106 protein-coding genes and 1 riboswitch (1 of these 107 only partly in view) are annotated in these 111,823 nt (G+C 73.8%); of the genes, 50 read left to right on the top strand and 56 right to left on the bottom strand.

Annotated elements, in window-relative coordinates; all coding sequences use genetic code 11:
- The 4 genes from QI554_RS10450 to QI554_RS10435 all read right to left on the bottom strand — a co-directional run.
- A protein-coding gene (locus QI554_RS10450; protein WP_281468403.1) for an MBL fold metallo-hydrolase crosses the window boundary here: on the bottom strand, positions 1 to 346 show its 5' portion. 392 nt of this gene lie to the left of the window's left edge; only the first 346 of its 738 coding nucleotides appear in the window; it begins with the start codon at positions 344 to 346; its stop codon lies beyond the left edge, outside the window.
- 373 nt (positions 347 to 719) lie between these two features.
- Complete coding sequence (locus QI554_RS10445) at positions 720 to 1,982, bottom strand: alpha/beta fold hydrolase (RefSeq protein WP_281468401.1); 1,263 nt, start codon at positions 1,980 to 1,982, stop codon at positions 720 to 722.
- 31 nt (positions 1,983 to 2,013) lie between these two features.
- On the bottom strand, positions 2,014 to 2,922 hold the full coding sequence (locus QI554_RS10440) for a dihydrodipicolinate synthase family protein (protein ID WP_281468399.1): 909 nt from the start codon (positions 2,920 to 2,922) through the stop codon (positions 2,014 to 2,016).
- A gap of 185 nt (positions 2,923 to 3,107) precedes the next feature.
- Complete coding sequence (locus QI554_RS10435) at positions 3,108 to 4,202, bottom strand: FAD-dependent oxidoreductase (RefSeq protein ID WP_281468397.1); 1,095 nt, start codon at positions 4,200 to 4,202, stop codon at positions 3,108 to 3,110.
- Positions 4,203 to 4,388: 186 nt separating this feature from the next.
- Between QI554_RS10435 and QI554_RS10430 the strand changes: the two genes are divergently transcribed.
- Entirely contained in the window at positions 4,389 to 4,877 is a 489-nt protein-coding gene (locus QI554_RS10430) for a hypothetical protein (RefSeq protein ID WP_281468395.1), read from the top strand.
- Between the two features lie 42 nt (positions 4,878 to 4,919).
- Here QI554_RS10430 and QI554_RS10425 read toward each other — a convergent pair whose 3' ends face one another.
- The gene (locus QI554_RS10425) at positions 4,920 to 5,342 is read right to left on the bottom strand and encodes an effector-associated constant component EACC1 (protein WP_281468393.1); all 423 of its coding nucleotides are present in this window, start codon (positions 5,340 to 5,342) and stop codon (positions 4,920 to 4,922) included.
- Between the two features lie 116 nt (positions 5,343 to 5,458).
- Positions 5,459 to 6,418, bottom strand: coding sequence for a helix-turn-helix transcriptional regulator (locus QI554_RS10420; protein WP_281468391.1), 960 nt, complete (start codon positions 6,416 to 6,418; stop codon positions 5,459 to 5,461).
- Positions 6,419 to 6,572: 154 nt separating this feature from the next.
- Between QI554_RS10420 and QI554_RS10415 the strand changes: the two genes are divergently transcribed.
- The 4 genes from QI554_RS10415 to QI554_RS10400 all read left to right on the top strand — a co-directional run bounded on the left by QI554_RS10415 (position 6,573) and on the right by QI554_RS10400 (position 10,979).
- On the top strand, positions 6,573 to 8,081 hold the full coding sequence (locus QI554_RS10415; RefSeq protein ID WP_281468389.1) for an MFS transporter: 1,509 nt from the start codon (positions 6,573 to 6,575) through the stop codon (positions 8,079 to 8,081).
- A gap of 165 nt (positions 8,082 to 8,246) precedes the next feature.
- On the top strand, positions 8,247 to 9,497 hold the full coding sequence (locus QI554_RS10410; protein WP_281468387.1) for a hypothetical protein: 1,251 nt from the start codon (positions 8,247 to 8,249) through the stop codon (positions 9,495 to 9,497).
- A 74-nt stretch (positions 9,498 to 9,571) separates the two neighbouring features.
- Positions 9,572 to 10,204: a hypothetical protein gene (locus QI554_RS10405; RefSeq protein ID WP_281468384.1), complete on the top strand. Its 633-nt coding sequence runs from the start codon at positions 9,572 to 9,574 to the stop codon at positions 10,202 to 10,204.
- 91 nt (positions 10,205 to 10,295) lie between these two features.
- A complete protein-coding gene (locus tag QI554_RS10400; protein WP_281468382.1) occupies positions 10,296 to 10,979 on the top strand; it encodes a hypothetical protein in 684 nt (227 codons plus the stop codon).
- Positions 10,980 to 11,090: 111 nt separating this feature from the next.
- Here the strand turns inward: QI554_RS10400 and QI554_RS10395 are convergent, their stop codons facing one another.
- A complete protein-coding gene (locus QI554_RS10395; protein ID WP_281468380.1) occupies positions 11,091 to 12,002 on the bottom strand; it encodes an NlpC/P60 family protein in 912 nt (303 codons plus the stop codon).
- Positions 12,003 to 12,008: 6 nt separating this feature from the next.
- A riboswitch (cyclic di-AMP (ydaO/yuaA leader) is annotated at positions 12,009 to 12,196 on the bottom strand.
- Positions 12,197 to 12,530: 334 nt separating this feature from the next.
- On the opposite strand from QI554_RS10395, the gene QI554_RS10390 reads away from it, so the two are divergent.
- From QI554_RS10390 to QI554_RS10360, 7 genes are all read left to right on the top strand, one after another.
- Positions 12,531 to 13,052, top strand: coding sequence for a PadR family transcriptional regulator (locus tag QI554_RS10390; RefSeq protein ID WP_281468378.1), 522 nt, complete (start codon positions 12,531 to 12,533; stop codon positions 13,050 to 13,052).
- Positions 13,049 to 13,732: an ABC transporter ATP-binding protein gene (locus QI554_RS10385; protein WP_281468376.1), complete on the top strand. Its 684-nt coding sequence runs from the start codon at positions 13,049 to 13,051 to the stop codon at positions 13,730 to 13,732. Before QI554_RS10390 ends, QI554_RS10385 begins: the two co-directional genes overlap by 4 nt.
- A gap of 359 nt (positions 13,733 to 14,091) precedes the next feature.
- On the top strand, positions 14,092 to 16,398 hold the full coding sequence (locus QI554_RS10380) for an ABC transporter permease (protein ID WP_281468374.1): 2,307 nt from the start codon (positions 14,092 to 14,094) through the stop codon (positions 16,396 to 16,398).
- A 79-nt stretch (positions 16,399 to 16,477) separates the two neighbouring features.
- Positions 16,478 to 17,368, top strand: coding sequence for an RNA polymerase sigma factor SigJ (sigJ, locus tag QI554_RS10375; RefSeq protein ID WP_281468372.1), 891 nt, complete (start codon positions 16,478 to 16,480; stop codon positions 17,366 to 17,368).
- Positions 17,369 to 17,456: 88 nt separating this feature from the next.
- Positions 17,457 to 18,956 (top strand): MFS transporter, encoded by a 1,500-nt coding sequence (locus tag QI554_RS10370; protein WP_281468370.1) that lies wholly within the window; start codon positions 17,457 to 17,459, stop codon positions 18,954 to 18,956.
- A gap of 95 nt (positions 18,957 to 19,051) precedes the next feature.
- Positions 19,052 to 19,813, top strand: coding sequence for a methyltransferase domain-containing protein (locus QI554_RS10365; RefSeq protein ID WP_281468368.1), 762 nt, complete (start codon positions 19,052 to 19,054; stop codon positions 19,811 to 19,813).
- Between the two features lie 146 nt (positions 19,814 to 19,959).
- Positions 19,960 to 21,162, top strand: coding sequence for a hypothetical protein (locus QI554_RS10360; RefSeq protein ID WP_281468366.1), 1,203 nt, complete (start codon positions 19,960 to 19,962; stop codon positions 21,160 to 21,162).
- Between the two features lie 22 nt (positions 21,163 to 21,184).
- Here QI554_RS10360 and QI554_RS10355 read toward each other — a convergent pair whose 3' ends face one another.
- The 6 genes from QI554_RS10355 to QI554_RS10330 form a co-directional block, all read right to left on the bottom strand.
- Positions 21,185 to 22,150 (bottom strand): threo-3-hydroxy-L-aspartate ammonia-lyase, encoded by a 966-nt coding sequence (locus tag QI554_RS10355; RefSeq protein ID WP_281468364.1) that lies wholly within the window; start codon positions 22,148 to 22,150, stop codon positions 21,185 to 21,187.
- Between the two features lie 137 nt (positions 22,151 to 22,287).
- Positions 22,288 to 23,079 (bottom strand): ZIP family metal transporter, encoded by a 792-nt coding sequence (locus tag QI554_RS10350; protein ID WP_281468362.1) that lies wholly within the window; start codon positions 23,077 to 23,079, stop codon positions 22,288 to 22,290.
- Between the two features lie 145 nt (positions 23,080 to 23,224).
- Positions 23,225 to 23,746, bottom strand: a complete 522-nt coding sequence (locus QI554_RS10345) for a hypothetical protein (RefSeq protein WP_281468360.1) — start codon at positions 23,744 to 23,746, stop codon at positions 23,225 to 23,227.
- Positions 23,747 to 23,836: 90 nt separating this feature from the next.
- Positions 23,837 to 24,766: an Ada metal-binding domain-containing protein gene (locus tag QI554_RS10340; RefSeq protein WP_281468358.1), complete on the bottom strand. Its 930-nt coding sequence runs from the start codon at positions 24,764 to 24,766 to the stop codon at positions 23,837 to 23,839.
- Positions 24,763 to 25,515 (bottom strand): 2OG-Fe(II) oxygenase, encoded by a 753-nt coding sequence (locus QI554_RS10335; RefSeq protein ID WP_425527949.1) that lies wholly within the window; start codon positions 25,513 to 25,515, stop codon positions 24,763 to 24,765. Before QI554_RS10335 ends, QI554_RS10340 begins: the two co-directional genes overlap by 4 nt.
- Positions 25,516 to 25,531: 16 nt before the next feature.
- A complete protein-coding gene (locus QI554_RS10330) occupies positions 25,532 to 26,638 on the bottom strand; it encodes a GlxA family transcriptional regulator (protein WP_281468356.1) in 1,107 nt (368 codons plus the stop codon).
- Positions 26,639 to 26,740: 102 nt separating this feature from the next.
- On the opposite strand from QI554_RS10330, the gene QI554_RS10325 reads away from it, so the two are divergent.
- Entirely contained in the window at positions 26,741 to 27,463 is a 723-nt protein-coding gene (locus QI554_RS10325; RefSeq protein WP_281468354.1) for a DJ-1/PfpI family protein, read from the top strand.
- Positions 27,464 to 27,492: 29 nt separating this feature from the next.
- On the opposite strand, the gene QI554_RS10320 is transcribed toward QI554_RS10325, so the two are convergent.
- Together QI554_RS10320 and QI554_RS10315 are read right to left on the bottom strand one after the other, a co-directional pair.
- Positions 27,493 to 28,365, bottom strand: coding sequence for a sigma factor (locus QI554_RS10320; RefSeq protein WP_281468352.1), 873 nt, complete (start codon positions 28,363 to 28,365; stop codon positions 27,493 to 27,495).
- A gap of 79 nt (positions 28,366 to 28,444) precedes the next feature.
- Positions 28,445 to 29,374 (bottom strand): helix-turn-helix domain-containing protein, encoded by a 930-nt coding sequence (locus tag QI554_RS10315; protein ID WP_281468350.1) that lies wholly within the window; start codon positions 29,372 to 29,374, stop codon positions 28,445 to 28,447.
- Positions 29,375 to 29,510: 136 nt separating this feature from the next.
- Here QI554_RS10315 and QI554_RS10310 point away from each other — a divergent pair, with 136 nt between their 5' ends.
- On the top strand, positions 29,511 to 29,891 hold the full coding sequence (locus QI554_RS10310) for a YybH family protein (protein ID WP_281468348.1): 381 nt from the start codon (positions 29,511 to 29,513) through the stop codon (positions 29,889 to 29,891).
- A 188-nt stretch (positions 29,892 to 30,079) separates the two neighbouring features.
- Here QI554_RS10310 and QI554_RS10305 read toward each other — a convergent pair whose 3' ends face one another.
- Complete coding sequence (locus QI554_RS10305; protein ID WP_281468346.1) at positions 30,080 to 30,598, bottom strand: GNAT family N-acetyltransferase; 519 nt, start codon at positions 30,596 to 30,598, stop codon at positions 30,080 to 30,082.
- 102 nt (positions 30,599 to 30,700) lie between these two features.
- Positions 30,701 to 31,405, bottom strand: a complete 705-nt coding sequence (locus QI554_RS10300; protein WP_281468344.1) for a TetR/AcrR family transcriptional regulator — start codon at positions 31,403 to 31,405, stop codon at positions 30,701 to 30,703.
- 145 nt (positions 31,406 to 31,550) lie between these two features.
- Here QI554_RS10300 and QI554_RS10295 point away from each other — a divergent pair, with 145 nt between their 5' ends.
- The gene (locus QI554_RS10295) at positions 31,551 to 32,003 is read left to right on the top strand and encodes a nitroreductase family deazaflavin-dependent oxidoreductase (protein WP_281468341.1); all 453 of its coding nucleotides are present in this window, start codon (positions 31,551 to 31,553) and stop codon (positions 32,001 to 32,003) included.
- A gap of 55 nt (positions 32,004 to 32,058) precedes the next feature.
- Here the strand turns inward: QI554_RS10295 and QI554_RS10290 are convergent, their stop codons facing one another.
- Positions 32,059 to 32,562: a MarR family winged helix-turn-helix transcriptional regulator gene (locus QI554_RS10290; protein ID WP_281468339.1), complete on the bottom strand. Its 504-nt coding sequence runs from the start codon at positions 32,560 to 32,562 to the stop codon at positions 32,059 to 32,061.
- A 93-nt stretch (positions 32,563 to 32,655) separates the two neighbouring features.
- On the opposite strand from QI554_RS10290, the gene QI554_RS10285 reads away from it, so the two are divergent.
- Positions 32,656 to 33,969 carry an amidohydrolase family protein gene (locus tag QI554_RS10285; RefSeq protein ID WP_281468337.1) on the top strand — a complete coding sequence of 438 codons (1,314 nt, stop codon included), beginning with the start codon at positions 32,656 to 32,658 and terminating at the stop codon, positions 33,967 to 33,969.
- 28 nt (positions 33,970 to 33,997) lie between these two features.
- On the opposite strand, the gene QI554_RS10280 is transcribed toward QI554_RS10285, so the two are convergent.
- The 6 genes from QI554_RS10280 to QI554_RS10255 form a co-directional block, all read right to left on the bottom strand.
- A complete protein-coding gene (locus tag QI554_RS10280) occupies positions 33,998 to 34,546 on the bottom strand; it encodes a GNAT family N-acetyltransferase (RefSeq protein WP_281468335.1) in 549 nt (182 codons plus the stop codon).
- 74 nt (positions 34,547 to 34,620) lie between these two features.
- On the bottom strand, positions 34,621 to 34,896 hold the full coding sequence (locus QI554_RS10275; protein WP_281468332.1) for a hypothetical protein: 276 nt from the start codon (positions 34,894 to 34,896) through the stop codon (positions 34,621 to 34,623).
- Positions 34,893 to 38,519 carry a DEAD/DEAH box helicase gene (locus tag QI554_RS10270; RefSeq protein WP_281468330.1) on the bottom strand — a complete coding sequence of 1,209 codons (3,627 nt, stop codon included), beginning with the start codon at positions 38,517 to 38,519 and terminating at the stop codon, positions 34,893 to 34,895. The genes QI554_RS10275 and QI554_RS10270 overlap by 4 nt, the downstream gene beginning before the upstream one ends.
- A gap of 109 nt (positions 38,520 to 38,628) precedes the next feature.
- A complete protein-coding gene (locus QI554_RS10265) occupies positions 38,629 to 39,411 on the bottom strand; it encodes an ABC transporter permease (RefSeq protein ID WP_281468720.1) in 783 nt (260 codons plus the stop codon).
- Between the two features lie 50 nt (positions 39,412 to 39,461).
- A complete protein-coding gene (locus tag QI554_RS10260) occupies positions 39,462 to 40,568 on the bottom strand; it encodes an ABC transporter ATP-binding protein (protein WP_281468328.1) in 1,107 nt (368 codons plus the stop codon).
- Positions 40,569 to 40,768: 200 nt separating this feature from the next.
- Entirely contained in the window at positions 40,769 to 41,479 is a 711-nt protein-coding gene (locus QI554_RS10255) for a PadR family transcriptional regulator (protein ID WP_281468326.1), read from the bottom strand.
- A 162-nt stretch (positions 41,480 to 41,641) separates the two neighbouring features.
- On the opposite strand from QI554_RS10255, the gene QI554_RS10250 reads away from it, so the two are divergent.
- Complete coding sequence (locus tag QI554_RS10250) at positions 41,642 to 43,192, top strand: MFS transporter (protein ID WP_281468324.1); 1,551 nt, start codon at positions 41,642 to 41,644, stop codon at positions 43,190 to 43,192.
- Positions 43,193 to 43,205: 13 nt separating this feature from the next.
- Here QI554_RS10250 and QI554_RS10245 read toward each other — a convergent pair whose 3' ends face one another.
- Both QI554_RS10245 and yidD read right to left on the bottom strand, forming a co-directional pair.
- On the bottom strand, positions 43,206 to 44,783 hold the full coding sequence (locus QI554_RS10245) for a carboxylesterase/lipase family protein (protein WP_281468322.1): 1,578 nt from the start codon (positions 44,781 to 44,783) through the stop codon (positions 43,206 to 43,208).
- A 116-nt stretch (positions 44,784 to 44,899) separates the two neighbouring features.
- The gene (yidD, locus tag QI554_RS10240; RefSeq protein ID WP_281468320.1) at positions 44,900 to 45,445 is read right to left on the bottom strand and encodes a membrane protein insertion efficiency factor YidD; all 546 of its coding nucleotides are present in this window, start codon (positions 45,443 to 45,445) and stop codon (positions 44,900 to 44,902) included.
- Positions 45,446 to 45,706: 261 nt separating this feature from the next.
- On the opposite strand from yidD, the gene QI554_RS10235 reads away from it, so the two are divergent.
- Positions 45,707 to 47,026 (top strand): flavin monoamine oxidase family protein, encoded by a 1,320-nt coding sequence (locus tag QI554_RS10235; RefSeq protein ID WP_281468317.1) that lies wholly within the window; start codon positions 45,707 to 45,709, stop codon positions 47,024 to 47,026.
- 138 nt (positions 47,027 to 47,164) lie between these two features.
- Here the strand turns inward: QI554_RS10235 and QI554_RS10230 are convergent, their stop codons facing one another.
- From QI554_RS10230 to QI554_RS10215, 4 genes are all read right to left on the bottom strand, one after another.
- Positions 47,165 to 48,142 carry a DMT family transporter gene (locus QI554_RS10230; RefSeq protein ID WP_281468315.1) on the bottom strand — a complete coding sequence of 326 codons (978 nt, stop codon included), beginning with the start codon at positions 48,140 to 48,142 and terminating at the stop codon, positions 47,165 to 47,167.
- Positions 48,143 to 48,290: 148 nt separating this feature from the next.
- Complete coding sequence (locus QI554_RS10225; protein WP_281468313.1) at positions 48,291 to 49,106, bottom strand: class I SAM-dependent methyltransferase; 816 nt, start codon at positions 49,104 to 49,106, stop codon at positions 48,291 to 48,293.
- Between the two features lie 44 nt (positions 49,107 to 49,150).
- Complete coding sequence (locus tag QI554_RS10220) at positions 49,151 to 50,125, bottom strand: LysR family transcriptional regulator (RefSeq protein WP_281468311.1); 975 nt, start codon at positions 50,123 to 50,125, stop codon at positions 49,151 to 49,153.
- Between the two features lie 53 nt (positions 50,126 to 50,178).
- On the bottom strand, positions 50,179 to 51,051 hold the full coding sequence (locus QI554_RS10215) for a hypothetical protein (protein WP_281468309.1): 873 nt from the start codon (positions 51,049 to 51,051) through the stop codon (positions 50,179 to 50,181).
- 212 nt (positions 51,052 to 51,263) lie between these two features.
- Between QI554_RS10215 and QI554_RS10210 the strand changes: the two genes are divergently transcribed.
- Positions 51,264 to 52,100, top strand: a complete 837-nt coding sequence (locus QI554_RS10210) for a carbon-nitrogen hydrolase family protein (protein ID WP_281468307.1) — start codon at positions 51,264 to 51,266, stop codon at positions 52,098 to 52,100.
- Between the two features lie 33 nt (positions 52,101 to 52,133).
- On the opposite strand, the gene QI554_RS10205 is transcribed toward QI554_RS10210, so the two are convergent.
- Positions 52,134 to 53,723 carry an MFS transporter gene (locus tag QI554_RS10205; protein WP_281468305.1) on the bottom strand — a complete coding sequence of 530 codons (1,590 nt, stop codon included), beginning with the start codon at positions 53,721 to 53,723 and terminating at the stop codon, positions 52,134 to 52,136.
- 195 nt (positions 53,724 to 53,918) lie between these two features.
- Between QI554_RS10205 and QI554_RS10200 the strand changes: the two genes are divergently transcribed.
- On the top strand, positions 53,919 to 56,708 hold the full coding sequence (locus QI554_RS10200) for a winged helix-turn-helix domain-containing protein (RefSeq protein ID WP_281468303.1): 2,790 nt from the start codon (positions 53,919 to 53,921) through the stop codon (positions 56,706 to 56,708).
- 89 nt (positions 56,709 to 56,797) lie between these two features.
- On the opposite strand, the gene QI554_RS10195 is transcribed toward QI554_RS10200, so the two are convergent.
- Together QI554_RS10195 and QI554_RS10190 are read right to left on the bottom strand one after the other, a co-directional pair.
- On the bottom strand, positions 56,798 to 56,998 hold the full coding sequence (locus QI554_RS10195) for a hypothetical protein (RefSeq protein WP_281468302.1): 201 nt from the start codon (positions 56,996 to 56,998) through the stop codon (positions 56,798 to 56,800).
- A gap of 27 nt (positions 56,999 to 57,025) precedes the next feature.
- Entirely contained in the window at positions 57,026 to 57,439 is a 414-nt protein-coding gene (locus tag QI554_RS10190; RefSeq protein WP_281468300.1) for an SHOCT domain-containing protein, read from the bottom strand.
- A 191-nt stretch (positions 57,440 to 57,630) separates the two neighbouring features.
- Here QI554_RS10190 and QI554_RS10185 point away from each other — a divergent pair, with 191 nt between their 5' ends.
- Together QI554_RS10185 and QI554_RS10180 are read left to right on the top strand one after the other, a co-directional pair.
- Positions 57,631 to 58,086, top strand: coding sequence for a DUF6325 family protein (locus QI554_RS10185; RefSeq protein WP_281468297.1), 456 nt, complete (start codon positions 57,631 to 57,633; stop codon positions 58,084 to 58,086).
- Positions 58,087 to 58,178: 92 nt separating this feature from the next.
- The gene (locus QI554_RS10180) at positions 58,179 to 58,475 is read left to right on the top strand and encodes an SHOCT domain-containing protein (RefSeq protein WP_281468295.1); all 297 of its coding nucleotides are present in this window, start codon (positions 58,179 to 58,181) and stop codon (positions 58,473 to 58,475) included.
- A 59-nt stretch (positions 58,476 to 58,534) separates the two neighbouring features.
- Here QI554_RS10180 and QI554_RS10175 read toward each other — a convergent pair whose 3' ends face one another.
- Positions 58,535 to 59,062, bottom strand: coding sequence for a hypothetical protein (locus tag QI554_RS10175; RefSeq protein ID WP_343230774.1), 528 nt, complete (start codon positions 59,060 to 59,062; stop codon positions 58,535 to 58,537).
- 255 nt (positions 59,063 to 59,317) lie between these two features.
- Here QI554_RS10175 and QI554_RS10170 point away from each other — a divergent pair, with 255 nt between their 5' ends.
- The 3 genes from QI554_RS10170 (at position 59,318) to QI554_RS10160 (ending at position 62,493) form a co-directional block, all read left to right on the top strand.
- Complete coding sequence (locus QI554_RS10170; RefSeq protein ID WP_281468293.1) at positions 59,318 to 60,907, top strand: hypothetical protein; 1,590 nt, start codon at positions 59,318 to 59,320, stop codon at positions 60,905 to 60,907.
- Positions 60,908 to 61,051: 144 nt separating this feature from the next.
- The gene (locus QI554_RS10165) at positions 61,052 to 62,077 is read left to right on the top strand and encodes an MDR family NADP-dependent oxidoreductase (protein WP_281468291.1); all 1,026 of its coding nucleotides are present in this window, start codon (positions 61,052 to 61,054) and stop codon (positions 62,075 to 62,077) included.
- A gap of 20 nt (positions 62,078 to 62,097) precedes the next feature.
- Positions 62,098 to 62,493: a MerR family transcriptional regulator gene (locus QI554_RS10160; RefSeq protein WP_281468289.1), complete on the top strand. Its 396-nt coding sequence runs from the start codon at positions 62,098 to 62,100 to the stop codon at positions 62,491 to 62,493.
- 21 nt (positions 62,494 to 62,514) lie between these two features.
- On the opposite strand, the gene QI554_RS10155 is transcribed toward QI554_RS10160, so the two are convergent.
- Entirely contained in the window at positions 62,515 to 63,141 is a 627-nt protein-coding gene (locus QI554_RS10155; protein WP_281468287.1) for a TetR/AcrR family transcriptional regulator, read from the bottom strand.
- Positions 63,142 to 63,194: 53 nt separating this feature from the next.
- Between QI554_RS10155 and QI554_RS10150 the strand changes: the two genes are divergently transcribed.
- The 5 genes from QI554_RS10150 (at position 63,195) to QI554_RS10130 (ending at position 66,626) form a co-directional block, all read left to right on the top strand.
- Complete coding sequence (locus QI554_RS10150; protein ID WP_281468284.1) at positions 63,195 to 64,079, top strand: ABC transporter ATP-binding protein; 885 nt, start codon at positions 63,195 to 63,197, stop codon at positions 64,077 to 64,079.
- Positions 64,066 to 64,827, top strand: coding sequence for an ABC transporter permease (locus tag QI554_RS10145; protein WP_281468282.1), 762 nt, complete (start codon positions 64,066 to 64,068; stop codon positions 64,825 to 64,827). Before QI554_RS10150 ends, QI554_RS10145 begins: the two co-directional genes overlap by 14 nt.
- 178 nt (positions 64,828 to 65,005) lie before the next feature.
- The gene (locus tag QI554_RS10140) at positions 65,006 to 65,506 is read left to right on the top strand and encodes a DUF3995 domain-containing protein (RefSeq protein WP_281468280.1); all 501 of its coding nucleotides are present in this window, start codon (positions 65,006 to 65,008) and stop codon (positions 65,504 to 65,506) included.
- An 8-nt stretch (positions 65,507 to 65,514) separates the two neighbouring features.
- Complete coding sequence (locus QI554_RS10135; protein ID WP_343230773.1) at positions 65,515 to 66,117, top strand: RNA polymerase sigma factor; 603 nt, start codon at positions 65,515 to 65,517, stop codon at positions 66,115 to 66,117.
- A complete protein-coding gene (locus QI554_RS10130) occupies positions 66,114 to 66,626 on the top strand; it encodes a hypothetical protein (protein ID WP_281468279.1) in 513 nt (170 codons plus the stop codon). The genes QI554_RS10135 and QI554_RS10130 overlap by 4 nt, the downstream gene beginning before the upstream one ends.
- A gap of 83 nt (positions 66,627 to 66,709) precedes the next feature.
- On the opposite strand, the gene QI554_RS10125 is transcribed toward QI554_RS10130, so the two are convergent.
- A complete protein-coding gene (locus QI554_RS10125; RefSeq protein ID WP_281468277.1) occupies positions 66,710 to 67,084 on the bottom strand; it encodes an ArsR/SmtB family transcription factor in 375 nt (124 codons plus the stop codon).
- A 118-nt stretch (positions 67,085 to 67,202) separates the two neighbouring features.
- Here QI554_RS10125 and QI554_RS10120 point away from each other — a divergent pair, with 118 nt between their 5' ends.
- Positions 67,203 to 68,396, top strand: a complete 1,194-nt coding sequence (locus QI554_RS10120; RefSeq protein WP_281468275.1) for an MFS transporter — start codon at positions 67,203 to 67,205, stop codon at positions 68,394 to 68,396.
- 55 nt (positions 68,397 to 68,451) lie between these two features.
- Here QI554_RS10120 and QI554_RS10115 read toward each other — a convergent pair whose 3' ends face one another.
- Complete coding sequence (locus QI554_RS10115; protein ID WP_281468273.1) at positions 68,452 to 69,132, bottom strand: hypothetical protein; 681 nt, start codon at positions 69,130 to 69,132, stop codon at positions 68,452 to 68,454.
- Positions 69,133 to 69,299: 167 nt separating this feature from the next.
- Between QI554_RS10115 and QI554_RS10110 the strand changes: the two genes are divergently transcribed.
- From QI554_RS10110 to QI554_RS10100, 3 genes are read left to right on the top strand one after another with little or no spacing between them, the layout of a single operon-like run.
- Entirely contained in the window at positions 69,300 to 71,333 is a 2,034-nt protein-coding gene (locus tag QI554_RS10110; protein ID WP_281468270.1) for a sensor histidine kinase, read from the top strand.
- Positions 71,330 to 71,983, top strand: a complete 654-nt coding sequence (locus QI554_RS10105) for a response regulator (RefSeq protein WP_281468267.1) — start codon at positions 71,330 to 71,332, stop codon at positions 71,981 to 71,983. The genes QI554_RS10110 and QI554_RS10105 overlap by 4 nt, the downstream gene beginning before the upstream one ends.
- 52 nt (positions 71,984 to 72,035) lie before the next feature.
- Entirely contained in the window at positions 72,036 to 72,842 is an 807-nt protein-coding gene (locus QI554_RS10100) for a tetratricopeptide repeat protein (protein WP_281468265.1), read from the top strand.
- 47 nt (positions 72,843 to 72,889) lie between these two features.
- Here the strand turns inward: QI554_RS10100 and QI554_RS10095 are convergent, their stop codons facing one another.
- On the bottom strand, positions 72,890 to 73,492 hold the full coding sequence (locus tag QI554_RS10095) for a mycothiol-dependent nitroreductase Rv2466c family protein (protein WP_281468713.1): 603 nt from the start codon (positions 73,490 to 73,492) through the stop codon (positions 72,890 to 72,892).
- 59 nt (positions 73,493 to 73,551) lie between these two features.
- A complete protein-coding gene (locus QI554_RS10090; RefSeq protein WP_281468263.1) occupies positions 73,552 to 74,820 on the bottom strand; it encodes an MFS transporter in 1,269 nt (422 codons plus the stop codon).
- A gap of 106 nt (positions 74,821 to 74,926) precedes the next feature.
- Between QI554_RS10090 and QI554_RS10085 the strand changes: the two genes are divergently transcribed.
- On the top strand, positions 74,927 to 75,418 hold the full coding sequence (locus QI554_RS10085) for a MarR family winged helix-turn-helix transcriptional regulator (protein WP_281468261.1): 492 nt from the start codon (positions 74,927 to 74,929) through the stop codon (positions 75,416 to 75,418).
- A gap of 59 nt (positions 75,419 to 75,477) precedes the next feature.
- Here QI554_RS10085 and QI554_RS10080 read toward each other — a convergent pair whose 3' ends face one another.
- From QI554_RS10080 to QI554_RS10065, 4 genes are all read right to left on the bottom strand, one after another.
- The gene (locus tag QI554_RS10080; protein WP_281468259.1) at positions 75,478 to 75,879 is read right to left on the bottom strand and encodes a DUF2784 domain-containing protein; all 402 of its coding nucleotides are present in this window, start codon (positions 75,877 to 75,879) and stop codon (positions 75,478 to 75,480) included.
- A 48-nt stretch (positions 75,880 to 75,927) separates the two neighbouring features.
- Positions 75,928 to 76,788, bottom strand: coding sequence for a helix-turn-helix transcriptional regulator (locus tag QI554_RS10075; protein WP_281468257.1), 861 nt, complete (start codon positions 76,786 to 76,788; stop codon positions 75,928 to 75,930).
- 340 nt (positions 76,789 to 77,128) lie between these two features.
- Positions 77,129 to 78,403 (bottom strand): SWF or SNF family helicase, encoded by a 1,275-nt coding sequence (locus QI554_RS10070; protein WP_281468255.1) that lies wholly within the window; start codon positions 78,401 to 78,403, stop codon positions 77,129 to 77,131.
- A gap of 29 nt (positions 78,404 to 78,432) precedes the next feature.
- The gene (locus QI554_RS10065) at positions 78,433 to 81,333 is read right to left on the bottom strand and encodes a DEAD/DEAH box helicase (RefSeq protein ID WP_281468253.1); all 2,901 of its coding nucleotides are present in this window, start codon (positions 81,331 to 81,333) and stop codon (positions 78,433 to 78,435) included.
- Between the two features lie 242 nt (positions 81,334 to 81,575).
- Here QI554_RS10065 and QI554_RS10060 point away from each other — a divergent pair, with 242 nt between their 5' ends.
- Complete coding sequence (locus QI554_RS10060) at positions 81,576 to 82,385, top strand: DeoR/GlpR family DNA-binding transcription regulator (RefSeq protein WP_281468711.1); 810 nt, start codon at positions 81,576 to 81,578, stop codon at positions 82,383 to 82,385.
- Positions 82,386 to 82,569: 184 nt separating this feature from the next.
- Positions 82,570 to 84,621 (top strand): phosphocholine-specific phospholipase C, encoded by a 2,052-nt coding sequence (locus QI554_RS10055; RefSeq protein WP_281468252.1) that lies wholly within the window; start codon positions 82,570 to 82,572, stop codon positions 84,619 to 84,621.
- Positions 84,622 to 84,687: 66 nt separating this feature from the next.
- Here QI554_RS10055 and QI554_RS10050 read toward each other — a convergent pair whose 3' ends face one another.
- From QI554_RS10050 to QI554_RS10040, 3 genes are all read right to left on the bottom strand, one after another.
- Positions 84,688 to 85,452, bottom strand: a complete 765-nt coding sequence (locus QI554_RS10050; RefSeq protein WP_281468251.1) for a TetR/AcrR family transcriptional regulator — start codon at positions 85,450 to 85,452, stop codon at positions 84,688 to 84,690.
- A gap of 129 nt (positions 85,453 to 85,581) precedes the next feature.
- Positions 85,582 to 86,121 (bottom strand): methylated-DNA--[protein]-cysteine S-methyltransferase, encoded by a 540-nt coding sequence (locus QI554_RS10045; RefSeq protein ID WP_281468249.1) that lies wholly within the window; start codon positions 86,119 to 86,121, stop codon positions 85,582 to 85,584.
- A gap of 41 nt (positions 86,122 to 86,162) precedes the next feature.
- Positions 86,163 to 86,510, bottom strand: a complete 348-nt coding sequence (locus tag QI554_RS10040) for a VOC family protein (RefSeq protein ID WP_281468247.1) — start codon at positions 86,508 to 86,510, stop codon at positions 86,163 to 86,165.
- 113 nt (positions 86,511 to 86,623) lie between these two features.
- Between QI554_RS10040 and QI554_RS10035 the strand changes: the two genes are divergently transcribed.
- Entirely contained in the window at positions 86,624 to 87,205 is a 582-nt protein-coding gene (locus QI554_RS10035; protein WP_281468245.1) for a CGNR zinc finger domain-containing protein, read from the top strand.
- Between the two features lie 119 nt (positions 87,206 to 87,324).
- Entirely contained in the window at positions 87,325 to 88,845 is a 1,521-nt protein-coding gene (locus tag QI554_RS10030; RefSeq protein WP_281468243.1) for an AlkA N-terminal domain-containing protein, read from the top strand.
- A 45-nt stretch (positions 88,846 to 88,890) separates the two neighbouring features.
- Here the strand turns inward: QI554_RS10030 and QI554_RS10025 are convergent, their stop codons facing one another.
- Complete coding sequence (locus QI554_RS10025; protein WP_281468241.1) at positions 88,891 to 89,292, bottom strand: winged helix-turn-helix transcriptional regulator; 402 nt, start codon at positions 89,290 to 89,292, stop codon at positions 88,891 to 88,893.
- A gap of 105 nt (positions 89,293 to 89,397) precedes the next feature.
- Between QI554_RS10025 and QI554_RS10020 the strand changes: the two genes are divergently transcribed.
- Together QI554_RS10020 and QI554_RS10015 are read left to right on the top strand one after the other, a co-directional pair.
- Positions 89,398 to 90,681, top strand: a complete 1,284-nt coding sequence (locus tag QI554_RS10020) for a DUF4190 domain-containing protein (RefSeq protein WP_281468239.1) — start codon at positions 89,398 to 89,400, stop codon at positions 90,679 to 90,681.
- A gap of 136 nt (positions 90,682 to 90,817) precedes the next feature.
- Entirely contained in the window at positions 90,818 to 91,474 is a 657-nt protein-coding gene (locus tag QI554_RS10015; RefSeq protein WP_281468237.1) for an NAD(P)-dependent oxidoreductase, read from the top strand.
- 2 nt (positions 91,475 to 91,476) lie between these two features.
- Here the strand turns inward: QI554_RS10015 and QI554_RS10010 are convergent, their stop codons facing one another.
- Both QI554_RS10010 and QI554_RS10005 read right to left on the bottom strand, forming a co-directional pair.
- A complete protein-coding gene (locus QI554_RS10010; RefSeq protein WP_281468235.1) occupies positions 91,477 to 94,767 on the bottom strand; it encodes a DUF4132 domain-containing protein in 3,291 nt (1,096 codons plus the stop codon).
- 304 nt (positions 94,768 to 95,071) lie between these two features.
- A complete protein-coding gene (locus QI554_RS10005) occupies positions 95,072 to 96,688 on the bottom strand; it encodes an alpha/beta hydrolase (protein WP_281468233.1) in 1,617 nt (538 codons plus the stop codon).
- A gap of 158 nt (positions 96,689 to 96,846) precedes the next feature.
- Here QI554_RS10005 and QI554_RS10000 point away from each other — a divergent pair, with 158 nt between their 5' ends.
- From QI554_RS10000 to QI554_RS09985, 4 genes are all read left to right on the top strand, one after another.
- Complete coding sequence (locus QI554_RS10000) at positions 96,847 to 97,731, top strand: pirin family protein (RefSeq protein ID WP_281468231.1); 885 nt, start codon at positions 96,847 to 96,849, stop codon at positions 97,729 to 97,731.
- A gap of 108 nt (positions 97,732 to 97,839) precedes the next feature.
- On the top strand, positions 97,840 to 98,550 hold the full coding sequence (locus tag QI554_RS09995; protein ID WP_281468229.1) for a hypothetical protein: 711 nt from the start codon (positions 97,840 to 97,842) through the stop codon (positions 98,548 to 98,550).
- Positions 98,551 to 98,615: 65 nt separating this feature from the next.
- Complete coding sequence (locus QI554_RS09990; protein ID WP_281468709.1) at positions 98,616 to 99,284, top strand: DUF4166 domain-containing protein; 669 nt, start codon at positions 98,616 to 98,618, stop codon at positions 99,282 to 99,284.
- A 20-nt stretch (positions 99,285 to 99,304) separates the two neighbouring features.
- Positions 99,305 to 99,925, top strand: coding sequence for a TetR/AcrR family transcriptional regulator (locus QI554_RS09985; protein ID WP_281468227.1), 621 nt, complete (start codon positions 99,305 to 99,307; stop codon positions 99,923 to 99,925).
- A 27-nt stretch (positions 99,926 to 99,952) separates the two neighbouring features.
- Here QI554_RS09985 and QI554_RS09980 read toward each other — a convergent pair whose 3' ends face one another.
- Positions 99,953 to 101,191, bottom strand: coding sequence for a sensor histidine kinase (locus QI554_RS09980; protein WP_281468225.1), 1,239 nt, complete (start codon positions 101,189 to 101,191; stop codon positions 99,953 to 99,955).
- Between the two features lie 187 nt (positions 101,192 to 101,378).
- On the opposite strand from QI554_RS09980, the gene QI554_RS09975 reads away from it, so the two are divergent.
- On the top strand, positions 101,379 to 101,966 hold the full coding sequence (locus tag QI554_RS09975; RefSeq protein WP_281468223.1) for an SgcJ/EcaC family oxidoreductase: 588 nt from the start codon (positions 101,379 to 101,381) through the stop codon (positions 101,964 to 101,966).
- Between the two features lie 13 nt (positions 101,967 to 101,979).
- Here the strand turns inward: QI554_RS09975 and QI554_RS09970 are convergent, their stop codons facing one another.
- The gene (locus tag QI554_RS09970) at positions 101,980 to 102,930 is read right to left on the bottom strand and encodes a dihydrodipicolinate synthase family protein (protein WP_281468221.1); all 951 of its coding nucleotides are present in this window, start codon (positions 102,928 to 102,930) and stop codon (positions 101,980 to 101,982) included.
- Between the two features lie 71 nt (positions 102,931 to 103,001).
- On the opposite strand from QI554_RS09970, the gene QI554_RS09965 reads away from it, so the two are divergent.
- A complete protein-coding gene (locus tag QI554_RS09965) occupies positions 103,002 to 103,916 on the top strand; it encodes a LysR family transcriptional regulator (protein ID WP_281468219.1) in 915 nt (304 codons plus the stop codon).
- A gap of 198 nt (positions 103,917 to 104,114) precedes the next feature.
- The gene (locus QI554_RS09960; protein ID WP_281468216.1) at positions 104,115 to 104,315 is read left to right on the top strand and encodes a hypothetical protein; all 201 of its coding nucleotides are present in this window, start codon (positions 104,115 to 104,117) and stop codon (positions 104,313 to 104,315) included.
- A gap of 161 nt (positions 104,316 to 104,476) precedes the next feature.
- Here the strand turns inward: QI554_RS09960 and QI554_RS09955 are convergent, their stop codons facing one another.
- From QI554_RS09955 to QI554_RS09945, 3 genes are all read right to left on the bottom strand, one after another.
- Positions 104,477 to 105,457, bottom strand: a complete 981-nt coding sequence (locus QI554_RS09955) for a DUF3050 domain-containing protein (RefSeq protein WP_281468215.1) — start codon at positions 105,455 to 105,457, stop codon at positions 104,477 to 104,479.
- A 404-nt stretch (positions 105,458 to 105,861) separates the two neighbouring features.
- Positions 105,862 to 107,301, bottom strand: a complete 1,440-nt coding sequence (locus QI554_RS09950) for an MFS transporter (RefSeq protein WP_281468212.1) — start codon at positions 107,299 to 107,301, stop codon at positions 105,862 to 105,864.
- A gap of 141 nt (positions 107,302 to 107,442) precedes the next feature.
- Positions 107,443 to 108,033: a TetR/AcrR family transcriptional regulator gene (locus QI554_RS09945; RefSeq protein WP_281468210.1), complete on the bottom strand. Its 591-nt coding sequence runs from the start codon at positions 108,031 to 108,033 to the stop codon at positions 107,443 to 107,445.
- Between the two features lie 168 nt (positions 108,034 to 108,201).
- On the opposite strand from QI554_RS09945, the gene QI554_RS09940 reads away from it, so the two are divergent.
- Positions 108,202 to 109,026, top strand: coding sequence for a protein-glutamine glutaminase family protein (locus tag QI554_RS09940; protein ID WP_281468208.1), 825 nt, complete (start codon positions 108,202 to 108,204; stop codon positions 109,024 to 109,026).
- Positions 109,027 to 109,103: 77 nt separating this feature from the next.
- Here the strand turns inward: QI554_RS09940 and QI554_RS09935 are convergent, their stop codons facing one another.
- Entirely contained in the window at positions 109,104 to 110,237 is a 1,134-nt protein-coding gene (locus tag QI554_RS09935) for a CaiB/BaiF CoA transferase family protein (protein WP_281468206.1), read from the bottom strand.
- A 199-nt stretch (positions 110,238 to 110,436) separates the two neighbouring features.
- Here QI554_RS09935 and QI554_RS09930 point away from each other — a divergent pair, with 199 nt between their 5' ends.
- Positions 110,437 to 110,751: a cupin domain-containing protein gene (locus QI554_RS09930; protein WP_281468204.1), complete on the top strand. Its 315-nt coding sequence runs from the start codon at positions 110,437 to 110,439 to the stop codon at positions 110,749 to 110,751.
- A gap of 7 nt (positions 110,752 to 110,758) precedes the next feature.
- On the opposite strand, the gene QI554_RS09925 is transcribed toward QI554_RS09930, so the two are convergent.
- Positions 110,759 to 111,697, bottom strand: a complete 939-nt coding sequence (locus tag QI554_RS09925; protein ID WP_281468202.1) for a PucR family transcriptional regulator — start codon at positions 111,695 to 111,697, stop codon at positions 110,759 to 110,761.
- Positions 111,698 to 111,823 lie beyond the last annotated feature (126 nt).

Raw genomic sequence — 111,823 nt, 5'->3', positions numbered from 1 at the left:
GCTCGTGCACGTCGAAGACCTCGTTCAGGTCTTCGGTCGGTTCCATCGCCTGGACCCGGCTGAAGACCCCAGGCGTGCAGTACAGCGGGATGCGCGGGCCACGCACGTCCGCGAAGTACCGCGCCCGGGTGAGTGCGCTGAGGTCGGCGCAGTGGTCGGGGTGCTCGTGCGTGACGACCACGGCGTCCACGTCCCCGCCGGGGCGGTGCTCGAGGAGCCGGGGCACGGTCGCGTACCCGAGGTCGAGCACCACCCTGAACCCGTCGTACTCCAGCAGGAATCCACTGGCACTCCGCCCGGCCTCAGGCCAGGCCCCACATGTCCCCAGGACAGTCAGTGTGCGCACGCGTAGATCGTGCCACGGCCGGACCGCTGCGGCACGGACTGCGGCTGCACCGACAGGACGGCAACGCAACGCACCCAATGCGCCTCCACACCGCCTCCCCCTCCCGATAGTTGCGTAAGCGCGGCCGGGCGCCTGTCAAGGCGCCCGGCCGCGCGGACAATCCCCCGGCGGGGGGCTTGGGCCCCCCCACCCCCCCCCCCCCCGCGTTGTGGGGTTCCGGCGGGCGGGGCGCCCCCCCCCCCCCCCGGCCGCGCGGACAATCCACAGCCGGGGGAGATGGCCACCGCCAGCAGACAGGCCAGGGGACCGTGCACGGCCGACGGTCTCCACGCCGCAGCGGGCCAGGCCAACCCCCGGCCTCATCGGTGCGGGGTCAGGCGCGGCCCGCGGCCATGGCGCGGAGGCGGGCGAGGATGCGGCCGCCTGAGGCGTGGCCGCCGTCGTGTTCCCATTCGTTGGTGACCCAGACCTTGCTCGCGCCGATGCCGCGGGCGGTCTCCAGGGAGAGCTCGGCGTCGACGTACATGTCGCCGTGGTAGACGACGGCCGCGAGCGGCACGGTGTTGGCGGCGAGGCGGGCCGGGTCGTACAGCGGTGCCCAGTCGGTGCGGGCCGCGAGGATCTCCGCGGCCTCGGCGAACGGCCGCAGGCCTGCGATCTCCTCGAACATCCAGGGGTAGATCATCTCGCCGGTGAAGAGCAGCGGGTCGGCGTCGTCCGCGAACTCCGGGTGGTCCGCCAGGAGGCGCTGCGCCGACCACGCCGTGGCGCCCGCGCCCTGCCCGTAGACGGCTTCGTGGACGACGGCGAACAGCGGGTTGTCGATCAGCCCGGTCTGCGCCATCACCTGGTACAGGAAGGTGTCGCTCAACTCCCCGTCGGAGGTGAGGGCTTCGTCGAGCCACCAGTGGGTCCGCTCGAACCCGTCGCCCATCCCCAGGACGAGCCCGAGGCTGCGGAAGCGCCGCGCGGTGAGTCGGTCCCCGTCGGGCAGCCGTACGTCGTTCGCGGTGAGCAGGTCGGCGATCTTCCGTACCCGTGCGATGTCTTCGGGGTAGCGCTCGTAGAACTCCCGCACGCGGTCGCGCACCCGCGGGTACGTCCGCGCGTACACCTCGTCCGCGGTCGCCGTGAGCCCGGGCAGCCCGCCGGTGACGTAGCAGGCGCGCAGGCCTTCGGGCGCCTGCGAGAGGTAGGTCAGCGTGATGAACCCGCCGTAGCTCTGCCCGAGGGTCTCCCACGGTGTGTCGCCGCACAGTTGACGCCGGATCAGCTCCGCGTCGGCGACGATCGCGTCGGCACGGTGGTGGGCCAGCCGGTCCGCGAGCTCCTTCGGGTCGGTGCGCGCGGCCTCGCGCGCCGTGACCGGGGTGGAGCGGCCGGTGCCGCGCTGGTCGAGGAGCAGCACGCGGTGGGTCTTGAGCGCCTCGGCCAGCCAGCCGGGCGTGCCGACCGACGGGCGCGGCGACTTGCCGCCGGGGCCGCCCTGGAGGAAGGCCAGCCACGGGAGTTCCTCACCGACGCGGGCCGGGTCGACGACCTCGCGGGCGAACACCTCGATGGTCTGCCCGTCCGGCGCGGCGTGGTCGAGCGGGACGGTGAACGTGTGGTCGGTGGTGGCGTATGCGGGGTTCATGGATCCCTTTCGCGGAAGGTCGGGAGCCCGGTCAGCGGTGTCCGCTGGCGACGGCCTGCTCGGTGGCGGTGCGCACGCCGGCCTCGACCGCGCCGGCGAGCGGGAAGCGCGGGGGGCGGGTGGGTCCGCCGTCGCGGCCGACGAGGTCCATGGACAGCTTGATGGACTGCACGAACTCGGTCTTCGAGTCCCAGCGCAGCAGCGAGTGCAGCGACTTGTACAGCGGCAGCGCGGCGGCCAGGTCGCCCTGGACGGCCGCGTGGTACAGCTCGGCGCAGCTGGTCGGGAAGGCGTTCGGGTAGCCCGCGATCCAGCCGACCGCGCCGGCCGCCGCCAGCTCGAGCAGCACGTCGTCGGCGCCGATCAACAGGTCGAGGCCGGGCGCGAGTTCGCCGATCTCGTAGGCGCGGCGGGTGTCGCCGCTGAACTCCTTGACGGCGACGATGCTGCCGTCCCGGTGCAGGTCGGCGAGCAGCGCGGGGCTCAGGTCGACCTTGGTGTCGATCGGGTTGTTGTACGCGACGACCGGCAGGCCGGCCTTGGCCACCTCGGCGTAGTGGGCGCGCACGGCGGCCTCGTCGGCGCGGTAGGCGTTGGGCGGCAGGAGCAGCACGGAGCCGCAGCCGGCGTCCGCGGCGTGCTCGGCCCACGCGCGGGCCTCGCCGCTGCCGTACGCGGAGACGCCGGGCATGACGCGGGCGCCGTCGCCGGCCGCCTCGACCGCGGTGGCGACGACGCGGCGGCGCTCGTCGGCGGTGAGGGTCTGGTACTCGCCGAGCGAGCCGTTGGGGACGACGCCGTCGCAGCCGTTGTCGATGAGCCAGCGGACGTGCGCGGCGTAGGCGTCGTAGTCGACGGAGAGGTCGTCGCGCAGCGGCAGGGTGGTGGCGACCATGATGCCGCGCCACGGGCGGGAGCTGCTCCAGGAGGTGGCGGTCATTCCGACAGACCTTTCTATGGCATGTGACATGTCACTGATGTGCGCGGGACGGCGCACGGCATAGCAAACGCATATATAGAGGAACGCGCGGCGGGGCGGAACCCGCCGAGCCATCAGTAATATTTCACATTGCACTGAGAATTTCATCTACCGCCGCACGGGAACCTCGACGGACGTCGCCCGGCCTACGCCGCGGCGGTAGCCCGCCCGCGCTCGCCCAGCAGCTCGACGATCTCGTGCACCGCCACGCGCCCCGCACGGTTGGCGCCGATCGTGCTCGCCGACGGCCCGTACCCGACCAGGTGGATCCTCGGGTCGGCTGCGGCGCGCGTGCCCTCCATGCGGATGCCGCCGCCGGGCTCGCGCAGCCCGAGCGGCGCGAGGTGGTCGAGCGCGGCGCGGAAGCCGGTGGCCCACAGGATCGCGTCGGCGTGGACTTCCCGCTCGGCGCCGGCGGTGTCCCACGCGACGCCGTCCGGGGTGATCCGGTCGAACATCGGCAACCGCTCCAGCACGCCCAGCTCGCGGGCGCGGCGCACTGCGGGGGCGAGGCCGCTCAAACCTGTCACCGACACGACGCTCTGCGGCGGCAGGCCCTGCCGCACCCGGTCCTCGACCTGGGCGACGACCGCGCGGCCGTACTCGGGCGTGAACTCGTCGTCGCGGAACACCGGCGGCCGGCGGGTCACCCACGTCGTGGTGCCGCCCGCGGCGGCGATCTCGCCGAGGAAGTGCGTCGCGGACGTCCCGCCGCCGACCACGACCACGTGCCTGCCCCGGAACTCGTCGGGGCCCTGGTAGTCGGCGGTGTGCAGCTGCCGGCCGCGGAAGTCGGCGGCGCCCGGGTAGTACGGGATGAACGGACGCCGCCACGTGCCGGTCGCGTTGACCAGCGCGGACGCGCGCCACGTGCCGGAGTCGGTGGCGACCACGAGGAGTTCGCCCTCGGAGCGGACGGACGCGACCTTCACCGGACGCTCGACCGCCAGCTCCATCGCGCGCTCGTAGGCGGCGAAGTACGCGGGCACGACGTCACGCGCGGGCCGCAGCGGATCCACCGACGGCAACGCCATGCCGGGCAGCTCGTGGACGCCGTGCACCGACTCCATGAGCAGCGTCGGCCAGCGATGCCGCCACGCGCCGCCGGGCGCCTCGTCGGCGTCGAGCACCACGAAGCGCAGCCCGGCGCGGTGCAGGAAGTACGCCGCCGACAGGCCGGCCTGACCCGCGCCGATCACCACCACGTCGACGGTGCCGCGGTCCCGCTCCGAATCGCTCATGCCTGGCCAACACCGCGCGCACCACCAGGCTTCCCGGGCACGGTTCGCGGGCCCGATCGATTCGGGTGCCTGAACGGGTGTTCGAGTGGGTAAGCCTCGTCGGGGCCGCGGGGTCCATGAGGAAACCGCTCAACTCCCGCTGCCCCCAGCGAAGTTGACAGAAATGACCGAGAAACGGGGAACGTCTTGTCCGCACTGTCGCAACATCGCCGGATTCGCCGCACCGTCGCCTTAGCCACCGCGACCGCCGCACTCGCTGGCCTCGCCACCATCGCCGGCGCCGGCACCGCCCATGCCGACGCCGAACTCTGCGGCACGCGCAATCAGGGCGGCTCCCCGGGCTCGCCCTGGTACGGCTGGGCGCTGACGCCCTGCATCGATCAGTCCAGCATGTACCCCTACCCCTTCTACAGCAGGGTCTACGTCACCGGCGGCAGCACCGACGTACGCGTCTACACCGGCGTCTACGACTCCTGCAACGGCGTCACCTACGGCATCAACGGGGACTCACCGGACAACCTGGTCTTCGCGGGACAGTCCAAGTGGGTGTACAGCAGGTATGTCCCGAGCCCGCATTGCCCGGGGGACGCAGGCGGCGTGCGGGGCATCGCGCGGATCACGGAGTCCGGCCACGGGTCGCCCTGGGTCCGGTCGAACGGCATGGGCGCCCCGTAACGGCTTAATCGGACTCTGGTAGGCGCGCACCCGTCCCGCGGCTCACGGCCCCGTGGGCGGCTGCGCGCCGTGCCTCGCCAGGAACATGTCGACGACCGCCTGCTGCTGGTCCGGTGTGGCATCCGCCAGCTCGAGCGTGTCGTCGCCGATGGTGATCACGACCGGGTGCGGCGCGGTCTGCCTGGCGCGCCAGTCCTGGATCAGCCCGACGAGGCTGGTCAGCACGCCGCCGGGCACCGTGAGGGCGACGATGACGGCGCCGATCGTCACCGGGTCGGCGGCCTTGGCGCCGACCGGGAGCGCGCCCGCGGGGACCGGGCGCACGGACTCCACGTCCAGGTCGAGGATTTCGGCGCGCAGCCGGCGCATGAGGCGCTCGGCACCCTCGTCGTCGAGCCCGTCGTTTGGGACGACGGCCACCTGCACGTCGGTCACGCCGGTGTCCGCCACGGTGTCGCCGCTCATCCGTACCCCCCGCTTTCGCACCACCTGATCCGCCGCGTCCAGTCTGACGGCGCGCGGGCGGCGCCGCGGCGGAATCGCCGACGCGGGCCGCCCGTCGTACCGCCGGACGAGCGCGGTCAGTTCGCGGAGGCGCGGGCGTACCGCTCGGACAGCGCGCGCAGTGCCTCGACGACGTCGGGCGCGTTCTCGACGGTGAAGTCGGCGCCCAGCATGCCGAGCCACACCGCGAGGGTCGCGGGGCTGTCGGCGCCCGTGGAGAACACGCAGGTGTGCTCGTCGACGGCTTCGACCGCGCCCGCGAACCACGGGACGCGCGCGGTGATCTCCTCGGCGGGCGCCTGCACGATCACGCGCACCCGGGTCCGCCAGGGCGCGGCGGCCACGCGGCTGGAGACGTACTCGGCGATGTCCTCGGCGGGCAGGTCGCGCGGGGTGAAGCGCGGCCCGGTGGGGGTGCGCGGCGAGACGCGGTCGACGCGGAAGGTGCGCCAGTCCTCGCGCTGGGTGTCCCACGCGACCAGGTACCAGCGGCGGCCCCAGTTGACCATGCGGTACGGCTCGACGACCCGGAGCGTCTCCGTCCCGCCGTAGTCGCGGTAGTCGAAGCGCAGCCGCTCGTGGTCGCGGCACGCGGCGGCGATCGTCGTGAGCACCTCCGCGTCGACGCGGGGGCCTTCCTGCCCCGGCACGGGGACGGTGTAGGTCTGCAGCGCGTTGACGCGGCGGCGCAGCCGGTTGGGCAGCACCTGCTCGAGCTTGGCCAGCGCGCGCAGCGAGGTCTCCTCGATGCCGGCGATGGTGCCGCCCGCGGCGGTGCGCAGGCCGACCGCGACGGCGACTGCCTCTTCGTCGTCGAGCAGCAGCGGGGGAAGGGACGCGCCGGCGCCGAGGCGGTATCCGCCGGCGGCGCCGCGCGTGGCGTGCACGGGATAGCCGAGCGTGCGCAGCCGTTCGACGTCGTTGCGCACGGTGCGCGCGGTGACGTCGAGGCGCTCGGCCAGTTCCGTGCCGGTCCAGTCGCGGTGGGTCTGCAGCAGGGAGAGCAGACGCAGCAGTCGTGCCGATGTCTCCAACATGTTTTCCACTCTCCCTTTCCTTTAGGAACGAAGCTTGCCTAATGGCCTCCTAGAGTTCAAGCAGTGGAGACGAGGGGAGGCGACAAGCCCCCGAGTTCCCGGGCGAGTCCCCCCTTGAACCGACCGCTGAACCGACCGCTGAGGAGCGATCCCTGTGAGTGCAGTCCTGGAGTCCGCGGCCACGCCGGCCACGAGCACGACGGCACCGTCCCCGACGACGAGCGGCACCGCGCCCGCCCCGGGTGCCGGCCGCAAGTGGCTGGGCCTGTTCGCGATCCTCGCGGCGACCCTGATGAACCTGCTGGACGCGACCGTGGTCAACGTCGCGGCGCCGGCGATCCGTACGGACCTCGGCGCGTCGTACACCGGCCTGCAGTGGGTCGCGGCGGCGTACACGCTGACGCTCGCGGTCGGCCTGCTGACCGGCGGCCGGCTGGGCGACATGTTCGGCCGCAAGCGGTTGATGCAGTTCGGCGCGGTCGGGTTCGTGCTCTCCTCGCTGGCGTGCGCGCTGGCGTGGTCACCGGAGTCGCTGATCGCCGCGCGGGTGGTGCAGGGGCTGTTCGGCGCGGTGATGATCCCGCAGACGTTCGGTCTGATCCGTGACCTGTTCTCGCCGCAGGAGATGGGCAAGGCGTTCGCGGCGTTCGGCCCGTGCATCGGCATCGCGACGATCCTCGGCCCGATCGTGGCCGGCACCCTGGTGGACGCCGACCTGTTCGGCACCGGATGGCGCATGATCTTCCTGATCAACCTGCCGCTCGGCCTGTTCGCGCTCATCGCCGGCCACAAGGCGCTTCCCGCGGTTCCGCCGATCGCGGCGGGTGAGGGCATCCGTTCGCTCGACGCGCTGGGCATGCTCCTCGGCGGCACCGGGATGTTCCTGCTGGTCTACCCGCTGGTGCAGGGCCGTGAGCAGGGCTGGCCGATGTGGATGTTCGCGATGCTGGCCGGCGCGGTCGTGGTCCTCGGCGGGTTCGTCGCCCAGCAGCTGCGGCGCAGTGCGGACGGCAAGGCTCCGCTGGTGCAGCTGAGCGTCTTCAAGAAGCGCTCGTACGCGTCGGGCGTGCTGTTCGTCATCGCCTTCTTCGGCGCGATCACCGGATTCTCCCTCGCGACGGGCCTGTTCCTGCAGCTCGGCAACGGCTTCAGCGCGATGCGGGCGAGCCTCACGATGGGCCCCTGGGCGCTCGGCGCGTTCGTCGGCTCGGGTCTGAGCGGCGCGCTGATGGGCAAGCTCGGCCGGAAGATCCTGCACATCGGTCTGTCGATCATGGCGGTGGGCATCCTGGCGCTGTACGCGGTGTTCACCAACGTCTCGCCGCACGTGGGCAGTTGGCCGCTGGTCGCGCCGTTCCTGGTCTACGGCCTGGGCATGGGCCTGATCTTCGTGCCGCTGTTCGACATCGTCATGGGCGAGGTCGAGGACCACGAGGTCGGTTCGGCGTCCGGCGCGCTGGAGTCGATGCAGCAGCTCGCGGCGGCGCTCGGTGTCGCGGTGTTCGGCACGGTGTTCTTCGGGCACGGCGGCGCGAAGATGTTCTCGCAGGACTCGCTGGACGCGGTGGCGTTGACCGCGCTGGTGTCGCTGGTGCTGACGGCGGCGGCGTTCGCCCTCGGGTTCCTGCTCCCCAAGCACGCCCGGCAGGGCGGCGGGCACTGAGCCGCCGGTAGGCCGCGGAGGGGCTGCGCTCGGAAGCCCGTTCGCGGAAGGGAGTTCGAAGAAGGATCAGCGGGAAGGGCCGTCGACCCAAGGTCGGCGGCCCTTCCGCGTTCGCCGCTCCCCCGCCTGTTCACGCGCCGGTTGGCGGGGGCGATACTGCTGCGCATGCACCACGCGATACGCCGGACGACCGGACCGGCCCTGGCGCTGGCCCTGCTGCTGGCCGGCGCCGTCGCGTGTTCGCCCGGGCACGACAGCCCCGCGCGTTCCGGACACGACGCCGGGCCCGCGGCGGTCGCGGCGGGCGGCCCGGCCGCCGGCTCCGCCGCGGAGGACGCGGTGGTCCCGGCCGCCTCGCCCGCGCGGTTCTGCGACGTGCCGCTGCCCGCCGCCTGGCAGGCCGCCGCCGAGCGCGGCCGAATACCCGGGGTGCCGGGCGAGGACGTGGTCCCGGTCGAGGTCACCGCGGACGGCACCAGGGTGTTCGCGGACGTCGCCGCCGCGGGCCGCCGCGACCTGGTGTGGTTCCGCGACACGGGCCGCTCGCGCCAGACGGTGTACGCGCTCCCTTCCGGCGCGCAGGTCTTCGGCGCCGGATTCGACGGCCGCTGGCTGGTGTTCGGCGTCAACCCCGACCGCACCGACCCGACGCGCTGGGAACTCCTGGCCTGGGACAGCGAGTCGGCGGCCGCCCCCTTCCCCGTCGCGCACGACAACGGCGCCGAGGGACCGTTCCTGTTCCCGCGCGTCCGCGCCGGCAAAGCCGCGTGGGTGGCTGCCCGGCCCGGCGGGGGCGACGAGGTCCACCTGTACGACCTGGCCGCACGCCGGGACGGCGTCGTCTACGCCGGAGACGTCTCCCCCGCCTTCTTCGCGGGCGAAGTCCTCGCCTGGCGCGAGGCGTTCGGCCCAGGTGCGGCGCGGACGATCCAGGCCGTCGACCCCGCGGGCGCGCACGTCGTCCTGCCCCCGCAGGTGGGCGCCGCGAAGGGCGTTCACGACGCGTCGAGCGACGGCGTGACCTGGGCCTGGGTCGCCGCCGACCGCCGCACCCTGTTCGCCTGGCGCGAGGGCATGACCGAACCGGCCGCGGTCGTCACCGCCGCGCCGGGCAACGTCGTCGACGGCGTCCAGGTCGCGGGCGACCTCGTCACCTGGACCGACCACGAGGCCACCTGGGCAGCCGACCTGCGCACCGGATCCTTCACCAGGCTGACCGCGCGCTACGGCTCGGCCGACACGAACGGCCCTTCCGTGGTGGTGAGTTACCGCGCCGACGAGCCCGTGACCGGCACATCACGCGCGACGGGCTACACGATCGACGCGACGGCCCTGCCCCCGCTGCCGCCGTGCCCGCCGGGCCGACCTGACGCCGTCCCGGCCGCGGGCCCGGACCAGGCCGACGCGACGCGCTGACCGCACCTCGCATCGGCGCGAGACCCGGAAAACCCGTTGGAGCCAACGGTTTTCGCGTCGGCACAATCAGGCGCATGGGAACCGACATCAGGGGCGTCATCGAACGCGCCAAACGCGACTTCCGGACCGGCGCACCGGTCGCCTGGCGCCGCTCGATCGCGCTCGGCGAGCTGTACAGAACCCGCGACTACGACGCGTTCGGCTGTCTGTTCGGGGTACGCAACTTCGCCAACTTCCGCCCGATCGCGGCCGAACGCGGGCTGCCCGCCGACGTCTCCGACGCGGTGCGCGCGGAGTACGACGGGATGCGCGCCCACGACGAGGCGAACGCGTTCTCCGCGACTTGGGTCGGCTGGGACGAACTGGCCACCGTGGACTGGGACGAGCCCGCCGAGGCGCCGGACGACCGCGTCCACGAGTTCGTCCGTACCGAGTCGGGCGAGCTGCGCAACGTCGGCAAGGCCGGGTGGAGCCCCGCGGTCGCCACGAGCCTGGGCCTCTCCGGCGACCCGGCCGAACCGTACGGCCCGTGGACCGAAGAACGCGAATGGTCCCACGGCGACCGGGTGTTCCGCACCGTCGTCCTCCGCCGCCGCGACGCGATCCCCCCGCTGTCGGCCTGGCAGCCGGTATGGGATGTCATGCGCGCCCTCGGCCAGGTCCACGGCGACGACGGGGTGCGCCTGGTGGTGTGGTTCGACCGCTGACCGGGCTCGTACGTGCGCCCGCCGTGCACGTGTGCGGCGGGCCCCGATACCGCCGCAACGGCTGTCGGGAGCGGGCACTACGGTCGGGCCCATGCCAAGCGAATACCTGGAGTGGGACGCCGCGGTGGAGCTCTTCGAGCGGCGGGGACTACCGAGGAGCACGTACGAGAACCTGTACGACGAGGAGTACATCCTCGTCTCCGGGCCCGCGTCGGTGGCCGGTGAGCTCCCGCTCGACGAGCACGAGCGTACGCCGTGGCTGGACGGCACCCCCGAGGCCGCGACCGGGTACATCGTCGACGGCGACCTGACCGTCGACGGCGGCGTCGTCTCGATCGACGACGGCTCGGGCGCACTCGTCGTGCTGGGGAACCTGCGGGCGAAGGACGTCTACCTCGAAGGCGACGCGAAGCTGATCGTGCTCGGCGACGTCGCGGTGGACGCCTTCGTCGGCGACATGACCGACAAGCTGGTGATGCTGCACGGCGACGTGCGCGCCACCGTGTCGATCTTCTGGAACGAGTTCTGCCCGGACCTGATCACCGGCACCCTGCACGGCAGGACCCTCGCCCCCGCCTACCTCGAGCTCGCCACGGTCGACACCATCGGCGGCCTCGCCGACGCGACCCCCGAAGCCCCGCTCGGCGACCTGCTGGTCCCCGAACTCCTCGTCACCGGCACGCCCGAGGACGGCGACTTCGCCGAGATCGGCGTCCGCGGCGGTGTCCTCCGCGACCGCGTCATCGCCGGTCTGCCGCTCACCAGGACCGCCTGAGTTCAGCGGACCGCGGAACCGGACTCCCCCGGAAACGCCGGACCGCGCGGACGGCGGGCTCGCAGCTGAGGTCGAGCCGCCGTCCGCGCGGCGTGCGGGGGTTGTGGGGCGTCAGGCCGGGCGGGTCGCTCCGGCGATCGGCATCGAGTCGACGGAGGCGATCTTCACCACGGTGCGCGAGTTCGGCGCGTGGATGATCTGGCCGTTGCCGATGTAGATGCCCACGTGGCTGATGCCCGAGTAGTAGAACACCAGGTCGCCCGGCTGCAGGTTCGAGATCGAGACCTTGTGGCCCGCCGCGTACTGGTCGTTGGTGACGCGCGGCAGGGAGACGCCGGCGGCCTTCCACGCGGCCTGGACCAGGCCGGAGCAGTCGTACGCGTTCGGGCCCTCGGCGCCGTAGACGTACGGCTTGCCGAGCTGGGCGCGCGCGAAGGCGACCGCGGCGGCGGCCTTGCCGGAGACCGAGACGGCCGGGGCGTCGACGGACGACGCGGCCGGCTTGCTGACGGGCTTCGGCGTCGACGGCTTGGCCGTGACGGTCAGCGTCTCACGGGTCTCGCTGCGCGAGGAACGGTCGTCCCAGGTACGGGACTTGGTCTCGGCCGGCGGGGCGGGCTGCGACTTCGGCGCGGGGGCCGGAGCGGCGGCGGGGGCCTGGGCGACGCCCGCGAGCTTGAGGACCTGGCCGATGTCGATCCAGTCCGGACCGCTGGTCAGCTGGTCGCGGTTGGCCGCGTACAGCGCGGGCCAGCCGCCGTCGACGTCCTTGGCGAGCGCGATCGCGGACAGCGTGTCGCCCTTCACCACGGTGTAGGTGCCGGTCGCGGCCGGGGCGGCGGGCGCGACGGGGGCCGGCGCGACGGGGGTGTCGTCGACGACGGGGGCGTTCATCGGGGCGATCTGCGGGACGCTCTGGGGGGCGGCACCCGCGGTGCCGGCGCCGACGACCGGGATGGCCGCGCCAAGGCCGGCGATGCCGGCGGCCGCGACGAGGCGGCGGACGTTGGTGGCGGACAGCATGAAGTTGGGTCCTCTCCTGCCGCCTGCGAGGTGAGCTGTCGGATTCGGGCGGGAGCTGCCCGGCCGCGCACAGCGCGGCTTCACCCCAAGCCGTTCCGCGTGTCGCGGATACGGCGTACCACCTGGTTCCCCCGCTCCCGTCCGGTTGGCAGTACGTGCCCACGACCGGGGACGGGATTCGGCGTACCGGTCGGGGGATTCCGCCTGGACGGCGAAACCGGGGGGACGCTAGCCAGAAGCCGCACACCCCGACAACTCGCAGCACACGGCCGGGAGCCGCGTAAAGACCGCGTGAAGAGGCGTGGGTCACATTCGGAGTGATTCCGACGCGCCGGGATGACATGCGGATATGTCGCAGAGTGCATGTATCGGACCAGTCACAGAAAATCACCGGTGTTGCCTGGCCCACGCTCCGGCACCAAATCATCACACGTCATGGATTGTCCGTATTTGGCCATTCGGCCACGCCGGGCATCTCCTCGCGGTGTGTATACATGGTGTGTATAGATGCTGTGTATAGTCGCCGCCATGATTGGTCACACCCTCCTCGGCCTCCTCGAGGCCGGACCGAGCCACGGCTACGACCTCAAACGGGCCTTCGACGACCGGTTCGGCCGCAGCCGCCCGCTCGCGTACGGCCAGGTGTACGCCACCCTCTCCCGCCTGCTGAAGAACGGCCTCGTCCAGGTCGACGGCGTCGAACACGGCGAGGGCCCCGAGCGCAAGCGGTACGCCATCACCGCCGAGGGCCTCACCGACGTCGAGCAGTGGCTCGGCCGCCCCGAGAAGCCCGAGCCCTACCTGCAGAGCACCCTCTACACGAAGGTGGTCATCGCGCTGCTCACCGGCCGCGGCGCAGCCGACCTGCTCGACACGCAGCGCGCCGAGCACCTGCGCCTCATGCGCGAGCTGACCGACCGCAAGACCCACGGCGACCTCGCCGACCAGCTCATCTGCGACCACGCGCTCTTCCACCTCGAGGCCGACCTGCGCTGGCTCGAGCTCACCGAGGCCCGTCTCGACCGGCTCGCGGCGGAGGTGGCCGGGTGACGGCGCCGCTGCTCACCGCGTCGGGGCTCCGCAAGGCGTACGGCCCCACCACCGCACTCGACGGCGCCGACTTCCGGATATCCGCGGGCGAGGTGGTCGCCGTCATGGGCCCGTCCGGGTCCGGCAAGTCGACGCTGCTGCACTGCCTGGCCGGCATCGTGCCGCCGGACGCCGGCGAACTGCGCTACCGGGAACGGGACGTCGCCGGCATGTCCGACAGCGAACGCAGCGCCCTGCGCCGCGCCGAGTTCGGGTTCGTCTTCCAGTTCGGCCAGCTGGTACCGGAGTTGAGCTGCCTGGAGAACGTCGCACTGCCGCTGCGCCTGAACGGGCTCCGGCGCCGCGCCGCGAACGAGGTCGCCCGCATGTGGCTGGACCGCCTCGAGGTCGGCGAAATCGCCGACAAGCAGCCGGGCACGGTGTCCGGCGGGCAGGGCCAACGCGTCGCGGTGGCAAGGGCGTTGGCCCCCGAGCCGCGCGTGCTGTTCGCCGACGAGCCCACCGGCGCGCTCGACTCGCTCAACAGCGAACGCGTCATGCAGCTGCTCGTCCACGCCGCCCGCGAGACGGGCAGCGCCGTCGTGCTGGTCACCCACGACGCACGCGTCGCCGCCTACTCGGACCGCGAGGTCGTGGTACGCGACGGGCGCACCCGCGACCGGCTGGGCTGGGCCGCGTGACGGCCGACGAGAGCGGCCGCGGGCCCGGCGAAGGCGGTCGCGGACCCAGTAAGGCAGGACGCGAACCCCGGGGCGGTCGCGAACCCAGCCAGGGCCGTTACGAGCCCGGCCAGGGCGGTCGCGGGCCCGGTGAGGCAGGTCGCGAGCCCAGCCAGGGCGGTCGCGGGCCCGGTGAGCGCGGTCACGGGCCCGGTGAGGCAGGTCGCGCAGCCCGCCAGGGCGAGTGCGCGGCGCGGCAGAACTCCCCCACCGCCGAACGCCCGGCGGCCACGGGAGCCGGTTCCCCCGGCACCCCCGGCCCCTCTGGCACCTCCGCCCCCGCACCTCGCCCACTCGCCGAACACCCCCGCACCACCGGCGTGTTCGCCCTCTGGCTCCGCGACCTCGCATTAGGCGCGCGCTTCGCGGGCGGCAGCGGAACCGTGCTGCTCCGCTCCGCGCTCACCGCCGTCGGTATCGGCCTCGGCGCCGCGCTGCTGCTGCTCGCCGCCTCCGTCCCGCACGCGCTGCAGGCCGTCACCGACCGCGGCGACGCCCGCGACGAGGTCTACGCCGAAACCGCCGGTCCGCCGGGCACGGCGTGGCTCATGAATCCCGACACGCAGTTCCACGGCAAGACGATCCGCGGCCGCGTGCTCCAGGCCGACAGCCCCACACCCCCGCTGCCGCCCGGCGTCAAAGCGTTCCCCGCCCCCGGCGAGATGGCCGTATCGCCCGCGCTCGCCCGACTGTTGCGCTCGTCCGAAGGCGCCCTGCTGCGCGAGCGCCTCCCGTACGCGATCACGCAGACCATCGGCGACTCAGGGCTCGGCGGACCGCACGAACTCGCCTACTACGCCGGGTCCGACAAGGTCGCGGGTCACGGCGTGAGGATCACCGGCTTCGGCCGGGCGCTCGACTCCGAGCCGCTCGGCGGGCAGCTCGTCCTGCTCGTCGCCACCGCGCTCGCCGTGCTGCTCACCCCCGTCGCCGTGCTCGTCGCGGTCGCGACGCGGTTCGGGGCGGCCGCGCGCGACCGGCGAATGGCCGCCCTGCGACTGCTCGGCACCGACCTGCCGGCCACCCGCCGCATCGCCGCCGCCGAGGCACTGGTCACCGCGGTGGCCGGACTCGTCGTCGGCGCCGGGGTGTTCCTGTTCGCCCGCGGGCAGGCCCGCCGCGTCGAGGTCTGGGACACCAGCGTGTTCCCGGCCGACCTCGCGCCCGATCCGCTGCTGGTCGTGCTCGTCGCGGTCGGCCTGCCCGCGACCGCCGCCGCGGGCGCGCTCCTCGCGCTGCGCGGTGTCGCGGTCGAACCCCTCGGCGTCCTCCGCAACGCGACCCCCGCAGCCCGCGGTTCGTGGTGGCGGCTGCTGCCCGGCGCCGTCGGCCTGGTGCTTCTCCTGCCGCTGCTGAGCGGCGACCGACCCGCCGACGACGTCAACGGCTTCCAGGTGGCCGGCGGCGTCGTGCTGCTGCTCGTCGGCCTGACGGCGGTCCTGCCGTGGCTCGTCCGGGCGGCCACCGCCCGCGTCCGGCGCGGGCCCGTGCCATGGCTGCTCGGCGTCCGCCGGATGCGCGCCGACGCCGGCACGTCGACGCGGGCGGTCAACGCGATCGCCGTCGCGGTGGCGGGCGCGATCGCCGTGCAGATGCTGCTCACCAGCCTGGAAGGCGACTTCAGCCAGGCGACCGGCGAGGACCCCGGGCGCGCGGACGTACAGGTGACCCTCTTCGAAGCCCCGGGAGCGGCAGGGCAGTTCCGGGACCTCCCGGGCGTGCTCACCGCGGTCGGCCTCCGACGGACCAGCGGTGCCGTACCCGACGCACCGCGGAGCGGCCCCGGGGTGACGGTCACCATCGGCGACTGCGCGTCGCTCGCGTTCGTGGCCGTCCTCGACCGGTGCGCGCCCGGAGACTCGTTCACGGTGGCCGACCCCGCGCCGGCGCCGTCGGGGTCCGGAGGCCCGTACTTCCCGACCGCCGACGACTACCGGCCGGGCGCGACGCTGCAGTTCCAGGCGCCCGGCGGCGGGGCGTCTCTGACCTGGGCCGTTCCCGCGGCGGCCCGGCCCGCGCGGTCGCTGCCCGACCCGTACGGCGTCTCCGCCTCCGGCATCCTGGCCACGCCCGAGGCGTTCACACCCGCCGCGACACCGCCGCTCACCTCCGTGTACGTGCAGCTCGCGCCGGACGCCGACCGCGACGCCGTGGAGCGGGTCCGCAACGCGGCCGCCCGCCTCGACCCCGCCGCGGGCGTGCACACGTTCGTCGCGACGCGGCGGAACGGCACGTTCGCGAACATCGAGCGCGGCCTGTTCGCCGGCGCGACCGTCACCCTGTTCCTGATCGCCGTGGGCATGTCGGTGACCATGCTCGAACAGTTGCGCGAACGCCGACGCCCGCTCGCCGCGCTGGCCGCGCTCGGCACACCGCGCCGCACGCTGGCCGCGTCCGTGCTCGCGCAGACCGCCGTGCCCATCGCGGTCGGGACTTGCGTCGCGGCGGTCGGCGGGATCGGCATCGGCGCGCTGCTGCTCGGCGTCGCCCACCGGCCCGTCGCCGTGGACTGGGCGTACGTCGGCACGGTCGGCGCCCTCGGCGTCGCGGCCGTGCTGGCCGTGACCCTGGCCGGCCTGCCGCCGCTGTGGCGCCTGGTACGGCCGGAGAACCTGCGGACCGAATAGCGGGCGACGCGGTCCCAGCCCACGCCCGTGTGTGTCGGCGTGGGCAGCACCCCGCCCCCGCGGGCTTCGTCTCCATGGCATGGACACCACAACCGGGACAGCGGCGGCCCAGGCCGAGCTCTGGCTCGCCGAGCGGTTCGAAGGCCTGCGCCCCCACCTGCGCACGGTCGCCTACAGCATGCTCGGCTCGCGTGCCGAGGCGGAGGACGCCGTCCAGGAGGCCTGGCTGCGTGTCTCCCGCACCGGTCCCGACGGCATCGAGGACCTGCGGGCCTGGCTGACCACGGTCGTCGGCCGCATCAGCCTCGACATGCTGCGGTCGCGGCGCAGCAGGCGCGAGGACTATCCGGGCACGTGGCTGCCGGAGCCGATCGTGCAGGGCGCCGAGCCCGACGACGACCCCGAGCGGCTCGCGATCCAGGTCGACGCCGTCGGACTCGCCCTGATGGTGGTGCTGGAGACGCTCGGCCCGGCCGAGCGGCTCGCGTTCGTCCTGCACGACGTGTTCGGACTGCCGTTCGACGAGATCGCGCTCGTCGTCGACCGCACGCCGGCCGCGACCCGGCAGCTGGCCAGCCGGGCGCGCCGCCGGGTCCGGACCGCGCCGCAGCCGGACCGCGACGTCGTACGGCAGCGCGCCGTCGTCGACGCGTTCCTGGCCGCCGCGCGCGAAGGCAACTTCGACGCACTGCTGGCGACGCTGCACCCGGACGTCACGTTCACCCTCGACCTCGGCCGGCTGAGCCCGGCGGGCTTCCCCGCGCTGCACGGCGCCGAGGACGTGGCGCGGCACATGCTGACGACCGCGCCCACGTTCCTGCCGCTGGCGCGGCGCGCCACGATCAACGGCGGCCCCGGGGTCGCGGCCGACTCGGCCGGCGGCGTCGCCGGATTCACCGTCGTCGACGACCTGATCGTGCGCATCGACGTCATCGCCGACCCCGAGAAGCTCCACGGCTCCCTCCACTGACCCGGTCGGCCGGCGCCTCTCCTCCGGCCGACCGTCCGCCCCGCCCCTCCCCCGTTGTTTCCTCCGTACACACCACCGGAGTCACACCGTGTCGACCACAGCCTCAGCCCCGACCGAAACCGGTTCCCCCGGACCGGACTTCCTGGCGACCCGCCGCGGCAAGCTCACGCTTCTGCTGCTGTGCGCGGTCGCCTTCCTCGACTTCATCGACGCGTCGATCGTGAACATCGCGCTGCCGACGATCCAGGACGACCTGCACCTTTCCAACCAGAGCCTGCAGTGGGTGCCGTCCGGCTACCTGCTCACCTACGGCGGCCTGATGCTGCTCGGCGGCCGCGCGGCCGACCTGCTGGGACGGCGGCGCGTGCTGATCGCCGGGACGTCGGTGTTCGCGGCGTCCTCGCTGGTCGGCGGCTTGGCGACCACGTCAGGGGTGCTGATCGGCGCCCGTCTGGCGATGGGCGTCGGCGCGTCGATGATGCTGCCCGCCGCGCTGTCGCTGCTGACCACGTCGTTCGCCGAGGGCGGGGACCGCACCAAGGCGCTCGGCGCCTGGGCCGGAACGGGCGCGCTCGCCTCCGCGGTGGGCGTGTTCCTGGGCGGCGTGCTGACCGCGGGGCCGGGCTGGCGGTGGGTGATGTTCGTGAACCTGCCGGTGTGCGCGCTCATCCTGCCCGCCATCCCGCGCCTGCTCCCGAACGACCGGCGCCGCGCGCCCGAGCGCGAGTTCGACCTGCTCGGCACGCTGCTGGGGACCGGCGGCCTCCTGCTGCTGGTGTTCGGACTGGTCAAGGCGCCCGACCAGGGCTGGGGATCGGCCCGCACGATCGCCGAACTGGGCGTGTCCGCCGCGATGTTGATCGCGTTCGTGGTGAACGAGGCGAAGGTCCGCAACCCGCTCATGCCGCTGTCGGTCTTCAAGGTGCGCGGGCTGGGCGCGGCCAACGTGACGCAGCTGATCGCGATGTCCGGCTTCCTGTCGATGTTCTTCTTCGTGACGCTCTACATGCAGAACGTCCTGCACTACTCGGAGATCAAGGCCGGCGCCGCGTTCCTGCCGGTCTGCGTGGGCGTCGCCGTGACGGCCGGGATCGTGTCCGCGCTCGTGCCCAGGACCGGCACGCGGCCGGTGATCGTGGTCGGCGCGCTCATCGCCTCGGCCGGGGTGTACCTGCTCTCGCGCATCCCCGTCGACGGCTCGTACGCGACCGACCTGCTACCGGGCCTGGTGGTCATGTCGGTCGGCCTCGGCGCGGTGTTCGTCGGCGTGGCGACCGCGGCCAACGCGGGCGTCCCGGCGAACCAGGCGGGCCTCGCGGCGGCCCTGCTGAACACGTCCCAGCAGATCGGCGGCGCGCTCGGCCTGGCGATCCTGTCCGCCGTCGCCACGTCGCACACGACGCACCAGATGGCGACCGGCCGCCCGCCGGCCGAGGCGTACACCGACGGCTTCGCCCGCGCCCTGCTGGTCGGCGCCGTCTTCCTGGCCGCCGCCGCCCTGATCGCCATGCGCGCCGCCAACACCCGCGGCGAGCAGCCGGAGTCCGCCGACGCGACACCGGGACGCGAGACGAGCCTCGTCGCCTGACGACCCGTGCTCCGGCCGCCCGGCGGCGCGGCCGGAGCACGCCGTCGCCCGATGATCCGGTGGCCCGACCGGGCGGTTGTGGCACGATCGGGCGCATGGCACGGACATTCGACGACCTGGTGGCGGAGGCCGCCGCGGCGCCCGTCGCGGGCTGGGACTTCTCGTGGCTCGACGGCCGCGCGACCGAGCAGCGGCCGTCGTGGGGCTACCAGAAGCTCATCGGCGAGCGCATCGGGCGCGCGCACGCGGTGCTGGACATCCAGACCGGTGGCGGCGAGGTCCTGGCCGGCGTGCCGAAGCTCGCGCCGCTGACGGTGGCCACCGAGTCGTGGCCGCCCAACATCGACAAGGCCACCCGGCTGCTGCACCCGCTCGGCGCCGTGGTGGTCGCCGACGAGGACGAGCCGCCGCTGCCGTTCGGCCCGGACGCGTTCGACCTGGTCGTCAGCCGCCACCCGGTCACGGTGTGGTGGGACGAGATCGCCCGCGTCCTGGCGCCCGGCGGCACGTACCTCTCGCAACAGGTCGGCCCGGCAAGCGTGTTCGAGGTCGTCGAGTACTTCCTCGGCCCGCAGCCGCCCGAGGTCCGCCACGCCCGCCATCCCGACGACGCCCACGCGGGCGCCGAGGCCGCCGGCCTGGACGTCGTCGACCTGCGCTTCGAGACCCTTCGCACCGAGTTCCTCGACATCGGCGCGGTCGTGTACTTCCTGCGCAAGGTGATCTGGATGGTGCCGGGCTTCACCGTCGAGCGGTACCGCGACCGGCTGCGCGACCTCCACGAACAGATCGAGGCCGAGGGCCCGTTCGTGGCCCACACGACCCGGTTCCTGATCGAGGCCCGCAAACCGGCCTGAGGTGCTGCGGTTGCGACGGGTCGCCGTCAGGCGAAGAGTGGGACTTGGCGCGCGTGTCCACCGTCGAGCATCCGTCTCCGGTGGCCGTAACACGGCCGAGCCGGCGACGGCGAACGCAGCAACGTCCACACGCACCTGGAACCGCCATGTCCACACCCGCAGCCCGCAGGATCCCCCGGATCGTCGGCGCGTCCTGCCTGGCGGCCGCGGTCGCGTTCCCGACCGCCGCCCTGGCGGCACCCGCCGCCGTCGCGCAGGCCCCGAGCGCTGCGTCCGACGACACTCCCCCGCCGTCGAACCAGCCCACGCCGGGTCCCACGGGAGGGGCGGGCACGCAGCCGACGCCGAACCCGTCGAAGACGGGCACGCAGAAGACGGAGAGTCCGAAGACGGGCGGCACAGGAGGGTCGAACACGCCCTCGTCAGGGGCGCCGGGCACCACCTCGACCGGGACCGCGACGACGCCCGGGGGGCCTGTGCAGGGCCTCGTACAACAGGACGCGACGTCGGCGTCCGAGAAGATCGCGACGCTCAACCTGCCGGACGCCGACAAGCAGCGGTTGCAGGACGGCGTGGCCAAGGCGCTGGCCGCGGTCAAGGACCCGAACACCCCGAAGTTCGAGCAGGAGACCTACGCCGGATATCTGGCGAACGTCAATCTGACGCTGAAGACCATTCAGGCCGCGAACACCCAACCGGAGGACCGCGCGTTCTACACCCGGGTTCTCCAGGGTTCGGCGATCGCCCTGGCGATGGCGAACGACCCGAACACCTCGCCGGACGCCAAGACGGAGTACCTCGTGCTGGCCCGCGACCTCTCGGGGACGCAGCGGCGCCTCGTGAACGCCTACTCACCCACGACCGCGGCCCAGATCAGGTCCGCCGCCGATGCGACCGTCACCGGGCTGCAGGCCCTGCAGGACCAGAAGACGGCGCCGAAGACGCCGGAGGACCAGCAGAAGGTCCAGCAGGCGCTCCGGGAGATCGCCAACATGACCACCGCGGCGGTCGTCGTCCTCCAGGACCCGAACGCGACGCCGCAGGCGAAGGCCGCCGCGCAGCAGACGCTCGACGCGCGGGCCAACGTGCAACAGAACCCCGACTACGTGCGGTTCCTGATCGAGCTCAAGCGCTTCGACCCGCCGGCGGCCTGCCTCGACGTCGTCCAGAACCGCACGACCCAGGCCGGCTGGCCCGACGGTTCGCTCTGGGGCCTGTCGGACGACGCGTGCGCCGGCACGCTGGCCAAGGCGGCCCTCGACACCAGCAGCCCGTGGAACCCGCTGTTCAACTGCGTGAAGAACCAGGCGTTCTCCACGTGCGAGGCCTACATCCCCAACAGCGGCTGACCGGCCGTTCCCGCACCCACCGTCAGCGCGCGAGGAGTTGGGCGAACCGGTCGATGCCGACGTTGCCGCCGCTGATGATGACGCCGACGCGCTTGCCGCGAAGGTCGTCGGGCAGGGCGTTGCGCACGGCGGCCAGGCCCAGTGCGCCGGTCGGTTCGACGACGAGCTTCATGTAGGTCGCGATGAGCCGCATGGCGTCGACCAGTTCGGCGTCGGTGGCGGTCAGGATCCCCGTGACGTCGCGTCGGATGATCGCGAAGGTCTGGTCGGCCAGGTACTGGGTCTGGGCGCCGTCGGCGATCGTCACCGGGGTCTCGATGCGGACGATCTCGCCGCGTTCGAGCGACTGCCTGGCGTCGTCGCCGGCCGCGGGCTCCACGCCGTACACGCGCGTCTCAGGGGACAGCGCGCGGGCGGCCAACAGGGTTCCGGACAGCAGCCCGCCGCCGCCCAACGGGGTGAACAGCGCTTCCAGCGGCCCGACTTCCTCGAACAGCTCCTTGGCGGCGGTGCCCTGACCCGCGATCACGTCGTGGTGGTCGTACGGCGGGATCAGCGTCATGCCGCGTTCCTCCGCCAGCGCCCGCCCGAGGTCCTCACGGCTCTCCGTGTACCGGTTGTACGTGATCACCTCGGCGCCGTAGCCCTTGGTGGCGGCCAGCTTCGACGCCGGGGAGTCGATCGGCATGACGATCGTCGCCGGAATGCCCAGCAGCCGCGCCGACAGCGCCACGGCCTGCGCGTGGTTCCCCGACGAGAACGCCGCCACCCCGGCCCGCCGCTGCTCCGGCGTGAACTTCGACAGCGCGTTGTACGCGCCCCGGAACTTGAACGCCCCGATCCGCTGGAGGTTCTCGCACTTGAACACCAGTTCGGCGCCCACCTGCTCGTCGATCAGCCGCGACCGCAACACCGGCGTCCGATGCGCCACCCCCGCAATCCGCCCGGCAGCGGCCTCGACATCGGCATAGGTGGGCAGGGCAGCCATGAACGACTCCTTCACGGGACGGCACGCATTCCGCCCGACTGTACGCCGACCGACCGTTCCACCCCCGCGAATATCGCCCGGGCTCCGCGGCCCCGGCGCGGTCGGCACGTCTCGGTCGCGGTGCGGGTCGTCAGGGGCTATTGGGCCAGGCCGATGACCAGCCACATGAAGCCGGTGCCGGCGATGGTGGCGGCCAGGGTTCCGCCGCGGGGGTGGGGGGAGTGGGCTTCGGGGAGGATGTCGGAGGTCGCGAGGTAGAGCAGGAAGCCCGCGAAGAAGCCCAGGTACAGGCCGAGCAGGTGGGCGGGGATGGTGAAGGCGAGCGTGATCGCCGCGCCGGCCACGGGGGCGACGGCGTCGGCGAAGAGCAGGGCGGCCGCGCGGCGCCGGTTGTTCCCGTACAGGCGGGTGAGCGTGTACGTGTTGAAGCCGTCCGCGAAGTCGTGGGCCACGACCGCGATCGACACGACCAGCCCCACGGTGCCGCCCGCCTGGAACGCGGCGCCGATGGCGAAGCCGTCCATCGTGCTGTGCAGCACCATCGCGGAGGCGGCGGTCAGGCCGACGCCGCGGGTCGCCGGGTCCAGCACGTTGGTGTAGCCGTCGTGCTCCCATCCGCCCGGTGGACCGCCGGGGTGGCGGTGGGGGGCGTACTCCCCCTCGTGCGCGCGGTGGATCGCCACCAGTTGCTCGACCACGTGCATGGCGAGGAAGCCGGCGGTCGCCATGAGGAAGGCTTCGGGGACGCCGAACAGGTCCTGGCCCGCGTGCTCCAGGGACTCCGGCAGCAGGTCGAACGCGACGACGCCCAGCATGAGCCCCGCCGCCAGGCCGAGGACCAAGTGCCGCCGGTCGCCGGCGTGCCGCGCCACCCAGCCGCCGAGCAGGGTCATCAGGAACGAGCAGGCGGCGACGAGGATGGCGGTCATCCGGCCCCTCCCCTCCGCACGCCGACCGGGACGGGCGCGTCGAGGCGCACCCTGTTCTCCAGGGTCGGGCAGCGGCGGGCCTGCCGCTCGCGGAGAGGGCTGGGCGGGTGACCGGCGCGGGTCGCTCGGGGACGGGCCGTCGGTTCTAGTAGTCCGACTCGGCGCCGGGCCCCCACGTCACGTACCAGGCGAGGATCGCGAACAGGACCGCGCAGACGAGGACGACGATGCCGAGGCAGCCGAGGAACGTCTTGCCGCCCGAGCGGTAGCGGGCGCGCCGTTCGATCTCCTCGGGCGTGCGCGCCGGGCCGAAGGTGCGCCACAGGTAGACCACGAGCAGGAACGGGCTCGCCGCGATGTAGAACAGCGCGATCGCCGCGTACACGATCAGCTCGATGATCTGGCCGACCCACACGACCGCCATCAGGAGCGGGAACAGCAGGATCGCGCTCAGCAGGCCGCGGCCGTCCATGGCCTTGTCGATGTCCGGCTTGCGGATCCGGAACCGGCTGCGGAAGCGGCCTTCCGTCGGCGCGGCCGCGGCTTCGGGAGCGGCCTGCGAGGTCTGTTCCGGGGCGGTGCCCGACGGCGGGCCCGAGGGGACGCCGTCCGGCGAACCGCCCTGCGCGGGAACGCCCGAGTACGTAGGGGGAACGGCTGGATCCATGCGCGGGAGCGTAGCGATCCGATCATGTCCGAAGACGTGGTGATCACTCTTTCGCCACAACCGGAAGATCGACGTCTCGGATCGGACGCCTCAGGCGTCGTACGCGATCAGCTCGTGCCCGATGCGCCAGACCCCGCCGTCCTCGGTGGCGCCGCGCATACCCGCGAGGGTTCCGGGACCGGCGAGTTCGACGGTCTCCAGGGTGCCGACCGGCGCGAAGCCGACGGTGTCGGTCGGCCGCCACGCGGTGCTGTGCCGCAGCCTGCGGGCGAGCTGCGCCCACCCGAGGGGGCCGGCGGCGATCACCCAGGCGTCCGGTTCGGGCTCGGTCAGCCGCCGGGCGGCCTTGAGCCAGGACGCGGCGTCCTCGGGCCAGTCCACGACGGCGAGGACACTGCGGTCGGGCGACGTCCAGGCGTCGACGAACGCTTCCGCGGACGCGCGGGAACGGGGGTCGCGTGCGTGGCCGACGGAGACGGTTCGGACGCGTGTCCGCGGCGTGGGCCCGACGCCTGGTTTCGGGCTCAACAGCCGGAGAACGGTGGCGAGTTCACCCGGCGAAGGACCGCCGATCCCGCGGTCGGGCCCACGCGCCTGCGTCGCGAGCGCGCCGGGGACGAGCGGGGACGCCGCGACCGCCCCGCCCAGGACCGTCGGGTGGGCGCCGCTCACAGGCGCGGCCAGGCCCGCGCGCCCGCCGACCGGCTTCGTCCCTGACGACCGAGGCCCCCGCGTACCGTCCGCGCCCGCCCACTCCATACGCCCTGCCTTCCAGTCCGCGTACTCCCCCGGCATGCAGCGCGCGCACGGCCGGTACCCCGCCGCGCGGGCGGTGGCCTCGTCCGCGAAGAACACGCGCTGCGCGACGTACCCGCCCGCCGCTATCGCGCGCAGCGCCGACGGACAGTCGAGCCGCCCGTACAGGCGCCCGCGCCGGTAGCCGCCGACGGTGCCGGGCGTGCTGCTGCGGTACGCGTGCCCGTCCGGCCCGATCAGCGTGTACCGGCCCGCGCCCGTCACGTGGCGTCGTGGAAGACGAGGCCCAGCGCGTGCCGCCGCCCGCCGCGGACCGTGCTGACGCCGTGCCGTACCGGCGCCGCCGACCAGCCGCGCGCGCCGCGTACCGGCCGGTCGCGCGTCGTGAAGACCAAACCGTGGCCGCGCGGCAGTGTGACGGAGGTGCCGCGCGACTGGGCGCGCGGACGCTGTTCGACGAGCATGAACTCGCCGCCGGTGTAGTCGGCGCCCGGTTCGTCGAGGCCGATGACGACCTGGAGCGGGAAGACCAGGTCGCCGTACAGGTCGCGGTGCAGGGCGTTCCAGTCGCCGGGCCCGTAGCGCAGCACGAGCGGGGTGGGCCTGAGCTGTCCGGCGTCGTGGCACATCGCGAGCCAGTCGTCCAGGTCGTCCGGCCACGGCGCGGGGCGGCCGAGGCGGGCCGCCCACGTGCGGGCGATCGGCAGCAGGCGCGGGTACAGCGCGGCGCGCAGGTCCGCGACGACGTCCGGCAGCGGGTGGTCGAAGTAGCGGTACTGGCCGGAGCCGAAGCGGTGCCGGGCCATGTCGACGGTGCTGCGGAACAGGCCGGGCTCGTCGTACAGCGCGGTCACCGCGCGGCACGCCTCGTCGTCGAGCAGCCGGGCCGTCAACGCACAGCCGTGGGCGTCGAGTTCGTCGCCGAGCGCGGTCCAGTCCGTGCCGAACGCGTCGGTCTGGGGCGCCGCGTCGAACAGGGTGTCGGACACTGGGGCGGACATGGTGCCGTTCATGCGTCCACTGTCGCGCTCAGCCCGCCGGATGGCTGGCGGCAATCGGACGTCGCACCCGGTGCATCCGCCGGTACCCGGACGGCACCACGCCGTAGTTGTCGAGGAACGCCTGCCGCATCGTCTCCGTCGACCCGAACCCGCAGCGCCGGGCCACCGCGCCCAGCGGCAGCCCGGTCGAGGAGAGCAGGTGGGCGGCGGTCTCGGTGCGGACGCTGCGCACGTACCGCGCGGGTGTGGTCCCGAGCTGCGTCTCGAACAGCCTGCTCAGGTGCCGGCTGCTCACCCCGGCGGCACGCGCGAGCGCGGCGGGGCTCAGGTCTGCGGACGGGCGCTCGGCGATGTGCGCGGCCAGCCGCCGTACGAGCGGGTGTTCGGGCGGCGGGCCGGACAGGAACATGCTGACCTGGGCCTGGTTGCCCGGACGCTGCAGGTAGGTGACCAGGCCGCGCGCGACCATGCGCGCCATGTCGGGGCCGTGGTCCTCCTCGACGAACGCGAGCGTCAGGTCGAGGGCGCTGGTGACGCCGGCGGACGTGTAGACGTCGCCGTCCTTGACGTACAGCGGCGCGGGATCCACGGTGACGGCCGGATGGCGCCGCGCCAGCCCCGCCGCGTACGCCCAATGCGTCGTGACCCGTCGGCCGTCGAGCAGTCCGGTCGCGGCCAGCACCGTGGCCCCGGTGCACACGGACGCGACGCGGCGGCAGGCCGGGGCGAGGCGCTGGACGTGCCGGACGACGCGGGCGTCGGCGGCGGCCTCCTCGTGTCCGTGGCCGCCGGTCACGATCAACGTGTCGATCCGGCCTGTGACGGCCTCCAACGGGGTGTGCGCGGCCAGGGTGAAGCCGCTCGTGCACGCGACGGGGCGGGCCCCGACCGCGACGAGTTCGACGGCGTAGCGCGGGCTCGCTCCGAGGACGTTGGCGGCGTCGAACGTCTCGACGACACAGGCGATATCCAGCAGCGCGGCGCCGTCGTAGCCGACGAGCACGACCCGGCGCGCGGGCGGATCGTCGGGCGCCGCGACGGGGACCGGCGGGTCGTCAGTCGCCGCAGCGACCGGGACCGACGACTCGGCGTCCGGCTCGACGTGCGGTTCGACATGGGGAACGAGGCGGGCCATGCGGCGACGGTAGCGCCGTCATGCCGGTGTCCGGGAGACAGGCTTCGCAGGATCCCGGACATCCCCCACCATGCGCCCGACGACGACCGCCACGGTGGCCACATGACAGAAGCCCTGAACCCCACAGCACCCCTCCCTCGCGTGATCGCATTCCTCGCCTACCCCGGCATGACTCTCCTCGACCTGGTCGGGCCGCTCCAGGTGATGTCCGCGCTGCCCAGGTTCGGACTGCCGTTCGAGGTCGTGGTCGTCGGCGCGACCCGCGGTCCCTACACAACAGACACGCCGCTGGCCGTCGTCCCCGAACGCACCTTCGACGAGGTCCCCGGGCCCGACGTGCTGATCGTCCCCGGCGGCGAAGAGCCGACGATCGCCGCAATGGCCGACGAGCAGCTGATCGGCTACCTGCGCACCGCGGGAGCCACCGCCGAGATCGTCGCCTCCGTCTGCACCGGCGCCCTCCTCCTCGGCGAGGCCGGACTCCTGGCCGGACGCAAGGCCAACACCCACTGGCTGCACCGAGGCACCCTCGCCAGGTTCGGTGCGACACCGGTCGCCGAACGCTGGGTCGAGGACGGCCCGGTCATCACCGCGGCGGGCGTCTCGGCCGGCATCGACATGGCCCTGCACCTGGTCGAACGCCTCGCCGGCGCCCAGACCGCGCGCCACGTCCAGCTGTTCCTCGAGTACGACCCGCAGCCCCCGCAGGGCCCGCTGGACTGGACCGAGTTCGACATCCCGTCCTTCGCCCCGATCGCGGAAGCCCAACTCCGCGCAGCCCTGGTCGACGAGCCCGCACTCCTCGCAAAGCTCCTGGACGACTGAGCCCCGGATTCCGACCGAAGCCGCGAGCCCTACCCCTCCCCGAACTCGATCTCCATCGCCCCGATCGCGCCCCCGTCCCCCACCAGATCGATCCCCGCGACAACGCCGTCGACCACAACGAACGTGAAGACCACGCGCGGCACCCCGCCCTGCACCCACACCAGGCCGGCCAGCCCGTCGACCACCGCGGGCCTGGCCGCCCTCGCCCGACCGGAGAACATCTCCGCCACGTCAACGGCGCCACGAACCTCGGCGGGCGAGCCCATCTCCACCACAACCGCATCGGCCCGCAGCACCACATCGGGATCGAGCAGCCGCACCAACACCTCGAACTCCCCCGCACGGAACGCCGCAACGAAATCCGCAACAACCTCCCGCTGACACGCGGCATCAGCAACCGGATCAGGCGGCGTACCCCGAACCCGACGCCGTGCCCGACCAGCCAACTGCCGAGTCACCGCGGTCGACCGCCCGACAACCGGCGCAACCCGCTCAACCGGCACGCCGAACACGTCATGCAGCACGAACGCCAGCCGCTCCGCCGGGCTCAGCGCCTCCAGCACCACCAACATGGCAAGCCCGACAGCGTCGCCCTGAACCCCCGCGTCCTCCGGGCCGGCACCGTCGCGCTCCTGCGTATCCGCCGACACACGCGCGTCGCCCGATTCCCCACCCCGACCCGCCCGATCCCGCAACATGCCGACCGCGACCCGCCCAACCACACCGGTCAGCCACGCCGCAAGCTCGTCGCCCCCACCCGCAGCCGCCCGCCCGACCCGCGGCCAAGCCTCCCGCAACGCGTCATCGGCCTCCCCCGCCGACCCCGACAGCCGAAAGGCCACGGCCCACAACTGCGGCCGGTGCTCCGCGAACCGCCCGGCCAACCACTCGTCCCCGTCCACCCCGCCATCAGACCGGAACCCCCGCCCCCGATCAAGAACCACCCCGGGCGGCGGCGCAGGTGGACGATCCGCGTGCCTTTCATCGCTGACCGCGGCGGAACGCACCAGGGGTGCGGCCCGTCTCGCGGACGAAGAACTTTCCGAAGTTGGTGGCCTCGGTGAAGCCGAGCGCACGGCCGATGACGGATACGGGCAGATCGGTGTGGGCGAGCAGCCGCCGCGCCTCCAAGGCGACGCGGGCGTCGGCCAGTTGCTTGGCGCTTCGACCGGTGGCGGCCAGGCAGGCGCGGGTGACGGTCCGAGGCGAGTAGCCCAGGCGCCGCGCGTAGTCCTCGACGGACCGGGTGACGGCGAACGATCGCTCCAACTCGTGCCGGAAGGCCGCATAGACGTCGGCGCCGGGTGCGGCAGGCGCGACGGCGTGTCCGGTCGGGTCCGGGAGGCGCGACAGGCGGATGAGCAGCGCCCTCAGCAGGTGGCGCAGCAGTGCCTCGGTCAGCTCGACGCCGGTGTCGGCAAGGGCCGCGGGCGCGGCGGCGCGTTCGTCCCGCAGCCGCCGGTACTCCGTCTGCAACTCGGTCACGGCCCGGTCGAGGACGTCGAACTCGCCGGGCGGCAGCCGCCACGCCACCGGGCCGAATCCGTCGAGCACGTCGCGGGTCGCGGGCGGCGGCAGCGGGAAGTCCGCGGTGAACAGCAGCAGGACCGCGTCGAGGTCCGCGGGTCGCCCCTCCGCGCCGACGGGCAGCCGTTGCACCTGCCCGGGCCGCAGGTGGAGCAGCGTGCCCGGGGCGCACGGGTAGGTGTCGAAATCGACCATCGCCGTGCCCGCACCGCGACGCACCAGCATGAGCTGGTGGAAGTCGACGCGGCTCGGCCGCTGGGCGACCGAGCTCCTCAGCCGTGCCTTCAGCGCGTCGAAGGTCAGTACCTCGATGCCGACGCGCACGCGGTCGGGGTTGTCGTACGCGACGTCGACGATGCCGGGCCGCTGTCCACTTTCGACCATGTCGAGGCGAGACTCTACCTCGCCCGACCGACGGCCGCGACGGCATCGTGGAGGCACGCCTGAAGGCGAACGCCGCACCCGGCGGCACGCCGAGAGGCCGTCACCCCAACCCTGTCCGACGGAAGGACCTCACATCATGCTGCCCGCCATCACCGACCCCGCCACGCTGCCGATCCTCTTCCAGAACGCCCTGAACGACGGCGACGTCGCAGGCGTCCTGGCCCTGTTCACCCCAGGGGCGGGGATGCGCACGGTGGCGGGCGAGCTCATCACCGGCGAAGGCGCCCTGCGGGCCGAGATCAGCGGCACCGTCGCGGCCCGCGGCCGACTGACGAACGTCCCGCGGCACACGCTCGTCGGCGCGGACACCGCCCTCCTCGTCACCGACTGGACGATGGAGATCGACGCCCCCGACGGCGAACGGGTCACCGCGACCGGCACCACCGCCAACATCGCCCTCCGCGGCACCGAAGGCGGTTGGCGGTTCGCGCTCCTCAACCCCCTCGGCACCGTCTGAGCCCCCGGCCCACAGGGCTTCCTCGACGCCGTCGCAGACCCGGCGAGGCCGTGACCAGCGGTGCACCCCTGGCCGCGGCCTCGCCTCGCGCGGGCGTTCCCCGACGACGTCAGGCACGCAGAAGGGCACCGCGCCGCCCGCGGTGAGAACTCAACTGCCGAGAGCCCCGAGGGAGCCCGGATCCACCGCTACGCCACCAGGGCCTTCTCGAACGGCAGGGGGGCGAAGGGGGGTTCGTCCACGTCGAAGAGGGGGGTGTAGCCGGTGGAGAGGTACAGGCCGACGGCTTCGGGTTGGCGGGGGCCGGTGGTGAGGTAGAGGCGGTGGTAGCCGCGGGTGGTTGCGCTGTGTTCCAGGGCTTCGAGGACGCGGCGGGCGAGGCCTCGGCGGCGGTGGGCGGTGTGGGTCCAGATGCGTTTGAGTTCGGCGGTGTGGTCGTCGTAGCGGCGGTAGGCGCCGCCGGCTATGGCTTCGCCGTCTTCGAAGAGGAGGACGAACGCCCCGTGCGGTGGGGCGAATTCGTCCGGTTCGAAGAGGGTCATCTCGCCGTCGGCCAGGGAGCCGTAGCGCTCGGCGTAGTCGGCTTCGAGGGCGCGCAGGAGCGGGTCGGCGGCGGGGTGGGTGATGGGCAGGTGGCGCAGTTCGAGGACGGGTTCGGACGCGGGGTCGAGTGCGTCGTACTGCTGTGGTGCCGGGCGCGGCGTCATGTCGGTGTCCCCCCTCAGACGGTGGTTCGCGGCGGGCGGTCCGCCCGGGCGTGCCCAGGTGATCCACTCGTCCAACGTTGCCCAGCGCGCGGTGCGTTCCTGCTATTCCCCCGCGTCGGGCGGGAAGCCGATGAAGTCGGCCATGCGTTCGACGGCTTCGGCGAAGAAGGCGTCCGCGGGGTCCATGCTGCCGACGAGCTGTCCGAACAGTTCGAAGCCGACCGCGCCGAACAGCTGCGTCCACGCGATGACGGTGCGGACGAGCGCGCCCGGCGGGACGTCCAGCCCGGTGGCCTCGGTGACGACGGCGGCCTGGGCCGCGAGTTCGGGTGCGAGCGGACGTTCGGGGACGGTGATCAGGCCCGCCGCCGCGGCGTCCCGCACGGTGGTCAGCAGCGCGATCGGGACGCGGCTGGCCGGGCCGACGGTGTCCTGCGGGGCCTCGTAGCCCGGCACGGGTGTGCCGTACACGAGGGCGAACTCGTGCGGGTGTGTGCGTGCCCAGTCGCGGGCGGCGACGCTGACGGCGCGCCAGCGTGCGCGGGGGTGGTCGCCGGCCTGGGCGGCGGCGGCCTCGACGGCGGCGCCGACGCCGTCGTACGCGTCGATGATCAGGTGGGTGAGCAGGTCGTCGCGGCTGGGGAAGTAGCGGTAGAGGGCCGAGGAGACCATGCCGAGCTCGCGCGCGACGGCGCGGAGCGACAGGCGCTGCGCGCCTTCGACGGCCAGCTGGCGGCGGGCCTCTTCTTTGATCTCCCGGGTCAGCTCGGCCCGGGCGCGGTCACGGGCGGTGCGGCTCGCGTTCATGACGGCAGTCTGACAGAACCGAGAACGTCGCACAAAAAAGAGAGCACTGCTCTTGCGTGATGCGCCGGCCATGGGGCAGAGTTGTTCTCAGACGAGAGCGCCGCTCTCGAAACGAAACACCGGACACGAAAACCAGGAGCCCGTCATGGCCGAGCAGATCCGCTACATCAAGCCGAAGACCGCCACCAACACCTTCAACGTCGTCGTCGCGTGGCTGACCCGCCGCGGCCTGAGCGTGTGGGGCAGCCGGGTGCTCGCGGTCCGCGGCCGCAAGTCGGGCGAGTGGCGCACCACCCCGGTGAACATGCTCACCTACGAGGGCGAGCGCTACCTTGTCGCGCCGCGCGGCCACACGCAGTGGGTGCGCAACCTCCGCGCCACCGACGGCGGCGAGCTGCGGGTCGGCAAGAAGGTCGAGGCGTTCCACTACGTCGAGCTGGCCGACGCCGAGAAGCCCGAGGTGCTGCGCGCCTACCTCAAGCGGCGGAAGTTCGAGGTCGGGGTGTTCTTCGACGGTGTGGACGCGAAGGCGAGCGACGAGACGCTGCTGGGCATCGCACCGGGCTACCCGGTGTTCCGGATCAGCACCGCCGCGTGAGGCACACCGGACGGGTCGCCCACGCCGTAAAGGCAGACGCACTCGCCGCTCCAGCTCACCCGCGCGGCAGCGGGATCCCCCGTAGCGCCCGCGTCGCCGCCTCGACCGCCTCCGCCGGCACCGCCGCGAAGACCGCGGCGTGCGCCGCCGCGTTGGCCAGCACCGCGCGCTCGGCCAGCTCCACGCCCTCCGGCGTCAGCTGGATGAGCATGCTGCGCCCGTCGTGCGGGTCGGGGGCGCGCTCGACGAGGCCGCGCGCGGCGAGCCGGTTGAGCGTGTTGGTGGTGCCGCCGGACGACAGCAGGACGGCGCGGCCGAGCTCGTTGGGCTTCATGCGGTACCCCGCACCGGCCCGGCGGAGCGCCGCGAGGATGTCGAACTCGGCGCCGGTGAGCCCGTGTTCGGGCAGCTCCCGGCGGGTGGCGGCGTCCAGCGCCGCGGCCAGCAGCATGACGCGCTTGGTCAGCTCGGTGGTCGGGCCGAGCGCCTCGGGCAGTTCGCGCTCCCACGCGGCGATGAGCTCGTCGGCGCGGTCGGGGCGCGGGGCGGTGGCACTCATCCGGGAAGGGTAGTTGATTTCCCCGATAGCTTTCTGGAAAGCTTTCCAGCAAGTCAATGGCCGGTGTCGCCGGCCGCTCTGGAGGGGACCCCCATGCCCGAAACGCCCGGAACACCCGGCCCCGCCGCGTACGCCGCCCCGCGCGTCCTGCTGCGCGACGCCCTCGTCATCGACACCGAGCCGCACCCGCACGCCCGCCCGCACACCGACGTCCTCGTCGAGAACGGCACGATCACCGCCGTCGGCCCCGACCTGCCCGCCGACGGCGCGGAGGTCGTCGACGCCCGCGACCGCATCGTGCTCCCCGGCTTCGTCGACACCCACCGCCACGTCTGGCAGACGCCCCTGCGCGCCATCGCCGTCGACAGCGACCTCGGCGGCTACCTGACCACCGTGCTCGGCGGCCTCGGCCCGCGCATGCGCCCCGCCGACCTGCACGCCGCCAACCTCGCCGGGGCGCTCGAATGCCTGGACGCCGGCATCACCACCGTCCAGGACTTCTCCCACGCGCTCTACACCCCCGAACACGCCGACGCCGCCCTCGACGGCCTCCACGAGGCGGGCGTGCGCGCGGTGTTCGGGTACGGCTACCCCGTCTTCGCCGCCGACGCCCGGCACACCAAGGACGTCCGCGCAGCCCACGAGCGCCACACCGCGCGCGGCGGCGACGGCCTCGTCAGCCTCGCGCTCGCGCCGCACGGCCCGTCGTACAGCCCGATGGAGGACGTGCTCGAGGACTGGCGACTCGCCCGCGAGCTCGGCATGCGCATCGCCGTGCACGTCGGCGCCGGCCCGGTAGCGGAGCGCCCCGTCGCCGCACTCGACGACGCCGGACTCCTCGGTCCGGACACCCTGTACGTGCACGGCAACTCGCTGCCCGACGACGAGCTGCGCCGCATCGCCGACTCCGGCGGCGCGATGTCCGTCGCCCCCGCCGTCGAGGCGTCCATGGGCCACGGCGCGCCGATGGCCGGACGGCTCCGAGCCGCGGGCGTCACCACCGGGCTCGGCGTCGACGTCGTCACCACCGTCGCGGGAGACATGTTCTCGCTCATGCGCGCCGCACTCACCACGGCGCACGTCGCGGGCGGCCCGCGCCTGACCGCCGCCGACGTGCTGCGCATGGCCACGCTCGACGGCGCGGCCGCCCTCGGGCTCGCCGACACCGTCGGCTCACTGCGGCCCGGCAAGCGCGCCGACCTGCTGCTCCTGCGCGCCGACGCGGTCAACCTGACCGGCTTCCACGACCCCGTCGGCGCGGTCGTCACCGCCGCGCACCCCGGCAACATCGACACGGTCCTGGTCGCGGGCCGCCCGGTCAAACACGGCGGGACGCTGCTCCACCCCGGCCTGTCGGGTGCCCTCGCGGCGGTACGCGAGACGGCGGCCCGCCTCGCCGCGGCCTGACGCGGCCTGACGCGGCTTGAAGAGCCCGTCAGGCGATCGGCTCCTGCGGCGCCTCAGGCGTCACGCGCGGCGCCAGCTCCAGCTGGTAGAGGACGGTGTCCAGCCAGCGCTCGTGCTTGAAGCCGACCGCCGTCAGCCGGCCCGCCTCGGTGAACCCGAAGGACTGGTGCAGCTTCGCCGACGAGTCGTCGCCGCCGTCGGCGATGACCGCCAGGACGCGCCGCACGCCCGCGTCGGCGCACAGCGGCAGGAGCGTGGACAGCAGCGTGCGGCCCAGTCCCTTGCTGAGGTGGTCGGGCGAGATGTAGATCGTGTCCTCGGCGGTGTGCCGGTACGCCGGCTTCGGCCGCCACGGTCCCGCGTACGCGAACCCGACCACCTGCCAGTCGTCCTCCGCGACCAGGAACGGCAGCCGGCGCCCCCACAGGTCGTGCGCCTTCGCCCGCCAGTCGTCGGCGGTCGGCGCGACCTCGTCAAACGTGGCCACGCTGTTCGCGACGTAGTAGGCGTAGATCGCGGCGACCGCGTCCAGGTCGTCGGGGTGGACCGGCCGGATTCGGACGGACTCGGCGGACATGAAAAAACTCCTTCGGTTCCCGGGCCGCAACGTGCGCGGCCCGACACGATCCTGCCGTGTCCCCCGGGCGTCACTCACCGCGAGGTCATGGCGTCGTAAGCCACACGCAGAAGATCGACCATATTCCTTCCGCGGGCCGAGCGGATCGCCTCGGGCGGCGCGGCCAACCGCTCCGACGCCGGGTCCGGCCGCTGCTCAGCGGGGGGTTCGGGCAGCGCGCCGCCGCCCCAGAAGTCGGCCAGGAGCGCGGAAAGGGGGGCGTCAGGAGCGGGTTCGGCGCGCGGATCACCGTGCGGTTCCCCGGATCCGCCGTGGGAAAGATCACGGCCGCCGACGCGTTCTTCGCTCACGCTTCCGCCTCCTCCGCCAGCGCCACGAGGTCCCGCAGCGCGTCCGCCGACAGGTCGGTCAGCCAGTGCTCGCCCGCCAGGCCTTCCTCGTCGAGCCCGACGACGGCCTCGGCGAGGCCGCGCTTCGCGGACACCAAGGCGTCGATGCGTTCCTCGACCGTACCCACGCACACGAACTTGCGTACCTGCACCGGGCGTTCCTGGCCGATGCGGTGCGCCCGGTCGGTCGCCTGGTCCTCCACCGCGGGGTTCCACCACCGGTCCAGGTGGATCACCTGGGTGGCCTGGGTGAGGTTCAGGCCCGTGCCGCCCGCCTTCAGCGACAGCAGGAACACCCCGGGCCCGTCCGGCCGCTGGAACCGGTCGACCATCGCCGCGCGGGCCGCGCCCGTGACACCGCCGTGCAGGAACAGCACCTCGGTGCCCAGGCGTTCGCTCAAGTGCCCGTGCAACAACGCGCCGAAAGCGGCGTACTGAGTGAAGCACAGCGTCTTCTCGCCCTCGGCGAGCGCCTCTTCGAGCGTCGCCACGAGCCGCTCGACCTTGCCCGACCGCCCCGCGACCGGCGTGCCGGACTCCTTGAGGAACTGCGCGGGATGGTTGCAGATCTGCTTGAGCCGCCCGAGGGTCGCCAGGATCAGCCCCTGCCGCTCGATGCCGGCGGTGTGCGCGATGCGGTGCTCCATGTCGGCGACCACGGCCCGGTACAGTCCGGCCTGTTCGTGGCTCAGCGAGCACAGCACCGTCATCTCCTGCTTCGCGGGCAGGTCGCGGGCGATCGCCGGATCGCTCTTGCGGCGGCGCAGCACGAACGGCGCGGCCACCCTGCGCAGCGCCGCCAACGCCCTTTCGCTGCCGTTGCGTTCGATGGCGATCGCGTACGTCGCCTTGAAGTGCTCGGCGGTGCCGAACAGGCCCGGGTTCGCGAAGTCGAGCACGGAGTGCAGCTCTGCCAGGCGGTTCTCCACCGGCGTGCCGGTCAACGCGATCCGGTGCCGCGCGGGCAGCGAACGGATCGCGCGGGACTGGCGGGTGGCGATGTTCTTGATGTGCTGCGCCTCGTCGGCGACAACGCGCCGCCAGGCGACGGTACGGAGCGCGGCCGCGTCCCGGTGCGCGGTCTCGTACGTGGTCACGACCAGGTCGGCGCCGGAGGCCATGGCGCGCAGCGCGTCGTCGGCGAGCCGGTCGGCGCCGTGGTGCACATGCGTGCGCAGCTTCGGCGTGAACCGCTCCGCCTCGCGCAGCCAGTTGCCGACCAGCGACATCGGGCACACGACGAGCGTCGGCCCCGCGCCCCCCTGCTCGTGCTCGACGGCCAGCAGCGCCAGCGTCTGTACGGTCTTGCCGAGCCCCATGTCGTCGGCCAGCACCGCACCGACGCCGAGCCGGGACAGGAAAGCCAGCCAGTCCAGGCCGTGCCGCTGGTACGGGCGCAGGTCGGCACCGAACCAGTCCGGCGGGGACACCGAATACCCCCGCAACGCCTCGGCTCCGGAGAGGAGTTCGCCCAGCCACGCGTCGGCGTCGACGCCGAACACCGGCAGGCCGCCCACCGCGGCCCCGGGGTCGACGGCGACGCGAAGCACCTCCCCCGCGGTCATCACACCCGTGCCCTGCCGGGCCAGGAACGCCGCGGCGGCCGCGATGGCCGACGGGTCGGCCTCGAGCCACTGGCCGCGGAACCGCACCAACGGCTGCTTCGCGTCGACGAGTTCGCGCAACTCCTCGGCGGTCAAGGGCTGGTCGTCGCCGAGCGCGGCACGCCATTCGAACGCCACGACCGCGTCCTGGTCCAGCACACTGCCGCCGGACACGACGCCGGGCGTGGCGGTACGGGCGGACAACGTCAACCCGACCTTCGGCGGGTTCCGCCACCAGCCCGGCAGCAACACCCCGAACCCGGCCGCCGCGAGCCCGGGTGCGGCGTCCCGGAGGAACGCCAGCGCACCGTCCCGGTCGACCCGCACCACCCCGGGCCGCGCGGTGTGCCGCACAGCGTCAAGCGCAGGCCACACCCTCGCGGCCCGCTCCAGATCCGCGAGCAGTGCCTCCTGCGGACGTACCTGCTTGCGCTCGAACACGTTGAGCACGGGCCCAGCGCCCCACACCCGCGCCGCGTCGACGAGCAGCGACGGCTCGTCGGTCGCCTGGAGGAGGATGTCCACCCGCCAGTTGTCGTCGGTAGGCCGCCCGAAGAGATCAGCGGGATCAGGCCCGAGCGGCTCGACAAGCCGAAAACACACCCGCAGCGGTCGAACGGGCGCCCGCTCGGTCGCATGCCACGCCGACAACGCGGCGGCGAGTCGGTCGACTTCGGACCTGCCATCGCGCCGCGTGTGAGCACCGAGGGCGGCCTGCGGAGCATCGCTGTGGGGGTCGGCCATGGGCAGATCGGTGCTCAGGGCGGCCTCCCCGCCCACAGCCGTCACGGCGGCGGTCCGCGCGCCGGGCGGGCGGTTTCCGCCGCCTCCGCCCTGCGTGCGTATCCGGCCCGTCTCCGTCGTCAGGGCCGCGAGCCATTCCTCGACCACCGTCTCCGGCGCCCTGACCCCCCGCCCGCGCCGGGGCAGCAGCGTGAGGCCCTCGACGGCCGCGCGGGCCTCGCGGTCGACGAGCGCGTCGAGCAGCGCGGCGACCAGGGCGGTCGCGTCAGGGGCCGGGGCTGTCTCGCCTCGGTACTCGGCGCGGCAGACCGGCGGGCATGCGGCCGCCAGTGCGCGAGCCGCCGTCCAGTCGTCCTCGGTCAGGGCGGGCATCCAGCGCGCCCAGGCGGCCACCGCGCGCGGGGTCTCGCGGAGGCCGTCCGAGGCATCGCCCGGTCCTGTGCCGGCGTCCACGTCCGCGCCCGCGTCCGGTCCTGTGCCGGCGTCCACGTCCGCGCCCGCGTCCGGTCCTGTGTCGGCGCCCACGTCCGCGCACCCGTCCGGTCCGGTGCCGGGATCCGCGTCCCCGCCCGGTCCGACATCGGCAGCACCCATGTCCCCGCTAGGTCCGGCGGCCGTGCCCACGTCGACCCCCGGCAGGACGTGTCCCCGTCCCACCAGCGTCCACGCCAGGTCGTGCACCGCCGTCAGCCACCTCAGCGATGCCCCGTACGGCACGTCCACCGGGCCGACGCCCTGCACCTCTGTCCGCAAGGCCGCGTGTCTCGGGTCGTAGAGCGCGCCGAGCAGCTGGGCCGCTTCGTCCGCGTCGAAGAGCAGGGCCGGGACGCGCCATGCGCGCAGGGCGAGGTCGGGGCGGGGGCCGCGGAGGGGTTCGCCGGGGAGTTCGGGGGACGGCTGGGGGGTGTGTCCGCCGAGGGTCGGCAGCCACAGTGCGGCGGTGCCCCGCTCGGCCTGCCCGGCGAGCCATTCGAGGCCGGGGCCCACGCCTCCGACGAGCTCGGCCAGGAGTTCGTGCGGGCAGGCGCCCGGGTGCGTGGCCGGGCCCGCGTCGGGCTCGTCGGCCTCGTCCCGCACGACCGCTGCCCCGGCCCATCGAAGGGCCGGGGCAGCGTCTGTGCCGTCGGTGCCGTCGTGCGGTGGAGTCAGGCCGCCACGCGTCTCAGGATCCCCGGCGTCCTCGCCCCAGACCGCCAGCGTCCGGTCCGCGCGCCAGAGCGCGTGCAGAGCGAACACGTGCGGGCCTTTCGTCGTGCGCCTTACCGGTGGGTCACTTACAGGGTAGGGCGCGCCACTGACACGGGCCCGTGGTTTTCCGGGAGCGGGCGGCCCGCACGCGGACCCGTCACACGGACTTGCGGTACACGCCGAACATCCGCAGGGACAGCCACACCGCGAAGGCCGCCAGCCCCACCAGCGCGGCGCTGTGGCTGAGCACGCTCCCCCAGTCGGGCGACGCGGTCATCGCCGAGCGGGACGCGGCGAGTGCCCAGTTGATCGGGTTGAACCGGGCCACCACCGTCATCCAGTGCGGCATGAGCCCGCTCGGCATGAACGCCGTCGACAGGAACGTCGCCGGCAGCAGCAGGAACGTGTTGATCCCGATGATCGTCTCGCGCTCCCCCGCGACCATGCCCAGCGCGTTGGACAGCGCCCCGAACACGCAGCCCAGCACCGACGACACTAGGACGAGCACCAGCAGCCCGGTGACCCCGCCCGCGTAGTCCGCCCCGGCGAGCGCGCCGAGGCCGATGATCGCGAGCGACTGGATCGCGGTCGACAGCGCCTGCGAGACGATGTTGGCGTTCAGCAGCGCCATGCGCCGCACGGGCGTGACCAACAGCCCGTTCAGCGTCCCGCGTTCGATCTCCTCGAGCATGCCCATGCCGGCCCACATGTTCGCCGACACCGCGTTCATGACGATGACGCCGGGCACCAGGTAGTCGATGTAGGAGTCGGTGCCCCCGCCGAACCCCGGCAGGTCGACGACCTTGTGGAACAGCGCCCCGAACAGGAACAGCCAAATGATCGGCTGTACCAGCGTGATGACGAGGTACGCCGGCTGCCGCAGGAACGCGCGCAACTGGCGCTGCGTCATGAACCAGGTGTGCGCGAACGCTTCGGACAGCGGCGCGGGCGCGGGCCGGGCGATGGTGTGCGGCGTGTCGAGGGTGGTGCTCATCGCACACCTCCAAGGGCTGTCGTGGCGAGGGCGTCCGCGTCGCCGAACCGGCGTCCCGCGTAACGGAGATAGACGTCGTCCAGCGACGGCCTGGCGACGGTGACGGCGGCGGCCGGCTCCCCGGCGCGGTCGAGTGCGGCGAGCACGGCCGGGACGGCCGCGGCCCCGCTGTCGGCGCGGGCGCTGACCCGTACCCCGGCGACCGTGACGTCGCCGATCCCGTCGAGTCCGAGCAGCGCGCCGCGGATGCGCTCCTCCGCGTCGGGGCCTGCGGCGACACGGAGTTCGACGTGCACGGCGTCGCCGCGCAGTTCGGACTTGAGCCCGTCGGGGGTGCCCTCGGCGACGACCTTCCCGTGGTCGACGATCGCCAGCCGTGCGGCGAGCCGGTCGGCCTCGTCGAGGTAGTGCGTCGTGAGCAGGATCGTCATGCCGTCGCCGTCGGCGAGCCGGGCGATCTCGGCCCACAGCTCGGCGCGGCCCTCGGGGTCGAGTCCGGTGGTGGGCTCGTCGAGGAACAGCACCTCGGGCCGGTGCACGAGGCCGAGCGCGAGGTCGAGCCGGCGCAGCATGCCGCCGCTGTACGTCTTCACGGGCCGGCGCGCCGCGTCGGCCAGGCCGAGCCGTTCGAGGAGTTCGTCGGCGCGGCGGGCGAGGTCGCGGCCGCGCAGCCCGTACAGCCTGCCGTGCAGCACCAGGTTCTCGCGCCCGGTGGCGACGGGATCGGCGCCGGAGCCCTGCGCGACGACGCCGATCATGCGGCGTACTGCGGCGGGGTCGCGGGCGACGTCGACGCCGCCGACGAACGCGGTGCCGGAGTCGGCGGAGGCGAGCGTGGTGAGGATCTTGACGGTGGTGGACTTGCCGGCGCCGTTGGGCCCGAGCAGGCCGAAGACCGTGCCGGGGGCGACCGTCAGGTCGAGGCCGTCGAGGGCGCGGACGCCGTCGGGGTTGCCCTTGGCGCGGTAGGTCTTGCGCAGGTCGCGGGTCTCGATCGCGTACCGCGCGTGCCTGGTACGGGGATCGGGGCCGGGGTCGGGGTCGGCCTTCGCGTGCGGACGCGGGTCCGGGACGGTTGCCGCCGTCCGGTCGGTGCGGTCCATGGTGGGTCCTTCTGTCGTCTCGGTGAAGGTGCGGCCGTGTGGACGGCCGTGGAGCCCTGCACCTGCGACGGAGGCCCGGCGATACGATGAGTTGGGTACACCTCGTATGTGCCGGTCCCTGTTGCCGCAGGTCGGTCTGAGGTTCCCGGCCCCCGTCCGCGGTGTTGCCGCACCGCGCGGGGGCCTTCTTCATGCCTCTGTCAGTCGTTCTCCTCTGCGTCCTGCTCCTGCTCGGCCGCTTCCTGCGCGCGTTTGGCGGCCTGTTGGGCCAGGTAGGCGTGGACGGTCGACGGATCGACCACGAAGTCCTGGGGCACGCTGCCGGTTTCGTGGAACGTGCGCCACGCGTCGACGCCGTCGAGGGTGCCGTCGGCGATCTGCTCGGCGAAGCCGCGCACCCACGCCGCCTCGGCCTGCTGCATGGCGAGGGCGTACTCGGCCTCGATGACGAACACCCGTGGCAGCACGTGCCGGAGGTCCTCGAGTTCGCGGCGGCCGGTCTCGATCGCGGTCTCCAGCGCCGCGAGCCGCAGCCCGAGGAGCCGGAGTGCCTCGTCGGGGTGCAGCACCCCCATGATCGACAGGGCGCCGCCGAAGCGCGGGAACTCGTTGACCGGTTCGGCGATGATCGCGCTGAGGCCGCCGACGAGTTCGGCGCGGCCGGCCTCGGTGAGGCCGTACACGGTGCGCTCGGGGCGGCGGCCGTCGCGCTCGGTGCCGACCGCCTCGATGAAGCCGTTCTTCTCCTGGACCTGCACGACGGTGTAGAGCGAGCCGTAGTTGATCTTGATGCTGAGGTCCTTGCCGCGCTCGCGCAGCAGCCTGGCGATCTCGTACGGGTGCATCGGCCGCTCGGCGACGAGCGCCAGCACCGCGAGGGCCAGCATCGTGCTCGGTTTGCGCGCCGCCATGACCGATCCCTCGCTCTCGTATATCCGGTTACGAGTATACGCAGCAGAGTAGTGCATGCAAGCCCCTGTCAAGACCCGGGTGCGGGCGGGTGTCCCGGCGCTAGCCTCGGCCTCGGACCGCGCCTTCCGATTCCGAAAGCCGACATCGCCCGAGGAGCAACTGTGCGCAAGTGGGGACCTCTGCTCGCGATCAGCCCCGCCGCCTTGATGCTGCTGATCGACATCACGATCGCGATGGTCGCGCTACCGGACATGGCCGACGACCTGGGCTCGTCCTACACCGACCTGCAGTGGGTCATGGACGCCTACTCGCTCGCCCTCGCCACGGTGCTCATGGGCGCCGGCTCGCTGGCCGACCGGGTCGGCCGCAAGCGGGTGTTCGTCTGGGGCACCGGGCTGTTCACCGTGGCGTCCGCGCTGTGCGCGTTCTCCCCCGACACCGGAACCCTCATCGCGGCGCGCGCCCTCCAAGGCATTGGCGGGGCCGCGATGTTCGCGACCACGCTGGCACTGCTCGGTCTCGCGTACGAAGGCCGGGACCGGGGTGTGGCGTTCGGCGTGTGGGGCGCCGTCTCCGGCGCGGCCGCGGCGATCGGGCCGGTGCTCGGCGGCGTCCTGACCGAGCACGTCGGCTGGGAGGCCGTCTTCCTGGTCAACCTGCCCGTCGGGGTGCTGGCCATCGCCATGACGCTGCGGCTGATCACCGAGTCGTACGGGGACCGGAACGCGCGCGTGGACGTGCCCGGCACGGCCACCTTCACCGCGGGCGCCGGGCTCCTGACGTACGGCCTCATCCGCGCGGGCGGGCACGGCTGGGACGACGGGCTGACGCTCGGCGTGCTTGCCGGATCGGCGGCCGCGCTCGTCGCCTTCGTCGTCGTGGAGTACCGCACCGCGCAGCCGATGCTCGAACTGCGGCTGTTCCGCCGCGCGTCGTTCGCGGGGATCATGGCGGGCTGCATGTTCATGCAGTTCGCGGCGTTCTCGTGCTTCCCGCAGGTGTCGGTGTGGTTCCAGTCGGTGCTCGGGTACGGGCCGGTGAAGGCCGGCCTGGCGCTGCTGCCGATGGCGGGAACGGCGTTCATCGTCGCCGCGGCCGCAAGCGGGCCGCTGACCGCAGTGCCGCCGCGTTACCCCATCGGCGTCGGCATCGTGCTCGTCGGGACCGGGTCGCTGGTGCTCACCCTCCTCGACACCGGGTCGGACTGGACGACACTGGTTCCGGGGCTGGTGCTGATCGGCGCCGGCATCGGGCTGGGCATGCCGCAGATGGCAGCGGCCGCATATGCAGCGGTTCCGCCCGAGCGGTCCGGCATGGCGGGCGGCGCGCTCAACACCTTCCGGCAACTCGGGTTCGCGCTCGGCGTCGCGGTCGTCGGCGTCGTGTTCCGCGCGGCGGTCGGGGACTCCGTCGACGGCACGGCGGCGGCCGGATCCGACCCGCACGCGACCGCCGAGGCGCTGGGCGGCGGGCAGGCCGGGCGCATCGTCGGCTCGGCGCCGGCGGACAAGCGCGGCGCGGTGGCGGACGCGATCCACCACGCGTTCGCCACCGGGCTCGACCGGGTGTTCGTCGTGTGCGGCGTCATCGGCGTCGCGGCGGGCGTCCTCGTCCTGCTGACCGTGGACACGTCGCCGGAGAGCGCGTCAGCCGGCCGCGGCGCACCGGAGCAGGCCTCGGCGGCGGCCGACCAGGCCGCCGCCGAGACGTGACGACACGTGACGCTCAGGCCCCGAACGACTGCCAGAAGCCGCACTGGTGTTCGTCGGCGAATCCGGCGAACACCGTGTCGCCGCCCGGCTGGAACTTGAGCACGGCCGTGCCGTCCGCCGCCACCCGCGGCCACGCGGCCAGCCCCGGCCCGTTCGGCGAGCCGGTCCAGGCGAACGCCGCCCACGTGCGCTTCATCCGCGTGGCGAGCGCCTGCTGCTCGGGGGTGAACGCGCGGCCCTGCATCGTGAAGTCGAACAGGTAGGCCAGTTCGGCGCTGTGCGCGTTGCCGAGGTTCACGCCGGGGATGTCGAGGCCAAGCAGCGGGGGCGAGTTCGGGTCGTCGAACTCGTACTGGTACGTCGGCACTTGGCGGGCGAACGCGGCCGCGGTGGCGGCGGTGCCGCAGGCCCAGCCGGAGTCGGTGAGCACGGCCGCCCAGGCGTAGAACGGCGCGGGGTACGCGGAGAGCGGGTAGCGCGCGAGCACCTGGTCGGCCGCCGGGCCGAACTGCGTCCGCACCGCCGCCGCGTACTGGTCGGGGGTCATGCCGAGGCTGCCGAGCGCGAACAGCAGGCCCTCCGAGCGCGTGCCGCCGATCACCACCGGGACCTTGTTCCAGCGGCCGGACGCGATCGCGTCCCTCGGCTGCACGGGAAGCGTCGGGGTGCCGGACACGGGCCCGACCGGTTCACTGGGGTCGCTCGCCGAGACGAGGGCGGCGGTGGAGGCGCCGCGCAGGCAGGACACGGCGGCGGCGGGGTCGGGACAGCCGGCCCGTTGCGCGTAAGCCTGCCCCTGCGCTTGCGCACCGGCGAGCGGACGCGCGGCGAGCAACCCACAGGGGCCGGACTGCATGACGGCGTGGGAGAACAGTCCCGTCGCGGCGGGCGACGCGAGGAGCGCGCAGACCGACCCGCTGCCGGCGGACTGGCCGGTGACCGTCACGTTGCCGGGGTCGCCCCCGAAGGCGGCGGCGTTGTCGTGGACCCAGCGCAGCGCCGCGGCCTGGTCGAGCGTGCCCCAGTTCCCCGAGCCCTCACGGGACTCGGCGTCCAGCCCGGGCAGGGCGAGGTAACCCAGCGCGCCCAGGCGGTAGTTGATGCTGACGACGATGGCGCCGGTCAGGTCCGCGGTGGTGCGGCCGCCGAACTGCGTGCCGGTGCCCTGCACCCAGGCGCCGCCGTGGATCCACACGATCACCGGGAGCCGGGTGCCGGGGTGCGCCCAGCGTGGGCGGTAGAGGTCGAGGGACAGGCAGTCCTCGCTGCGCGGCTGCGCCGGATCGATGCCGATGTCGACGAACTGCACGCAGGCCGGTCCCTGCCGGGTCGCGTCGCGGACGCCGCGCCACGGCGCCGCGGGCTGCGGGGCCCGGAAGCGCAGCGCGCCGACCGGCGGCGCGGCGTAGGGGACGCCGAGGAACTCCTCGGCGTTGTCGTGGACCTGGCCGCGCAGCACGCCTGATCGGGTGGGGACGACAGGGCCGCTTCCGTCCGCCCGCGCGGGCGTGGCCGTCAAGGCCAGGACCGACGCGGCGAGGACGGCGAGCGTTGTCGTCAATCGGGCGAGTCGGGGGGATCTCGCGGGCATGACGGTCTCCAGTGGAAGGAGGCATGGTGGAGGCACGGATTATTTTCGCCTCGTGAAACAAACGGGGACGCTACCTCCGCTTACGAACCGCCACCAGGCCTGAACCCCCGCCGGTATCAGCCGTTTCGGCGGCCGATTCCGTCACGCGCGCGTTTGCCCGGCACCACGTCGACCCCTCCCGCACCCGGCCGACACCGGCGCAGCCGACGCACCGTCAAGAACCCGCCGCGCACCGCCCCGTGCCGCTCCAGCGCGGTGACGGCATACGTCGAACACGTCGGCGTGTACGGGCAGCACGGCGGCTTCGTCGGACTGATCTCCCGCCGGTAGTAGTGCACCGCGCGCAGCAGCCGGCCCGCCGCACCGCGGCGCGGCCCGCGCGCGGGCAGCATCAGGCTGAGCAGGGCCACGCCCAGCAGCCGCAGGGTCGTGGTGACGGTGAGCCAGCTTCCGCAGTCGCACCCGTCGCAGCCGTCGCACGAATCGCACGCGCCTGTGGCGTCGGCACCCTCGGCCACCGTCTGCGCGAGGTCGGCCCCGGCGGCGGCGTTCGCCGGCCCTTGGTCGACGTGCTCCGCACCCGGCGGCCGGGCCTGCTCCTCCGGATCGCCCGGCCCCGCCGGGCCGTTCGCGAACGGGTTCCCGCCACCGCCGTACGACATGGGACCACCCCCCCAGTGGTTCACGCTCCCCCGACGCACCGGCCGTCCGGCGCGTCGCAGACCAACACGCTCGGGGGCGGCGGACGGTTCGGCGCCCGAGGGCCCGGCTCCCGACGAACAGCGCGGGCGCGGGTGCGCAGCATGCTCCACCCGACCGGTTCGCGATCTTGTGCGGGATCGTTCCCGCGTCGATACTCGCCGACAGCGGACCGCCCGCGGGCGGGTGGGTCCGAGCGGCGACGACGGCGAGGAGCACCACTGATGAGCACGGCCGAGCCCTGGGACGTGATCGTGGCCGGCGCGGGCCTGGCGGGTCTCGTCGCCGCCCGCGACCTTGCCGAGCGCGGCCTGTCCGTCGCGGTGTTCGAGGCCCGCGAGCGGGTCGGCGGGCGCACCTGGTCCCGCGTCTTTCCGGACACCGGCACCACCGTCGACCTGGGCGCCGAGTGGGTCGAACCCACGCACCACGCCGCGATCATGGCCGAGTACGGCCGGTACGGCGTCGAGCTGCTGCCGGCCCGCGCCGTCGACCGGGACCGGATCTGGCTGCTCGGCGACGAGACCCGCACCGGAGACCTGCCGCTCGACGGCCCCGACCGCGCGGCCTTCGACACGTTCATGGCCGCGCTGGTGGACGAGGCCGCATCGCTCGCCGGCCGCCCGGCGTTCACCACCCCGCCCGACGTCGAGGTCCCGTTCGCGGACCGGCTCGCGGGCCTTCCGCCACGCGCCGCCCAGGTGCTGTCGGTTTTCGCCACGTCGGTCATGGGAGCGCTGCCCACCGAGGTCTCCGTGGCGGGTCTGCTCGACGACATGGCCGGCCTCGGTGACCCCGACCCGTCCGACGACGAGGACGCGGACGGCTTCGCGGGCTCGTCGCAGCGGCGGGTCGAGGGCGGCACGGGGACGCTCGCCGACCGCATCGCCGCGGACTTCGGAGCCCGGCTGTTCCTGGGCGCGCCGGTCGCCGCGGTCGCCCAGGACGCCGACGGCGTCACCGTGACCCTCGCCGACGGCACGGCGCACCGGGCCCGCGGGCTTGTCGCCGCCGTCCCCGTCAACACGCTCGCCGACATCGCCTTCAGCCCGGTACTCCCGCAGGACGTCGAGGCACTCGCGCAGCAGAAGCACACCGGGCGGGCGGTGAAGGCGATCGCCCGAGTGTCCGGCGTGCCCGGCGACCTGGCCCTGAGCATGTGGCCGCCGGTCCTGACCGGGGCCATCGGCATCGGCGCCGCGCAGGCGGACTCCGACGACGCCCTGGTCATCTGCTTCGGCCTGCCGGAGACCCTCGACCCCGCGGCCCCTGACGCACTCACCGCGCAGCTGCGGCGCGCCCACCCGGAGGCCCGCGTCGTCGACGTGCTGTGCCACGACTGGAACGCCGACCCCCATGCCCGCGGCACGTGGTTCGCCCCGAAGCCGGGCCAGTGGCCGTTGCTGGCGGCGTTCCAGGAGCCGCACGGCCGCGTCGTGTTCGCGGGCAGCGACATCAGCCCGACGTCGCTGGGCTACATGGACGGCGCAGTCGTCTCGGGCCGCGCCGCTGCCGAGCGCGTCCGCACGCTGCTCGGTTCCTAATCAGGGACGCCTGACGCCCGCGGACCGCGTGAACCGGTGCCCGCGCACGGGCGCATCCTCGACCGGCACACGAAATGCCGGATGCCCCGGCGGGGTTGGTGGCCGGGGCATCCGAATCAGGGGGGCGGAGGGTCGACGCTACACCCCGGCGCGGGCGCGCGGGGCGGAACGGCCGGTCGCGGTCGGCGTCGGCAGGGTCCCGGGATCGTCCCCGCGCGCCTCGACCGCGGGCGCGGCGGCCGGCTTGCGGCGGCTGAGCGCGATGCCCGCCAGGACGACCGCGATACCCGCCGTCATCCGCAGACCGAACGGTTCGCCCAGGACGACCGCGCCGAGCAGCGCCGAGACGGGCGGCAGCAGATAGGTGACCGACGAGGCGACCGCGGCGCCGTCGTCCACGATCAGCCGGAAGTTGAGGGCGATCGCGATGCCCGTGCCGATCATGCCGAGGACGGCGACGGCGGCGAGCGCGTCCGGCCGCGGATCGACCGACACATCGCCGGTGAACGGCAAGACGAGTGCCAACAGGCCTGTGGCCGCGAGGAGTTGCGTACCGCACATGGCGATCGGGTCGAGTCCGCGCCCGGACAGGTAGCGCTCGATGTAGAGGTAACTGACGGCGTAGCAGAACGCCGCCACCGTGATCACCGCGGCGCCCGCGCCGAACGCCCCCGCCGACCGCCACGGCGCGAGGATCACCAGCACACCTGCGAACCCGAGGAACAGGCCCGCGACCTGACCCACCGACAGGCGCACACCCGAGCCGACCAGGACGGCGAGCAGCAGCGTCCACAGCGGTGTCGTGGCGTTGATGACGCCGGCGATGTTGCTGTCGACGCTCTGCTCGCCGAACGCGAACAGGGCATACGGCAAGGCGTTGTTGAAGAACGCCGCGACCGTCAGGTGTGTCCAGGTGCGCAGCCCGCGCGGCATGCGCGCGCCGCGCATCCCGGCGATGGCCAGCAGCACGGCCGCGCCGAGCGCGACGCGGACCAGCGCGACCTCGACGGGCGAGAACCCGCGCAGCGCGAGCTTGATCCACAGGAAGCTCGACCCCCACACCGCCGCGAGGAGCGCGACCCGCCCCAGGCTCCCCCACCGCGCCGCGCCGCCCATGGCCACCGACCCCTTCGCCAGCCCCGGGAGGCGGCGCCGGGTGCGCCGCCTCGCCCTGTACGCAAGGCTGCCGGTCGGCGACTGTTTACGTCCATCGACATAATCCGCAGCAGAACATTAAGCAAAACCTGAATATTCAGGCGGCCCGCTACCCGCCGACCGGCGTGCGGAAGAGGTCGTACGCGAAGGCGACCGTCTCCGCCAGGCGGCCGCCGGTCGCGAACGGGCCGAGCACAGAAGACAGTTCGGCGTCGAACGCGTCGCCCCGGTCCGCGAGGACCGAGGGCGGCAGGAACGACGTCGACCTGACGTGCCCCGCGAGCTCCTCGACCGTCCACGCGTGCGCGGTCGGGAAGTCGCGCCTCCCGGCGGCCTCGAACCCGGCCCGGGCCAGCACCTCGCCGTCCGGGTCACGCCGCCGCTGCCGGTCCCAGCCGGACGGGACGCGGTCGGCCGCGCCCAGCGCCGCCTTCCACCGGCCGAGCAGGTCGTCGAGCGCGCGCTGCCAGTCGAGGTCGCCCGTCCAAGGCGACGTGGACCAGCACAGCGCGAGATGCCCGCCGGGCCGCAGCCACGTGAACGCGCGCCGGCCGACCGAGGCGCGGTCGAGCCGGTGGAAGGCGTTGCCGATCACGACGAGTTCGAACGCGCCCGCCTCGGCGTCCAGTTCCTCGGCGGCCGCGGTGACCGCGCGGATCCCGGCGTCGGAGGCGGCCTTCGCGCGCACCGCCGCGGTCATGTCGGGTTCGGCGTCCACCGCCCACACCTCGGCGAACGAGCCGCGCAGCGGGAAGGTCAACTGGCCTGTGCCGCACGCGAGATCGAGCAGCCGTCCGGCGCCCGACGGCGCGGTCCTGCGCACGAGGTCGGCGGTCATGGCGTCGGGATAGGGCAACCGGTAGCGGTCGTAGAACCCGGCCGTGCCCTGGTACAGATCGGGGTCGAACCTCACCGCGTCGTCCATGCAACCACCCTGTCAGATGGACCCGGCGTGGGAGCCCGTCCGACTCAGGCGCCACCGGCGACGACCGACAACGGGCGGCCGCCGCGCACCCGTTCGGCCTGCCGGGTCAGCGCGTCGAGGACGGCCGCGATGTGCGGGGCACGCTCGGCGCCGTTCCTGACGAACACGGTGATGTGCCGCATCGGCGGGGCACCGGTCAGCTCGCGGATGACCACGCCGCGCTCCCCGGGCGGCGGGGCGGCGATCCGCGACGTCACCAGCCTGGGCACCAACGAGATCCCGAGCCCGGCCTCGACCAGCCCGAACACCGTCGTCCACTCGTCGGCACGATGCACGACGCGCGGCGCGTAGCCGACCGACGCGCACGCCGTGGCGGTCAGCTTCGAACACGACCCGCTCGAGCCGGTCACCCACACCTCGTCGACCAGGTCGGCGAGGTCGAGGGCGCGTTCCTTGGCACGCGGGTGGTCGGCGTGCAGCATGACGTCGAGCGGATCGGCGAGCAGCGATACTCGGGCGAAGCGGGCGTCGTCGGCCGGCGGGTCGCCGGGCGCGACGACGGCGATCACGAGGTCCGTCTCGCCGTGCACCAGGCCTGTGTAGGCCCCCGGCACTTCGGACTCGCACAGCGTCAGCGCCAGGCCGGGACTCGTCTCGCGCAGCTCGCGCAAGGCCGGCAGCACCAGACCGGTGATCGCCGAACTGAACGCCGTGACCCGCACCTCGCCGCTCGCGCCGTCCTGAAAAGCCGCCAGATCCGCCTGCACCCGCTCGAGCCGCGCGAAGAGCTCGTCGGCGTGCCGGAGCAGCACACGCGCCGCACCGGTCAACCGCACACGCCGCCCCGCCGGCTCGAGCAGCCGCACACCGGTCTCCCGGGCCAGCGCGCTGAGCTGCTGCGACACCGCGGACGGCGTCAGGTGCAGCGCCTCGGCGACGGCTGACACCGTGCCGCGCTCGGCGAGTTCGCGCAGCACCCGCAGCTTGCGGAGGTCGAGGTCGGCGGTCCCGGAGTGCATGCGGCCACTGTACGAGCAGGTCTCGCGGCGGGCCATCGCCTGCCGACCGGCGGTCAGGACACGCCCGCGCCGCCCCCGGCCTGCGTCTCGCGGCGCTGCGTGGCACGCCACGTCCGCAGGTGCGCGCGGTCGTCCGAGCCGTCGACGGCCTGCCACCCCTCCGTCTCACGGCGCAGCTCGGGCCGGCTGCCGACGGCGGCAACGGTGAAGGGCTTGCCGTAGTCGTCGATGACGTACGTGCCGCTCCGGCCCGCGACGGTCCAGTCGAGCTCCAGGTGCCACGCGTAGTCCGCGTCGAGCGCGGTGACCTGGACGTGGAACAGCTCGGGGTCACCGCTGGTCACCGTGTACGGGAAGTCCGGTGTGTCGTCGAGCGGGTGGTGGGACGGCCACAGGTACGGCGGATCGGCGTCCAGGTCGAGGTGGAAGGTCCGCGGCGTCAGCGGCATGCCGGTCGGTTCGACGCCCTGGCAGTACGTCCCGTCCATCGCGTCCCGGCGCTCGGTGACCACGGCCCGCAGCCCGTGCAGCACGACGGCCTGCGCGGCCCGCCCCTCCACGAGGATGTCCAGGCGGTACGGGTGCGCCAGCACCCCGCCGCGCTCCTGGGCCCACTGCGTCAGCGGCTGGTCCGACCGCGGCGCGTCGAGGACGTCCGGGACCACCCAGCGGAACCCGTCACCGGTCGACGGGAACGGCGCCGTGCCGACGTGGACGGGCTGTTCGCCCGCGAACCGTCCGACGGCCGTCCGGACCCCGGCGAGGGCGAAGACCACGACTCCGCCCGCCAGCGCCGTCACCACGGCGACGACCGCGCCGAACAACAACGACGTCCGCACATCGACCGACCAGATGACCAGTACCACCCCGGCCGCCAGTGCCCCGACGCCCCCGCCGAACAGCACAGCACGACGCCACCCCGCCACAGATCCTCCCCCACGCCCGCCCCTGCGTGGATCTTGCCACGGACCGGAGCGGACGTTCGCACAATCGCGGAAGAACTCCGGGGTATCCGGGCCTCCGGCGAGCCCGTCCAGGCAGCCGCCGCACGGCAGTTCGCCGAGTAGGCAGCGGCGCCGATCCGCGGTCGCCCGGGGGCCTCGCCCCAGTGCCCAGGGGTCCGATAGGTTGAAGGTCCATGATCACGGCTCTGCCGACCCGCACCCTTCGGGTCGCCTCCGCACAGACCGCGTCCGTTCCCGGCGACATCGCCGCCAACACCGCCACCGTGGCGCGGCTGGTCCACAAGGCCGCCGACGCCGGTGCCGCGCTGGTCGTCCTGCCCGAGAAGATCCTGACCGGCTACGAGCCCGGCCTGATCGCCTCCGACCCCGACACGTACGCCGTCACCGAGACCGACCCGCGCCTGGACCCGATAGCCGAGGCCTGCCGCGCCACCGGCACCGCGGCCGTCGTCGGCGCCGTCGTCGCCGACACCGGGCGGCTGTACGTCTCCGCGCTGGTCGTCGACGGGGCCGGCAAGGTCGTCGGCCGCGCCGACAAGCAGCACCTGTTCGCGACCGAGGTGAAGTACTACGTGCCGGGCCGGTCGGCCTGCACCTTCACCCTCGACGGATGGCGCCTCGGACTCGGCATCTGCTACGACTCCGGCTTCCCCGAGCACGCCCGCGCCGCCGCCCTCGACGGCTGCCACGCGTACCTGGTCGGCGGCCTGTTCAGCTGCGGCGGCGGCGAGGTCCAGGTGCGCGGCTGGTTCCCTGCCCGGGCGATCGACAACACGATGTACGCGCTGCTGTCCAACCACGTCGGCCCGGCCGGCCCGTGGCTGGCGGCGGGCGGAAGCGCCGTGTGGGGCCCGGACGGCCGACTCGTCGCGCAAGGGCCCGGCGAGGGCGAGGCCGTGGTGTGCGCGGACCTCGATCCGAACGAACTCGCCCGCGTACGCGCCGAATTGACGATGCTCGCCGACCTGCCGAACGGCCCGGGCGACAACAGGCGGCGGTATCTGGGCTGACGGCCCCACGGCCACCTGGTCAGGACGGATCGGTCAGCTCTTGCGCCGCACCGGCCGTTCCGACGGGAGGCGGCTCGTGAAGAGGAAGCTCACGGCGGTGATGCCCGCGCAGGCGAGGACGGCGACCTTGAGGCCGTCGATCTGCGCCTCGCTGTAGTTGTCGACGATCGCGTCGGCCTCGGGGGCGGAGACCGCGCCACTCGCGTGCAGGGCGTTGGCGACGTCGTCCGTCGGGACGAACGCGACGCCGGCCTCGATCCGCACGGTCGCCTGGCTCTGGACCGCGTCGGAGATGCGCGGGTCGTCCTGGATCTTCGCGCTGAACGAGCCGGCGAGGGCGCCGATCAGGATGGCGCCGATCAGCGCGGTGCCGACCGACGAGCCGAGGTTCTGCGCCGTGTACTGGAGGCCGCCCGCCTCGCTGCGGTCGGCCTCCTCGACGCTGGACTGCACGACGTTGCCCAGCTGCGAGGCGAGCAGCCCCATGCCCAGGCCGAGCAGGCCCATCGCGAAGCCGAACTGCACCCCGCCGAGCTCCGGCTCGATGGTGCCGACCAGCCAGAGCGTCGCGGCGAGCAGGACCAGCAGCCCGACCCGGACGATCGCGCGCGGGGACGCGAACCGCACCAGCCGGCTGCCGCCCATCGAGGCGATCAGCATCGTGACCGACACGGGCAGCAGCTTCACGCCCGTCTCGAACGCGTCCAGGCCCTGCACGACCTGCAGGTACAGCGGGATCACGAAGAACACGCCGAGCATGATGGTGTTCTGGTTGAACAGCGTCACCAGGCCCGAACGCAGCGGCAGGTTGGCGAACAGGCCGAACCGCAGCAGCGGTTCGCGGCCCCGCGCCTCCAGCCGGTGCTCGTGCCGCCGGAACACCTCCAGCAGCAGGAAGCCCAGCGCGACGGCGAACAGGGTCGGGGAGAAGCCGAGGACGGTGAACGGCGGGTTGCGCGGCTTGAGCCAGCCCCACGAGCTGCTCTGCAGCACCGCCAGCACGATGACCGCGAGACCGGCCGCGGACAGCACCACCCCGGCCACGTCCAGCCGCGGACGCCGCTCGGGGGGCTCGTCCGAGGGCACCCAGCGCATGAGCGCGAGCATCAGCACGACCAGCACCACCTCGCCGGCGAACACCAGCCGCCACGTCAGATAGGTGGTGGTCCAGCCACCGAGCAGCGGCCCGACCGCGATGCCCGCGCCGGCCAGGCCACCGATCACGCCGTACGCCACCGCCCGGTCGCGGCCCTGGTACGCGCCCGCGACCAGTGCCGCCAGGGCCGGCAGCACCAGCGCCGCGCCCAGCCCCTCGATGACCGACCAGCCGAGCGCCAGCACCCACAGCGTGGGCGCGATCGCGGTGAGCCCCGAGCCGACGCCGTACACGCACAGCCCGACGATGAACGCGCGGCGCCGCCCGAACATGTCGCCGAGCTTGCCGCCGGTCAGCATGAAGGCCGCCATCACCAGCGTGTACAGCGTGATGACGCCCTGGATCGCGGTGACCTCGGTGTCGAAGTCCTCGACCAGCTGGCTGATCGACACGTTCATCACCGACGCGTCGAGCACCATCAGGAACTGGCCGATCCCGAGTACGAACAGTGCCTTCCAGCGGCCCATGCAGACCTCCGGGCGTCGGGGCAGGCGTCCGCGAGGGACGCCGCGTCTCACCGCGACGGTAGGGGCCGGTCCCGGCGCCGCGGATCACCTGTGCGGGGTGAGTTGCGGTCGCGGACCACCGCAGCCACGATCAAATGGAGACCAACAACGCAGTGCGCGCACGCGCGCATGCCCGGCCCTGCGGTGGTGATCGCCATGGCTCCGGAAGCCCGACCCGCGCGGTCGCACCGCGCGCCCCGCGCCTCGCCGGCCTCCCCCGGGGCCCCCGTCCCGGGAGCGGACACGGCACCGCACGGCGCCGCGGACTCCCCTCCCGGCCCGCACCTGCGCGTCCCGCCGACCCCCGAGACCTTCGTCAGCCGCACGCGCCTGTCGCGGCGCCTCACCGAGGCGATACGGCACCCGCTCACCCTGGTCAGCGGCCCCGCCGGGGCGGGCAAGACGCTCGCCGTCGCCGACTGGGCCCGGTCCGGGCAGGCCGGTATGCCGGTGGCGTGGCTGACCGTCGACGCGGACGACACCGACCCGCGCGTCTTCTGGGCCCACCTCGCGGAGGCCGTCCACACGAAGGTGTCCGCGCCCGCGGACCCCGCCGACACGGCCGCCGACCTCGACCGCAGCCCCTCGCGCCGCCTCGCCGCCGAGTTGTCCGCGCCGCGGCCGATCGCCGTCGTCCTCGACGACTTCGACGGCGCCGACGACCCCCAGGTGGCCGCCGGGCTGCACGACCTGCTCCGGTACGCGGGCGACGGCCTGCGCCTCGTCCTGGTCGGACGCACCGACCCGGTGCTGCCGCTGCACCGCTACCGGGCGTCCGGCGACGTGGCCGAGATCCGCGCGGCGGACCTGGCCTTCACCCCGGAGGAGACCGCCGTCCTGATGCGGCGGCACGGGCTCGACCTGTCGGACGACGGGGTGCGCGCGCTGGCCGAACGCACCGAGGGATGGGCCGCGGGCCTGCGGCTGTGCGCGCTGGCCGCGACCCGGTCCACCGACCCGGAGACGTACCTCAAGGAGTTCGAGGCCGGGCACAGCGTCGTCGCCGACTTCCTGCTCGCCGAGGTGCTCGACGCCCAGCCGCCCGAGGTCCAGGACCTGCTGCTGCGCACGAGCATCCTCGAACGCACCCACCCCGACCTGGCCGACGCGCTCACCGGCGGCAGCGACGCCGGCCGTGTCCTGGACGAACTCGCCCGCGCGAACGCGTTCGTCACCCCGGCGGACGGCGCCTGGTACCGGCACAGCCCGATCTTCGCGGAGATCCTGCGCGTGCACCTGCGGGCCCGCGCCCCCGGGCTGACCGAGCGGCTGCACGAGAAGGCCGGCCGCTGGCTGCACCGCGAGGGCCACCTCGACGAGGCGCTGCGGCACGCCGCCGCGGCCGGGCGCTGGGACCTCGCCGCGACCTGGCTGGTCGACGACCTGGGCGTCACGCGGCTGCTCGCCGACCCCGGCAGCGGCCAGCTCGCCGCGCTGTTCGACACGATGCCGCCCTCGGCACCGGGCGAGGACGCCGAACTCATCCGTGCGGCCCGGGCGCTGGCCGCCCACGACGTCGAGGCCGGGCTCGGCCACCTGGAGCGCGCGGCGGCCGCCGCCGGCACGGATCCGCATTCAGCGGAGTCCGGCGGCGCCGCGGAACCGGGCACCGCCGCGGCCGTCCGGCGCCTCGAACACGCGTGCCTGAGCGCGGTCGCGGGCCGGATGGCCGGCACGACGGACCTCGCCGAGGAGGCCGCGCGAGCCACCGACCGGCCGACCGCCCACGTCCCCGACGCCCCCGCCGAACTGCGGGCCCGGCAGCACGAGGTCGCCGCGCTCCTGCTGAACGAGCTCGGCGCGTCCCGGCTCTGGGAAGGCCGCATCACGGCCGCGCGCGACGCGCTGTACGGGGCGGCCGACGAGGCCCGCGGCGCGGAGCGCACGGCGGCGCGGCACGAGTCCGTGAGCCTCCTGGCCCTCGCGGACCTGCTCGGCGGCGCGCCCGGCCGTGCCGAGACGCGGGCCCGGCAGGCTCTCGCGGAGGTCGAGCGGGAGCACGTGCCGCCGACCGACCGCTGCGGCATCGCGTACCTGGTGCTCGCCGACGTGGCCGCCGAGCACGACGAGATCACCGAAGCCGAGCGCTACCTGGCGCGCTTCGAAGCGCTCACCGGCGGCGGAGACGCGGACGGGGGCGCGCACGACCCCCTCGAGGCGCTCGTGCTCGCGACGCTGCGCTCCAAGCTCGCGCTGTGCAAGGGCGACCCGCACGGCGCCCTCGCCGCCGTCGCCGACTCCGAGCTGCCCACGGGCGTGGACCACGCGTCGCGGTGGGCCACGCGGCGGGCGGCGCTCGCCGCATCCGCGGCCCTCCTCGGGCAGGGGGACGCCGCCGCGGCCCTCGACGTGCTGTCGGCCGGCACCGGGAGCGAGGCCGAGCGGGCCGTCGCGCACGCGCGGGCCCACCTGGCGTCGGGCGACGCGCCCGAGGCACTGCGCGCGTTGACGGGCGTGCCCGCCTCGACGGCGGCACCCGCCATCGCCGTACGGGTCCTGCTCGGCCGGGCCGAGGCGACCGAGCTGAGCGGCGACCACGACGCCGCGCAGCACCTGCTGGCCCGCGCGTTCACCGTGGCGCGGCCGGACGTCCTGCGGCGCCCGATCGTCGACGCGGGGCCGTGGCTGCGCCGCCTCGTGCGGCGGCGCCCCGGCCTGGTCGCGGACCACGCGTGGCTGCCGGAGGACGTGCGGGCGTCGGGGGCGACGCCCGGCGGCGGGGCCGACCCGGCGTCGGGCGACCAGGCCCCGGTCGAGCCGTTGAGCGGCCGCGAGCAGGAGGTCCTGGGCCTGGCCGCCGAGATGAGGTCGACCGAGGAGATAGCGGCCGACCTGCACCTGTCGGTCAACACCGTGAAGACCCACCTCAAGAGCATCCACCGCAAGCTGAACGTCACCCGGCGCGCCGAGGCGGTCCGCAGGGCGCGCCGGCTGGGGATGCTCTAGAGCCTTCCGGAGTGCGAAGACCGCAGCCGGGTCCGGGCGACCTTCCGGTCGACCGGACCCGGCTGCGGTTTTCACCGCGGTACCCGCGGTCACTCAGGCAGTTGCCGGAACTCCGCGACGCGCAGCCCCAGGGACTGGAAACGGGCCAGGAGGCCGTACAGCTGCGCGTCGTCGACGATCTGCCCGATCAGCACGGTCTGGCTCGACACCACCACGCTCTCCAGCTCCGGGAAGCCCTCCTCGCGCAGGGCATCCGACATCGTCCCGGTGACGCGGAACTCGTACCGCATGCCCGCCTCCGAACCGTGGGCCGCCTGTCAGGCCATGACCTTCGCCTTCATCCGCTGGTACTCCTCCTCGCTGATGTCACCGCGACTCTTGAGCTCGGCCAGCCGCGACAGCTCGTCGACCGGGCTGGCCTTCCAGGTCGTGGCCTGGCCCTCCTGCCCCTCGGCGGCCGCGTCACGCACGTACGCGCGGAACTCCTCCTCGTTCTTCTGCGCGCGCGCCATCTCGCGCATGCCCATGCCCTTGCCGCGGGCGATCAGGTACACCAGCACGCCGAGGAACGGCAGGCAGATCAGGAAGACCGCCCAGCCGGCCTTGCCCCAACCGCTGACCTCGTCGTCCCGGAACAGGTCGCTCAGGACGCGGAAGAGCAGGAAGAACCACAGGATCCACAGGAAGATCCACATCGTCGTGAAGAACACGTTGAGCAGCGGGTAGTCCATCGCGGGCCTCCTCGATCGGCCTCGGGCGTCCCCCGAGGACCTCGGGCATCCCCCGAGATCAGCGTCGCCGCCCGACGGCGTGCGCGTACCACCCGCCAGGGGTGATCCACGGACCGGCCGCCGGGGAGAGGCTGAAAGCCACCGAACGCGGGCGCGGCGGACAGCCGCGCGCAACCGCCCGAGGAGGACACATGACCGAGACCCCCGGGGCTGAGATGGGCCCCGTCGACTACCTGGTGGTCGAGTTCCCCGGCAGCAAGCTGACGGGCGAAGGACTGCCGATCCTGCTCGACCTCGTCGACGCGGGGATCATCCGGATCCTCGACCTGGTCTTCGTCGCGCGCGGCACGGACGGCTCGATCGCCGCGGTCGAGATCGCCGACCTCGACGCCGACGGGCAGCTGGACCTGGCCGTGTTCGAAGGCGCCTCGTCCGGGCTGATCGGCGACGACGAGCTCAACGAGGCCGGTGCGGTCCTGGAGCCGGGCAGCTCGGCGGCCATCCTGCTGTACGAGAACGCCTGGGCGGCGCCGTTCGTCGCGGCCCTGCGCCGCGCCGACGCCCGGCTGGTCGCGAGCGGCCGCATCCCGCACGACGAGCTGGTCGGCGCCCTCGACGCCATCGAGGCGGCGGAGGCGGGCGGCTGAGCCGCACCTCCGTACCGCAACGCCGAAAAGCCGATCCGACGCTTCGAACCCACCCCCACCGCGCAAGCCCGAGCCCTCAGGAGGCGGACACCATGCCCGGTCTTCTCCGCGGAGTCGCGCGTACCGCCGTCGTCGCCGGTACCGCCACCGCCGTATCCAACCGTGTCTCCCGCCGCCAGGCGGGCCGCTGGTCCCAACAGGAGGCCGACGCCGCCGCCCAGCAGCAGCAGCAGCAGCAGTACGAGGCTCCCCCGCCCCCGGCCCCGTCGGCCGGCCCCAGCATGGACGACAAGCTCGCCCAGCTGAAGCAGCTGGGCGAGCTCAAGGACCAGGGGGTCATCACCGACGCCGAGTTCCAGGTCCAGAAGGAACGCATCCTGGCCGGCTGACCCGGCCCCGCGGGTGTGCGGGCCCGTCCGTGCGGTGCGCGGACGGGCCCGCGGCGTGTTCAGTGCCCGAGGGCCGCCTTGGCGGCCACGAGGATGAGCCCGAGCACCAGGTTGACCGCGCCCTCCACCACGGCCAGTCCGCGCGACGCGCCGGCCCGGAGCGCCCCCAACACCGCCCACGCCACCTGCTGGCCGACCGCCACGGAGATCGCCAGCCACGCCGTCCCGCTCAGCCCGAGGCCGAACAGCGGGCTGACCGCGACCGCGGCGGCCGGCAGCAGCGCGGCCTCCACGATCGACCACTCGCTCCCCGCGACCCGTCGGACTTCGCGCCGGGTCACCTGCTTGTGCGCGGCCCGCTCGCCGGCCAGCCGCGAGTACACGTGCGCGGCCCAGAACACGAGCCCCGAGACCAGCAGGAGCACGATCAGCTCCGACCGCCGGTTGTAGCCCGACGCCCCGACCGCCGCGACCACCGACGCCGCCAACAGCGAGCCGTAGACCGCGCCGGTGTAGTCCGTGTGCGCCCGCCCGCCGGGACGGTCGTCGTCCGCCGCCCCATCTGGCATTTCCGACAATTCACTCACATAACCAACATATGTGTCATACGCCACACACGCCGCGAACCGCGGGCACGCGCGTCGCCGGCAGGGCTGCGGCCGAACGCGCCGCCGTGGACAGGATCCGGCGTGCGCGACGGGCAGGTTCCGCGATTTCGGGACACGCTCTGTGACCGCGCGGGAGCATGGAGTCGGGTGCCGGTGGGGGCCGATTCCCGGGGACGGTGAGGGGCGTCGGAGTTGTCGGCGGCGCCGGGGAGTTCAGGGCCGGGGGGTCGGCGTATGAGCGTGGAGGGGCCTGGCACCGGGTGGACGGACGCGGACCTGGTCCGCTTCCTGGAGCATCCGGCGACGCGGCGTGACGCGTTGGGCATGGTGTTCGAGCGGTACCACCGGCAGGTGCTGGCCTTCTGCGCCGTCCGGATCGACGACCGGGACCGCGCGGTCGACGCCGCGGCGGACGTGTTCGCGGAGCTCGCGGGGCACTTCGCGGCGGGGCACACCGTCAGGCAGCCGCTGAGCGGGTTCCTGCACGTCGTCGCGCGGCACCGGGTCGCCGCGGCGCAGGACGGGCAACGGCCGGGCCTGGACGCCCTCATGTTCGGCGAGAACGGCGAACACGCCGCGCCCGGCCACGGATTGCTCGAGACCGAGGACGAGGCCGGGCTGAACCAGGTGAGGGCGGCGCTCGACAACCACATCGTCCCGACGTTCGACCCGTACCGGCAGCACGTCTTCGAGTACGCGCTGCGCCGCGGGCTGTACGGTACGGCGCTCGCCGCCGTGCTGCGGGTCTCCCCCGAGCGGGCCGACGACGACGCGCGCGAGGTGCTGGATGCGGCCTGGCGGGGCTTCGTGTCGTTCGCCCTTCCGGGGCGGGATCATGACCCGCGGTTGCTCGATCCTTGGCGGCCGGTGCTGGTGCCGGTGCTGTGCGCGGCTCCCCTGCGGGCGCGCGTCGAGGAGGTGTTCGACGCGACGGCTCCGGCTCCCGACGTGCCCGCGTCCTCGGCACCGCTCGGTGGCGTGGCGGGGATCGCCACGGTGCTGTTCGTGGTTCTCGCGGTCGTGGTCGGCGTGGTGACGCCGCCGCCGCATCGGACGCATGCGGTTGCAGCCGCGGCGGCGACCGAGCAGGCTTCGGTCGGGCCGAAGACCGTGCAGGCGGCCGCCGTTCGGGCGGCGATGATTCGGGCACAGCTGGCGACCGCGTCGGTCAGCGCCCGCAATTTCGGCGCGCGGGACTGGATCAAGGGCGAGACCAGGCTGGACGTCCAAACCGACGGCTCGGCGAACGTCCGGACCCTGGTGGGCTACGACATGGGCGAGGGGCACCCGTGGAACCCGCCCGAGGTGGTCCTGGTCGGCGACCGAGGGTGGGTGACGGCGACCGACATCAAGGCGTTCCCGTCGCCTGTGGGCACCCCCTCGGCGGTGGACGGTCTCGCGCGCGCGGCGGATCCGCGGATCGACGACGCCCGTCTGGCCCGCTGGATGGTGTCGCCCGCGAACCTCGTCCTGCTGCTGGACAACGCCGCGCTGACCACCGATGTGTCCAACGCCGACGGCACCCGCACCCTGATCGGACACGCCCCGCTCGCGGCGCTGGCCGCCGATCCGGGCGGCGCGTTCCTGTACGGCCCCTACCTGGGCCGCGGGCCGACCGACGGCGTCGTCGGCTTCGTGCTGGTCACCGACGCCCAACACCTGCCGTCCAGGCTGGAGTTCCACGTCGGAGTGACGGTCACCCCGGAGCGGGCTGCCACCGGCTGGCCGGACCCGTCGGACGACCCGTTCAGCGTCAACTACACGGGGTGGGGCCAGGGCACGGCCGTCGTGCCACCGGGCACCGCGCCGGAGGGCGGTCGCTGAGAGGGCGGCGTCCCGGCCTGCGGCACGTCCGTCCGTGCGACGGGCGTCGGCTTGCCCTTGACGCGCGCGTCAGGGTTTAGCGTCGCCGCGGCGCCACGGCCGAGGCCGGCGTGGCGCGGCACCCGCGTCCCGAGGAGTCCGCTCATGACCCCGTCCCTGCCCCGCACTTCGCGCGAAGTCCGGCTGACCGTACAGCCGCAAGGCCTGCCGACGGCCGCCGACCTGCGGATCGCCGAGGTCCCGGTCGCCGCCCCCGGACCCGGCGAAGTCCTGGTCAGGAACGGGCACTTCCTGGTGTTTCCGGGGCTACGCACGCTGATGGGCGACGAGACCGGCGGGCTGCCGCTGCCGCCGCTGCGCGCGGGTGACACGCTGTTCGGTCCGGCGGTGGGCGAGGTGGTCGCGGCGGGCGACGGGGCCGGGCTGCGGCCCGGTGAGACGGTGGTCCACCTCGACGGCTGGCGGGAGTTCGCCCTGCTCCCCGCCACGCGGTGCAGCCCTGTGGGCGAGGCCCTCCCGGACCCGGTGGCGCACCTGTCCAGCGGCTCGGCGGCGTACGGCGCGCTCACCCGGCTCGCTCCCGTCCGGGACGGCGACACCGTGTTCGTCAGCGGCGCGGCCGGCGCGACCGGGGTGCTCGCGGGGCAGATCGCACGGCTGTTGGGGGCGGGGCGGGTGGTCGGGAGCACCGGATCGGCCGCGAAGGCCGAGCGGCTGCGGGCGGAGTTCGGGTTCGACGCCGTCGCCGTCCGCGGAACCGAGCCGTTCGGGGACCTCCTCGCGAAGGCCGCGCCCGAGGGTGTCGACGTCGTCGTGGACACCGTCGGCGGCGAGCAGTTGACCGCCGCTGTGGCCACCGCGCGGCCGGGCGCGCGCATCGCGCTGGTCGGCGCGTTGGCCGGCCAGTTGTCCGGCGACCGCGCGGGCGGCAGCGCGCCGGTCGAGGTCGACAGCTACCGGCTCATCGTCCAGGGCGTCTCGATGCGCGGCTACCGCGGCACCGACCACCCCGACGTGCCGGCCGAGTGGACGGAGCGCTTCGGCGGCTGGCTGCGGGAGGGGCGGATCCGCTTCCCGTACGTGGCGCTCCCGGGCATCGACCGCGCCCCGGCGGCGTTGCAGGAACTGATCGAGGGACGCCACTTCGGCTCGGTCGTGGTGAAGCTGTAAGTGGCCGGACGGGGGCGGGCATGAGGATCGGGGACGCGGCCGCGGCGGCCGGCACGACGCCGCGGGCGCTGCGCTTCTACGAGGAGCGCGGGCTCCTCCCCCCGCCCCCGCGCAGTGCGTCCGGCCAGCGCGAGTACGGGCCCGACGACGTCGCGCGGATCCGCGTCGTCCGCGAACTGCTGCACCTCGGGCTCACGGTGGAGGACGTGCGCGGCTTCGCGGCGCGGCTGGACATGTTCACGGACGGCGCGACGCCGCGCTGCGCGTCTCCGTCGCCGTCCGACCCGCCGTCACCCGCGTCGGCCGCGGTCACCCGTCGGCTCGCGGCGCTCGACGCCGAGATCGACCGGCTGACCCGCCTGCGCGCCCGGCTGGCCGGCGCGACGGGGCGCAGCGAGGCGGCGGACACCGCATAGGGCTCTGCCCGGGGCCGGACGTCAGCGGCGGGCGGCCGCCTCGATGAGGCGTTCGAGGTCGGCCAGGTCGGCGTCGAACTCGGCGGCCACGTCGAGCGGGAGGTCCAGCCAGGGCGCGAGCCTTTGGTGGGCGGGCAGTTCGCCCTCACCGAACCCCGCGCGGCGGCTGCGGGTGTCGATGCGGCCGGGGCCGAAGCGGCCGGCCGCCTCGGAGACGGCGAAGCCGATGACGAAGGTACTGACCAGCCGTTCCAGGCGCGGGACTTCGTGCTCGGGGACGCCCGCGTCCAGCAGGGCGGTGAAGACCAGTTCGACGACGCGCACCGCGTCGAGGGTCACGGCCGGGCGGGAGAACAGCAGCTGTGCCGACCAGGGGTGACGCAGTGTCGCCTCGCGGCAGGCGTACGCGAGCGCGCGAAGGCGTTCGCCCCACGGCAGTTCCTTGCCGCCGTCGGCGGGCAGGAGCCCGGCCAGCACCCGGCCGACGAGGCCGTCCAGCAGCGCGTCCTTGCCGTCTACGTGCCGGTACAGCGCCATCGGCGTGACGCCGAGCCGGTCGGCGACCGCACGCATCGACACCGCGTCCAGCCCCGCCTCGTCGGCGATCGCCAGTGCCGCGTCCAGAACCTCTTCCCGCCTGCCTCCCATGGGTCTACAGTGTAGACGTATACAGCGTATACATGCGGGATCGAGGAGGGCCGATGCTCATCAGCGAGGGGCTCGTCAAGCGCTACGGGGGCCGACGTGTGCTCGACGGCTTCGACCTCACCGTCGGGTCCGGGGAGATCGTCGGGCTCATCGGCCACAACGGCGCCGGCAAGACCACCTTCGTCGAAATCGTCACCGGCCTCGTGCGCCCCGACGCGGGCCGGCTGCGCATCGGCGGCCTCGACGCGCTGCGCTCGGCGCGCTCCGGGCGCGAGGCGCGGCGCCGACTCGGCGTCGCGCCCCAGGAGTCGGCGCTCTACGGCGCGGCCACCGTGCACGAGAACCTGCGGCTGTTCGCCGGGCTGGCCGGACTGCGCGGTCCCCGCCGGCAGGCCGAGATCGACCGCGTCCTCGACGAACTGCGCCTGACCGAGCTGGCGGACCGTCCCGTCGCCGTCCTGTCCGGCGGCCAGCGCCGACGGGTGCAGGCCGCGACCGCCATGGTCGCGTCACCGCCCCTGCTGCTCCTCGACGAACCGACCGCGGGCGCCGACCCCGCCACCCGGTCCGCCCTCCTCGCCGCCGTCAAGGCGCGCGCCGAGGCGGGGGCGGCCGTCCTTTACACCACCCACTACCTCCCCGAACTCGTCGACCTGGATGCCACGTTGGCGCTCGCCCGGGCCGGCCGCGTGATCGCCCGCGGCACCCGGCACGACCTCACCCGCGACCTGCCCGGCGAACTGCGCGTCACCTTCACCGACGCCGCCGAACCCGAACTGCGCCTGGCGACCACCGATCCGGGCGCCGACCTCGCCGCGCTGCTCGCGGCGGGCCGGACACCCGCCTCCGTCGACGTCCGGCGTCCCAGCCTCGACGACCTGTACCGGTCCCTCGGCGACCACCCGACCCAGGAGATTCACGACCATGCCGCCGCGTGACGCCGCCGCCCGCACGGGCGTCCTCGTCCACCACAACCTGCGGCTGATGCTGCGCGAACCCGGCCCGCTCATCAGCCGGATGGTGCTGCCGCTCGCGTTCCTGACGCTGCTGCGCCCGCTGCACACCGCGGCCTTCGGCACGACGAAGGGCACCGAACAGGCTGTCATCGGAACGCTCGTGACGTTCTCGCTGCTCGCCCTCAGCATCTCCGGCGGCGCGATCCTGAGCGAACGCCTCGCCCACACCTGGGACCGGCTGCGCGCGACCACCCTGCACCCCGCCGAGATCCTGGTCGGCAAAGCGGTCCCGGTGATCGCCGCCCTGCTCGCCCAGCAGGCGCTCGTCCTCGGCCTCGGCGTCGCCGCGTTCGGCCTGCGGATCGCGCACCCGGCGCTGCTGCTCGGCGTGTTGCTGTGCTGGACGTGCACCCTGCTCGGCCTCGGCACACTGCTGGGCGTCCTGGCCCGCAGCAGCAGCGAACTCTCCGCCGCCTTCGACGTCGGCGCCATGCTCCTGAGCAGCCTCGGCGGCGCGATGGCCCCGCTCAGCGTCCTGCCGCACTGGGTGTCGGTCATCGCACCCGTCTCCCCCGGCTTCTGGGCGAACCACGGGCTGCACGCGGCGCTCGACGGAGACACCGGCGCGGTCGCCGCGTCCTGCACCGCCCTCCTCACCGCCGCCCTGGCGCTGGCGACCCTGGCCGCCCGCCGCCTCCGCCGCCACAGCGAGCACCTCGCCGTGCGGTAGCCGGGCCGGAGCGCGGCCTCGGCGCCCGACCAGGCGCAGGCCATGTGCACTCTGCCGCGGCCGGGACTCGTGTGACGCAGGACACAGGGAACGAATTCCGTACCCACCTCCTCTTCCCACCGACAGCTCGCCCGGAGGCCGATCCGGGCGGGCTCGGACCGGAAAGGGGAACCGCTCCATGGAGACTCGCCTGCTTGCGCGGCGCCGACGCGCCGGGACGGCTGTCGCGGCGCTGCTGGCCGCCGACGCGCTGCTGCACGCGGCCTGGGCGACCGGGCTGACCTGGCCCGCCGGTGACGCAACGGCGTTGTCGTACGCCGTGCTGAACGCCGATGTGCCGTTCACGCCGCGCGTGTTGCTGCCGCTGTGCGCCGTGCTGACCACCGCAGCGGCGGGCGTCTACGCCCACGCGCACGAGCTCGGCTCTCCGGCGGCCCGGCGCGGCGCCCGGCTCGTGACGGCCGCGGTGGCGACCGGCCTGACGGTCCGCGCGACGGTCGGCGTCGGCTGGGCGCTCGGCGTGGGGGTGGACACGGACAGCGCGTTCTACCGGCTGAATCTGCTGCTCTACACGCCGATGTGCGTCGGCTTCGGATACGCCGCGGCGCGCCTGGCCGCCGCCGGTCGCGGCGTGCCGCTGCCGGGGCCGTGGCGGCGCGTGCGGGCCGACCGGGGATGATCGTCGCCATGACCGGACCCGTGCCGCACCGACCGCCGGACGCCGTCGCGCGCCCGGCGGCCGGCCCGCGCGCGGAAGGCCGCACCGTAGGCGCGTCCGCCACCGCAGACGCGCGCCGGGAGCGCGGTGTCGCGCTGGCCCGCGCGGCGCGGGGCGGCGACACCATCGCGATGAACGACCTGCTCGACCATCTGATCCCCTACGTGTCGGCCATTTGCGCGCCGATCGCCCTGAGCAGCCGTCAGGACGCGGTGCAGGAAACACTGGTGGTGGTCTTCCGCAAGCTGCGCGGCCTGCAGGAACCGGCCGCACTGTACGGGTGGGTGCGCGCGATCGCCGCACGCGAGGCGGTCCGGGTCGCCCGCCGCGACGCGCGCGACATCCCCGCCGAGCCGGCGGACCTGCCGGCCCCCGGCGACCCGCAACTGGCCGCGGACATCGACGACGTCCTCGCGCGCCTGTCGCCGGAACACCGCGCGGTGCTGGTGCTGCGCGACGTCGAAGGGCTGGACGAGCAGGAGGCGGCGGCGCTGCTGGGCGTGCCGGAGGGCACGGTGAAGTCCCGGCTGCACCGGGCGCGGGCGGGCTTTCGAAGGATGTGGACGGGATGACGTACGACGAGACCGGGCCCCCGGGGCCCCAGCGGCCGGAAGCCGCGTCCGAGGCCTCCGCTACGCCGGACACCGGCCTGGACGCCGTCCGCCGGCTGCACGTCATGGCGGCCGGGATCCCGGGGGCGCGGGTCGTGGAGGGCGTGCTCGACGCCGAGTTCGCCGACGTGTGGGCCGTCATGTCCGATCTGGAGGGCGGCTTCGGCGAGTTCCAGCCGGACATGCGGAACGTGCGGGTGACGGCGCGCGACGGCGACCGCGTTACCGCGCACGCGCGCAGCCGCTACGGCATGCGGGCGCGCCTGGACGGGGTGGTGCGGCCCGGATGGTGCTGGCTGCAAAGCCGGTTCGTCATCATCGGCATGGCCGCGGAGCCGCTGCCGGACGGCGCCGGGACGCGGGTGGCGCTGACCGGAGGCCTCCGAATCCCGGGGCGGGCGCTGATCGTTCCGGGTGCGGGACGCGAACTGCGGCGCTCGTTGGACCGGTTGACGCGGCGTATGGACTGAGGCGGGCTTCCGTAACGCGGGCGGGGCGGCGGGCCGTGACCCGCCACCCCGCCGGGCCTCGAGCCCGCCGTCGCGACCGTCCGTCAGGACGCCGCGGCCGCCTCCGCTCCGGCCTTCGCGTCGGCCTCCGCCGCCGCGTTGAGCACCACGTCCACCAGCCCGGGGAACCGCACGTCCAGGTCCGCGCGCCGGAGCTGCACCAGCCGGTTGCGCCCCTGCACGCGGGTCCGCGTCACCCCGGCCTCGCGCAGCACCTTCAGGTGGTGCGACACGGTCGACTTGTGGATGCCGAGCATGTCGCCGTACTGCGAGCACGGCGTACCGTCCCCGTCCTCGCCGGCGCCGAGCCCGTCGATCAGCCGGACGACCTCCAGGCGCACCGGATCGGCGAACGCCGCCAGGACGTCCGACAACCGGATGTCCGCCGTCGACGGCTGGAACAGGTCGCGCTCCACCATGCCGACCACCCCTTCTCTCCCTTGCCCGACCCCATTGTCTCATTGTTTGACAACCATCAACCTATCTGATTCGGTTTGATGACTGTCAAACAATGCGCATCCGCATCTGGGGGTCTCCATGCGTCTCGTCGTCCTCGCGCTCGGCATGTTCGCGATCGGGACCGACACCTTCGTCATCGCCGGCATCCTCGGCGACGTCGGTGCCGACCTCGACGTGTCGACGGCCGCGGCCGGCCAGCTCGTCACCGCGTTCGCCCTCGCGTACGCGGTCCTCTCGCCCCTCCTCGCCGCCGCGACCGCGTCCTGGCCGCGCAGGCGACTACTGCTGACCGCCCTCGCGGTCTTCACCCTCGGCAACGCCGCGACCGCCCTCGCGCCGACCTACCCCGTCGCCCTCGTCGCCCGTGTCCTCACCGCCGCCGGCGCAGCCCTCTACGCACCCAACGCCGCCGCCGCGGCCGCCTCCCTCGTCGCCCCCGAACGCCGCGCCCGCGCGCTCGCCGTCGTCTCCGGCGGCATGGGCACCGCGATGGCCGCCGGCGCCCCGCTCGGCACCTGGCTCGCCGGACACGCCGACTGGCGCGCGACGCTGTGGCTGGTCACCGCGCTCGGCACCGTCGCGCTCGCCGGCCTCGCCGCGTCCCTGCGCGGCGTGCCCACGCCTCCCGCCGTCCCGCTGCGCGAACGCCTGCGCCCGCTGGGGACGTTCAGCGTGCAGCGCGTGCTCGTGGTGACGTTCTGGATCTACATCGGCGTCTACGCGATCTACCCCTACCTCGGCGACCTGATCGCCGACGCGACCCACGGCAGCCCGGGCCGCCTCGCGTGGGCGCTCACCGCCTTCGGCGTCGGCTCCCTGATCGGCGCGCCGTTCGCCGGCCACATCATCGACCGCTACGGCTCCCGCCGCGTCATCGTCGTCGGCGTCACCGGCATCGCCACCGCGATCATGCTCCTGACCGTCGCCGACGCCACGTTCGCCACCACCGCCGCCGCCCTGATCCTGTGGGGCGCGACCGGCTGGAGCGCCACCCTGGCCCAACAGCACCGGATCATCGCGCTCGCGCCGCAGTCCGCGCCCATCTACGTCTCGCTGAACTCCAGCGTCCAGTACACCGGCATCGCCGTCGGCAGCGCGATCGGAGGCCCCCTCCTCGCCGCGGTGGGCAAGAACGGACTGCTCATCTACACCGGCGCCTTCCTCCTCGCCGCTGCCGCCTTCGCGGCCACGACCAGCCGCACCTCCGCCCGCACGGTGGCGAGCTCCCACCAGGCCGTCGCCGCGGACCGCATCCCGCTCGCCGTCGACTGACCGTCACGCGATCCCGGCGCGGCCGTCCCGATCCGGGGCGGCCGCGCTTCGGGGTTCAGGCGTCGGGGTGGGGGCCGCGCCACGTGATCGTGTACGCCGCAGTGGCGAAGGCGAGGGCGGTCAGCGTCCATGCGAGGGCGTCGAGGGGCGGGTTCGGGAGGACGACGGCGAAGAGGGCGTGCAGGGGTTGGGAGACGATCAGGGCGGCCGCGGCCCAGATCGGGACCAGGTGGGTGCGCCACAGGGCGATGCCGAGGAGGACCATGCCGACGATGTGGCCGAGGACGAAGAGGAGGACGCCCGCGTCGACCGGGGCGAGCTTGTCGGCGTCGTCGAGGAGTCGGCCGGTGTCGGCCGCGGGCAGGTCGACGCGGGCGGCGGAGAGGGCGAGGTAGTCGCCGATTCCGGCGAGGAAGACGGACGAGAAGCCGACCACCGACAGCGTCAGGGCCCAGGTTCCCAACCGGGGGCTGCGGCGGATCGCGGCGAGGCCGATGGCGACGGTGCCCGGGACCAGGGTCAGGACGGCGAGCAGGAGCAGCCACAGGACGGCGGTCTGGGTGCCCTGGTGGGCCGCGACCTTGGCGCCGACCTCGGCGGAGTCGTCGGTGGACGAGTACGGCAGGATGCCCCGCAGGATTCCGACAGCCAGCGGCCCGACCGGGATCAGCAGAGCGAACACGGCACGGTGCAGCGGAACGGCGGTGCGTGCCGGTGGAGTTGCGACGGCGGTCATCGTGCTTCCCTTCGGAGTCGGACCGTGTGTGACAGCAACTCGGATTGTTCGTAGGGCGGTTGCCCGGCGCATGGGCGTACGGGTACGGCGCGGCCGGGAGGATTTCCCGGGTGCGGGTAGGAGCCTGTACCCGGGACAGGGCGCGACGGGCGCCTCATCATGGGGGCATGGCGCGGGTCGGATCGCACGGGGAGCCCCGGCGGGAGGGGGAGCCTGCCGGGGCGTCCGGCCGCACCCGTGTCACGGCGGTGCTGGCCACGGGGCTGTTCGCGGTGGCCGTCGCCGAGGTGGTGGTCGCGGTGGTCGGGGCGGCCACCGGCATGACGTGGCACCGGGCGTTGGACCGGTACATCGTCACGAACTCGGCGATGGGCCTGGCGTTTCCCGTCAGCGGAGTGCTGGTGGCGTGGCACCGACCGCGCAATCCGATCGGCTGGCTGCTGCTGGCGGCGGGCGTCGCGCACGCCACGACCGCCGCGCTGGTCCCGGTCATCGACCTCGCGGTGCGGCACGACGGCCCGGTCTGGCTGATCCGCGCGCTCATCACGGTCGCGACGTGGTCGTGGCCGTGGGCGATCGGGCTGTTCCTGCCGCTGGCGCTGCAGTTGTTCCCGGACGGGCGACCGGTGTTCCCACGGCTGATGTGGGCCACGGTGCTCACGTCCCCGCTGTTCGCCGTGCGGATGGGCACCGAACCCGACCCGTTCGGCAACGGGTTCTCCGGCTACGCGGTCGGCGACCCGCCGGGCCTGGAACCGCTGTGGACCGCGGTCGAGATCCGCAACATCGCGGCGCTGGCGGTCGGGCTCGCCGCGCTGGCCCGGCGCTACCGGCGCGGCGGCGAGCGCGAGCGGCGCCAACTGCTGTGGCTCATGCAGGCCGTCCTGCTGGTGGCGGTCATCATGGTGCCGTGGGGCGTGTTCGGCGTCGGCCCGGTGTACGTGCTGTTCGCGATCCCGCTCATCCCCGCGTCCATGACCGTGGCCATCCTGCGCCACCAACTCCTCGACATCCGCCTGGTGTTCTCCAGGACCGTCCTGTACACGCTGCTCACCGCGGGCGTCGTCGGCGCGTACCTCGGCATGGTGGCGCTGCTGGAGGCGATCGCACGCGACCGGGGCCTGGGCGGCTCGACGGCCGTCACCGTGCTGATCGCCGTGGCGTTCAACCCTGTTCGTGTGTGGCTGCAACGGGTCGTGGAGCGGATCCTGTACGGGGACCGCGGCGACCCCGTCCGCGCGGTGTCCCGGGTCGGGGCCCGGCTGGACACCGGGCTGCCGGGTGTCCTGGAGGCCGTCCGCGACGCGCTGCGGCTGCCGTTCGCGGCGCTCCGGGTGCGCGGCGCCGAAGTCGCCGCGTCGGGCACGGTCCCGGAGCACCTGGAGACGATCCCCCTGACGTACGGCGGCGAACGCGTCGGCGAACTGCTCGTCGGGCCGCGCTCGGGCGAGCAGCGGCTGTCCGGCCGCGACCGGGCCGTCGTCGAACTGCTGGCCGCCCCACTGGCGGTGGCTGTGCACGCGGTCGCGCTGTCCGAGCAACTGCAGCGCTCCCGCGAGGCGTTGGTGTCGGCGCGCGAGGAGGAACGCCGCCGACTGCGGCGCGACATCCACGACGGTCTCGGCCCCGTGCTCACCGGCGTGACCCTCAAGGCCGACGCGGCGGGGAACCTGCTGGACGCCGACCCGGCGTCCGCCCGCGTGCTCATCGCCGAACTGCGCACCGAGACCGCGCAGGCCCTCGACGACGTCCGGCGCCTGGTCTACGAGTTGCGTCCGCCCGCGCTCGACGACCTCGGGCTCGCCGGCGCGATCCGGCACCGCGCCGCCCAGTTCGACCGCACCGGCCCGGCCGTGCGCGTCGAGGCGGCCGAACTCCCGGCGCTGTCCGCGGCCGTCGAGGCGGCGGCGTACCGCATCGCGGTGGAGGCCGTCACCAACGCGGTACGGCACTCCGGCGCGGGCCGGATCCGGGTGCGGCTCCGCGTCGACGAGCGCTCCCCCGGCGCCCCGCCCGGGCCGCGCCACCTGCACGTCGAGGTCGCCGACGACGGCGGGACGCCCGGGGCCGCGTGGCACCCCGGCGTCGGCATCCGCTCGATGCACGAACGCGCCGCCGAGGTCGGCGGCACGTGCACCGTCGGCCCCGCGACCGACGGCGGCGGACGCGTCGCCGCCCGACTGCCCCTGGGGAGCCTGTGATCACCATCGTGCTGGCCGACGACCACCCGATCGTCCGCAGCGGACTGCGGGCGCTGCTCGGCTCGATCGACGGATTCCAGGTCGTCGCCGAAGCCGAGGACGGCCACGCCGCGATCCGAGAAGCCGTCACGCACCGCCCCGACGTCCTCGTCATGGACATTCAGATGCCCGGCCTCGACGGCATCGAGGCCACCCGCCGCGTCGCCGAGGCCGCGCCCGACGTCGCGGTGCTCATGCTGACGATGTACGAGGACGACGCCTCGGTGTTCGCCGCCATGCGCGCGGGCGCCCGCGGCTACCTGCTCAAGGGCGCCCAGCAGCAGGAGATCGCCCGCGCCATCCACGCCGTGGCCGACGGCCAGGCCATATTCGGGCCCGGCGTCGCCCGCCACGTCCTGGCGTTCTTCACCGGTCCGGCTACCGCCACACCGCCCGTCGTTCCTGACCGCTTCCCCGAACTCACCGACCGCGAGACCCAGATCCTCGACCTCATCGCGGCGGGCCGCCCCAACGGCGAGATCGCCCGCCGGCTCGCCATCTCCCCGAAGACCGTGGCGAACCACGTCTCCAGCATCTTCGCCAAACTCCAGGTCGCCGACCGCACGGCCGCCGCCCTCCGCGCCCGCGACGCCGGACTCGGCCGTCCCTGAGGCGAAGTCGGGTCCCTATGATCGGGGTTGTCACGAACCCTGGGGAGGCCACGTGATCACGGACCCGGACGAGGCGGTCGGCGACGCCGAGCGGGCACGCGCGCAGTACCTGGAGGCCGCAGCGAGCGGCGATCCGGACCGGGCCGCGGAGGCGGTGTTCCTGCTCGCCGCCCTCGAACGGAACCTCGGCCGGACGGCCGAGGCCCGGGCGGCGTTCGGGCGGGCGATCGCCACCGGGCACGCGGACGTCACCGCGCGGGCCTGGACGAACCTCGCGGTCCTGGAGGTCGTCGCCGGGCAGACCGAGGCGGCCCGCACGGCGTTCCGCGAGGCGATCGCCACCGGGCACCGCGACCACGCCCCGCAGGCGATGTTCAACCTCGCGCTGTTCGAGAGCAGGCAGGGCGACCTCGACGAGGCGCGCCGGCTCTACCGGGCCGCGATCGAGACCGGGCACCACGAGCACGCCCGCAAGGCCCTGCTCAACCTCGCCAACCTCGAGGCCGCGGAGGGCCGCAGGGAGCAGGCGCGCGAGCTGTACGCGTGGGCGATCGCCACCGGCGACCCGGAGACGGCGGCCCGGGCCCGCAGCGGTCTGGACAAGCTCACGCCGTCGTACGAGCCGAGCCCCGCGCCCTACGCGGGCGCGGACCCGGAGGTCGTGCGGCGCGCGCTCGGGGTCGACCTCGAGTCGATCACCGACGCCTGCTGGGCCAACGGCCGGCCCCGCTACGGCAGCGGGCACGTCGAGTTCGGGACCCGGGACGGCGGGTCGCACATGGTCTACCTGGACCGCCGCTCACAGGCCGACTTCCACGCCTTGATGTTCCTGAAGGAGCGGTTCGGGCTCGACACCTGACGCTGTCGAGGGCGCGGGGCACGGGACCGGGGCCGTCGGCGCCGGTCTCAGTCGACGCTGGGCCGGACGTTCCGGCCGCGCTTGAGCTCGTAGAAGCCCGGCGTGGCGGACACGAGGACCACTCCGTCCCACAGCAGTCCGGCCGCCTCGCCGCGCGGAACCGGCGTCACGACCGGGCCGAAGAACGCGTTCACGTCGCCGGCGGCGGAGGTGACGTGGATGGCCGGCGTCCCGAGGTCCTCGCCCACCGGGTCGAGGCCCGCCCGGTGGCTGGCCAGCAGCGCCTCGTCGTACTCAGCGGAGTCGGCCGCCGCGGCGAGCTCCGGCGCGAGCCCCAGTTCCGCCAGCACGTCGGCGTACAGCTCCGGGCCTATGGGCGTGCGGCTGTGGTGGATGCGGTTGCCGAACGCGGTGTAGAGGTCGCGCAGGACGTCGGCGCCGTACTTCTGCTCCGCGGCGGTCAGCACGCGGACCGGGCCGAGTGTGTCGCTCAGCCACTCCGCGTACCAGTCGTCGAGGCCCTCGCGGCCGTCGTTGAGGAGCCACAGGCTCATCACCTGGAAGCGCACGCGCACGTCGCGCACCTGCTCGACCTCGAGCAGCCAGCGGGAGGTGTTCCAGGCCCAGGGGCACTTGGGGTCGAACCACATGGCGACGTCGGTCACGGTCAACTCCTGGTAGACGAAGGAAGATTCGGGCGGGATTCGGCTCAGCGGTGCGCGTCGGCCGCGGGCTGCGGTTGCGTCTGCGAGGCGCCCGACTCGGCGACCGGGGCCGGCGGCGTCGTGTAGACCGCGTCGGCGGGCAGCCGCGGTTCCAGCCAGACGAGCAGCGCGGAGCCCGCCGTCGACGTCATCGCGAGCGCCAGCCACGGCAGCCGCCCGTCGACCGCGAGCAGTGCGGTGAACAGTGACGGGGCGACGGCCGACGACAGCCCCCACGAGAGCTGATACGTCGCCAGGTACCGGCCCCGGGCGTCCTCCGGCGCGGCACCGACGGACAGCGCGCCCGCGCTCGGGTTGTGCACCAACTCGCCGACGGTGTAGACGACGAGCAGGCCGAACAGGGCCACCACCAGCACGTGGCGCGGCAGTCCGTCGATCAGCGCGAACCCGGCGAACGCGCCCGTGAAGATCAGACCGCCGACCGCGGCCACGCGGGTACGCCGCCGCGCGCGGCGGGCCAGCCGCCCGACGGGGAGTCCGGCGAAGGCGCACAGCGCGGTGTTCACCGCGAACAGCGGGCCGGCGATCGAGTCCGACAGGTCGAGCTGCTCGACCGCGTACGCGGGCAGCAGCATGCTCAGCGCCGCGTACCCCAGCGCGATCAGGAAGTTCGCCGCGGTCAGCCCCGCGAACGGCCGGTCCTTGAGCACGTCGCTGTAGCGCGTCTTGGTACGCACCGCCGCCCGGTCCGTCTTGCCGGGCCGGACCCGCGCCGCCAGCAGCGCGGCGGCGAGGAAGCTGGCCGCGTTGATCCAGGCGGCGATGAGGAAGCCGGAGTCCCCCGCGAGGGTGATGACCAGCGCGGCGAGCAGCCCGCCCGCGCCGAGTCCGGCGTTGGCGACGCTGCGCCCGAGGGCCAACAGGCGGTCGCGCTGGGCGCCTTGGCTGATCTCGCCGATGAGCGCCTGCTGGGTCGCGGGGAACGCCCGTTCGCCCGCCGAGGTGACCAGCGCGATCGCGGCGAAGGCGGCCGGGGTGGTGCCCAGCGGGAAGGCCAGGAAGCCGAGCGCCCGGACCAGGTAGACGACCTGGCGGCACCGGTGGGCGCCGAACCGGTCGATGGCGGCGCCGGTGAGCGGCAGCGCGGCCATGCCGAGGAGGCCCGCGGCGGTGAGCGCGGCCCCGATGACCGTCAGGGAGAGGCCGGTGACGCGTTGGAAGAAGACCAGGCTGAACGGGACGTACATGCCGGTCCCGACGGCGTCGACGAGCATGCCCGTGATCAGGGCCCGCTCCCCCCGCACACGTTCCACGGTGCCTCCTCCCGACACGACGACAATTTAGCTTGGCGATAACTTAGCACTAAGCTACTTAGTGTCAATCTACTTACTGGGGTGCCGAGGGGGCATAGTGAGGGTCATGCACAAGGACCGTGTCGACGCGATCGGCGACCAGTGGCGCAGAGAGCGCCCCGACCTCGGCGACCTGCTCGCGATGGAGGTCTTCGGCCGGATCTACCGCATCGCGGACGCGGTCGGGAACCGCATGGAAGAGGCGTACGGCTGCTTCGGTATCGGCCGCGGCGAGTTCGACGTCCTGGCCACGCTGCGGCGCTCCGGCGAGCCGTACAGGCTGACCCCGAAACAGCTCGCCGGCACGCTCATGCTGACCACCGGGGGCATGACCGGCCGCCTCGACAAGCTGGAGAAGTCGGGCCTGATCGCCCGCGAACCCGACCCCGACGACCGCCGGTCGGTCCGCGCCCGGCTCACCCCGGAAGGCCGCGAGCTGGTCGACAACGCGGTCGCGGCGGGGCTGGAGGTGCAGCGCGCCGTGCTCGGCCGACTGTCGCCGGACGACGCGAAGCTGCTCGGGAACCTGCTGCGGGAGTTGCTCGACGCGGCCCGATGAGGGGGCGCCTGATCGCGCTCATCGCTGCCCGCTGAGGGGGTGGCTTGGCCTGACCGGGCTCAGCGCGGCCCCGGTCGTCTCGGGGCGCCCCCGCCGCGCGGCAGCCACCGGGTGAGGGCGCGGCGCGCCGGCACCGTCCACGAGAACAGCACGCATCCGATGACCGCTGCCTGGACCAGCGGCGTCCACGCCTTGGGATAGACGTTGCCCTCGATGTAGTAGTCGATGAAGCCGGTCGACGGGAGCGGCGACATCCCGGCGCGCTCCCGCGCCCAGGTCTCGAGGTACGTCAGCGGGCAGTCGACCGCGTCGGCCAGGATGAGCACACCCCAGATCGCGGCCGCGACGTGCGGCCAGATCAGCCGCGGCCGCCGCCAGGCCAGGAAGCCTCCCAGCACCACGTACAGCAGGAAGGCGACGTGGGAGACGACTGCCGCGCCCACCAGGATCCGGTAGCCCATACCCGGTTGATGCCCAGTCGGGCCGCTTCGTGTGCGCGGCGGCGTGGATCAGGCGTCGACGAGGGCCTGGGCCGAGGAGACTCCCGCCCCGAGGAGGGCGAGGTTGCCGACGTACGGGGACGACGGAACCGGCTGGAAGGAGACCACCAGCTGGTCGGCGTCGCCCGGCAGCGCGAGGGTCTCGTAGGCGAGCTCGAGCGGACCGGCCACCGGGTGGTTGATGCGCTTGACGCCGAAGGTCTTCTCCTTGACGTCGTATTCGGCCCACAGGCGACGGAACTCCGGGCTTCGATCGCTCAGTTCGTCGATGAAGGACGCGATGCGCGGGTCGCCGGGGTGGCGGGCGGCGTCCAGGCGCAGGTACGCGACGGTCTCGGAGACGACGCTCTCCCACTCGGCGTAGATCGCCGAACCGTCCGGGTCGAGGAACGCGTGGCGGGCCATGTTGCGCTCGCCGGGCGGGAACGACGCGAAGCCGTAGAGGGCGTCGCCGAGGGCGTTCCAGGCGAGGACGTCCATGCAACGGCCGAGCAGGAACGCCGGGGCGGCCATCAGGTCCAGCAGTGCCTGGACCTCGGGACGGACCACCTGACGGCTCCCCGACCGCCCCGCCCGCTCGGCGGCCCGCGCGGGGCGGGCCAGCGTGCGGAGATGCTCGTGCTCCGTCGGGTTCAGGCGCAGCACGCGGGCCACCGCGTCGAGCACCGAGTCGGAGACGCTCTGGCCGCGGCCCTGCTCCAGGCGGATGTAGTAGTCGACGCTGACCCCGGCGAGCTGCGCGACCTCCTCGCGACGCAGGCCCGGCACCCGACGGCGGCGGCCGAAGTCGGGCAGGCCGACGTCCTCGGGCTGCAGGCGGGAGCGACGGGAGCGGAGGAAGTCGCCGAGGTCGTCGAACGCGTCGTTCATGCGGCGAGCCTAGCGGCGGGCGGGCGCTTCGGCGTGGGAGCGCTGTCGAGGTGGTCTGCGCGGGCCCGGGAGGCCTGAGCGGCGCCGCTTTGATCGGCGTGCGGCCGGCGATGCTTTGGGTTCGGGCGGCGCGCTGCTTGGTGGCGCCTTGGGGCCTGGTTGCGGCTGGTGGGTGCGGCTCGGGGCTTGGCCGGCGCTGATGGGTGGTGCTTGCGGGCTTGGGTGCCGCTGTTGGGTGCGGCTTTGGGGGCTTGCCGGCACTGCTTTGGGCTTGGGTGGCGCTGCTTTGCTGCGGTTCTCGGCGGGTGGGTTCGCTTCGCCCCCACCCGCCGGCTCAACTTCAGGACGCCGCGTCCAGCGCCTCCTGCGGTGTCCGTCCCGACGGCGCCGCTTGGCGCCACGCGTCCGCTTCGCGGCGGTACGGGTACCACCTTGCGTCGCGTCCGTAGCGCAGTTGTACGCCGCGGGGCTCGTCGGTCCACCGGTTGCGGAGCGGCTGCAACGTGAGGTCCCGGTCTGCCTCGCGCGCCCACTCCCCCAGTGCGGCCGCCGCACGGGCCGCCTCCGGCTTGGCCGGGGTCCAGGTCTCCTCGAAGGCCGCCAGGCCCGCCGGGCCGTCGTAGGTCCAGGCGCGGACCGCACCGTCGAAGTCCGTCCGGCGCGGGGCCGAGGCGCGCAGCCGGGCGCACGCGTCGACCTCGCCGGGGTGCACCGCAGCGAAGCGGACCGCGTCGTGGTGCTCGCCGAGGCCTACGGACGCCGTGTCGCCGAGCAGCAACTCCCAGGCACGCAACGCCGCGTCGCGGGCCAGGAGGCGGAGTGCGGCGGCGGCCACGCCGGGTGCGTCCTCGGCGGCCGGGACGCCCGGCAGCGCCGGAGGCTCGCCCGGGGCTTCCGGCACCTCGGGCGGGTCCGGCAGCGGCGCCGGGTCGGTGGCGTACGCCTCGTGAGCGGGGGTCAGGTGTCGTGCCGGTGGCGTGTCTTCGGCCGATGCGGCGGTCGCCGCGGTGCCGCGCCGCTGTACCGCCGCAAAGAACGCCGCCTCGCCCAACCCCCGCATGAGCAGCAGGAGGAACGGGTCCTCGTCGAGCAGCCACGCCGCCTGGTACGCGAGCGCGGCCGCGTGGCGGCACGGGTGGCCCCACTCGTCGCAGTCGCACGCCGGGTCCAGGTCGCCGAGGCCCGGGAGCAGGGGTGCGCCCAGGTCCGCGGCGGCCGACGCGAGTTCGTGCGGCATGTCGCGGTGGAGCAGGGCCGCCACGTGCCCGGCCCGCCCGGCCACTTCGGCGACGAAGCGGTCCCACTGCGTGGCCGAGAACGGCTGCAGTGCCAGGGAGGTGTGGTGAGTGTCCTCGTCGCCCTCGACCGTCGCGGTGATCCGGCCCGCGCCGACCGTGATGGTTCCGACCCGTCCCGTGTAGGCGTACTTGCGCCCGTTCTTCAGCGCCTGGAGTTCGAGCGCGGAGTCCTCGATCGCCTGGATCCACGCACGGCCCCACCACGACCGGGCGAACGCGCGCCCGCCGCGGCGTCCGGCCGGGAACGCCGGGAAGCCTCGGGCTGCGTCGTTCTGCCCGGTGCCGAAGTCCCGCTTGTGGTGCCTGTCCTGACTCATGGTCGTCTCCCCCGTTGCTGTGGACTCGGTCATCGCGCGCTCCTCAGCTCGACGAGGTCGGCCAGTTCCGCGTCGGTGAGCTCGGTCAGCGCGGCCTCGCCCGAGGCGAGCACCGTGTCGGCGAGCGCCCGCTTCGACGCCAGGAGCCCCGCGATGCGGTCCTCGATGGTCCCTTCCGCAATGAGCCGGTGGACCTGCACCGGCCGGGTCTGCCCGATGCGGTACGCGCGGTCGGTGGCCTGGTCCTCGACGGCCGGGTTCCACCACCGGTCGAAGTGCACGACGTGGTCGGCGCGGGTCAGGTTGAGGCCGGTCCCGGCGGCCTTCAACGAGAGCAGGAACACGGGTACTTCGCCGGCCTGGAAGCGCGCGACCATCTCCTCGCGGCGCGGCACCGGCGTTCCGCCGTGCAGGAGTTGGGTGGCGACGCCGCGGCCGGCGAGATGGCGTTCGATCAGCCGCGCCATCGCGACGTACTGCGTGAACACCAGCACCGCGCCGTCCTCGGCGAGGATCGTGTCGACGAGTTCGTCGAGGAGTTCGAGTTTGCCCGAGCGCCCGTCGAGCTGCGGCTTGTCCTCCTTGAGGTACTGCGCCGGGTGGTTGCAGATCTGCTTGAGGCCGGTGAGCAGCTTGACGACCCGGCCGCGCCGGACGATGCCGCTGGTGCCCTCGATCTCGGCCATCAGCTCGCGCACCGTCGCCTCGTACAGCGCCGCCTGCTCGCGGGTGAGCGCGACGGGCTGGTCCGTCTCGGTCTTCGGCGGGAGTTCGGGCGCGATGCCCGGGTCGGACTTGCGGCGGCGGAGGAGGAACGGCGCGATCAGGCGGGCGAACCGTTCGGCGGTGCGCGGCTCGCGGCCCGACTCGATGGGCGCCGCCCAGCGCGTGCGGAACGCCCCGAGCGGGCCGAGCAGGCCGGGTGTCGTCCAGTCGAGGACGGCCCACAGCTCGGTGAGGTTGTTCTCCACCGGTGTTCCGGTGAGTGCGACGCGGGCGAGGGCGGGGATGCGGCGCAACTGCCTTGCGGTGCCTGAGCGGTGGTTCTTGACGTGCTGCGCCTCGTCGGCGACGAGCAGGCCCCAGCCGCGGTCGCCGTCGACGTCCGCACTGAGGCGGTCGGCGTCGCGGCGCATCGTGCCGTAGGTCGTCAGCACGAAGCCGTTGGCGAGCCCGTCCAGGTCGCGGCGCGTGCCGTGGAAGCGACGGACCGGCGTGCCGGGGGCGAACCGGGTGATCTCGCGTTCCCAGTTGCCGAGCAGCGACGCGGGGCACACCACCAGGGTCGGGCCGGCGGTGGTGGGGTCGGTCTGGCGGTGGAGGTGGAGGGCGATCAGGGTGACGGTCTTTCCGAGGCCCATGTCGTCGGCGAGGCAGCCGCCGAGGCCGAGTTCCGTCATCCGCGCGAGCCAACGCAGGCCGCGCAGCTGGTAGTCGCGCAGCGTGGCGGCGAGTGCTTCGGGTTGGTGGACGGGTTCGGTTCCGGAGTCGGGATCGGAGATGCGGTCTTTCAGCTGTTGCAGCCACCCACTGGCGGCTACCGGGACGCGGACGCCGTCCACGTCGGCGGTACCGGTGAGGGCGGCGCCGAGGGCGTCGATCGCGGTCAGTGGCTTGAGGTCGCGTTCGCGGGCCTTGCGGAGGAGTTCGGGGTCGACGAGGGTCCACCGGTCGCGGAGGCGGACGACCGGCCTGTGCGACTCGGCCAACGCGTCCATCTCGGCGTCGGTCAGATCGCTGTCGCCGAGCGCCAGGCGCCAGTTGAACGCGAACGCGGCGTCGCCGCCGAAGGTTGCGGGACGGGTCGGCCCCTCGTCTTTCGCGTTGTGGTTCTGGACCGGGCCGATCACCGCCTTCGCGGTCAGACGGCGCACCAGGTGCTTGGGCCAGTGGACGTCGACGCCCGCGGCGGACAGGGCGGCGGCGTACCGGCTGAGGAGCTCGCCGAGTTCGTCGTCCGCGAGTTCGACGCGGTCCGGGACGGGACGGTTGAGGAGACGTTCGAGGACGGGCCATGTGTCGGCGGCGCGGCTGATCGACGAGGTCGCGTCGAGACGGGCTCGGCTGCCGAAGCCCGGGGTGGGTTCGGTGTCCCAGAGGCGGGCGGCGTCGGTGACGAGGGTGGGGTCGGCCAGTGAGTGGGCCTGGACGACGAGCGTGAAGCCGCCGGTGGTGAGGTCGTCTTCGGGGGCTTCGACACGGAGGGACAGACGGAGTCCGCGGTCCCGGCCCGCGGCGACCTCGTCGGCCCAGGGGCGCAGGCGGGGGACGCGGAGAGGGGCGGTCGCCGCGAAGACCGGGGAGCCGGTGGCGCGGGCGGCGGCTGCACTGCGGGGCATGCCGTCGGCGATGGCGTCGAGGAGGGCTCTGACGAGGTCTTCGGTGCGGGCCAGTTCGAGGACGGTCGGGGTCGAGTCGGATGCCGGCACGGGCACGGCACGGGCTTCGGGCGGCATCGCCGCGGCGAGGTCCCGGACGCGTGCGAGATCGGCGGCGTCGAGCGGACCGGCCCGCCACGCGTCGTGGTCCCCAGGGGTGACGCCGGGGAGGATGCGGCCGCGGGCGACGAGTTGCAGAGCGGCGACGCAGACCGCGCCCCAGAAGGCGGCCGCGCGGTGGGCGCCGGGGGCGGTCCGGGCGCGGGTGAGGACGGGTACGGCGGAGGCGACCGGCAGGCGGAGGGCGGGGACGGTACGGAGGGCGACCGGGCCGCCTTCCGGGGGCGGTGCGGCGACCGGCACCTCGACGAGCTCTCCCGCGCCGGCGGGCAGGTCCACGCCGTCGGGGCTCCAGAAGTCGACGTGGCCGGCCCTGGGGGGATCGGCGGGGGTGAACACGGGCGCGCAGCGGGCGAGCGCGGCCGCCGCGGCGGGCGGGACGACCGGTGTGACGGCGGGTGGGACGGCGGGACCGGTGGTGCCGAGGGGCATGCGGGGGTCTCCCAGGGGGTCGAACATCACTCCGTACGATGTACCGTACGCCGTACGGAGTGCACAACGGGCAACGCCTCGGCATTGTTCCCCGCCCCACCGACGTCACCGAACCCCCGGCCGACGACCACCCGCGGCGTCGGCGCCCGGGAACGCGCGACGGCGGCCGAACGCCGAACGGCCGGGGGCCGCCGTGCGAGGATGGGCGCTGCCTGCACGGAGGAGGAGTCGCGGTGGAGCCGGTGGCCGACAGTGGCGCGATGCTCGCCGGGCAGCGGCGGGCGGTGATCCTCGAGGAGGTGCGCCGCCGCGGTGCGGTGCGCGTCGCGGAGCTGACCCGGCAGTTGAACGTCTCCGACATGACGGTCCGCCGCGACCTCGACGCGCTCGCGCGTGCGGGCGAGGTGGTGAAGGTGCACGGCGGCGCGGTCGCCCCCGAGGACACCCGGACCCACGAGCCGGACTTCGCGACGAAGTCGGCGCTGCAGTCGGCCGCCAAGCGCCAGATCGCCTTGGCCGCGGCGCGGCTCGTCGCACCGGGGTCGGCGATCGCGCTGTCCGGCGGAAGCACGGCGGCCGCGCTCGCACGGTCGCTGACCGACGTGGAGCGGCTCACGGTGGTGACCAACTCGGTGCCCGTGGCGGACGTGTTCGAGTCCGCGCGCCGCGAGGGGCGCGGCGCGGACGCACTGGTGGTGCTGACCGGCGGGGTGCGCACCCGCTCCGACGCCCTGGTGGGCCCGGTGGCGGACCAGGCGATCCGGTCGCTGAACTTCGACGTCCTGTTCCTCGGCGTGCACGGCCTGTCCGCGCAGGCCGGACTGTCCAGCCCCAACCTCGCCGAGGCGGAGACGAACCGGCTCCTGGTGGCGTCGGCGCGGCGCGTCGTCGTGGTGGCCGACCACACGAAGTGGGGCGTCGTCGGGCTGTCGTCGTTCGCCGCCTTGGACGAGGTCGACACCTGGGTGACGGACGCAGGGCTGCCGGACGACGTCGGGGAGGCAGCCCGGCAGTCGGTGCGCGAAGTCCTCGTGGCCGCGACGGACGCGTAGCCGCCGCACAACCCCATCGCTTCAGGAATCAACAAATTCCAACAGCCTCAGCTGCTGATGCTCGATCACCACGCAAGATCGAACAGAGAAATCAACAAAATCGACCAGACTCCCGCTAGGGTGCTCCGCGGCGCGGATGCCCCCGTCCGCACCGTCCCCCGACCGTGTGGGAGATCTGCCTGCCGTGAACGCCATCAACCGCCGTCGCTTCCTCCAGCTGACGGGCGGCACCGCCGCCCTGTCCGCGCTGTCCGCGCCCATCGCCCGCGCCGCCGCGATCCCCGCCAACCGGCGCACCGGCACCATCCAGGACATCGAGCACATCGTCGTCCTCGTCCAGGAGAACCGGTCGTTCGACCACTACTTCGGCACGCTGCGCGGCGTGCGCGGCTTCGGCGACCCGCGCCCGGCGACGCAGCCCAACGGCAAGCCGGTGTGGTACCAGTCGGACGGCGCCAAGGACGTCCTGCCGTTCCGCCCCGACCACAACGGCCTGGGCGACGTGTTCCTCCAGGGGACCCCGCACGGCTGGGACGACGGCCACGACGCGTGGAACGGCGGCGCGTACGACCGGTGGATACCGGCGAAGACGACCACGACGATGGCGCACCTGACGCGTGACGACATCCCGTTCCACTTCGCGCTCGCCGACGCGTTCACCATCTGCGACGCGTACCACTGCTCGCTCATGGGCCCGACCGACCCGAACCGCTACTACATGTGGACCGGCTACACCGGCAACGACGGCAAGGGCGGCGGCCCCGTCATCTCCAACGCCGAACTCGGCTACGGCTGGACGACCTACCCCGAGCGCCTGGAGCAGGCGGGCGTCTCCTGGAAGATCTACCAGGACATCGGCGACGGCCTCGACGGACCCGGCTCGTGGGGCTGGACCAACGACGCGTTCATCGGCAACTACGGCGACAACGCGCTGCTCTACTTCAACCAGTACCGCACCGCCGCCCCCGGCAACCCGCTGTACGACAAGGCCCGCACCGGCACCAACAGCAAGGCCGGCGAAGGCTTCTTCGACATCCTCCGTGCCGACGTCAAGGCGAACCGGCTCCCGCAGGTCTCCTGGATCGCCGCGCCCGAGGCGTTCACCGAGCACCCGAACTGGCCGGTCAACTTCGGCGCCTGGTACACCTCCCAGGTCCTCGACGCGCTGACCGCCAACCCCGACGTGTGGAGCAAGACCGCGCTGCTCATCACGTACGACGAGAACGACGGCTTCTTCGACCACGTCGTGCCGCCCTACCCGCCCGCGTCCCCCGCCCAGGGCCGGTCCACCGTGTCGACGGACGGCGAGCTCTTCACCCCGACGGCCGCCACCCCGGGGCGGCCCGGACCGTACGGACTCGGCCAGCGCGTCCCCATGACGGTCGTATCGCCGTGGAGCACCGGCGGGTTCGTGTGCTCCGAGACGTTCGACCACACCTCGATCATCCGCTTCATCGAGACCCGCTTCGGCGTGCGCGAGCCGAACATCTCGCCGTGGCGCCGCGCCGTGTGCGGGGACCTCACGTCGGCGTTCGACTTCCGCCGCACCGAGCCGCACACGCCGCACCTGCCCAGCACGTCCGGGTACGTCCCCGCCGACCACGGCCGGCACCCCGACTACGTCCCGACGCCGCCCACGAACCCGGCGCTGCCCAAGCAGGAGCACGGGGTGCGGCCCGCACGGCCGCTGCCGTACCGCCTGGACGCCGACGCGCGCCTTGCCGCCGACGGCACGCTGCGCGTGGAGTTCGCCAACACCGGTGCCGCGGGGGCGTGTTTCCACGTCACCTCGGCCACGCACCCCGCCGGCCCGTGGACGTACACCGTGGAAGCCGGCAAGCGGCTCACCGCCGAATGGCGGCCCGCGGGCGACGCCTACGCGTTCACCGTGCACGGCCCCAACGGCTTCCACCGCGAGTTCAAGGGCGGCACGGCCGCCGCGGGCCCGGAGGTGGACGCGCGCCAGACCGGCGCCGCCGAGCACCTTCAGCTGACCCTGACCAACGAGGGCCGGGAGCCGGTCGAACTCGTCGTCGCCGACGCCTACAACCCCCGCGGCGGCGCCCAGTACCGCCTGCGGCCGGGCGGACGGGCCGTGCACAACGCCCGTCTCGGCGCCACCGACGGCTGGTACGACGTGACCGTCACCGCGGCGGGCGCGCCGGGCTTCCTGCGCCGGCTCGCGGGCCACGTGGAAACCGGACGCGCCAGCACCAGCGACCCCGGCAACCTGTGAGGTGAACGCCGGGGTGGACGGGCCCGCCGCCGACGGGCCCGTCCACCCGGCACACCGGCTCGGGGATCACCCCGGTACCGCGGTCCGGCCGTCTATCCAGGCCTCGATCCCGTCCAGCACCCGCTGGAGTCCGAACTCGAAGCCTTCCTCCGGCGGTGTCTCGAACGCCCCGGCGGCCCACACTCCGTACAGCGCCGGGTACCGGCTCTGCTGGATGAACCGCTCCAACATCGGCGTCGCCTGCGCCCACCAGTCCTCGTAGCCGACGTCCGTCTCGCGGTTCGTGGCGCCGATGTCGGCGCTGATCTGGGCGACGCCGCGCACATATCCGTCGACCATGTTGACCACGTCCGCCATCTCGCGCGGGGTCAGCCCGATGTCCGAGACGGCGCGCATCGCGAACTCGGCGCGGGCGGTCTCGCCGGGGCCCATCAGCATCAGGCCCGGTGTCGACAGCCCGACCAGCCACGGGTGCCGCAGCGCGACCGCGCGGTCGGCGCGTGCGTGGAGTTCGAGGCCCTCGCGCCACGTGCCGGTGAAGTCCGCGGGGCGGTCCGCCTCCGCCAGGACGGCGTCGACCATCAGGTTCAGGAGTTCGTCCTTGCCCGGGACGTAGGTGTAGAGCGACATCGCGCCGACGCCCAGCCGCTCCGCGACCTTCCGCATCGACACGGCGGCGAGGCCTTCCTCGTCGGCGAGTTCGACGGCCGCCGCGACGATGCGGTCCACGCCGAGTCCCGGCTTGGGCCCCCGCGCCGCCGGCTCCTTGCCGCGCCACAGCAGGGCGAGCGTGCGCGCCGGATCGGACCTGCCGGTTTTCGCCGATGCCATCAGACCGCCCTCGACATGTGCGTACGCCGCACGGAGCCGATCTCCGTACGGCGTACTCAGTTTAGGCGGGGCGCGTCGGGCGTGGCGGCGCCGGGCCCGTGGCGCGGCCCGTCCGGCGTGAGGTGGTTATCAGAACAGGGTCGGCTGCGGCGCCTCTCGTGCGCCTTCGATGGTGAGCATCTGCATCTTCGTCGCCACACCCCCGTGCGCCGAGAACCCGCCCGACGCCCCGCCGGCCGCCAGCACGCGGTGGCACGGGACGACGATCGCGCACGGGTTGTGGCCGAGCGCGTAGCCGACCGCCCGCGCGGCGCCCGGCATGCCGAGCGCTCGGGCGACCTCGCCGTAGGTCATCGTGCGGCCGGGCGGGATGGCTCGCGCCACCTCGTAGACGCGCTGATGGAACGCCGGGACGCCGTCGAGGTCGAGGGTGATCTCGTGCAGGTCGCCGCCTTCGCCGCGCAGGAGCGCCTGGATGCCCTTGACGGCGGCGGCGACCTCGGGCGGCGGTTCGGCCTCCGGGTGGCCGTCCGGCATCCGGGCCCGCAAAGCGGCGTCGTCGCGCTCCGGGAGCTGGACGCGGCAGACCCCACGCGGCCCCCATGCGATGCCGCACCGGCCTATCGCGGTGTCGAAGACCGCCGATCCAGGTGACGCCGTTCCCGTCATGCCTTCAGTCTGCCTTCCCGTGCACCCCCGCGACCGCGCGGTCAGCCCACGCTGACGCAGAACTGGTTGCCCTCGTTGTCGGCGAAGACGATCCAGCCGCCGGAGTCCTCGCCGTGGCGCGCGACCCGGGTGGCGCCGAGGCCCTCGAGGCGCTCGGCCTCGGCGGTGAGGTCGTCGACGTAGAGCTCGAGGTGCAGGCGGTTCTTGCCCACCCGCGGTTCCGGGACGACGTTGAGGCACAGGCCCGGGCCGGACTTGTCCGGGTCGGTCAGGTACGTGTACGAGTCGTCCCCGGAGTCGACCGCGTAACCGGTGGCCGCCGTCCAGAACGCGGTGGCCGCCGCGAGATCGTTGGTGTCGATGCTGACCGCGCCGATACGCACAGACATGAGAGGTCGCTTTCTTTCGCAGGAATATCCGAGCACTTTCCGACGTAACCTTCTAAGCAAGAACACTAGTTACTGTAACCGGCTATCGTCAATAGCAGGTTGGACGGGACCGCATGCCCGAGCACGACCCCACGCCCGAGCCCGCCGCGGACGCCGCCCCCGGTGTGCTCGCCCGCATCGAGGACCTGGTCAACACGTACGGCGTCGAGCACGACACCGAGGCGCTCGCCGACCCCGCCGCGATCGCCGCCTGGTTCGCCGGCCGCGACCTGCTGCCCGCCGGGGCACCGGTCGACGACGCCGACGTCGCCCGCACCCACGCCGTACGCGAGGGCCTGCGCGCCCTCATCGCCCGCAACAACGCCGACGGCCCGCCCTCCCCCGACGACGCCGCCCGGCTCGCCGGCCTGACCGCGCTCGCCCGCGAACTCCCGCTCGTCCTGGATCCCTCGGCCGATCCGGCTGCGCTCGTCCCGGCCGCGACCGGCACCGTGGACGCGGCACTCGCCCGCCTGCTGGGCGACGTGGCCGCCGCGGTCACCGCGGGGACCTGGAGCCGCATGAAGGCCTGCCGCAACGACGACTGCCGCTGGGCGTACTACGACCACTCGCGCAACCGCTCTCGGGCGTGGTGTTCGATGGCGTACTGCGGGAACCGGGCGAAGGCGCGGGCGTTCCGCAGCCGGGCTCAGTGACGGCGGGGGCGGGTATCTCGGCGGGCGGTGGGCGCCCGTCGACCGCCTCCTGGCCGGGCGCCACCGCCGCGTCCGAAATCCGCCAGTCGTTCGTCACCGCGACCCCGCATGATGGAGGGGTGCCCGACACCTTCACCGCCCGCTACCAGGTCATCAGCAGCCGCGACGCCCGCTTCGACGGCAGCTTCTACACGGCTGTATCAAGCACCGGCATCTACTGCCGCCCGAGTTGTCCGGCCCGCACTCCCAAGCCCGAGAACGTCTCGTTCTTCTCCACCGCCGCGGCCGCCCAGGCCGCCGGCTTCCGCGCCTGCAAGCGCTGCCGCCCCGAGGCCAGCCCCGGCTCGCCCGACTGGGACATCCGCGCCGACCTGGTCGGCCGCGCGCTGCGGCTGATCGCCGACGGCGTCGTCGACGAGGGCGGCGTTTCCGCGCTCGCCCGCCGCCTCGCGGTCAGCGAGCGCCACCTGCACCGCCAGATGGTCGGCGAGGTCGGCACCGGCCCGCTCGCGCTCGCCCGCATGCGCCGGGCGCAGACCGCCCGCATGCTCCTCGAGGCCACCGACCTGCCGATCACGCAGATCGCGTTCGCGGCCGGTTACGCGAGTGTGCGGCAGTTCAACGAGAGCATGGCCGAGGCGTTCGGCTGCACGCCGAGCGAGCTGCGCCGCCGACGGCGCCCGACCGGCCCCGGCGCGGACGGCGAGGGCGACATCGTCCTGCGGCTCCAGCACCGTCGGCCCTATGCGCTCGACCCCATCCTCGGATTCCTCGGGACGCGGGCGATCGGCGGTGTCGAGGAGGTCGTCCCCGCGGGGACGGACGGCGCAGGAGGCATGGTCTCCTATCGGCGCAGCCTCCGGTTGCCGCGCCGCACCGGCATCATGACCGTCACGCCGCACCCCGAGGCCGGGTTCGCGACGCTGCGGCTGCGCCTGGAGGACCTGCGCGACCTGACCGCCGCCGTGCAGCGCTGCCGCCGGCTGTTCGACCTGGACGCCGACCCGCAGGGTGTCGACGAAGTGCTCGGCGCCGACCCGCTGTTGGCTCCGCTGGTCGCCGCCCGGCCCGGGCTGCGCGTGCCCGGGCACGTCGACGGCTTCGAGCTCGCGGTCCGCGCCGTGCTCGGGCAGCAGGTCACCGTCAAGGGCGCCCGCACGCTCGCCGAGCGCATCGTCGCCAAGCTCGGCTGCCCGCTTGCCTCGGCGGACGGGACGCTGACGCACATGTTCCCCAGCGCCGAACAGGTCGCCGAGGACGACCTGAGCGGTATCGGGCTGACCAACGCGCGCATCACCGCGCTGCGCGCCGTCGCGCGTGCGGTCGCGGACGGCGACGTCGTCCTCGACCCCGGCGCCGACCGCGACGAGACCGAACGCGGACTCCTCGCCCTGCCCGGCATCGGCCCGTGGACCGCGTCCTACATCGCGATGCGCGCGCTCGGCGACCCCGACGCCATCCCCGTCACCGATCTGGGAGTTCGGCAGGCACTGCGCTCGCTCGGCGCCGACGACGAAGCCCGGGCCGCGACGGCCCGCGCCGAGGCTTGGCGGCCCTGGCGCGCGTACGCCGCGATGCACCTGTGGACGCACCTGTCCGACGTCGTCGCCGACGCTCCGGCCGCGGAGTCCGCGGCCTGACCGCTCGGCCTCGGTCGCTCAGCTGTCGCCCAGTCGTCGCTCGGCTCAGCGCCGGTCCAGGCCCTCCTGGTGAGCCTCCCGCGCCGCCAGCAATGCCGGCAGGTTCTCGGCGGCCCATTCCCGGCAGGCCTGGATCGGCCCGAGCAACGTCCGCCCGAGGTCGGTCAGTTCGTACTCGACGCGCGGCGGCGTCTCCGGGTAGGCGGTCCGCGTCACCATGCCGTCCCGCTCGAGCGCCCGCAGCGTCTCGGTGAGCACCTTGGGCGTGATCCCGCGCAGCGGCACCTTCAACTCCGAGAACCGCCGCGGCCCGTCGGCGAGACACGCCACGACCATGCCCGCCCACTTCTCGCCGATGCGGATCGGCATCGCGCTCTGCGGGCAGGCCGGGTCGAAGAAGTCCGCGGTGAGCGGGGCGGGGGCGGTCGTGTCGCGGGTGTCGGGCATAGCTGTGACGCTAGCGGATCACCAGAGCAGGGGCGGCAGTTGGGCGCATCCAACCGACAGGTAGGATGCGCGCCTCACATCACGCCGTCCCAGGAGCACGAAAGCGTGGACACCCCGAGAGATCCCGAGCCGGACGCCGCCGCGGAACCTGTCGCCGACGCCGTTCCGGACGCCGCCGAGACCGGTCCGGAGACCGGTCCCGAGCCAGGCCCCGACGCCGCCCCTCAGCCCGCCGCGACACCCGGGCCCGGGCCCGGCGTCGGCTTCGCCGGACAGCCCTATCAGCAGCCGTACCAGCAGGCTTACCCGCACCCGTACCCCTACGGCTACCAGGGCTACAACCCGCCGCCGGGCTGGCACCCCGACCGCACCAACCGCTTCGCGATCACCTCGCTGGTCACGTCGCTGACCTGCCTGTGGCCGGTCGGCCTGGGCTTCGGCATCGCGGCGCTGTCCCAGATACGCCGGCGCGGCGAACGCGGCAAGGGCCTGGCGATCGCCGGTGTCGTGATCTCCTCGCTCATGGCGGCTTTCGCCGTCACGCTGGTCACCCTGATCGCCACGGGCGTCATCGACACCGACGACGACCCCGAGCGGGACGACAACGGCGCCGTGACGCAGTCCGGCGACATCGACGTCACCACGCTGCGCAAGGGCGACTGCTTCAGCGACCGGACCACGGAACACCCGATGAACCCCGGTGAAGAGGCCCACCGGCGCTCGATCGTGGTCCGCGTCGTCCCGTGCACCGAGCCGCACACGGCGGAGGTCACGGGCGACTACACGCTGCCCGGCGACACCTACCCCGGCGACGCGCCCGTCAAGTCCGGGGCCATGCAGCGGTGCCAGGAAGTCCTCGGGGACTACGCCATGGACATCCGGGCCTACGACGAGCAGCTCCAGGTCTTCTACTACCGGCCCGACGCCATGTCGTGGGCGCGCGGCAACCACCGGGTCATCTGCACCGCGGGAACCGGGTCCTCGGTCCGCGCCTCCATCCGCCGCGACGAGACGAACCTGAACGCCGACCAACTCGCGTACCTCAAGGCGGTGCGCATCTACAACAACGCTCCGGACGCGCCCGAGGCCGACATCGACGAGACGAACCTGAAGGAGTATCAGGACTGGGCCGCCGCAATGGTGAAGGCACTGCAGGGTGAGGCCGACGCCTTGGAAGCGCACACGTTCCCGGCGGCGGCGGCCCCGCACGTTGCCGCGCTCGTGGCGAAGGACCGGGCTCGCATACCGGCGTTCCAGGCGCTCGCCGCGGCGCCCGACGTGGACTCGTTCATCAGCGCCTTCAAGAAGGTGCCCAGCGCCGGCGGCTCCGAGGCCACCCGGGCCCGCGACGCGCTCGGTCTCGCCAACGGTCCTACGACGACCGGCTGATCCGCGCCGTCGAAGGCGCGCCCGGACCTCGTCCGGGCGCGCCTCGGTTTCGTTGAAGTAACCGGTATCCGATCCATACCGTTGCAGGCAGCGGCGGGGAAAAGCCCCGCCGCTCGGTACGGAGCGGAGCCATGTCATGAGCGAAAACAACACCAGGACCGTCGTCTTCGGCGCCGGCGGCAAGGCCGGACGGCGGACGGTCGCCGAGGCGGTCGCGCGCGGGCATCACGTGACCGCCGTCGTGCGTGACCCTGCTTCGCACGCCGAGCTCGCGGGTGAGCGCGTCACCCTCGTCCAGGGTGATGTGACGGACGCCGAGTCGGTCGCGGCCGTCGCCGCCGGGCACGACGCCGCGGTGAACGCGGCCGCCCGGCTCGACGTCCCGTCTACGGACTTCTACCCCGCCGCAACCCGCGCCCTGATCGACGGGCTGCGGCGTGCGGGCGTGGCGCGCCTCGTGGCCGTTGGCATCGGCACCGTGTTGGAGACCGCGCCCGGTGTGCCGTTGCACGACGCGCCCGACACGCCCGCCGAGGTGCGTGCGTTCTCGCTCGGTCACCTCGCCGAACTCGAGATCCTGCGCGGAGAGTCCGGGCCCGACCTGGACTGGCTGGTGGTCGCCCCGCCGCCGGTGTTCCTGGACGCAGAGGCGGAGCGCACCGGCACGTACCGGATCGGCGGCACGGCGCTGCTGCCCGACGCCGAGACGTTCTCGTACGCCGATTTGGCGGTCGTGCTTGTCGACGAGATCGACAACCCCAAGCACCACCGGGTGCTGGTCGCGGTCGCCTGACCTCAGTCCGCGGAGGTCAACTCGTCCAGTGCCACGGCGATTTCACTGCGCAGCGCCGGGCGCAGGTCACCGAAGGTGCGCTCCCTCGCACCGGTCGGGCCGGTGTCGCGCAGTACCACCCCGTCGATCTTCTGGTCGGGGCGCATGAGCGGCGAACCGGCGTAGATCCCCGGCTCGTACCAGACTTCGACCGACCAGCCGTCGCCGACGTCCAACGCGCTGGCGAACTGCCTCCCGCCCTGCCCGGGCGCCTCCCGCTGCCAGCCCCGGCGTTCCAGACCGAGCAGCTTCGCGGCGTGCAGCTCGACGCCCTCGAAACGCGCCACCCGGTTGGCGGCGTGGTCCTCCGGTGCGAGCCGTCCGACCGGTCGCCCGAGCTGGGCCACCGGCTGGCTGATCTCGTAGTCCTCGAACACCTCACGCCATGAGGCGAGTTCGTCGTCCGTGAGGGCGACCGGGTGCGGGATGCTGACGACGGCGTGGTCGGGGAGGTTGAAAGCCGTGTCGGCGGCGTCGGCGAACGTGCGGTCCTCGGCGATCCGGAACGCTGTGGCGACGCCGTCGACGTCCGCCGACCAGACGAGGCGGCGGCCGAGGCGGCCGAGCAGCGGGTGGTCGACGTACAGCTCGCGGAAGTCCGCTGCGCTCCACGTCCGTTCGTGGATCATCGCGTGCTCCAGGCGGGGCAGCGCGTCCGAGACCGCGGTGCGGACGGCCTTCTTAAGGGCGGTGAACCGCTTGCGCTCGGCCGCCGCGCGGGTCTCGTCGTCGCGGACGCCGGGTGCGGGGAGTGCCTTCTTGTGCTTGCCGTGCTCGTCGACGACGTACAGCGTCAGGTCGTCGGCGAATCCGGCCGTGAAGCGGCGTGCGCCGTAGTCGAAGACGAGCGCTGTCGGGTCCGCCAATCCGAAGTCCTGGACGAGGCGTTCGGCGAACTCGTCGGCGTTGAGTCCGAGTGTGTCGGCAACCTTCGCGAGCGCGCCCTGCGCGTGGGTCCTGAGCGCCCGCGCCTTGGCGCGCAGGGCGATCGCCTGGAGTTCGCGCAGGGCACCGCTGGTTCCGATCGCGGCGATGACGTCGAGGCCGTCGGCGGCCCGCCGGTGGAGTCCTTCGTACGGCCACTCGCGGACGATCGGCGCGAGCCGCGCCGCCGTCCGGTCGTCGCCCAGCCAACCGAGCGCGGAGAACGCCCACACCTCCTTGGCGGGCATGCCGGCCATCCGCCACGCCTCGAACAACGCCCACGCGAACTCGGCGGCGCTGTCGGGGGTCAGCTCGGCCTTCACGCGCGCCACGCCCGCGTAGGGCGCGTCGGGCTTGCACATCGCGAGCATCGTCAGCAGGTGGCGGACCTCGGCGTCCGGGACCGCGCCCGCTCCCGAGCGCAGGACGAGTTGGGGAAGCCCGGCGGGGTCGGCCCATGCGGGCAGTGCGGGGAGGCGGGACGGAAGCGTGTCGTACAGCGGGTCCGCGGTGAGGAGCGCCTCGATGCCCGCCGCCGCGGCCGGGCCGAACTCGGCGGCCGCCCGGCGGACGGCCTCGGCACCGCCCATGCTGTCGGCGGCCGCGACCGCAAGCACGACGGCTTCGGCCGCGCGGCGCAACGGCAGATTCCTGCCGAAGGCGTCAGGTATCAGCAGTCTCAGGGCGTCCTCGGCGTGCCGGCCGAGCCAGCGCAACGCCACGTCGCGGGCGTCACGGCGGCGGTGCAGCCAGCCGGCCACCAGCCGGGCGCTGGTGATGTCGACGACGGGCATGACGAGTTCGGCGTTGTGCATGCCGGTGCGGGCGACGAGGGCCAGCACCGCGTCGATCGCGGGTTCCTCCCAGGTCGCCAGCAGCGCGGCGTAGTCGCGGAGGGCGGGCCAGTGGTCGTCCGAGCGCCACGTGCGCAGGTCGTCCGCCAGGTCCGCGTCGGGGTTCTGGACGAAGAGGGCGACGGCCTCGTAGTGCTTCAACCGGCCGGCCCGCAATGCGGCGAGGTTGCTCTCGTTCGCGGGGACCTTGCTCCAGAACACGACCTTGAGAGCCGGCTCGCGTTCGCCGTCCTGCCAGACCACGCGGCGGATGGGAGCGGGCGTGAGGCCCGGTACGGCGGCCGGGCCGGACCGCTTGCGCTTGACCGCCCACGGCGGCGTCGCCAGCAGTCCGGGCAGCGCGTCGGCGGGGGCGTCGGCGAGATGCGGGACAAGCAGCTCCTGGGCGACCGCCGGGAGTCGGTCGCGCAGTTCGGCGGCGATGCCCGGGTGGGCGGCCGCGTGTGCCACGAGGAACCGGCGGCGGAGCGAGGCGTCTTCTTCGTTGTCTCCGTTGCGTTCGAGCGCGGACGCGGTCCACGTCATCGCGCGCGCGGGGTACCGGTTCGCCGCGGCGAGGATGAGCGGGCGGGCGCGGCTGTAGCCGATGCGGCCGCCCAGCAGGCGGAACGCCTTGTCCGAGGGGATGTGCGACAGCATCTCGAGGAGGAGCAGATACCCGGACGCCTCGAACGGGCGTCCCTCCAGCGCGTCCTCGATCAGCCACTCCCAGCCGGGTCCGACGTTGACCACCAGCGTGGTGAGGACGTCCGTGCGCCACTGGTCGTCGAAGTACTCGCCGAGGTCGCTCCCGCGCAGCCACGCGAGTTGTTCGGGTCGCGTCGCGGCCAGTATGAGCAGGTAGCGGAGCTCGCCGGCGTCGCGGAGCGCCGCGCCGTCGAGCGCCACGCATTCGGTGGCCCACTCGGCCATGTCCGGCATGACGTAGCTCGCGACGACCCGGCGGAGGGTGCCCTCGCGGTGTTCGGCCACCGTGTCGGCGGCGGCCCGGTATGTGGACTCCTCGCAGTCGGCCAGGAGTTCGCGCAGCCGGCGGGTGATGCCGTCGAGCGTGCTGTGCCAGACGCCGTGGTCCCGGAACGCTCCCGCCTCGACCCCCGCGGCCGCCGCGAACGGCAGGCCGTGCTCCTCGACCCACGCGTCAACGATCGTCTCGGGCCTGGTGTGGCTGCTGACGCCGAGCGTGAGCCACGCCGCCGCGCCGACCGGGTCGGGCTCGCCGGCGGCGTAGCGGCGGGCGGCCTCGACCGCGTCCGGTTCCACGCGCGGGTGGACGCTTGCCAGGCCTTCGACCGCCGTCTCGACCTGGCGGCGCAGCGAGCGCAGCGCGTTGGGCGCCGGCGGCTCGGGTGTCACGAACACCCGTCCCCGTCGCGGGTGGACGAGCTTTCGCCACGTTTCCGGGACGACCAGCACGTCCTCGTCCCGCCGCCCGTCACTCCGCTCGGCCGCCTCCGCCGCCGTGACCACCCGCACGATTTCCGCTCCTCCCCTTGTCCGGCCCCGTCGGCCGGGGCGACACGGTAACGGGAAGGCCCGACAAGCGGGTTGCCACGTGGAGGCGAGGGCGCGCCCGGTAGATCTCTCGGAGTCGCGCCGCGTGGCACGCGGCCGGGGCCGGCGGTCCTCCCGAACCCCGCGCCTTGCCGGGGAGGGCTGCCAGGCCCAGCGCGCACGCATGGCACGACGCGGTCTGATCGGCCGACTCGCCGACGTCTCGTCCGGTCACGTCCTCGCGTCCGAGCCTCGTCGGCGGCCCTCGTCCCCGCCGGTCAGGCGTTCAGCACTTCGTTTCGCCCTGGACCAGGGTCCCGTTGAGCAGGTAGGCGTCGGTCGCGGCGTCCACGCAGGCGTTCGCGCGGAAGAACGCGACGTGGCCGTCGCCGTCGTAGCTGATCAGTCCGGCCTTGGGCAGTTCCTTGCGCATGCGCGCGGCGGCCACGTGCGGGGTGGCGGGGTCGCGCAGGGTGCTGATCAGCAGGACGCCGGGGATGTTCGCGCCGTCGATCGGGCGGGCGCGGTCGGTGCCCGTCGCGGGGCAGTCCGCGGCGAAGCTCCACACCGTGGACGGGCCGAGGACCGGCATCGTGGCGGCGACCTCACGGGCGAGCTTGTCGGCTTCCTGGGCGGTCAGCGAGCGGCCGTCCGCGCAGTTGATCTCGAAGTACGCGGGCTGGATGGAGTCCTTGAAGCTGCCGTCGGCCGAGCGGCCGGCGAAGTTGTCGAACGCCTGGACCGTCGGCGCGCCGTTGCCCTGGAACAGCGCCGTGAGCATCTGCCGCAGCAGCGGCCAGGCCGAGGGGCTGTACAGGTACCCGGACACGGCCGTCGACGCCATGCCCTCGTCGAGCGAGCGGCCGCGCGCCGGGAGCGGGTTGGCGCTGAGCTTGTCGAACTGCGCGCGTACCGCGCGGGAGGCCTCGTCGGGGCCGCCGGTGAAGGGGCATTCGCGGCCGCGCGTGACGCAGTCGGCGGCGAAGGCGCGGAAGGCGTCCTCGAAGCCCTTGGCCTGTTCCCTGGCCAGCGCGAAGCGGTCGAGGGCCGGGTCGAGCAGGCCGTCGAGGATCACGCGGCCGACGCGGCCCGGGAAGCGCTCGGCGTAGAGGGCGCCGAGGTAGGTGCCGTAGGACATGCCGGCGTAGTTGAGCTTGTCGTCGCCGAGCGCGGCGCGGAAGACGTCCAGGTCGTTGACGGCTTCCGTGGTGCCTATGTGCTTGAGCAGGTCGGTGCCGGTGTTGGTGGCGCAGGCCTGGCCGAACTCCTTGAGGACGGCGGTGGCCGCGTCGAGGGAGGCGGGGGTGTCGGGCGTCGGGTCGATCGACATCAGGCGGTCGACGACGGGTCCGCCCGCGCAGGTGACCCGGGAGCTGCCGCCGGTGCCGCGCGGGTCGAAGCCGACGATGTCGTAGCGGTCGGCGACGGCCTTCTTCTTGGCGTTGGCGGCGAAGTGGCCGACGAGGCCGCTGACGCCGTCGCCGGGTCCGCCGGGGTTGACCGCGAGGGAGCCGATGCGGTCGGCGGCGGCACCGTTGGCGGGGTGGCGGTAGACGGCGAGCGTGATGCTCTTGGCGGCGGGCGCGGCGTAGTCGAGCGGCACCTTGAGCTTGGCGCACTGGAGGCCTGGCGCGCTGCCGGGGCCCGGCTGGCAGGGCTGCCAGTCGAGCTTCTGCGCGTAGAAGTCCTTGAGGGCCGGGTCGTCGGCGCCGGTCGGCCTCGCCGTGGCCGACCCGGACGGCCCGGACGGCCCGGACGGCGCCGCGGGGGCGCTCGGGGCGGCCGGCGTGCCGGTCGCTGCGGCGTGGTCGGTGGAGTCGGAGGAGCTGCAGCCGGCGAGGAGCGCGACCGCGGCGGCGACCGCGGGGAGGGCCCGGCCGAGGAGGGCGTGTCTCGGATTCACGACTAAGGAGTACCAGGCGTCCGAAAGGTCCCGTACACAGCGTCCAACTGTTCAGCGCTCGACCCGGTTCGCGGCGGGTTGTCGCGGAATACCGCGGCCGTGCGCTAGGTTAAGTTGAACGTTCAACAAGAATTCGACACGAGACGGAGGCGGACGCGATGACCGTCCGGAACCCCACCGCCCGCGGCGTCGCCGCCGTCCTCGACCGGCGCATGCTGGGCGCGGACGCGCAGGTCGACGACAAGGCGCTGGTGCTCGAGCCCGGCAAGTGGGGCCGGCACGACCCGTTCCTGCTGCTCGCCGAGGACTGGTTCAGCGCCGTCGGCTTCGACTGGCACCCGCACCGCGGCCAGGAGACCGTCACGCTCGTCCTCGAAGGCCACGCCGAGCACCGCGACAACCGCGGCGGACACGGCGTGCTCGGCCCCGGCGACGTGCAGTGGATGACGGCGGGCCGCGGCCTGTTCCACGCCGAGAAGGCGTACCGCGGCGAGCCCGTGCACCTGCTGCAGCTGTGGGTCAACCTGCCCGCCGCGCACAAGATGGACGAGCCGCGCTACCAGGACCTGCGCGCCGACGCGATGCCCGTGCACCGCGAGGACGGCGTCGAGGTACGGGTGTTCTCCGGCCGCTCCGGCGACGCGGTCGGCCCGGCCTTCAACGTCGTGCCCGTGACGATGCTGGACGGCACGCTGGCCGCGGGCGCCACGTACGACCAGGACGTCCCCGCCGACCAGAACGGCTTCGTGTACGTGCTGTCGGGCGCGGGCCGCTTCGGCCCGGACGCGACCCCGGCGAAGGCCGGGCAGGTGGTCCACCTGGAGCCGGCGCCGACGCGCGGCGTCGACGAGGACGCCGCCCCGGGCACGCTCCGGATCGCGGCGGACGACCCGGACGGCCTGCGGTTCGTCCTGTGGACCGGCCGCCCGGTGCGCGAACCGGTCGCCGCGTACGGCCCGTTCGTGATGAACACCCGCCGCGAGATCGAGCAGGCCGTCGCCGACGTGCAGTCGGGCGTCTTCGGGGAGATCCCGGAGGGCTGACCCGCCGCCGCAGGCCGGCCCGCACGCTTGAGCGGTCGCTCAAAACTCGCTACGGTGTGTTTTGAGCGACCGCTCAAACCCGTGCCGCGACGCGTCCGGAGCCCGTCCATGCGCCCTCTGTACGTCGAAACGCTGATCCGCGCCGACCCCGCGTCGGTGTGGCACCACACGCAGGACCCGGCGCAGCACGCGCGCTGGGACCTTCGGTTCACGCGCATCACGCCGGAGCCCGGCCACGCCGCGTGCCCGGACTCCCCCGCCGCAGGCACCCGGTTCCGCTACGCCACCCGCGTCCTGCCCGGCCTGACGATCGCCGGACACGGCACGACCGTCGGCGAACGCCGCCGACCGGACGGCACCGGCACCTCGGCGCTGCGCTTCGCCAGCCCGCACCCGCTCTCGCCGATGCGCGCCGGCAGCGGCTACTGGCGCTATGTCCCCACGGCCGCAGGTCTGCGGTTCCTCACCGGCTACGACTACACGCCCGGCCTCGGCCGCGCGGCGGACCGGATCGCCCGGCCGCTGCTCGGCTGGGCCACCGCGTGGTCGTTCGACCGGCTGCGGCTGTGGCTGGAGACCGGCGCGTCCCCACGCCGCCTGCTCGCCCGCGCGCTCGCCGAGGCCGCCGCGCGTACCGCGGTGACCGTGCTCGCGGCGCGGCTCACCGGGTCCTTGTTGGCGACGGTGTGGGTCGCCACCACGTGCCTGCTGGTGCCGCCGCTGCCCGGAACTCCCGCCGCCAGGCGCTGTCTTCGCCGTCCACCCGACCGACACGCCGCCACCGCGCCCGAGACCCTCGAACGACTGGAGACCCCGTGACCTCCACGCAAGCAGCCCCGCCGATCCGCCGCGCGCCGCGCCCCGTCTCGATGTTCGCCCGGGCGATGGGACGCGACTTCGGCCGCCTGCACCCGGAACTGCGCCGCCGCTTCGGCGTCGGGCTCGACGCGGGCGAGGCCTGCGTCGGCACCGGCACCATGCGGCGGATCTGGAACGGGACCCGGCTGTCCCGGCCGCTGCTGCGGCCCTTCCTGGCGGTCGGCGACCGGCGGCACATCCTGCTCGCCGAGACCGGCGAGGACGTGCCGTTCACGATCGAGAACTACCCCTACCTCGACTCGTACGGCCGCGAGACGGTCACGTTCGTCCGTACCTTCGACCTGCCGCGTCGCCGCCGGCGGTTCGACGCGACGATGGTCTACAGCGAACGGCGCGACTGCGTCGTCGACTACCTCGGCACCCACCAGCACCTCGCCGTCGACCTGGCCTTCGCCGCCGACCGCACGGGCGGGCTGGTCATCCGCTCCGGCGGCTACCGGTTCCGCGAACGCGCCCTCGACACCCGGCTGCCGCGCGCCGTCGTCGGAGACGCGGTGGTGCGCGAGCGGTTCGACGACGCGACGGGGCGCTTCCACATCAGCGTGCGCGTGACCAACCCGGTGCTCGGTCCCCTGTTCGGATACGACGGCGCCTTCACCGCCGCCTACGCGGACCTGACCGCGCACAGCGTCCCCGCTAGCGTTAGGCCGGTGCGGGAAGAAGCCCGCTGCTGACCCACGGAGACCGGACCACGATGAGCAACACGCGGGCCAAGCTGATCCAAGGCGCCCTCGACACGCTGCGCACGTACGGCATCAGCGGCACGTCGGCCCGCAGCATCGCCACGACCGCGGGCGTCAACCAGGCGCTGATCTTCTACCACTTCGGCACCCTCGACCAGCTGCTGTCGGAGGCGTGCCGGCACGGCGCCGAGCAGCACGTCGCGCAGTACCGGGCGCGCTTCACGCAGGTCGGCTCGATGCGTGAACTCCTGGATCTCAGCCGCGCGTTGCACGCCGACGAGCAGGCCGACATGGCCGTCCTCGCACACCTGCTCGCCGGCGCCCGGACCGACCCCTCGCTCGCGCCCGCGACCGCCGCAGGGCTCGGGCTGTGGGTCGAGGAGATCGAGGGCGTCCTCGCGCGCGTGCTCGCCGACACGCCGCTGGCCGGCGTCGTCGACACGGGCGGCCTCGCCCGCGCGGTCGCCGCCACGTTCATCGGCCTCGAACTGTACGGCGGCGTCGACGGCGAGGGCACCGCACGCGCCTTCGACGCCCTCGACCAACTCGGCACGCTGGTCGCGCTGCTGGAGGACCTGGGCCCGCTCACGCAGCGGGCGGTGCGCAGCCGGCTGAAGAAGGCGGGCAGGTAGCCTCGGCCGCCTTGCGGGGCCGCGTCTTCAAACGCGCGGCGGGGACATCGGGAAGAGGGCGGTGACCTGCCAGGTGCCCGCAGCGGCGGGGCCCGCGGTCAGCGTGCCGCCGAGGGCCTCAACGCGTTCCGCCAGACCCACCAGGCCGAGGCCGCCGTTCCGGCGCACGCCGACGGCCTGCCGCGCGGGCACGGCGTCCGCACGGCCCGCGGGGGCACGGTCGTTGGTCACCGTCACCACCAGACGCGGGCCGGCGCCCCCGTCGTCGGCCGCGGGCGGGTCACCGCCGACGCCGATCTCGACGCGCGTGGCCGCGGGGGCGTGCCGCCGGATGTTCGTCAGGGCCTCGGTCACCACCCGGTACGCGGTCGTGGCCGTCTCACGCGTCGCCGCGGCCGCCGCCGCGTGGTCGACGCGCAGCACCGGGCGCGCGGGGCCGGCGTCGGCGAAACGGGCGACCAGCACGGGGAGGTCGGCCAACGTCGGCACACGGAACGCGACCGGGTCGTCCGCCCGTTCGCCGCCCGTGTCCCGGAGCATGTGCACCGTGCGGTCCATCGAGGCCAGGGCCCGCTGGCCGGCCTCCTCGATGCGCTTGAGCGCCGCGCCCACCTCGGGCTGTCCGGCCAGCACATGCGCGGCGGCCTGCGCCTGCACCACCATGCCCGTGACGTCGTGGGCGACGAAGTCGTGCAGGTCCCGCGCGAGTTCCAGCCGCTGGATACGGCGCGCCGCCGCGACGGAACGGGCCCGCGCCGCGTCCGTCGACCGAAGGCACAGGCCCACCACGACCGCGATGCCCGCGCCCAGTGACCAGTACGCCGCGATGAAGACCATGTTGAGCAGCGCCTCGGGCCACACGACCCGCACCATCAGCCCGGCCTCGGCCGCGCAGAGCGCCGCGACGGCGGCCGCCGCCTGCCGCAGCGACGCCACATACCTGGCCACCAGCACGGTGAGCGCGAGCAGGGCCCCGGCCTCGCCCACGCCCCACACGGCGATCGGGACGGTCACCCCGCCCTCGGCGAGCAGCACCGGAGTCACCGCGACGGAGACCAGAGCGGCGAGTCCGGCGGCGACGGCGGTCCACCTTCGGGCGGGTCCGGGCCGCGTCGCGAGCACGACGGCCGCGGACAACCCGACGACGGCCGGCAACGGGACCAGGGGGCCGGCGGTGACGACCCCCGCGAGCGCCGACACCGCGATCCCCGCGGCCGCGACCCGGGGCAGCTGGGCCTGCGCCCTCTCCCGTCCTCCAACGGACATACCGGCCAACGTACTCCGGAGGCCCGCGCTCCGGGATCCGCCGAACGGCAGAGACCGCCACCGCGGAGCGCCCGTATCTCCGCCGAACGGCAGATGGCTCCCCCGGACGCGGCGCGGCGACGCTGGAACCGGAGCGGAACCGGCCCGTCCCGGGTCGAACCCGCCTGTCCGCCAAGGAGGACGCACCATGACGACGCACCCGAACGCATCGAATCGGCGGCCTGCGCGCGCTCGGCGGCACGGTCTGCGCCGGTCCCTCGCACTGGCGGCGGCCGCGGTGTTCGCCTTCACCGCGAACGCCGCCGCGGCCCCGGCCGGCGGCCACCACACCCCGTCCGGCGCCGCCACGGACGCCACCGGCTCGGCACTCCCCCAGCTCACCAGGCTCCTGCAGGCGCAGGCCGACGCGTGGAACCGGGGAGACGGCGCGGCCTTCGCCGCGACCTTCGCCGAGGACGCCGAGTTCGTCACGTTCGACGGCACGCACCTGCGCGGCCTGCCGGAGATGGCGCGCAACTTCCAGTACTACTTCGACCATTACACGCACGGGACCCGGCTGGTCTTCACGCGGATACCGGTGACACTGCGGTTCCCGGCGCCGAGGACGGCCGTCATGATCACGACCGGCTGCATCGCCGATCCCGGGCAGGCGGAGTGCCGTCCGGACAGCCGTTCGATCCAGACGTTCGTCGCCGTCCGACGCGGCGGGTGCTGGGTGCTCGTGTCGTTCCAGAACACCCGGGTCCAGGGCCTGCTCCCGCCGCCGGGCGGCTGACGGTCAGACGAGGCTAGGCCGCGAATCCCGGCCGTTCCGTCTCGCGCGTGTCCACCCGCTCCAGCGCGTCGAGCGCCACCTCGACCGACCGGGCTCCGGCGCGCAGCAGCGGCAGGCGGACGGCCGGGCTCGGGATGTGTCCCAGCGCGTGCAGAACGCCCTTGACCACGGTCGGGTTCGGCTCGGCGAACAAGGCCGCCGACAGCCGTGCCAGGTCTGCGCCGAGGCCGCGGGCCCGCGCCACGTCGCCCGCGCCCCACGCGGCGTGCAGGTCGACGAACGAGCTCGTCGCCACGTGCGCGGAGGCGAGGATGCCGCCCGCCGCGCCGAGGGCGAACAGCGCGCCCGCGAAGACGTCGTCACCCGCCAGCACCGCGAAGCCCTCCGGCGGCTCGCCCAGCAGGTCGACCGTGTCGGCGTCCACCGCCCCCACCGCGTGCTTGATCCCGACGACGCCGGGGATCTCGGCCAGCCTGCGCAGCGTCTCGACGCTCAGCGCGCGGCCCGTCCGGTACGGCACGTGGTACACGACGAGCGGCACCGGGCTGTGCTCGGCCGCGTGCGCGAAGTGCGCCACCACGCCGTCCTCCGAGGGGCGTACGAACGGCGGGACCGCCACGAGCGCCGCGTCCGGCAGCGGCCCGGGCCCGCCGCCGAGCGCGGACAGCGCCGCCGCGGTGCCGGCCGTGTCGTTCGTACCCGCGCCCACGATCAGGCGCGCGCCGTGCTCCCGGCACACCCGGGCGCACACCGCGACGACCTCGCGGCGCTCGTCGGGCGACAGCGCCGCGGCCTCGGCGGTGGTGCCGAGCGCGACGAGGCCCGCGGCTCCGTCGCGGAGCACCTGGTGGGCGAGCTGCTCGAGTGCGGCGGCCTCGATGTGCGAACCGTCCTCGGTGAAGGGGGTGACGAGCGGGACGAAGATGCCCCTGAGCGGCGCTGCGGCCGTAGGCGTTTGCGTCATGGCTTCAGCCTGACCCGCTTCCGAGCAGTAGGTCCAGTTCGCTTTTCCGGTTCTGGACATAAGCTGGGCTGATGCTCGACGTCCGTCGCCTGCGCCTGCTGCGCGAACTCGCCCGCCGCGGCACGATCGCGGCCGTCGCCGACGCCCTCGCGTTCACCCCGTCGGCGGTGTCCCAGCAACTGTCCGCACTGGAACGCGAAGCGGGCGTGCCGCTGCTGGAACGCACCGGACGCAGCGTCACGCTGACCCCGGCCGCCGTCGCGCTCGTCGAACACGCCGAAGCGGTGCTCGAACGCCTCGAACAGGCCGCGGCCGAACTGGCCGCGGCCCGCGGCGGACCGGCCGGACCGCTGCGGATCGGCGCGTTCCCGTCCGCCGCACGCTCGCTGCTGCCGGGGGCGCTGGCCCGCCTGGCCCGCGAGTTCCCGGCCCTCCAGCCGCGCGTCGACGAACTCGACCCGGCGGCCGCCGCCGACCGGCTGCGGGCGGGCGACCTCGAGGTCGCGCTGCTGCACCGCTACGACTTCGCGCCGCGCATCCGCGTCCCGGGCGTACAGACACGCGCCCTGTTCACCGAACCGCTCTACCTCGCGGCCCCCGCCGACACCCACGCCGACGGCCTCGCCGCCTGCCGCGACACGGCGTGGATCCTGGCCACCCCCGGCACGCTGTGCCACACGATGACCGTGCGGGCCTGCGAAGCCGCGGGCTACACCCCGGACGCCCGCCACCACATCGACGACTTCGCGGCAGTCCTCGAACTGGTCGCGGTAGGCCAGGGCGTGGCCCTCGTCCCGGAACTGGCCGTCCGCGACGCCGCCGACCGCCATGCAGGCACGGTCACCCTGACCCGCCTGCCCCTCTCCCGCGAGACCGAGGTCGCATATCGCACCGGCGCAGGCGGCCACCCGGCGATCCGCGCCTTCACCGACGCGGTGAAGGCCGCGGCCCCGGAGGCCCTGGCCCCGGCGGACGGACGCCGCTGACCGCAGACGACGAGGGTGGCGACCGCCCTGACCGCACGCCACGCATCAGCCTGGACAGGGGCCGCTGAACGCTCGCGCCGGGCCCGCTGGGGGCCGGCGGCGCCGCGCGCACGCCGCTGCCGCGGCGGTGGCTGCGAGAATGGCTGGGCCGTCCCGCTCGTGCGGGGCGCTGTCCGAACCTCCACCGAAAGCTCCGCCGTGACCTCCGACGTGCGCCGTCCGTCCGCCGCCGATCCGCAGGCGGTGCCCCGGCCTGCGCCTCCGGTGCGGCGGGGTGAGTCGCAGAAGGACATCGAACGCGGGATCCTCCGCTGGATGTTCGTGTTCTTCTTCGGGACGCACCTGATCGGCGGAGCCATCTGGCTGGCGATCTATCTCAGCGGCAAGGGCGGCGGCTGACAGGTCGCGCGGAGCGGCCGCGGGTCGGGCGACTCAGTGACGGCACCGTCGCAGCGACCTTCCCGCGGCCGTTCGCGCGTGCCGGCTCGTCGGGCCCCGGGGAGGCGGCCTGCACGACCAACCGCCTCCCCCATCCGACTCGCGAGCCGTACGCCAAGGGCTCAGGTACGGGCCGGTGCTCCTCGGCGGGACCGTACGGCTTCGGCGACGTCGTCCCAGAGGGCCGCACGGGCGCGGAGGGCGACGGTCACGGTGCCCGCGCACTCGCGCCAGCGGCGGGGCTGGAAGCCGCACAGGTTCTCGAGCAGCCGCAGGGCCATCGGTCCGTGTTCGTCGCCGTCGACCTCGATGTGGCGTTCGAGGTACTCGCGGAAGAGCGCGAAGTCGGTCTCGTCCGTGTCGAGTCCGGCGGTGCGTTCGTCGGCCTCGCGGCCGTCCAGGACGTGTTCGAACATCCGCGGGACGAGCTCCTCCCGCCCGAGCGCGAACGCCGCCGCGACGCAGTGCACCGGGGCGTGCTGCACGATCCGCCACGTGTGCTCGACGAACGCCGCAGCCGCCGGAGGCGCCCCGCACAGGTGGACGGCCTCAGGGACCGCCACGCCGTCGGCCAGCAGGTCGAGGAAGCAGCACGCGGGCCCGGTGTCCGCCCCCGCCGCCGCCATGGCCTCGAGGTAGAGCTCGAAGTGGCTGCGCGGCCCGACGCTGGTCTCGTCGCTTTCCTCGGTGAGCACGATCTCGTTGACGAGCCGCCGTGCCTCGGGCGTGCCCTGCGGGACCCAGGGCACGGTGACGCAGGTGAGCTCCCGTTGCAGCACCTTGAGCAGGGACATGAAGTCCCAGACGGCGAACACGTGGTGCTCCATGAACACCCGCAGGTCGTCGGGGTGCGCGAGGAGCCGGTAGAGCGGGTGCCGGAGCACCCGCTGCCGCGCCGGGGCGGTCTCGCCGAGCAGGCGCGTGGTGCGCGAGGCCGACATCAGCTCGGCGGTCGGCGAGGGCAGCGGATCGGTGGGCGCGGAGCGTTCTCGGACGGCGGGGGGTGACGGGTGGGCGGGTGCGCGGACCCCGGGGAAGGCCTCGTGCTCGGTGAGCATGCCGGGCATGCCCGTCGGTGCGGTGCTGCTGTGTATGACGTCCACGACGGTCCCTCACTGGGTCGGCGGGCACGACCGGCCCTGTGGGATGGCAGGGCCGGGCCGCGGGCCGGACGGGAAAGCCCGACGACGTCCGGGCCCGCGGCGGCTCCACACGGTATGCGTCGCGTCACAAAGCGCGGTCGGAATCGGCGAAAGCCGCCTATTCCGACCGGGGTTTCTGGGACCATCCCGCCGAACGCCGGTGTGCCGGGCGTACGCGCCTGCGCATCGGCGCGCCGAGCCGCATCACCCTGCACCGCACCTGGCGGGAGGAGATGCAGCAGATCGTGTACGCGCCGCAGGCCGACCAGCAGGGCCACCCCGGGCAGCCGCAGGCGTACGCGGGGCAGCCCCTGGGCATCCTGGGGCAGCAGCCGTACCCGCAGCAGCCCTACCAGCAGCAGGCTTCAGCCGCGGGACGCGGCGGCGGCGTCCTTCCCCAAGTGCCGTCCGCCCGGCAGGAGTCGGGCGCCGGCCGCGATCGCGAGGGACAGCGCCACCGTGACGGTGAGCCCGATGCGCAGCGTGGACGCGTCCGCGACGAACCCGATCAGCACCGGGCCGAGCAGCAGCCCGGTGTAACCCATGGCGCCGATGCGGGCGATCGCCGTACCGGCACGGGCGGGGTCGCCCGCACCGCCGAGCGCGCCGCCGACGGAGAACGCGACCGGCACGACGAGGCACACGCCGACGCCGACGACGAAGAACCCGACCAGGCCCAGCGCGGTCCCGCCGGCCAGGAGTGCGATCGTCAGGCCGCACGCCGTCGCGGCGCCGGACATGATCAGCACGGCACGCGCGCCGAGCCGGTTGGTGACGCGGTCGCCGGTGAGCCGGCCGGTCGCCATCGCGGCCTCGTACAGCGGGTAGGCGAGCGCGGCGACGGCCTCCGGCGAGCCGAGGGTGTCGCGCAGGTAGAGCCCGCTCCAGTCGGCGACGGCGCCCTCGACCATGAACGCGCAGAAGATGATCGCGCCGGCGACGTAGACGGCCCACGGCAGCCGCATCCCGCCGGACGCGCGGCCTGCGCCGTCCGCTCCCGCACCGCCGGACGCCGCGGCCTCGCCCCGCCCAGCGGGCGCGTCCGGCAGGTACGTTCCGCGCAGCCAGACCGCGGCCGGGGCGCCGAGCGCGGCGGCGATCACGACCGACGGGGTGAAGCCCAGCCCGCAGCGCGCGGCGAGCGCGCCGAACAGGCCGCCGGTGACGGCACCGATGCTCCAGCCGGCGTGCATGCCGGCCATGAGCGAGCGGCCGTACCGCTGTTCGAGCAGCGAGGCCTGCGTGTTCATGGCGACCTCGGTGACGCCGAACACCAGGCCGAACGCGAGGCCCGCGCCGATGATCGCGGCCAGGTTCGGCGACAGGCCGATGCCCGCGACGGCGAGCACGCACAGCGGCACGGTCGCGCGCAGCAGGCGGCGGCTTCCGTGGCGCGCGACGAGGCGTCCCATGAGCGACATCGAGACGATGCCGCCGATACCGAACGCCAGCACGACCAGGCCGAGTTGGCCGTCGCTGACGCCGAGCTTGTCCTTGAGGGCGGGCACCCGCACGGTCCACACCGCGCACAGGGCGCCGGCGAGTGCGAAGGTCCCGGCGATGCCGAGCCGGGCGCGCCGCAGGCGGGCCTCGGTCAGGCCGTCGGTCGCGGAGGCCCGCGCGGTCGAGGACGCGGTGGCCGACGCGGGTTCGGAGCCGGGGTCGGTCGCAGCGTCGCCTGCGGCGTCGGTCGCGGGATCGGTCGCGGAGCCGCGTGCGACGTCGGTCGGGGGCTCGGTCGCGGGCTCGGTCGCGAGGTCGGTCACGGTCGTCGGTGCCGCGTCGGAAGCCTGTCCGGCTGCCATCGGAGTTGCCCCTTCCAAGGGACGTGTTGAGGGGGAATCGCAGGAGGCGGTGCCCGCCGAACGCACGGCGGGACGGATCGGCGCAACGCGGGACGCGCGCACCGATCCGGGGACGGGCTGGGCCGGCGCACCGGCCGCCGGTCAGCTCTGCGCGTTGAGGGGGATGCCGTCGCGCGGCACGGCCCGCAGTCGGCGCCGCGGCGCCTCGGGCCCGTCCAGGAGCGCGAGCAGGCGTCGGCGCAGTTCGTCGCACTCGTCGGCGTCGAACAGCTCCGGGTCGTACTCCATGGCCTCCCACAGCCCGTCCACCGCGAGGCGGACGATGCGGGCGGTCACGGGGTCGTCGGCGGCCGCGTCGGCGCGGTGCCAGCGCCGGGTGGCGGCGCGCAGCGGTTCGGCGAGGTCGGACGCGGTGGCGGCGGCCGCGACGACCGCCCAGCGGCGGCGGGCCCGGGCCGGGTCGCGGTCGGTCACGATCTCGAACGTGGTCTCGACGTACGCGCGCGTGTACCCGCCGCCCTCGGCGGACAGGCGCGCCTCGACGGCCTGGTCGAACTCCGCGATGAGCCGTTCGACCAGCGCGTTGACCAGCGCTTCCTTGGTGCCGAAGTGGTAGAGCAGACCGCCCTTGCTGACGCCTGCGCGCGCGGCGACGGCGGCCAGCGTCAGGGCCGTCGTGCCGTGCTCGGCGAGCAGTTGCTCGGCGGCGTCGAGGAGGAGGTCGCGCTTCATATGACGGACTGTACCGTCCGGACGGTACAGTGACCAGGGGATTATCCGCCCGGACCGCTCACAGGAGACGATCGGCGTCGATTCCGGCGAACCGCTGTCGGCCAACTCCCCACCCTCCTAGGCTTGTTCGGGGCGGGGCGGGGGTCCCCGCCGTTTGGGGGGTGCGCTATGCAGCGCGACCGATTTCGCGACGACAGCGAGGACGACGACCCGCCGCTGCCGCGCGACTATCCGCTGACCGAGGACCAGATCAGCCGGCTGTCGCTCCACAGGCTCGAGGAGCTGTGGAGCATCCGCGAGCGGGACGACGACCTCAGCATGGGGGGCGACTGGGAGGACCAGGACGAGCTCCAGTTCCGCCGCACCGCACTGGAGATGCTCGCGCCGAGCGCGCCGCACTGGATCACGAGCGTGGGCTGCGCGCAGAGCGTGCTGACCTGGCTGAAGAAGCAGCCGACGCTCGTACCCGACCTGATCCCCAAAGTCAGGCTCTGGCGCGACCAGTTGGAGGGCCCGGCCGCGAAACAGCCGGACGCGGCGGAGCGCCGGGTCCTGTGGGACGCGGTGTGTCTGGCCGTCAAGGTCCCGCAGCGCAACACGGGCGACGGCTGCGAGTACCTCGCGCATGTGATCTGCGAGGAAATCCAACTGCGGAACGCGGACTGCGCGCGCCGCTACCTGGAGAAGGCCTGGGTGGTCGCCCAGGCCAACGTCCTGCATCCGCCGGACAACTGGGGCCACCACGTCGCCCCGGTCATCGACTGCACCGACGGCCTGTTCGTCTTCGACCCGCTGTTGTCGCCGCGCGGCCCGATGCCGCTCCTCGTGTGGCAGGTGGCGGCGAAGGGGGCGGCCAACACGCCGGTGTTCCACCTGACCCAGCCGTGGGAGCTGCTGGGCAGGCCGAACTACGGCAACCAGGCGTTCGATCCTGCGACGTACATGTTCATCGACATGAACCTGCGCCGCGAGATGGACCGCTGCATGCGGTGACCCCGGGGGCCGGGCACCGGTCGGGCAGTCGCCTCGATCCGGTGCCCGGCCGCGCCCGGTGCACGTGGAGCCGCTGCTCAGGCCTCCGCGAGGCCGCCGAGCACGCCCTCGTCGCGCAGCTTGGCGACCTCGCCGGCGTCCAGACCCCAGCCGGCGAGCAGTTCGGGCGTGAGCGTGCCCGGCGCGCCGGCCGCCTTCGACGGGGTGCGGCTCAGCCGCGGCGCGGCCTCGGGCTGCACGGTCCCGTCCGGGGTGACGTACGTTCCGCGCGCCACGTTGTGCGGGTGCGCGGCCGCCTCGTTCCAGTCCAGGACGGGGGTGACGCACGCGTCGGTGTCCTGGAACACCTCGGTCCACGCGTCGCGCGGCCGGCTCGCGATGACCTCGGCGAAGCGGGCGCGCAGCACCGGCCAGCCGGCGCGGTCCATCTGTCCGGGCAGGTCCTCGTCGGCGATGCCGAGGCCGGCCAGGAACTGGGCGTAGAACTGCGGTTCGATGCAGCCGACCGCGACGTGCCCGCCGTCGGCGGCGGTGTAGACGTCGTAGAACGGGGCCCCGGTGTCGAGCAGGTTGGTGCCGACCTCGTCCGACCAGCCGCCGATGCCGCGCATGCCGTGGATGAACGCGGACAGCGCCGCCGAGCCGTCGGTCATCGCGGCGTCGACGACCTGGCCGGTGCCCGACCGCTGCGCCTCGACGAGCGCGGCGAGGATGCCGAACGCGCAGAACATGGCGCCGCCGCCGTAGTCGCCGACGAGGTTGAGCGGCGGGACCGGGCGTTCGCCCGCGCGGGCGAAGGAGTGCAGCGCTCCGGAGACCGAGATGTAGTTGATGTCGTGGCCGGCGCGCTGCGCGAGCGGGCCGTCCTGGCCCCAGCCGGTCATGCGCGCGTACACCAGGCGCGGGTTGCGGGCGAGGCACACGTCGGGGCCCAGGCCGAGGCGCTCGGTGACGCCCGGGCGGAACCCCTCGACGAGCACGTCGGCGGCCTCGACGAGGCGCAGCACCGTCTCGGTGCCGGCGGGGTTCTTCAGGTCGACCTCGAGCCCGCCGAGCCGGCCGCGGCCCACCGCCATGTGCGGCATGCCGCCGGCGCCGAGGCGGTCGACGCGGATGATGTCGGCGCCGGCGTCCGCGAGCATCATGCCCACGAACGGCCCGGGCCCGATGCCCGCGAGCTCGACGACCTTGATGCCCGACAGCGCGCCCATTCGCGTCCCTCTCTCGTTCCGGCGATCTTTGCTGACAAAGTCAAGCACACGGCCGTGACCTGGCACGACGGGATCCGAGCCTTTGCCAAACGGTCGCCCAACGGGAACCGGCACCCGGATAGCGTCGACGACATCCAAACAACGCACAGCGTGCGGTACTTCGCGCCCTCGAAGCGCCGCACGCGGGGAAAGGCATGCCGTGCAGCACATCGCACTCCGCGACGAAACCGCCGAGCTCACCACCACCTGGACGTCGTACGCCGTCGGCCGCATAGGCGCGACCTACCTCAAGATCATGCGCATGGACGAACTGCCGGTCGGCGACGACGTGCACGCCGACCCCGAGGCGCTGCTCGTCGTGGACGGGCGCCTTGAGATGACCGTGGACGGCGAGGACGTGTCCGTCGGGCCCGGCGAGCTCCTGATCGTGCCCGGACACGCGGTACACAGCATCCGACCGGGCAGCCACGGCACGCTGTTCCTGGTCAACCTCAACCCGCCGGACGCCGCCTGACACACGGTCAGACCGGCGGCGCGGTGTCCGCCAGGTGCAGGATCTCCAACGCGATCAGCAGGTCCAGGCGCAGCCGGGAGTCCTGGGTGAACGGGCCCACCAGGCGCTCGAGTTTGCCGATCCGGTAGCGCAGCGTGTTGTAGTGCACGTACAGCCGACGGGACGTCTCCGCGACGTTCAGGTTCGTCTCCAACAGCACCTGGAGAGTGCGCCGCAGGTCCGCGGCCTCGGCGTCCTCCGGCTCGGCGAGCGGGCCCAGCACCTCGGCGGCGAACCGCTCCAGCTCACCGTCCGGCGGCAGCAGCGACAGCAGGCGGAAGACACCCAGCCGGTCGAAGTCGGTCACCGCCCCGGGGCCCTGCAGGCGGCGGCCGGCCTCGACCGCGCGCCGCGCCTGCTCGTAGCCCGTCGGCAACTCGGCGATCCCGCGCACGGCACGGCTGATCCCGGTCGTGAAGCTGCGCGGGATCCGCGCACAGGCCGCCCGCACCCGCTCCGCCGCCTCCCGCCCGACCCCGCCGGCCCCGGGGCCCGACGGGATCGGCACCAACGCGACGATCTCCCCGGGATACCCGGCCACCACCGCCTCGGCATCGGCCTGCCGCACCGCGGCCGTCCACGCCGCCGTCAACGCGTCCTGATGCCGCCGCAGCGTCGCCGCGCTGTCCCCCGGCATGGGATCCGGCTCCGCGACGACAACAGCCACGGTGCGATGCAGCAGCGCCCCGACGCCACCGCCCGGCAACCGCTCCGCGTCGACGAGCCGCCCGGTCAAGAGGTCCCGTAAGAGATCGGCCCGGTATTTGAGCTCCCCGGCGAACGCCCCGGCCTCCGCCGCCGCATGCGCGATCCGCCCGGCCAGCACAAGCGCCTCGGCCGCGAACGGCAAAGCCACCCGCGAATACCCGAGCTCCGACGCCCCATGAGACACCCAGGTCCCCGGCACGCCGCCCCCTTGCGAGCCACCCGGCCCCGCAAACGCCATCTCCCCCGACAACTCCACCTCGACCCCAGCCCCCGCCCCGAACTCCCCCACCGACGACCCCCCGCCGCCGCCGACCCCATCCCGAGG

The sequence above is a fragment of the Yinghuangia seranimata genome (assembly GCF_029953285.1).
GTDB lineage: Bacteria > Actinomycetota > Actinomycetes > Streptomycetales > Streptomycetaceae > Yinghuangia > Yinghuangia seranimata.
This window is presented reverse-complemented; position numbering and strand designations above follow the sequence as displayed.

Coding starts and splice junctions, on each gene's coding strand:
- QI554_RS10445 (WP_281468401.1), bottom strand. CDS start 1,982: ATGAACCCCGCATACGCCACCACCGACCACACGTTCACCGTCCCGCTC.
- QI554_RS10440 (WP_281468399.1), bottom strand. CDS start 2,922: ATGACCGCCACCTCCTGGAGCAGCTCCCGCCCGTGGCGCGGCATCATG.
- QI554_RS10435 (WP_281468397.1), bottom strand. CDS start 4,202: ATGAGCGATTCGGAGCGGGACCGCGGCACCGTCGACGTGGTGGTGATC.
- QI554_RS10425 (WP_281468393.1), bottom strand. CDS start 5,342: ATGAGCGGCGACACCGTGGCGGACACCGGCGTGACCGACGTGCAGGTG.
- QI554_RS10420 (WP_281468391.1), bottom strand. CDS start 6,418: ATGTTGGAGACATCGGCACGACTGCTGCGTCTGCTCTCCCTGCTGCAG.
- QI554_RS10410 (WP_281468387.1), top strand. CDS start 8,247: ATGCACCACGCGATACGCCGGACGACCGGACCGGCCCTGGCGCTGGCC.
- QI554_RS10405 (WP_281468384.1), top strand. CDS start 9,572: ATGGGAACCGACATCAGGGGCGTCATCGAACGCGCCAAACGCGACTTC.
- QI554_RS10400 (WP_281468382.1), top strand. CDS start 10,296: ATGCCAAGCGAATACCTGGAGTGGGACGCCGCGGTGGAGCTCTTCGAG.
- QI554_RS10395 (WP_281468380.1), bottom strand. CDS start 12,002: ATGCTGTCCGCCACCAACGTCCGCCGCCTCGTCGCGGCCGCCGGCATC.
- QI554_RS10390 (WP_281468378.1), top strand. CDS start 12,531: ATGATTGGTCACACCCTCCTCGGCCTCCTCGAGGCCGGACCGAGCCAC.
- sigJ (WP_281468372.1), top strand. CDS start 16,478: ATGGACACCACAACCGGGACAGCGGCGGCCCAGGCCGAGCTCTGGCTC.
- QI554_RS10365 (WP_281468368.1), top strand. CDS start 19,052: ATGGCACGGACATTCGACGACCTGGTGGCGGAGGCCGCCGCGGCGCCC.
- QI554_RS10360 (WP_281468366.1), top strand. CDS start 19,960: ATGTCCACACCCGCAGCCCGCAGGATCCCCCGGATCGTCGGCGCGTCC.
- QI554_RS10355 (WP_281468364.1), bottom strand. CDS start 22,150: ATGGCTGCCCTGCCCACCTATGCCGATGTCGAGGCCGCTGCCGGGCGG.
- QI554_RS10350 (WP_281468362.1), bottom strand. CDS start 23,079: ATGACCGCCATCCTCGTCGCCGCCTGCTCGTTCCTGATGACCCTGCTC.
- QI554_RS10345 (WP_281468360.1), bottom strand. CDS start 23,746: ATGGATCCAGCCGTTCCCCCTACGTACTCGGGCGTTCCCGCGCAGGGC.
- QI554_RS10335 (WP_425527949.1), bottom strand. CDS start 25,515: ATGAACGGCACCATGTCCGCCCCAGTGTCCGACACCCTGTTCGACGCG.
- QI554_RS10330 (WP_281468356.1), bottom strand. CDS start 26,638: ATGGCCCGCCTCGTTCCCCATGTCGAACCGCACGTCGAGCCGGACGCC.
- QI554_RS10325 (WP_281468354.1), top strand. CDS start 26,741: ATGACAGAAGCCCTGAACCCCACAGCACCCCTCCCTCGCGTGATCGCA.
- QI554_RS10315 (WP_281468350.1), bottom strand. CDS start 29,374: ATGGTCGAAAGTGGACAGCGGCCCGGCATCGTCGACGTCGCGTACGAC.
- QI554_RS10310 (WP_281468348.1), top strand. CDS start 29,511: ATGCTGCCCGCCATCACCGACCCCGCCACGCTGCCGATCCTCTTCCAG.
- QI554_RS10305 (WP_281468346.1), bottom strand. CDS start 30,598: ATGACGCCGCGCCCGGCACCACAGCAGTACGACGCACTCGACCCCGCG.
- QI554_RS10300 (WP_281468344.1), bottom strand. CDS start 31,405: ATGAACGCGAGCCGCACCGCCCGTGACCGCGCCCGGGCCGAGCTGACC.
- QI554_RS10295 (WP_281468341.1), top strand. CDS start 31,551: ATGGCCGAGCAGATCCGCTACATCAAGCCGAAGACCGCCACCAACACC.
- QI554_RS10290 (WP_281468339.1), bottom strand. CDS start 32,562: ATGAGTGCCACCGCCCCGCGCCCCGACCGCGCCGACGAGCTCATCGCC.
- QI554_RS10285 (WP_281468337.1), top strand. CDS start 32,656: ATGCCCGAAACGCCCGGAACACCCGGCCCCGCCGCGTACGCCGCCCCG.
- QI554_RS10280 (WP_281468335.1), bottom strand. CDS start 34,546: ATGTCCGCCGAGTCCGTCCGAATCCGGCCGGTCCACCCCGACGACCTG.
- QI554_RS10260 (WP_281468328.1), bottom strand. CDS start 40,568: ATGGACCGCACCGACCGGACGGCGGCAACCGTCCCGGACCCGCGTCCG.
- QI554_RS10255 (WP_281468326.1), bottom strand. CDS start 41,479: ATGGCGGCGCGCAAACCGAGCACGATGCTGGCCCTCGCGGTGCTGGCG.
- QI554_RS10245 (WP_281468322.1), bottom strand. CDS start 44,783: ATGCCCGCGAGATCCCCCCGACTCGCCCGATTGACGACAACGCTCGCC.
- yidD (WP_281468320.1), bottom strand. CDS start 45,445: ATGTCGTACGGCGGTGGCGGGAACCCGTTCGCGAACGGCCCGGCGGGG.
- QI554_RS10235 (WP_281468317.1), top strand. CDS start 45,707: ATGAGCACGGCCGAGCCCTGGGACGTGATCGTGGCCGGCGCGGGCCTG.
- QI554_RS10230 (WP_281468315.1), bottom strand. CDS start 48,142: ATGGGCGGCGCGGCGCGGTGGGGGAGCCTGGGGCGGGTCGCGCTCCTC.
- QI554_RS10225 (WP_281468313.1), bottom strand. CDS start 49,106: ATGGACGACGCGGTGAGGTTCGACCCCGATCTGTACCAGGGCACGGCC.
- QI554_RS10220 (WP_281468311.1), bottom strand. CDS start 50,125: ATGCACTCCGGGACCGCCGACCTCGACCTCCGCAAGCTGCGGGTGCTG.
- QI554_RS10210 (WP_281468307.1), top strand. CDS start 51,264: ATGATCACGGCTCTGCCGACCCGCACCCTTCGGGTCGCCTCCGCACAG.
- QI554_RS10205 (WP_281468305.1), bottom strand. CDS start 53,723: ATGGGCCGCTGGAAGGCACTGTTCGTACTCGGGATCGGCCAGTTCCTG.
- QI554_RS10200 (WP_281468303.1), top strand. CDS start 53,919: ATGGCTCCGGAAGCCCGACCCGCGCGGTCGCACCGCGCGCCCCGCGCC.
- QI554_RS10195 (WP_281468302.1), bottom strand. CDS start 56,998: ATGCGGTACGAGTTCCGCGTCACCGGGACGATGTCGGATGCCCTGCGC.
- QI554_RS10190 (WP_281468300.1), bottom strand. CDS start 57,439: ATGGACTACCCGCTGCTCAACGTGTTCTTCACGACGATGTGGATCTTC.
- QI554_RS10185 (WP_281468297.1), top strand. CDS start 57,631: ATGACCGAGACCCCCGGGGCTGAGATGGGCCCCGTCGACTACCTGGTG.
- QI554_RS10180 (WP_281468295.1), top strand. CDS start 58,179: ATGCCCGGTCTTCTCCGCGGAGTCGCGCGTACCGCCGTCGTCGCCGGT.
- QI554_RS10170 (WP_281468293.1), top strand. CDS start 59,318: ATGAGCGTGGAGGGGCCTGGCACCGGGTGGACGGACGCGGACCTGGTC.
- QI554_RS10165 (WP_281468291.1), top strand. CDS start 61,052: ATGACCCCGTCCCTGCCCCGCACTTCGCGCGAAGTCCGGCTGACCGTA.
- QI554_RS10160 (WP_281468289.1), top strand. CDS start 62,098: ATGAGGATCGGGGACGCGGCCGCGGCGGCCGGCACGACGCCGCGGGCG.
- QI554_RS10155 (WP_281468287.1), bottom strand. CDS start 63,141: ATGGGAGGCAGGCGGGAAGAGGTTCTGGACGCGGCACTGGCGATCGCC.
- QI554_RS10150 (WP_281468284.1), top strand. CDS start 63,195: ATGCTCATCAGCGAGGGGCTCGTCAAGCGCTACGGGGGCCGACGTGTG.
- QI554_RS10145 (WP_281468282.1), top strand. CDS start 64,066: ATGCCGCCGCGTGACGCCGCCGCCCGCACGGGCGTCCTCGTCCACCAC.
- QI554_RS10140 (WP_281468280.1), top strand. CDS start 65,006: ATGGAGACTCGCCTGCTTGCGCGGCGCCGACGCGCCGGGACGGCTGTC.
- QI554_RS10135 (WP_343230773.1), top strand. CDS start 65,515: ATGACCGGACCCGTGCCGCACCGACCGCCGGACGCCGTCGCGCGCCCG.
- QI554_RS10130 (WP_281468279.1), top strand. CDS start 66,114: ATGACGTACGACGAGACCGGGCCCCCGGGGCCCCAGCGGCCGGAAGCC.
- QI554_RS10125 (WP_281468277.1), bottom strand. CDS start 67,084: ATGGTGGAGCGCGACCTGTTCCAGCCGTCGACGGCGGACATCCGGTTG.
- QI554_RS10120 (WP_281468275.1), top strand. CDS start 67,203: ATGCGTCTCGTCGTCCTCGCGCTCGGCATGTTCGCGATCGGGACCGAC.
- QI554_RS10115 (WP_281468273.1), bottom strand. CDS start 69,132: ATGACCGCCGTCGCAACTCCACCGGCACGCACCGCCGTTCCGCTGCAC.
- QI554_RS10110 (WP_281468270.1), top strand. CDS start 69,300: ATGGCGCGGGTCGGATCGCACGGGGAGCCCCGGCGGGAGGGGGAGCCT.
- QI554_RS10095 (WP_281468713.1), bottom strand. CDS start 73,492: ATGTGGTTCGACCCCAAGTGCCCCTGGGCCTGGAACACCTCCCGCTGG.
- QI554_RS10085 (WP_281468261.1), top strand. CDS start 74,927: ATGCACAAGGACCGTGTCGACGCGATCGGCGACCAGTGGCGCAGAGAG.
- QI554_RS10080 (WP_281468259.1), bottom strand. CDS start 75,879: ATGGGCTACCGGATCCTGGTGGGCGCGGCAGTCGTCTCCCACGTCGCC.
- QI554_RS10075 (WP_281468257.1), bottom strand. CDS start 76,788: ATGAACGACGCGTTCGACGACCTCGGCGACTTCCTCCGCTCCCGTCGC.
- QI554_RS10070 (WP_281468255.1), bottom strand. CDS start 78,403: ATGAGTCAGGACAGGCACCACAAGCGGGACTTCGGCACCGGGCAGAAC.
- QI554_RS10065 (WP_281468253.1), bottom strand. CDS start 81,333: ATGCCCCTCGGCACCACCGGTCCCGCCGTCCCACCCGCCGTCACACCG.
- QI554_RS10050 (WP_281468251.1), bottom strand. CDS start 85,452: ATGGCATCGGCGAAAACCGGCAGGTCCGATCCGGCGCGCACGCTCGCC.
- QI554_RS10045 (WP_281468249.1), bottom strand. CDS start 86,121: ATGACGGGAACGGCGTCACCTGGATCGGCGGTCTTCGACACCGCGATA.
- QI554_RS10040 (WP_281468247.1), bottom strand. CDS start 86,510: ATGTCTGTGCGTATCGGCGCGGTCAGCATCGACACCAACGATCTCGCG.
- QI554_RS10035 (WP_281468245.1), top strand. CDS start 86,624: ATGCCCGAGCACGACCCCACGCCCGAGCCCGCCGCGGACGCCGCCCCC.
- QI554_RS10025 (WP_281468241.1), bottom strand. CDS start 89,292: ATGCCCGACACCCGCGACACGACCGCCCCCGCCCCGCTCACCGCGGAC.
- QI554_RS10015 (WP_281468237.1), top strand. CDS start 90,818: ATGAGCGAAAACAACACCAGGACCGTCGTCTTCGGCGCCGGCGGCAAG.
- QI554_RS10000 (WP_281468231.1), top strand. CDS start 96,847: ATGACCGTCCGGAACCCCACCGCCCGCGGCGTCGCCGCCGTCCTCGAC.
- QI554_RS09995 (WP_281468229.1), top strand. CDS start 97,840: ATGCGCCCTCTGTACGTCGAAACGCTGATCCGCGCCGACCCCGCGTCG.
- QI554_RS09990 (WP_281468709.1), top strand. CDS start 98,616: ATGGGACGCGACTTCGGCCGCCTGCACCCGGAACTGCGCCGCCGCTTC.
- QI554_RS09985 (WP_281468227.1), top strand. CDS start 99,305: ATGAGCAACACGCGGGCCAAGCTGATCCAAGGCGCCCTCGACACGCTG.
- QI554_RS09980 (WP_281468225.1), bottom strand. CDS start 101,191: ATGTCCGTTGGAGGACGGGAGAGGGCGCAGGCCCAGCTGCCCCGGGTC.
- QI554_RS09975 (WP_281468223.1), top strand. CDS start 101,379: ATGACGACGCACCCGAACGCATCGAATCGGCGGCCTGCGCGCGCTCGG.
- QI554_RS09970 (WP_281468221.1), bottom strand. CDS start 102,930: ATGACGCAAACGCCTACGGCCGCAGCGCCGCTCAGGGGCATCTTCGTC.
- QI554_RS09965 (WP_281468219.1), top strand. CDS start 103,002: ATGCTCGACGTCCGTCGCCTGCGCCTGCTGCGCGAACTCGCCCGCCGC.
- QI554_RS09950 (WP_281468212.1), bottom strand. CDS start 107,301: ATGGCAGCCGGACAGGCTTCCGACGCGGCACCGACGACCGTGACCGAC.
- QI554_RS09945 (WP_281468210.1), bottom strand. CDS start 108,033: ATGAAGCGCGACCTCCTCCTCGACGCCGCCGAGCAACTGCTCGCCGAG.
- QI554_RS09940 (WP_281468208.1), top strand. CDS start 108,202: ATGCAGCGCGACCGATTTCGCGACGACAGCGAGGACGACGACCCGCCG.
- QI554_RS09935 (WP_281468206.1), bottom strand. CDS start 110,237: ATGGGCGCGCTGTCGGGCATCAAGGTCGTCGAGCTCGCGGGCATCGGG.